Annotated in this window: 96 protein-coding genes, 2 tRNA genes and 2 pseudogenes; 57 read left to right on the top strand and 43 right to left on the bottom strand. The window is 68.1% G+C overall.

Going from position 1 to position 101,303, the window contains the following annotated elements; all coding sequences use genetic code 11:
* Positions 1–43: 43 nt before the first annotated feature.
* Both RMCN_RS23580 and RMCN_RS23575 read right to left on the bottom strand, forming a co-directional pair.
* Positions 44–388: a hypothetical protein gene (locus RMCN_RS23580; protein ID WP_067394259.1), complete on the bottom strand. Its 345-nt coding sequence runs from the start codon at positions 386–388 to the stop codon at positions 44–46.
* Positions 385–1,869 carry a glutamate-cysteine ligase family protein gene (locus tag RMCN_RS23575; protein WP_067394370.1) on the bottom strand — a complete coding sequence of 495 codons (1,485 nt, stop codon included), beginning with the start codon at positions 1,867–1,869 and terminating at the stop codon, positions 385–387. Before RMCN_RS23575 ends, RMCN_RS23580 begins: the two co-directional genes overlap by 4 nt.
* 128 nt (positions 1,870–1,997) lie before the next feature.
* Between RMCN_RS23575 and RMCN_RS23570 the strand changes: the two genes are divergently transcribed.
* From RMCN_RS23570 to RMCN_RS23560, 3 genes are read left to right on the top strand one after another with little or no spacing between them, the layout of a single operon-like run.
* Positions 1,998–2,798 (top strand): MBL fold metallo-hydrolase, encoded by an 801-nt coding sequence (locus tag RMCN_RS23570; protein ID WP_067394256.1) that lies wholly within the window; start codon positions 1,998–2,000, stop codon positions 2,796–2,798.
* A 54-nt stretch (positions 2,799–2,852) separates the two neighbouring features.
* Positions 2,853–4,511, top strand: a complete 1,659-nt coding sequence (locus RMCN_RS23565; RefSeq protein ID WP_067394246.1) for a catalase — start codon at positions 2,853–2,855, stop codon at positions 4,509–4,511.
* A gap of 28 nt (positions 4,512–4,539) precedes the next feature.
* Complete coding sequence (locus RMCN_RS23560; protein WP_067394244.1) at positions 4,540–5,679, top strand: acyltransferase family protein; 1,140 nt, start codon at positions 4,540–4,542, stop codon at positions 5,677–5,679.
* Positions 5,680–5,806: 127 nt separating this feature from the next.
* On the opposite strand, the gene RMCN_RS23555 is transcribed toward RMCN_RS23560, so the two are convergent.
* Entirely contained in the window at positions 5,807–6,631 is an 825-nt protein-coding gene (locus RMCN_RS23555) for a class I SAM-dependent methyltransferase (protein ID WP_234787758.1), read from the bottom strand.
* Between the two features lie 46 nt (positions 6,632–6,677).
* On the opposite strand from RMCN_RS23555, the gene glpK reads away from it, so the two are divergent.
* On the top strand, positions 6,678–8,204 hold the full coding sequence (gene glpK, locus RMCN_RS23550) for a glycerol kinase GlpK (RefSeq protein ID WP_234787757.1): 1,527 nt from the start codon (positions 6,678–6,680) through the stop codon (positions 8,202–8,204).
* Positions 8,205–8,256: 52 nt separating this feature from the next.
* On the opposite strand, the gene RMCN_RS23545 is transcribed toward glpK, so the two are convergent.
* Positions 8,257–9,138 (bottom strand): oxidoreductase, encoded by an 882-nt coding sequence (locus RMCN_RS23545; protein WP_067394364.1) that lies wholly within the window; start codon positions 9,136–9,138, stop codon positions 8,257–8,259.
* Between the two features lie 17 nt (positions 9,139–9,155).
* Complete coding sequence (locus RMCN_RS23540; protein WP_064416000.1) at positions 9,156–10,019, bottom strand: RDD family protein; 864 nt, start codon at positions 10,017–10,019, stop codon at positions 9,156–9,158.
* Positions 10,020–10,047: 28 nt separating this feature from the next.
* On the opposite strand from RMCN_RS23540, the gene RMCN_RS23535 reads away from it, so the two are divergent.
* Positions 10,048–11,040 carry a stage II sporulation protein M gene (locus RMCN_RS23535; RefSeq protein ID WP_067394241.1) on the top strand — a complete coding sequence of 331 codons (993 nt, stop codon included), beginning with the start codon at positions 10,048–10,050 and terminating at the stop codon, positions 11,038–11,040.
* On the opposite strand, the gene RMCN_RS23530 is transcribed toward RMCN_RS23535, so the two are convergent.
* Genes RMCN_RS23530 through RMCN_RS23510 form a run of 5 tightly spaced genes read right to left on the bottom strand, consistent with a single transcriptional unit; the run spans position 11,037 to position 16,320 of the window.
* Complete coding sequence (locus RMCN_RS23530) at positions 11,037–12,359, bottom strand: DUF58 domain-containing protein (RefSeq protein WP_067394237.1); 1,323 nt, start codon at positions 12,357–12,359, stop codon at positions 11,037–11,039. The genes RMCN_RS23535 and RMCN_RS23530 overlap by 4 nt on opposite strands.
* The gene (locus tag RMCN_RS23525; protein WP_067394232.1) at positions 12,359–13,321 is read right to left on the bottom strand and encodes an AAA family ATPase; all 963 of its coding nucleotides are present in this window, start codon (positions 13,319–13,321) and stop codon (positions 12,359–12,361) included. Before RMCN_RS23525 ends, RMCN_RS23530 begins: the two co-directional genes overlap by 1 nt.
* Entirely contained in the window at positions 13,318–14,466 is a 1,149-nt protein-coding gene (locus RMCN_RS23520) for a DUF4350 domain-containing protein (RefSeq protein ID WP_067394229.1), read from the bottom strand. Before RMCN_RS23520 ends, RMCN_RS23525 begins: the two co-directional genes overlap by 4 nt.
* Positions 14,463–15,116, bottom strand: coding sequence for a DUF4129 domain-containing protein (locus RMCN_RS23515; protein WP_067394225.1), 654 nt, complete (start codon positions 15,114–15,116; stop codon positions 14,463–14,465). The genes RMCN_RS23520 and RMCN_RS23515 overlap by 4 nt, the downstream gene beginning before the upstream one ends.
* Position 15,117: 1 nt before the next feature.
* Positions 15,118–16,320, bottom strand: coding sequence for a glycerophosphoryl diester phosphodiesterase membrane domain-containing protein (locus RMCN_RS23510; RefSeq protein ID WP_201028921.1), 1,203 nt, complete (start codon positions 16,318–16,320; stop codon positions 15,118–15,120).
* A gap of 81 nt (positions 16,321–16,401) precedes the next feature.
* On the opposite strand from RMCN_RS23510, the gene RMCN_RS23505 reads away from it, so the two are divergent.
* Genes RMCN_RS23505 through RMCN_RS31130 form a run of 3 tightly spaced genes read left to right on the top strand, consistent with a single transcriptional unit; the run spans position 16,402 to position 18,075 of the window.
* Positions 16,402–16,866 (top strand): GatB/YqeY domain-containing protein, encoded by a 465-nt coding sequence (locus tag RMCN_RS23505; protein ID WP_064415993.1) that lies wholly within the window; start codon positions 16,402–16,404, stop codon positions 16,864–16,866.
* 49 nt (positions 16,867–16,915) lie between these two features.
* Entirely contained in the window at positions 16,916–17,902 is a 987-nt protein-coding gene (locus RMCN_RS23500) for an LLM class F420-dependent oxidoreductase (RefSeq protein ID WP_064415992.1), read from the top strand.
* An 11-nt stretch (positions 17,903–17,913) separates the two neighbouring features.
* The gene (locus RMCN_RS31130) at positions 17,914–18,075 is read left to right on the top strand and encodes a hypothetical protein (RefSeq protein ID WP_164674022.1); all 162 of its coding nucleotides are present in this window, start codon (positions 17,914–17,916) and stop codon (positions 18,073–18,075) included.
* On the opposite strand, the gene RMCN_RS23495 is transcribed toward RMCN_RS31130, so the two are convergent.
* Positions 18,076–18,747 (bottom strand): phosphodiesterase, encoded by a 672-nt coding sequence (locus RMCN_RS23495; RefSeq protein WP_067394218.1) that lies wholly within the window; start codon positions 18,745–18,747, stop codon positions 18,076–18,078. It abuts the gene before it with no gap.
* Positions 18,748–18,871: 124 nt separating this feature from the next.
* Here RMCN_RS23495 and RMCN_RS23490 point away from each other — a divergent pair, with 124 nt between their 5' ends.
* Positions 18,872–19,567: a HemK2/MTQ2 family protein methyltransferase gene (locus RMCN_RS23490; protein ID WP_067394215.1), complete on the top strand. Its 696-nt coding sequence runs from the start codon at positions 18,872–18,874 to the stop codon at positions 19,565–19,567.
* Complete coding sequence (locus RMCN_RS23485) at positions 19,564–19,818, top strand: CDGSH iron-sulfur domain-containing protein (RefSeq protein WP_067394211.1); 255 nt, start codon at positions 19,564–19,566, stop codon at positions 19,816–19,818. Before RMCN_RS23490 ends, RMCN_RS23485 begins: the two co-directional genes overlap by 4 nt.
* Here RMCN_RS23485 and RMCN_RS23480 read toward each other — a convergent pair.
* From RMCN_RS23480 to ponA2, 5 genes are all read right to left on the bottom strand, one after another.
* Complete coding sequence (locus tag RMCN_RS23480) at positions 19,798–20,817, bottom strand: iron-containing redox enzyme family protein (RefSeq protein WP_201028917.1); 1,020 nt, start codon at positions 20,815–20,817, stop codon at positions 19,798–19,800. The genes RMCN_RS23485 and RMCN_RS23480 overlap by 21 nt on opposite strands.
* 91 nt (positions 20,818–20,908) lie before the next feature.
* Positions 20,909–20,982, bottom strand: a tRNA-Pro gene (locus RMCN_RS23475).
* A 390-nt stretch (positions 20,983–21,372) separates the two neighbouring features.
* Entirely contained in the window at positions 21,373–22,479 is a 1,107-nt protein-coding gene (gene cds1 / locus RMCN_RS23465; protein WP_067394360.1) for an L-cysteine desulfhydrase Cds1, read from the bottom strand.
* 11 nt (positions 22,480–22,490) lie between these two features.
* Positions 22,491–23,453: a metallophosphoesterase gene (locus RMCN_RS23460; protein ID WP_064416745.1), complete on the bottom strand. Its 963-nt coding sequence runs from the start codon at positions 23,451–23,453 to the stop codon at positions 22,491–22,493.
* 72 nt (positions 23,454–23,525) lie between these two features.
* Positions 23,526–25,988, bottom strand: coding sequence for a transglycosylase/D,D-transpeptidase PonA2 (ponA2, locus tag RMCN_RS23455; protein ID WP_067394208.1), 2,463 nt, complete (start codon positions 25,986–25,988; stop codon positions 23,526–23,528).
* Positions 25,989–26,283: 295 nt separating this feature from the next.
* On the opposite strand from ponA2, the gene RMCN_RS23450 reads away from it, so the two are divergent.
* The gene (locus RMCN_RS23450; protein ID WP_064415985.1) at positions 26,284–26,640 is read left to right on the top strand and encodes a WhiB family transcriptional regulator; all 357 of its coding nucleotides are present in this window, start codon (positions 26,284–26,286) and stop codon (positions 26,638–26,640) included.
* 22 nt (positions 26,641–26,662) lie between these two features.
* On the opposite strand, the gene RMCN_RS23445 is transcribed toward RMCN_RS23450, so the two are convergent.
* Entirely contained in the window at positions 26,663–27,790 is a 1,128-nt protein-coding gene (locus RMCN_RS23445) for an ATPase BagB (protein WP_064415984.1), read from the bottom strand.
* Entirely contained in the window at positions 27,790–28,809 is a 1,020-nt protein-coding gene (locus RMCN_RS23440) for an ATPase BagA (protein ID WP_067394204.1), read from the bottom strand. The genes RMCN_RS23445 and RMCN_RS23440 overlap by 1 nt, the downstream gene beginning before the upstream one ends.
* Positions 28,810–28,885: 76 nt before the next feature.
* Here RMCN_RS23440 and RMCN_RS23435 point away from each other — a divergent pair, with 76 nt between their 5' ends.
* Genes RMCN_RS23435 through RMCN_RS23425 form a run of 3 tightly spaced genes read left to right on the top strand, consistent with a single transcriptional unit; the run spans position 28,886 to position 30,272 of the window.
* Positions 28,886–29,047, top strand: a complete 162-nt coding sequence (locus tag RMCN_RS23435; RefSeq protein WP_110765918.1) for a Sp36 family protein — start codon at positions 28,886–28,888, stop codon at positions 29,045–29,047.
* Positions 29,044–29,499, top strand: a complete 456-nt coding sequence (locus tag RMCN_RS23430) for a RidA family protein (protein WP_067394199.1) — start codon at positions 29,044–29,046, stop codon at positions 29,497–29,499. The genes RMCN_RS23435 and RMCN_RS23430 overlap by 4 nt, the downstream gene beginning before the upstream one ends.
* The gene (locus tag RMCN_RS23425) at positions 29,496–30,272 is read left to right on the top strand and encodes an MBL fold metallo-hydrolase (RefSeq protein ID WP_067394195.1); all 777 of its coding nucleotides are present in this window, start codon (positions 29,496–29,498) and stop codon (positions 30,270–30,272) included. Before RMCN_RS23430 ends, RMCN_RS23425 begins: the two co-directional genes overlap by 4 nt.
* Positions 30,273–30,320: 48 nt before the next feature.
* Here the strand turns inward: RMCN_RS23425 and crp are convergent, their stop codons facing one another.
* Complete coding sequence (gene crp, locus RMCN_RS23420) at positions 30,321–30,995, bottom strand: cAMP-activated global transcriptional regulator CRP (protein ID WP_064347819.1); 675 nt, start codon at positions 30,993–30,995, stop codon at positions 30,321–30,323.
* Positions 30,996–31,083: 88 nt separating this feature from the next.
* Entirely contained in the window at positions 31,084–31,377 is a 294-nt protein-coding gene (locus RMCN_RS23415; protein WP_067394357.1) for a hypothetical protein, read from the bottom strand.
* 157 nt (positions 31,378–31,534) lie between these two features.
* Between RMCN_RS23415 and nth the strand changes: the two genes are divergently transcribed.
* The 4 genes from nth to marP are packed head-to-tail and all read left to right on the top strand — an operon-like array spanning position 31,535 to position 34,955.
* Positions 31,535–32,317 (top strand): endonuclease III, encoded by a 783-nt coding sequence (gene nth / locus RMCN_RS23410; RefSeq protein WP_084377678.1) that lies wholly within the window; start codon positions 31,535–31,537, stop codon positions 32,315–32,317.
* A 21-nt stretch (positions 32,318–32,338) separates the two neighbouring features.
* Positions 32,339–32,998 (top strand): TlpA family protein disulfide reductase, encoded by a 660-nt coding sequence (locus RMCN_RS23405; protein WP_067394190.1) that lies wholly within the window; start codon positions 32,339–32,341, stop codon positions 32,996–32,998.
* Positions 32,995–33,771: an NUDIX hydrolase gene (locus tag RMCN_RS23400; protein ID WP_067394187.1), complete on the top strand. Its 777-nt coding sequence runs from the start codon at positions 32,995–32,997 to the stop codon at positions 33,769–33,771. The genes RMCN_RS23405 and RMCN_RS23400 overlap by 4 nt, the downstream gene beginning before the upstream one ends.
* Positions 33,768–34,955, top strand: coding sequence for an acid resistance serine protease MarP (marP, locus tag RMCN_RS23395; RefSeq protein WP_064415977.1), 1,188 nt, complete (start codon positions 33,768–33,770; stop codon positions 34,953–34,955). The genes RMCN_RS23400 and marP overlap by 4 nt, the downstream gene beginning before the upstream one ends.
* On the opposite strand, the gene RMCN_RS23390 is transcribed toward marP, so the two are convergent.
* Positions 34,952–35,893, bottom strand: a complete 942-nt coding sequence (locus RMCN_RS23390; RefSeq protein WP_067394184.1) for an alpha/beta fold hydrolase — start codon at positions 35,891–35,893, stop codon at positions 34,952–34,954. The two genes, marP and RMCN_RS23390, sit on opposite strands and share 4 nt — an antisense overlap.
* Entirely contained in the window at positions 35,894–36,403 is a 510-nt protein-coding gene (locus RMCN_RS23385) for a phage holin family protein (RefSeq protein ID WP_067394181.1), read from the bottom strand.
* Positions 36,404–36,635: 232 nt separating this feature from the next.
* Here RMCN_RS23385 and RMCN_RS23380 point away from each other — a divergent pair, with 232 nt between their 5' ends.
* Positions 36,636–37,301: a S1 family peptidase gene (locus RMCN_RS23380; RefSeq protein ID WP_064416128.1), complete on the top strand. Its 666-nt coding sequence runs from the start codon at positions 36,636–36,638 to the stop codon at positions 37,299–37,301.
* Positions 37,302–37,317: 16 nt separating this feature from the next.
* Here RMCN_RS23380 and acs read toward each other — a convergent pair whose 3' ends face one another.
* Complete coding sequence (gene acs / locus RMCN_RS23375; protein ID WP_067394178.1) at positions 37,318–39,285, bottom strand: acetate--CoA ligase; 1,968 nt, start codon at positions 39,283–39,285, stop codon at positions 37,318–37,320.
* Between the two features lie 140 nt (positions 39,286–39,425).
* Here acs and RMCN_RS23370 point away from each other — a divergent pair, with 140 nt between their 5' ends.
* The gene (locus RMCN_RS23370; protein WP_067394174.1) at positions 39,426–40,184 is read left to right on the top strand and encodes a Fic family protein; all 759 of its coding nucleotides are present in this window, start codon (positions 39,426–39,428) and stop codon (positions 40,182–40,184) included.
* Between the two features lie 448 nt (positions 40,185–40,632).
* Here the strand turns inward: RMCN_RS23370 and RMCN_RS23360 are convergent, their stop codons facing one another.
* Complete coding sequence (locus RMCN_RS23360; RefSeq protein WP_067394172.1) at positions 40,633–41,490, bottom strand: HAD-IB family hydrolase; 858 nt, start codon at positions 41,488–41,490, stop codon at positions 40,633–40,635.
* A 417-nt stretch (positions 41,491–41,907) separates the two neighbouring features.
* On the opposite strand from RMCN_RS23360, the gene ssd reads away from it, so the two are divergent.
* The 7 genes from ssd to RMCN_RS23325 are packed head-to-tail and all read left to right on the top strand — an operon-like array spanning position 41,908 to position 46,367.
* Positions 41,908–42,969 carry a septum site-determining protein Ssd gene (ssd, locus tag RMCN_RS23355; RefSeq protein WP_067394169.1) on the top strand — a complete coding sequence of 354 codons (1,062 nt, stop codon included), beginning with the start codon at positions 41,908–41,910 and terminating at the stop codon, positions 42,967–42,969.
* Complete coding sequence (locus RMCN_RS23350; RefSeq protein ID WP_067394166.1) at positions 42,966–44,132, top strand: TadA family conjugal transfer-associated ATPase; 1,167 nt, start codon at positions 42,966–42,968, stop codon at positions 44,130–44,132. Before ssd ends, RMCN_RS23350 begins: the two co-directional genes overlap by 4 nt.
* Complete coding sequence (locus tag RMCN_RS23345) at positions 44,129–44,905, top strand: type II secretion system F family protein (RefSeq protein WP_067394162.1); 777 nt, start codon at positions 44,129–44,131, stop codon at positions 44,903–44,905. The genes RMCN_RS23350 and RMCN_RS23345 overlap by 4 nt, the downstream gene beginning before the upstream one ends.
* Positions 44,902–45,471 (top strand): type II secretion system F family protein, encoded by a 570-nt coding sequence (locus RMCN_RS23340; RefSeq protein ID WP_067394159.1) that lies wholly within the window; start codon positions 44,902–44,904, stop codon positions 45,469–45,471. Before RMCN_RS23345 ends, RMCN_RS23340 begins: the two co-directional genes overlap by 4 nt.
* 29 nt (positions 45,472–45,500) lie before the next feature.
* Positions 45,501–45,701, top strand: coding sequence for a DUF4244 domain-containing protein (locus RMCN_RS23335; RefSeq protein WP_067394354.1), 201 nt, complete (start codon positions 45,501–45,503; stop codon positions 45,699–45,701).
* A 41-nt stretch (positions 45,702–45,742) separates the two neighbouring features.
* Positions 45,743–46,024 (top strand): TadE family type IV pilus minor pilin, encoded by a 282-nt coding sequence (locus tag RMCN_RS23330; RefSeq protein WP_084377674.1) that lies wholly within the window; start codon positions 45,743–45,745, stop codon positions 46,022–46,024.
* A gap of 43 nt (positions 46,025–46,067) precedes the next feature.
* Complete coding sequence (locus tag RMCN_RS23325) at positions 46,068–46,367, top strand: Rv3654c family TadE-like protein (RefSeq protein WP_409366069.1); 300 nt, start codon at positions 46,068–46,070, stop codon at positions 46,365–46,367.
* Here the strand turns inward: RMCN_RS23325 and RMCN_RS23320 are convergent.
* Together RMCN_RS23320 and RMCN_RS23315 are read right to left on the bottom strand one after the other, a co-directional pair.
* Positions 46,364–47,389 carry a PAS domain-containing protein gene (locus RMCN_RS23320; RefSeq protein ID WP_067394147.1) on the bottom strand — a complete coding sequence of 342 codons (1,026 nt, stop codon included), beginning with the start codon at positions 47,387–47,389 and terminating at the stop codon, positions 46,364–46,366. The genes RMCN_RS23325 and RMCN_RS23320 overlap by 4 nt on opposite strands.
* 166 nt (positions 47,390–47,555) lie before the next feature.
* Positions 47,556–49,883 (bottom strand): DNA 3'-5' helicase SftH, encoded by a 2,328-nt coding sequence (locus RMCN_RS23315; protein ID WP_067394144.1) that lies wholly within the window; start codon positions 49,881–49,883, stop codon positions 47,556–47,558.
* A gap of 277 nt (positions 49,884–50,160) precedes the next feature.
* Here RMCN_RS23315 and RMCN_RS23310 point away from each other — a divergent pair, with 277 nt between their 5' ends.
* The 3 genes from RMCN_RS23310 to topA all read left to right on the top strand — a co-directional run bounded on the left by RMCN_RS23310 (position 50,161) and on the right by topA (position 54,028).
* Positions 50,161–50,364, top strand: coding sequence for a cold-shock protein (locus RMCN_RS23310; protein ID WP_006243848.1), 204 nt, complete (start codon positions 50,161–50,163; stop codon positions 50,362–50,364).
* Positions 50,365–50,494: 130 nt separating this feature from the next.
* Complete coding sequence (locus RMCN_RS23305; RefSeq protein ID WP_067394142.1) at positions 50,495–51,085, top strand: hypothetical protein; 591 nt, start codon at positions 50,495–50,497, stop codon at positions 51,083–51,085.
* A 135-nt stretch (positions 51,086–51,220) separates the two neighbouring features.
* Entirely contained in the window at positions 51,221–54,028 is a 2,808-nt protein-coding gene (gene topA, locus RMCN_RS23300) for a type I DNA topoisomerase (RefSeq protein ID WP_064415963.1), read from the top strand.
* Positions 54,029–54,048: 20 nt separating this feature from the next.
* On the opposite strand, the gene RMCN_RS23295 is transcribed toward topA, so the two are convergent.
* Positions 54,049–55,653, bottom strand: a complete 1,605-nt coding sequence (locus RMCN_RS23295) for an adenylate/guanylate cyclase domain-containing protein (protein WP_064416125.1) — start codon at positions 55,651–55,653, stop codon at positions 54,049–54,051.
* Positions 55,654–55,741: 88 nt separating this feature from the next.
* Between RMCN_RS23295 and RMCN_RS23290 the strand changes: the two genes are divergently transcribed.
* The gene (locus tag RMCN_RS23290; protein ID WP_067394140.1) at positions 55,742–56,950 is read left to right on the top strand and encodes a DNA polymerase III subunit delta'; all 1,209 of its coding nucleotides are present in this window, start codon (positions 55,742–55,744) and stop codon (positions 56,948–56,950) included.
* An 84-nt stretch (positions 56,951–57,034) separates the two neighbouring features.
* A tRNA-Thr gene (locus tag RMCN_RS23285) sits at positions 57,035–57,110 on the top strand.
* Here the strand turns inward: RMCN_RS23285 and RMCN_RS23280 are convergent.
* The 7 genes and pseudogenes from RMCN_RS23280 to RMCN_RS23250 form a co-directional block, all read right to left on the bottom strand.
* Positions 57,098–57,851, bottom strand: a pseudogene (locus tag RMCN_RS23280) (alpha/beta fold hydrolase). The gene RMCN_RS23285 and the pseudogene RMCN_RS23280 sit on opposite strands and share 13 nt — an antisense overlap.
* Positions 57,852–57,988: 137 nt before the next feature.
* Positions 57,989–58,360, bottom strand: a complete 372-nt coding sequence (locus RMCN_RS23275) for a carboxymuconolactone decarboxylase family protein (RefSeq protein WP_064347854.1) — start codon at positions 58,358–58,360, stop codon at positions 57,989–57,991.
* Between the two features lie 24 nt (positions 58,361–58,384).
* Positions 58,385–60,175 (bottom strand): hypothetical protein, encoded by a 1,791-nt coding sequence (locus RMCN_RS23270; RefSeq protein WP_084377672.1) that lies wholly within the window; start codon positions 60,173–60,175, stop codon positions 58,385–58,387.
* Positions 60,159–61,136: a UDP-glucose 4-epimerase GalE gene (galE, locus tag RMCN_RS23265; RefSeq protein WP_064416123.1), complete on the bottom strand. Its 978-nt coding sequence runs from the start codon at positions 61,134–61,136 to the stop codon at positions 60,159–60,161. Before galE ends, RMCN_RS23270 begins: the two co-directional genes overlap by 17 nt.
* Positions 61,137–61,200: 64 nt before the next feature.
* Positions 61,201–62,496, bottom strand: coding sequence for a polysaccharide biosynthesis protein (locus tag RMCN_RS23260; RefSeq protein WP_067394138.1), 1,296 nt, complete (start codon positions 62,494–62,496; stop codon positions 61,201–61,203).
* Complete coding sequence (locus RMCN_RS23255; RefSeq protein ID WP_067394345.1) at positions 62,493–63,824, bottom strand: M1 family metallopeptidase; 1,332 nt, start codon at positions 63,822–63,824, stop codon at positions 62,493–62,495. The genes RMCN_RS23260 and RMCN_RS23255 overlap by 4 nt, the downstream gene beginning before the upstream one ends.
* Positions 63,821–67,726 (bottom strand): Pls/PosA family non-ribosomal peptide synthetase, encoded by a 3,906-nt coding sequence (locus RMCN_RS23250; protein ID WP_067394136.1) that lies wholly within the window; start codon positions 67,724–67,726, stop codon positions 63,821–63,823. Before RMCN_RS23250 ends, RMCN_RS23255 begins: the two co-directional genes overlap by 4 nt.
* A 290-nt stretch (positions 67,727–68,016) precedes the next feature.
* Here RMCN_RS23250 and RMCN_RS23245 point away from each other — a divergent pair, with 290 nt between their 5' ends.
* A complete protein-coding gene (locus RMCN_RS23245) occupies positions 68,017–69,024 on the top strand; it encodes a TerC family protein (RefSeq protein ID WP_064415958.1) in 1,008 nt (335 codons plus the stop codon).
* 45 nt (positions 69,025–69,069) lie between these two features.
* The gene (locus RMCN_RS23240) at positions 69,070–69,462 is read left to right on the top strand and encodes a hypothetical protein (protein ID WP_067394129.1); all 393 of its coding nucleotides are present in this window, start codon (positions 69,070–69,072) and stop codon (positions 69,460–69,462) included.
* Here RMCN_RS23240 and RMCN_RS23235 read toward each other — a convergent pair.
* The gene (locus RMCN_RS23235) at positions 69,444–70,595 is read right to left on the bottom strand and encodes a serine hydrolase domain-containing protein (RefSeq protein ID WP_067394126.1); all 1,152 of its coding nucleotides are present in this window, start codon (positions 70,593–70,595) and stop codon (positions 69,444–69,446) included. The two genes, RMCN_RS23240 and RMCN_RS23235, sit on opposite strands and share 19 nt — an antisense overlap.
* A 282-nt stretch (positions 70,596–70,877) precedes the next feature.
* Here RMCN_RS23235 and RMCN_RS23225 point away from each other — a divergent pair, with 282 nt between their 5' ends.
* Positions 70,878–71,465: a hypothetical protein gene (locus tag RMCN_RS23225; protein ID WP_234787756.1), complete on the top strand. Its 588-nt coding sequence runs from the start codon at positions 70,878–70,880 to the stop codon at positions 71,463–71,465.
* Positions 71,466–71,478: 13 nt separating this feature from the next.
* On the opposite strand, the gene RMCN_RS23220 is transcribed toward RMCN_RS23225, so the two are convergent.
* Both RMCN_RS23220 and RMCN_RS23215 read right to left on the bottom strand, forming a co-directional pair.
* Complete coding sequence (locus tag RMCN_RS23220) at positions 71,479–71,994, bottom strand: 2-oxo-4-hydroxy-4-carboxy-5-ureidoimidazoline decarboxylase (protein WP_067394334.1); 516 nt, start codon at positions 71,992–71,994, stop codon at positions 71,479–71,481.
* Between the two features lie 88 nt (positions 71,995–72,082).
* A complete protein-coding gene (locus RMCN_RS23215) occupies positions 72,083–72,568 on the bottom strand; it encodes an inorganic diphosphatase (RefSeq protein WP_067394120.1) in 486 nt (161 codons plus the stop codon).
* Between the two features lie 114 nt (positions 72,569–72,682).
* Here RMCN_RS23215 and dacB point away from each other — a divergent pair, with 114 nt between their 5' ends.
* Genes dacB through RMCN_RS23190 form a run of 5 tightly spaced genes read left to right on the top strand, consistent with a single transcriptional unit; the run spans position 72,683 to position 78,900 of the window.
* Positions 72,683–74,062, top strand: a complete 1,380-nt coding sequence (gene dacB, locus RMCN_RS23210; protein ID WP_067394118.1) for a D-alanyl-D-alanine carboxypeptidase/D-alanyl-D-alanine endopeptidase — start codon at positions 72,683–72,685, stop codon at positions 74,060–74,062.
* A complete protein-coding gene (locus tag RMCN_RS23205; protein WP_067394331.1) occupies positions 74,050–75,120 on the top strand; it encodes an Rv3626c family coenzyme F420 biosynthesis-associated protein in 1,071 nt (356 codons plus the stop codon). The genes dacB and RMCN_RS23205 overlap by 13 nt, the downstream gene beginning before the upstream one ends.
* Entirely contained in the window at positions 75,099–76,085 is a 987-nt protein-coding gene (tilS, locus tag RMCN_RS23200) for a tRNA lysidine(34) synthetase TilS (RefSeq protein WP_067394115.1), read from the top strand. The genes RMCN_RS23205 and tilS overlap by 22 nt, the downstream gene beginning before the upstream one ends.
* A 13-nt stretch (positions 76,086–76,098) precedes the next feature.
* Positions 76,099–76,662 carry a hypoxanthine phosphoribosyltransferase gene (hpt, locus tag RMCN_RS23195; protein ID WP_067394111.1) on the top strand — a complete coding sequence of 188 codons (564 nt, stop codon included), beginning with the start codon at positions 76,099–76,101 and terminating at the stop codon, positions 76,660–76,662.
* 18 nt (positions 76,663–76,680) lie between these two features.
* Positions 76,681–78,900: a molybdopterin-dependent oxidoreductase gene (locus RMCN_RS23190; protein WP_067394108.1), complete on the top strand. Its 2,220-nt coding sequence runs from the start codon at positions 76,681–76,683 to the stop codon at positions 78,898–78,900.
* A gap of 9 nt (positions 78,901–78,909) precedes the next feature.
* Here RMCN_RS23190 and RMCN_RS23185 read toward each other — a convergent pair whose 3' ends face one another.
* From RMCN_RS23185 to RMCN_RS23175, 3 genes and pseudogenes are all read right to left on the bottom strand, one after another.
* Complete coding sequence (locus RMCN_RS23185) at positions 78,910–79,656, bottom strand: SIMPL domain-containing protein (protein WP_067394106.1); 747 nt, start codon at positions 79,654–79,656, stop codon at positions 78,910–78,912.
* Between the two features lie 16 nt (positions 79,657–79,672).
* A pseudogene (locus tag RMCN_RS23180) lies at positions 79,673–80,609 on the bottom strand (alcohol dehydrogenase catalytic domain-containing protein).
* Positions 80,610–81,575, bottom strand: coding sequence for an alpha/beta fold hydrolase (locus RMCN_RS23175; RefSeq protein ID WP_409366070.1), 966 nt, complete (start codon positions 81,573–81,575; stop codon positions 80,610–80,612).
* Positions 81,576–81,820: 245 nt separating this feature from the next.
* Here RMCN_RS23175 and ftsH point away from each other — a divergent pair, with 245 nt between their 5' ends.
* The 17 genes from ftsH (at position 81,821) to RMCN_RS23090 (ending at position 98,305) form a co-directional block, all read left to right on the top strand.
* The gene (gene ftsH / locus RMCN_RS23170; protein ID WP_067394103.1) at positions 81,821–84,130 is read left to right on the top strand and encodes an ATP-dependent zinc metalloprotease FtsH; all 2,310 of its coding nucleotides are present in this window, start codon (positions 81,821–81,823) and stop codon (positions 84,128–84,130) included.
* A gap of 28 nt (positions 84,131–84,158) precedes the next feature.
* Positions 84,159–84,767 carry a GTP cyclohydrolase I FolE gene (folE, locus tag RMCN_RS23165; protein ID WP_064415946.1) on the top strand — a complete coding sequence of 203 codons (609 nt, stop codon included), beginning with the start codon at positions 84,159–84,161 and terminating at the stop codon, positions 84,765–84,767.
* A gap of 20 nt (positions 84,768–84,787) precedes the next feature.
* Positions 84,788–85,585 carry a dihydropteroate synthase gene (folP, locus tag RMCN_RS23160; protein WP_067394323.1) on the top strand — a complete coding sequence of 266 codons (798 nt, stop codon included), beginning with the start codon at positions 84,788–84,790 and terminating at the stop codon, positions 85,583–85,585.
* A complete protein-coding gene (folB, locus tag RMCN_RS23155; protein ID WP_064415945.1) occupies positions 85,578–85,955 on the top strand; it encodes a dihydroneopterin aldolase in 378 nt (125 codons plus the stop codon). Before folP ends, folB begins: the two co-directional genes overlap by 8 nt.
* On the top strand, positions 85,952–86,464 hold the full coding sequence (gene folK / locus RMCN_RS23150; RefSeq protein WP_067394100.1) for a 2-amino-4-hydroxy-6-hydroxymethyldihydropteridine diphosphokinase: 513 nt from the start codon (positions 85,952–85,954) through the stop codon (positions 86,462–86,464). Before folB ends, folK begins: the two co-directional genes overlap by 4 nt.
* Positions 86,464–86,940 (top strand): DUF3180 domain-containing protein, encoded by a 477-nt coding sequence (locus RMCN_RS23145; protein WP_064347872.1) that lies wholly within the window; start codon positions 86,464–86,466, stop codon positions 86,938–86,940. The genes folK and RMCN_RS23145 overlap by 1 nt, the downstream gene beginning before the upstream one ends.
* Before the next feature lie 77 nt (positions 86,941–87,017).
* Positions 87,018–88,376: a DUF6779 domain-containing protein gene (locus RMCN_RS23140; RefSeq protein WP_067394095.1), complete on the top strand. Its 1,359-nt coding sequence runs from the start codon at positions 87,018–87,020 to the stop codon at positions 88,374–88,376.
* A gap of 80 nt (positions 88,377–88,456) precedes the next feature.
* Positions 88,457–89,425: a Rossmann-like and DUF2520 domain-containing protein gene (locus tag RMCN_RS23135; RefSeq protein ID WP_263987658.1), complete on the top strand. Its 969-nt coding sequence runs from the start codon at positions 88,457–88,459 to the stop codon at positions 89,423–89,425.
* Positions 89,422–90,354: a pantoate--beta-alanine ligase gene (gene panC, locus RMCN_RS23130; protein ID WP_067394092.1), complete on the top strand. Its 933-nt coding sequence runs from the start codon at positions 89,422–89,424 to the stop codon at positions 90,352–90,354. The genes RMCN_RS23135 and panC overlap by 4 nt, the downstream gene beginning before the upstream one ends.
* Positions 90,354–90,761 carry an aspartate 1-decarboxylase gene (gene panD / locus RMCN_RS23125; RefSeq protein ID WP_064412824.1) on the top strand — a complete coding sequence of 136 codons (408 nt, stop codon included), beginning with the start codon at positions 90,354–90,356 and terminating at the stop codon, positions 90,759–90,761. Before panC ends, panD begins: the two co-directional genes overlap by 1 nt.
* A 4-nt stretch (positions 90,762–90,765) precedes the next feature.
* Positions 90,766–91,581: a type III pantothenate kinase gene (locus RMCN_RS23120; RefSeq protein ID WP_067394089.1), complete on the top strand. Its 816-nt coding sequence runs from the start codon at positions 90,766–90,768 to the stop codon at positions 91,579–91,581.
* Positions 91,582–91,670: 89 nt separating this feature from the next.
* Complete coding sequence (lysS, locus tag RMCN_RS23115) at positions 91,671–93,209, top strand: lysine--tRNA ligase (protein WP_064412822.1); 1,539 nt, start codon at positions 91,671–91,673, stop codon at positions 93,207–93,209.
* A gap of 120 nt (positions 93,210–93,329) precedes the next feature.
* The gene (lsr2, locus tag RMCN_RS23110; RefSeq protein ID WP_064347878.1) at positions 93,330–93,671 is read left to right on the top strand and encodes a histone-like nucleoid-structuring protein Lsr2; all 342 of its coding nucleotides are present in this window, start codon (positions 93,330–93,332) and stop codon (positions 93,669–93,671) included.
* Between the two features lie 272 nt (positions 93,672–93,943).
* The gene (gene clpC1 / locus RMCN_RS23105) at positions 93,944–96,487 is read left to right on the top strand and encodes an ATP-dependent protease ATP-binding subunit ClpC (RefSeq protein ID WP_064412821.1); all 2,544 of its coding nucleotides are present in this window, start codon (positions 93,944–93,946) and stop codon (positions 96,485–96,487) included.
* Positions 96,488–96,709: 222 nt separating this feature from the next.
* Positions 96,710–96,928 carry a CbtB domain-containing protein gene (locus RMCN_RS23100; protein ID WP_064412820.1) on the top strand — a complete coding sequence of 73 codons (219 nt, stop codon included), beginning with the start codon at positions 96,710–96,712 and terminating at the stop codon, positions 96,926–96,928.
* Positions 96,929–96,947: 19 nt separating this feature from the next.
* Entirely contained in the window at positions 96,948–97,763 is an 816-nt protein-coding gene (locus tag RMCN_RS23095; protein ID WP_067394086.1) for a CbtA family protein, read from the top strand.
* Positions 97,760–98,305: a histidine phosphatase family protein gene (locus tag RMCN_RS23090; RefSeq protein ID WP_067394083.1), complete on the top strand. Its 546-nt coding sequence runs from the start codon at positions 97,760–97,762 to the stop codon at positions 98,303–98,305. The genes RMCN_RS23095 and RMCN_RS23090 overlap by 4 nt, the downstream gene beginning before the upstream one ends.
* Positions 98,306–98,341: 36 nt before the next feature.
* Here RMCN_RS23090 and RMCN_RS23085 read toward each other — a convergent pair whose 3' ends face one another.
* From RMCN_RS23085 to mhuD, 3 genes are all read right to left on the bottom strand, one after another.
* Positions 98,342–99,484, bottom strand: a complete 1,143-nt coding sequence (locus tag RMCN_RS23085) for a beta-propeller fold lactonase family protein (protein WP_067394080.1) — start codon at positions 99,482–99,484, stop codon at positions 98,342–98,344.
* A gap of 88 nt (positions 99,485–99,572) precedes the next feature.
* Positions 99,573–100,946 (bottom strand): serine hydrolase, encoded by a 1,374-nt coding sequence (locus RMCN_RS23080; RefSeq protein WP_234787754.1) that lies wholly within the window; start codon positions 100,944–100,946, stop codon positions 99,573–99,575.
* Positions 100,927–101,250, bottom strand: coding sequence for a mycobilin-forming heme oxygenase MhuD (mhuD, locus tag RMCN_RS23075; protein WP_064412845.1), 324 nt, complete (start codon positions 101,248–101,250; stop codon positions 100,927–100,929). The genes RMCN_RS23080 and mhuD overlap by 20 nt, the downstream gene beginning before the upstream one ends.
* Between the last annotated feature and the right edge of the window lie 53 nt (positions 101,251–101,303).

Below are 101,303 nucleotides of genomic sequence, written 5' to 3'. Positions count from 1 at the left end.
CGGTGGCGCGTTCCGGAATTCGCTCCTGCGCGTTCCGACGCTCTCAATCCCGTAGGCCACAACCAGCACCGCGGGGGTTATCGACAGGTCCCGGGTTGGTGTTGAACTCGACGGTCTGCTCGCCGGACCGCTCGTCGTCGACCACGACGACGACTCGCGCCTGGCCGGTCCAGAAGCACTCGACCTCGGTGGGGCACCGCGAATCCTCCGGTATCTCGGTGAACCGCAGCCGCAGCGGCTCACCGGTGATCTCGGCTTGCTGCCCGCCGGCGAGCACGAACGGGCGATCCAGCCCGGCCTCGACCGTGTCCGCGCGCGCCTGCTGACCGCCGTGGCACCCGGCCGCCAACGCGACCAGCACCAGCAATGGCAGCCAGACCGCTCTCACTCGTCGAATCCCTCGTCCCAGGTGTGTACCGGTTCGTTGCTGTGCATCCGCTCGCAGTATCGGCGCAGCATCTCCGCGAGCGCGGCGGGCCGCGCCATACCGCGCTCCTGCAACGCGCGCACCGTCGCGACCTGCCAGGTGGCGCCGTTGCGGCCGGACTTGGCGCGTCCCTCGATGACCCCGAGATACCGGTCGCGCACCTCGGCTGCGACCTCCCAACGGCGCAGGCCCTCGTCGGCCATGGGCAGCAGTTCGCGCAGTACCAACTCGTCGGCCGTCACCTCGCCGAAGCCGGGCCAGTACAACCGGGAATCCATGCCGTGCTGGGCGGCCTCGACGAAATTGTGTTGTGCGGCAGCAAAACTCATCTTGGTCCACAGTGGCCGGTCGTCCTCGGACAGGGTGCGCAGCGTGCCGTAGTAGAAGGCGGCGTTGGCCATCATGTCGACGACGGTCGGGCCGGCCGGCAGCACGCGGTTCTCCACGCGCAGATGCGGACGGCCGTTGACGACGTCGTACACCGGCCGGTTCCACCGGTAGATGGTGCCGTTGTGCAGCCGGAGCTCAGACAGCCTGGGGGTGCGACCCTCGGCGAGCTCACGAACCGGGTCCTCCTCGGACAGCTCGGGCAGCAGCGACGGGAAGTAGCGCACGTTCTCCTCGAACAAATCGAAGATCGACGTGATCCAGCGTTCGCCGAACCACACCCGCGGGCGGACGCCCTGCGCCTTGAGTTCGTCCGGTCGGGTGTCGGTGGCTTGGGCGAACAGCTCGATGCGAGTCTCGGCCCACAGTTCGTGGCCGAAGAAGTACGGCGAGTTGGCGCCCAGCGCCACCTGCGGACCGGCCAGTACCTGAGCGGCATTCCAGTTCTGCGCGAAGTCGGCCGGCGACACCTGAAGGTGCAGCTGCATGCTCGTACACGCCGACTCCGGCGCGATGGAGGCGGTTTGCAGGCTCAGCCGCTCCGGTCCGACGATGTCGATCAGGATGTCCTCGCCGCGGGCGGTGAAGATCGAGTCGTTGAGCGCCTGATACCGCGTCGACTCGCTCATCCAGCGTCCCGCGAGGTGTTCGGGCAGCAGCGTGGGCAGGATGCCGATCATCACGATGTGCGCGTCGTGGCGGCCGGCCTTCGTCTCGGCCGCGTTGAGGCTCGCCCGGACATCGTTCTCCAGGTCGAGCGCGGCACGCCCGGGTAATCGGCGCGGCGGCACGTTGAATTCGATGTTGTAGGCGCCCAGTTCGGTCTGGTACGCCGGATCGGCGATCGCGCGCAGGACCTCGGCGTTGCTCATCGCGGGCTGGTAGGCCGAGTCGACGAGATTGCACTCGATCTCCATGCCGGTCAGCGGCCGCTCGAAGTCGAAGCTCGACTGGGTGAGCATGGTCTCGAAGACGTCGAGGCACTGCTGCACCTTGCGGCGGTACTCCCGGCGGTGCGCGCCGCTGTAGCCGGTGCCCTTCACTTCCTCGCCCACCCCGCCATTGTCCATCGTCGGCGAGCGTCCGCGTCTGCACCTGGACACGCCGCGATTCGCGAACATTGAGCGGTCGCTCGCCGGAGACGAGCGCGCATAAACGCGGTCGCGACGGGTAGCCAGGGGCGATGGACGTCACCGTCACCTTCATCGGCAACGCCACCACGCTGATCTCGGGCGGTGGCATAACCCTCTTGACCGACCCGAACTTCCTGCACCGGGGCCAGCACGCGTACCTCGGATACGGGCTGCTGTCCAAGCGGCTCAAAGGACCGGCGCTCGACATCGACCAGTTGCCCGCCCTCGACGCGGTGGTGCTGTCACATATGCACGGCGATCACTGGGACCGGGTGACACAGAGCCGCCTCGACCACGGTCTTCCGATCCTGACCACACCGCACGCCGCCAAACGGCTGGCCCACCGGGGCTTCGGCAGGTCGTTGGCGCTCGAGACCTGGCAGCACCACACGATCACCAAGGGAACGGTCAGCGTCACCGTCACGAGCCTGCCCGGCCGCCACGCGCCCACGCCGGTCGACCGCTTCCTGCCGCCGGTGATGGGCAGCATGATCGAATTCTCCGACGGCACTGCCCGCCGCAGCCTCTACGTCTCCGGCGACACCCTGTTTGTCGACGAATTACGGGAAATACCAGTGCGATTCGAGTCGATCGACGTCGGCGTGCTGCATCTGGGCGGTACCCGGCTGCCGTTCGGCAGGCACCTTCCGTTCGGGCTGACCGTGACGATGGACGGCCAACAGGGTGCCGACGTCGTCGAACTGCTGAACCTTCCCAGGATGATCCCGGTGCATTTCGACGACTACGGGGTGTTCGCTTCCCCGCTGTCCGACTTCGTCGACGAGATGAAGCGCCGCGGCCTGTCCGACCGGATCGTCGAATTGGAACGCGGTTCCTCGGTCACCGTTTAATCGCGGCACCGGTGGGTAGGCGGCCAGGCTAGCGACAAACCGGAAGGACCTCTGATGACCGACGTCTCCTCGATGCCCCCTGACCCCGACGACACCCGCGAGATCCTCACCGACCGCCAAGGTCACCCGATCTACGACAACCAGAACCAGCGCACCATCGGCGCCCGCGGGCCGGCGACGCTGGAGAACTACCACTTCCTCGAGAAGATGAGCCACTTCGACCGGGAACGCATCCCCGAACGGGTGGTGCACGCCCGCGGCGCGGTGGCATTCGGCTACTTCGAGGCGACCGGCAAGTGGGGCGACGAGCCGATCGAGCGCTACACCCGAGCCAAGCTGTTCAACACCGCCGGCAAGCGCACCGACCTCGCGATCCGGTTCTCGACCGTCATCGGTGGCCGGGACTCCTCGGAGGTGGCCCGCGATCCGCGCGGCTTCGCGGTGAAGTTCTACACCGAAGACGGCAACTGGGACCTGGTCGGCAACAACCTGGCCGTCTTCTTCATCCGCGACGCGATCAAGTTTCCCGACGTCATTCACGCACTCAAGCCGGATCCTGTCACCCACCATCAGGAGCCGGCGCGCATCTTCGACTTCATGTCACAGACCCCCGAGTGCATGCACATGATCGTGAACCTGTTCTCACCCCGCGGTATCCCCGCCAACTACCGCACCATGCAGGGTTTCGGGGTCAACACGTACCGCTGGGTCAACGCCGAGGGGCAAAGTCACCTCGTCAAGTACCACTGGATGCCCAAGCAGGGGGTCAAGAGCCTGACCGAGGCGGACGCGGCCGCCGTGCAAGCCACCGAACTGGGCAGCGCCACCAAGGATCTCTACGAGTCGATCGAACGCGGCGACTACCCAGAGTGGGAACTGCTGGTCCAGATCATGAGCGACGACGACCATCCCGAGCTCGACTGGGATCCGCTCGATGACACCAAGGTGTGGCCGGAGAACGACTTCCCGCCGCAGCTCGTCGGCCGCATGGTCCTGAATCGCAACGTGGACAACTTCTTCAACGACAACGAGCAGTTGGCGCTCGGCACCGGTGTGCTGGTGGACGGGCTGGAATTCTCCGATGACAAGATGCTGGTCGGTCGAACCTTCTCCTACTCGGACACCCAGCGTTACCGCGTCGGACCCAACTACCTGCAGTTGCCCGTCAACCGGCCGAAGAACGCGAAGGTCGCAACCAACCAGCAGGGCGGCCAGATGCAGTACGGCGTCGACAACGTCGGGACCAATCCCCATGTGAACTACGAGCCGTCGATCACCGGGGGCCTGCGTGAAGCCTCCGCACCCATTCCCGACGACGTGGGCCCGGAGATCTCGGGACGTCTGACGCGTAAACGCATACCGCGCACCAACGACTACGAGCAGGCCGGGCAGCGCTATCAGTTGATGGACCAATGGGAAAAGGACGACCTGGTCAACAATTTCGTCACCAACATCTCCGAGGCCACCCGCGAGGTGCAGGAGCGGATGGTGTGGCACTTCTTCATGTGCGACGACGAACTCGGCTTGCGGGTCGGCGAAGGCCTCGGCATTTCGGTCGACGATGTGCGCGACCTGGAACCGCTGAAATCTCAGACGCTTTCAGAGGACGAGGAACGGCGTCGCCAGCACCTCGGCAAGAACGGCCCGCGTGACGTCGAGGGGTTGCAGATGACGCATTGTGTCCCGAACGAACGCGTGGTGATGGCCACGTAACGGGGCTTTGTACCGGCATACTGGCCGGGTGAGTTCGTCACCGGGCGACCTCGACCAGGGTGGTCTGGAACAGGTCTCGAGGGTCGACCGCGTCGCGTCGCTGACGGGCATCCGGGCCGTCGCAGCGCTGTTGGTGATGGCCACCCACGCCGCATACGGCACCGGCGCCTACAACCGGGGATACGTCGGACTGGTGTTCGCGCGCATGGAGATCGGCGTGGCGATCTTCTTTGTGCTGTCGGGCTTCCTGCTGTTCAATGGATGGGTGCGGGCCGCCGCGAGCGGTGCCGCCGCGCCACGGACGCGTCGGTATGCGCGAAACCGCTTGCGGCGCATCATGCCGGCCTACGTGGTGACGGTGCTGCTGGCGTTCGCGCTGTACGAGTTCCGCACCATCGAACCCAATCCCGGCCACACCTGGCACGGCCTGGTGCGCAACCTCACGCTCACCCAGATCTACAGCCCCAACTACATCACGGCCTACATGCATCAGGGGCTGACCCAGATGTGGAGTCTCGCGGTCGAAGTGGCGTTCTACGCCGTGCTGCCGGTGCTGGCCTACCTGCTGCTGGTCGTGCTGTGCCGACGCCGGTGGCGCCCCGGTGTGCTGTTGGCCGCACTGGCGGTGCTCGGTGCGCTGAGCCCCCTCTGGCTCGCCATCATCCACACGACGGATTGGCTGCCCAACGGCGCAGGGTTGTGGCTGCCGCACTATTTGGTGTGGTTCGTCGGCGGGATGACCCTCAGTGTGCTGGCGCGCACGGGCTTTCGGTGTTACGCATTGATCGCGCTGCCGCTCGCGGTGGCGATGTATCTCGTGGTGTCGACGCCGATCGCCGGACGCGTCGACGCGCCCGCGCTCGACCTCGGACAGGACGTCGCCAAGGTGATGTTCTATGCGGCGATCGCGACGCTGGTTGTCGCGCCGTTGGCCCTCGGTGACAAAGGCTGGTACGCAGGGCTACTCAGCAGCAGACCGATGGTGTGGCTCGGCGAGATCTCCTACGAGATCTTCCTGTTGCACGTGATCGTGATGGAGATCGCGATGGTGTCGGTGCTGCAGTGGCGCGTGTACACCGGTTCGGTGGCGGTGCTGTTCGTCGTGACCCTGGCCTTGACGATTCCGGTTGCGTGGCTTCTACATCGGCTCACCCGCCCGCGGAGCTGACCTGCAGCGACCGACGTTTGGCATACGAGAAGTGGGGTATCACCCTCCGCGTGAGGATGATTGGGTCTCTGTTGGCGCGGCATCCGGGTCTGTACGACGTGCTCGACGCCTTCATCGAGCTCGGCTATCAGCGTTGGCCGTTCGGTCGCAACGGATCCGGGGTGCGGCGCTGAGCCACCACGACCTGAGGGCTCAACAGTCCGCCACGTAGTTCGACCTCGATCGCGGGGTCGGCGTACGCGGCCAGTGCGCGCAGCGCCGACGGACTGTAGGAGCGCAGCGAGCTGATGAAGCCGTCGTGTACGAACGGCAGCAACGGCACGAGCGGCAGCAGCGTCGCCAGGCGCACGAGATGCAGCGGCGACGGTGGGCGGGGGAGATCGATGATGACCAGCTTGCCGGCGACCCGGGTGCCTTCCGACATCGCCTGCGCGGCCGCGGCCGGCGGCAGGTGGTGAAACGACAGAGCGAAGACCGCGAGGTCGAACGAGGCGTCGGGGGCGTCGATCGCCGTGGCGTCCATTGCGCGAACCGTTGCGCGTGGATGCCCACCGAGGTCGCCGGCGGCCATCGCCGCCACGGCCGCCGGATCCACATCGGTGACGGTCGCCTCCGCAGAGGGGTGCCAGTCGAGCAGCGTGCGGGACAACCCGCCGTGGCCCGCGCCGAGCTCGAGAATCTTCGGATCCGCGACCTCCTCGACCTCGGCGAGCGCGATTTCTGCGAACCGCTCGGTGTTGCCGAACCATCCGCCGGTCATCTCGAGCGCGCGGATCACGCTGCGCTTGCGCTCGGCATCGGAGGGCGAGTCGGAGTCGCGGTCCAGGTACTCGAGCCGATCGGTCTGCAACAGGCGGTCCAGGCATGACGCGTCGGGCCCGCCGCGCGGCATACGGTCGATCGCGGATGCGCTCGGCGTTCCGGATCCAATCCCGGCGGGCTTTTCGGCCATGTAGTCCATGATGGACGACGGACCGCAGCAAAGAGGGGAGTGCGCGTTGGCTCAGAATGCCGAGTTCGTCGCCGCGATCGACCAGGGCACCACGAGCACCAGATGCATCATCTTCGACCACGGCGGCGCCGAGATCGGCCGCCATCAGCTCGAGCACGAGCAGATCCTGCCCAAGGCGGGGTGGGTCGAGCACAATCCCGTCGAGATCTGGGAGCGCACCGCGGCGGTCATCATGTCCGCGCTCAACAAGACGAACCTGTCGGCAACCGACCTCGCCGCGCTCGGCATCACGAACCAGCGCGAGACGGCGCTGGTGTGGAACAAGCGGACCGGCAGACCGTATTACAACGCGATCGTCTGGCAGGACACCCGCACCGACCGCATCGCCTCGGCACTGGACCGCGACGGTCGCGGCGACGTCATCCGCCGCAAGGCCGGCCTGCCGCCCGCGACTTACTTCTCCGGTGGCAAGGTGCAATGGATCCTGGAGAACGTCGACGGGGTACGCCGCGACGCCGAGAACGGTGACGCGCTGTTCGGTACGCCGGACTCCTGGGTGCTGTGGAACCTGACCGGGGGAACCCGCGGCGGGATGCACGTCACCGACGTCACCAACGCCAGCCGCACCATGCTGATGAACCTGGAAACGCTCGACTGGGACGACGAGCTGTTGTCGTTCTTCGGCATTCCGCGTCAGATGCTGCCCGAGATCAAGCCGTCGTCATGCCCCGAGTCCTACGGCATCACCCGCGACGACGGGCCCGTTGCCGGTCAGGTGCCGCTGACCGGTGCGCTCGGTGACCAGCAGGCGGCGATGGTCGGGCAGGTGTGCCTGAGCGCCGGGGAGGCCAAGAACACCTACGGCACAGGCAATTTCCTGCTTCTCAACACCGGCGAGAAGATCGTCCGGTCGGAGAACGGGCTGTTGACCACGGTCTGTTACCAGTTCGGTGACGCGAAACCCGTTTACGCCCTGGAGGGTTCGATCGCGGTCACCGGTTCAGCGGTGCAATGGCTGCGTGATCAGCTGGGCATCATCAGCGGCGCGTCGCAGAGCGAGGCCCTTGCGCGTCAGGTCGAGGACAACGGTGGGGTCTACTTCGTGCCCGCGTTCTCGGGACTCTTTGCACCGTACTGGCGTTCGGATGCGCGCGGGGCGATCGTCGGGCTGTCGCGGTACAACACGAACGCGCACCTGGCCCGCGCGACGTTGGAGGCGATCTGCTACCAGAGCCGCGACGTCGTCGACGCGATGGAGGCCGACTCCGGTGTGCACATGGAGGTACTCAAGGTCGACGGCGGCATCACCGCCAACAATCTGTGCATGCAGATCCAGGCCGACGTGCTCGGTGTCGACGTGGTCAAGCCGGTCGTCGCCGAGACCACGGCCCTGGGTGCGGCGTATGCCGCCGGCCTGGCGGTCGGGTTCTGGGAGGATGCGGACGACCTGCGCTCCAACTGGCAGGAAGGTCAACGCTGGACGCCGGCGTGGAGCGAGGAGCAGCGCGAATCAGGTTATGCCGGTTGGCAGAAGGCGGTGCAGCGGACGCTGGACTGGGTCGACGTCGAATAGCTATTTGTGTGAGTTCAGGAGCGGCGAGCGCACCTCGAGGTGCACAAACCGCTCAGGATGCGGCGGCGTCGAGGTCGCATATGGTTTCGTCGTCGAGTTCGATGTCGGCGACGGCCGTGTTCTCCTCGAGATGGGCCACCGACGACGTGCCCGGGATCAACAGCACGTTCGGTGCGACGTTCAGCGTCCACGCGAGCACGATCTGCGCCGGTGTGCGGCCGAGCTTCTCGGCCTCCCGCCTGACCGCCGGATGCCCGAGCACCGGGTTGTCCGGTGAGAACGCCGAGCCCAGCGGGAAGAACGGCACGAACGCGATGCCGTGCTCGATGCACGCGTCGAGGACCGGCTGCGAACTGCGGTCGATGAGGTTGTAGGCGTTCTGTACGCAGACGATCCCGGTGCGGTCCAGCGCGACCTGCAGATGCTCGGCACTGATGCTGCTCAACCCGATGCCGCCGATCAAACCCTCGTCGCGGGCCTTGATCATCGCCGTGAGCTGACGATCGAACAGTTCCCGGCTCTCCACGCGGGTGGGCGTGCTGATGCCGTCGTCGGCGAAGACGCGCAGGTTCACCGCGGCCAGGCGGTCGGTGCCGAGCGTGGCGAGGTTCTCCTCGAGTTGCCTGCGCAGATCGTCGGGGTCCTGGGCGGGTAGCCACTCGCCGTGGGGTCCGCGTACGCCGCCGACCTTGCTGACCAGTGCCAGGTCCGCGGGGTACGGATGCAGCGCCTCGCGTATCAGTTCGTTCGCGACATTCGGACCGTAGATCTGCGCGGTGTCGATGTGGTTGATGCCGAGTTCGACCACCCGCCGAAGCACGGCCAGCGCCTGCTCACGATCGCGCGGAGGGCCGAACACACCGGGACCCGGCAATTGCATGGCGCCGAAGCCGACGCGGCCGACACGGAACGGGCCCAGCGGGAAGGTTTGCATACTCAATCTGTACACCCTCAGCCCGGTGGCGCGAAGCCGCCGGGATCGGATGGGGTCGAACGTTGCTGCGGCGGTGCGGGATACCCGCTCGCGGACGGTGGGGGACTGGGCCATGGCGGCGGTGCGGGCGCCACCTGCAGCCGCGCGAGTTCACGGCGGTGGCGCTCGGCCAGCACCGCTGCGAGCACCAGATGCGGCGGTGTCCCGGGAGGCGGCGGCGGTGAGATCTGCGCGACGACGTCGGCGGTGATGCGATACGCCATCTGATCTCGCACCGCCGGATTCAATTGGGCTGCGCGGCCGAGGAACTGGCGTGCCAGCTCGGCCTGCTCCGGGTGCAGCCCGGAGAGCTGTAACGATGACGCCCACCAGGCCAGCTGCGGCGGCATCGGCGGTGGAGGCGACATCCGCGGTGTGCGCTCGCTGATCACGATGGTCCCCGCGAAAATGTCCCCGAGCCGCTTTCCTTTGGCCGACAACAGGCTGCTGATCACCGCAGGACCGCCGGCCAGCATCCAGATCTCGATCACACCGGACAACGCGCGGAAGAACGCCTGCCGAAACCGTTCTGGGCCACCGTCTTCGGATACCACCCGAAGGCCCATCGCCATCTTGCCCAGGGAACGCCCCCGGGTCGCGGTCTCGAACACGAGCGGATATCCCAGCAGGGCGAGCACGGTGAAGATGATCAGCACGGCCGCCGACAACGCCGGGTCCAACTGGGTCAGCGTCAGGCTGAAGAGCAGGATGCCGATCAGGTAGAGCAGGAACACGACCGTGATGTCGATCAGAGCGGCGACGGCGCGCACCGGAAGCTGCGCGATCTGGACGTCGAGGACCACCGCGTCACCGGTTACGACGGGCTCCTGCTGCCAGACCATAACCGTCAACGCTACTAGGATTGCGGCCGTGGATGTCGACGCGTTCGTGCTCGCGCACCGTGCGACGTGGGACCGGCTCGAGCACCTGATCAAGCGGCGTCGACAGCTCACCGGCCCCGAAGTCGACGAGCTGGTCGACCTCTACCAGCGTGTGTCGACGCATCTGTCGATCATGCGCACCGCGAACGCGGACCCGGTGGTCATCGGCCGGCTTTCGGGGCTGGTCGCGCAGGCGCGAGCCGCGGTGACGGGCGCCCACGCCCCGCTGTGGCGTGAGTTCCTGCGATTCTGGACGGTGTCGTTCCCGGTCGTCGCCTACCGGTCGCGGTGGTGGTGGCTGAGTACCGCCTTCGCGTTCTTCGCGCTGGCCGCCCTGATCGCGGTGTGGGTTTCGGGCAGCCCGGAAGTGCGAGCCATGATCGGAACGGCCGACGAGATCGACCAGATGGTCAACAACGACTTCGCGGCCTACTACAGCGAGCACCCGGCAGGCTCGTTCGCCCTGCAGGTTTGGGTGAACAACGCCTGGATTGCGTTGCAGTGCCTCGGGTTTGCGATTCTGCTCGGCATCCCGATCCCCTACGTGATTATCCAGAACGCCGCCAACCTCGGGGTGGCGGCGGGTTTGATGTTCGGTGCGGGCAAAGGCGACATCTTCCTCGGCCTGATCACGCCGCACGGGCTGCTCGAACTGACCGCGGTGTTCCTGGCGGCCGGGGCGGGGATGCGGCTGGGCTGGAACGTGATCTCACCGGGTGACCGGCCCCGCGGACAGGTGCTCGCCGAGCAGGGCCGTGCGATCGGAGCGGTGGCCGGCGGGCTGGTGGCGATCCTGTTGATCTCCGGCCTCATCGAGGCGCTCGTGACGCCCTCGCCGTTACCGACGGCGGCGCGCATCGCCATCGGTGTGGCCGCCGAGATCGCGTTCCTCGGCTACATCTTCTACTACGGGCGTAAGGCCGAACGGGCCGGTGAGACCGGAGACGTCGAGGACGCGCCCGACGTCGTACCGATCGGCTAGAGCCGGCCGGTGGCCTTCAACGCCAGGTAGTGGTCGGCCAAGGCGGGTGCCAACTCCTCGGGTGCGGCGTCGACCACATCGACGCCGCGGCGCCGCAGCCGAGACCCGATGGCACGCCGCTCGTTGCGCGCCCGTTCGGCTGCCGCCGCGTCATAGACCTGCGCGGCGTCGGCGCGGCCGGCGGCAAGCGCCTCGACCCGGGGGTCGGCCACCGCGGCCACGAGCACCGCGTGCTTGGCCGTCAGCTGCGCAAGCACGGTCATCAGGCCCTCGTCCAGCGCCGACGCGTTCAGGTCGGTGAGCAACACCACCAGCGCGTGCCTGCGGACGCGGCGCAGCACCGCGGCAACCATCGCGCCCGCGTCCGATTCGATCAGCGCCGGCTCGATCGGCGCCATCGCCGCGACCAGCTGAGCCAGAAGGTCGGTACGCGAGGCGTTGAACACCGCGGCCCTGGTGACGCGGTCGTGAGCCAGGAAGTCGACGTGGTCACCCGCGCGCGAGGCCAGCGCGGCCAGCAGCAGCGCGGCGTCCATCGACCAGTCCAGCCGCGGCCACCCCGACGGGTCGTTGGAGGTGGGATCTACGCCGACGCGGCCCGCCGAGGTGCGACCGGTGTCGAGCACGATCACCACACGCTGGTCCCGTTCCGGGCGCCACGTCCTGACCACCACGTCGGCGCGGCGGGCAGAGGCGCGCCAGTCGATCGACCTGACGTCGTCGCCGATCACGTATTCACGCAGCGAGTCGAACTCCGTGCCCTGTCCCCGAATCAGGACCGGTGTATTGCCTTCCAGTTCGCGGAGTTTGGCCAGCCGCGAGGGAAGGTGCTTGCGCGACAGGAACGGCGGCAGAATCCGGACCCGCCACGGCACCCGGTGCGAGCTCTGCCGTCCGGCCAGCCCGAGCGGCCCGGTCGCACGAACCGTCACCAACGATGATTCCTGGTCGCCGCGTCGCACCGGCCGCAATATCGTCTCGACTCGACGTCGTTGGCCCGCAGCCAGGTTCACCGGATGAACACGCGGATGGGCTCGCGTGCTCGGTGGCCACGCGTCGCGCACGACGCCCTTGACCCGGCGTCTGCCGGCGTTCTCGATCAACAGCGCCACCGTGACATCCTGGCCCAGCCGGGCGGTGGTGTCACCGGACCGGGTGAACCGCACGCTGCGGGTGTTGCCGGCCAGCGCGGCGTCGAGCGCGATCAGGACGACGAGCGCACCGAGCAGGACGGCGAACGTGGACGCCGGCCGTTCAGAGACCGCGATCGGCAGGACGCAGACCAGTGCGACCAGCGCGGAGCGTCCGGTGAGGATCACTAGCGCGGCACCGGTACTGCCGCGAGGATCCCGTCGAGCACGCCGTCGGGTGTGACGCCTTCCAACCCGGCCTCCGGCCGCAGTTGGATGCGGTGACGCAGCGTCGAACGGGCCATCGCCTTCACGTCGTCGGGGGTGACATAGTTGCGCCCCGACAGCCACGCCCACGACCTGGCCGTCGCCAACAGAGCGGTCGCCCCGCGCGGCGAAACTCCCAGCTGCAGCGACGGCGAATGCCTTGTCGCGGCGCAGATGTCGACGATGTAGCCGAGCACCTCGTCGGCGACCAGGACCTGGCGCACGGCGGCCCGGCCGGCGGCCAACTCCGCCGCTCCCGCGACGGGCCGCACGTCGGACAGATCTCTGGGGTCGAAGCCGTGCGCATGCCGATTCAGGATCGCGACCTCCTGCTCGCGTGTCGGCAGCGGCACGGTGAGTTTGAGCAGGAAACGGTCCAGCTGCGCCTCCGGCAGTTGGTAGGTGCCCTCGTACTCGATCGGGTTCTGGGTGGCCGCAACGATGAACGGATCCGGAAGGGGACGCGCTTGGCCCTCCACGCTGACCTGACGTTCTTCCATGGCCTCCAGCAGGGCGGCCTGCGTCTTGGGTGGCGTGCGGTTGATCTCGTCTGCGAGCAGCAGGTTGGTAAAGACGGGTCCGGACCGGAACTCGAATTCGGCGGTGCGTGCGTCGTAGATCAGTGAGCCGGTGACATCACCGGGCATCAGATCGGGCGTGAACTGCAGGCGTTTGAAGTCCAGCTGCAGCGCCGAGGCCAGCGTGCGCACCAGCAGCGTCTTGGCGACGCCGGGAACTCCCTCGAGGAGAACATGACCGCGGCACAGCAGCGCGATCACCAGTCCGCTGACGACGGCGTCCTGTCCGACGACCGCCTTGGCTATCTCGGCGCGAAGCGCCAGCAATGCGGTTCGCGCGGAATCGTTTCCGCCTGCCTGAGTCACGAGTGTGCGACCTGCCTTTCGATGTTGTCGAGTGCGCGTGCGAGATCGACCAGTTCGGCGTCGTCGCCGGGCGGCGGACCGAACAAGATGTGCGCGACCGTCTGGGGATGGACACCGCTGTGCGCGGCGACGGCCTGGACCAGCGCGGCCGGGTCGGGGTTGACGCCCAGACCGAGGCGGGGCTGCATGCGCTGCAGCGCCGCGGTGCGCAACGCGTCTGCCGCACTGTCGCGGGCACGACACGAGCGGTAGAGCCGGCCGCGTCCCTCCACGGTTTCGGAGGCTCGCACGACGACGGGCAGGCGTTCGGCGACCAGTGGACCGATGCGGCGGCCCTTCCAGAGCGCCAGCAGCACGACCACCGCGACCAGCTGCCACATCACCCAACTCACGTGGTCGGGTGCGAGGTCGAACAGGCTTGCCGCGCCATCGGATTCGCCCTCGGTGAACTGCGGCGCATACCAGATCATTCGCGGGTTCGTGCCTGCGAGGTTCATCGCGAGTGCCGCGTTACCCGCCTTGGGCAATCCGCGGTTCGTCATGAACCCGGAATCGCCGACCAGCGTGATATTCCGGCCATCGGCGCTGTAGCGGACCAATGCGCCCTCGTAGCAGCGGGTCAGGTCGATGTCCTCACCGGAGGCCTCGTAGGCGTCGCTCACGCTGAACTGCACGGCCCCGGCGCGGGTGGCCTCCCGAAGATCACAGTCCGGGCGCTCGCCACCGCCGAACGTGGTGGCCCCACTCAGCTTCACCGCAGTCGCCAGGGCCTCGCGGCTGCGTGAGTTGGGTTGTACCAGCAGGCGATCACCCGGTACGCGTGCGAGGCGCTGGAGCACGGCGTCGTCGACGAGGTGGTAGGTCTGCACCACGACCAGCAGGGTGTCGGGACGGGCGGCCGCCTCCACCGCGGCCACGTCAGGTGCTTCGACGACATCGACACCGTTCTCCCGCAGCAACGTCATCAAGGCGCGCGCCCCGTCCGGTCCGGTGGAGTTCGGGTCCATCCACCCCCCGGGACGTGGCGCGGTCAGATAGGCGCTGAGCACGGCGATCGCGACGATGACGGTTAGTGCCATCACGATCCAGCGCGCTCCCCGCCATCGTGTGCGCAGCGTGGGCTCCACGGCGGTGTCGGTGGTCATCGGACCTCGGCCCACCCGTCCGTCGCAGCAGGCGCGGCAGCGGTGGCGGCGACCACCGGAGTGCGTGACCTCACGTGGTCGTCGAGATCGGCGACCAGCCGGTAGGCCTGTTCGGTGCCCGGTATCTCGCCATAAGTGACGTCGTTGAATGCGGTTGCCGCAGAGGACAGTTCATCTATCAGATGGGGGAGTTCGCGTCCGGCGTCACGCGCGAGCTCGGTTGCGGTGCGGCCGGGGACCGGGTCGAGCACACCGCTCTCCTCCAGCTGTCGGGCGACGGAGCGCAGCCGGTGCCGGATGGCCGCGGCCCAATCCGCGGTCGTCGCGCACCGTTCGGCCGCCGCGCGATGCTGCGCGGCGGTCATATCGTGCTCGCCGAACAACGCCTCGGCGTGGCCGCGGGCCGTTCGCATGGTCCGGCGCCCGATCCGGATCGCGGCGACCACTCCGATGGCCACGAGGATCAGCAGGACCGTGATCGTCACCCAGCCGCCCGGTATCGACGCGCCCTCCGCGGCCAGCCGGTAGATCAGATCGTCGATCCATTCGCTGAAGCGGTCGGTCAGGGAAGGCTTGGGGTATATCGGCTTTGCGAGCTCGCGCTGCGCAGCGTCGTGCGCGGCATCCCTGTCGATATCTATTGTCGGCACGTCAGTTCTGGCGGGTCAGCCACAGATGATCGGTGGAGTCGGAGGGGGCGGTGGGACCATAGCCGGCGCCGGTCTGCAGCACCAGGTCGAAGGCCTCCCTGCGGATGCGGGCGTCGGTGTACTGCAGCGCGACCACACCCGCGCTGAAGGGGGCGGTGATGATCTGGCCGATCGCGCCCCCGACGGACAGCAGGACCAAGGCGAACAGCGCGGCCGTCGTGGTCGTGGCCGCCATCAGGATGATCTGCCCGCCGAGACTGAACGGGAACGCGACAGCACCGGCGACGAGTTGCGCGACGATCACCGCGAGCAGGCGAATGCCCAACACCCGCCAGAAGTCTCGCTTGATCAAGGCGAAGGACCGCTTGACCGCCTCGACGATGCCGAGTCGCTCGAGGACGATGATGACCGGGGTGAATGTCAGCATCGTCCCCAGGTACACCAGCGCGGCAATCAGCGCCAGTACCAAGGGGATACCGATGAGAACAGCGGCCGCGCCGCCCGCGGCGGCCCCGACCGCGAAGATGAAGCCGACGACCGCGGCGATCAGCAGCATCGCGCCGAGGACCTCCAAAGCGGAGAATCCGACCAGCGCCCAGAGCCGGCCCCGAAGCCGTTGCCACGCTTGGCCGATGGTGATTCCGGAGCCGAACACGGCCCTGCCTACGACGACTGTGAGCAGACCGCTCAGCAGGATCGCGGACAGCCCGGTCGCGACCGATCCGGCGAGGCTCGACAGCATGGTGCTCGCCAGCACGCCCGCCGACACCTCCTCCTCACCGCTGAGCGTGGGGATCAACTGCCCGCCGACGGCCAGCGGGCCGACGGACAGGATCAGCGCGATCAGCTGAGTGGCGACCACCACGATGGTCGTCAACCCGAGCGTCGCTTTGGGATTCGCCCGGATGTATCCGACCGCACCGTTGAAGATGTCCGACAGGGTCAGTGGGCGCAGAGGAATGACACCGGGCTTGAGTGCAGGCGGCCCGTAACCCGGTGGGCCGTACCCCGGTGGAGGTCCGTAACCCGGTGGGCCGTAGCCCGGAGGCGGGCCGTAGCCCGGAGGCGGCGCGTAGCCCGGAGGCGGCGGATACCCCGGGGAGTAGCCCGGCGGCGGATACCCCGGCGGCGGATATCCAGGAGGCGGTGCGTAGCCCGGCGGCGGTGGGCCTGCAAAACCGGACCCGCCGGCGTCGGTGCTCATGGCCACCATCCTGTCGATGACAGTGCGAATTGACAACGCCGTCGGACGGTTGTGACGGTCGAGCGCGGGTAGCTTTGGCTCATGGGCGAACTCAAGGAACGGTTGCGGGCCGACCTCACGACGGCCATGAAGTCGCAGGACAAGCTGCGCACCGCGACACTGCGGATGCTGCTCGCCGCGATCACCACCGAGGAGGTGGCCGGTAAAGAGTCGCGTGAACTGTCCGACGCCGAGGTGCTCAAGGTACTGGCCAAGGAATCCAAGAAGCGCGGCGAATCCGCGGTGATCTACACGCAGAACGGTCGCGGCGACCTGGCCGCCAATGAGCACGCCGAAGCCCAGGTCATCGACGAGTACCTGCCGACGCCGCTGACCGAAGCCGAACTGGCCGACGTCGCCGACACCGCGATCGCACAGGTCGCCGAGGAGATCGGTGAGCGGCCCGGCACAAAGCAGATGGGGCTGGTGATGAAGGCCGCGACCGCCATTGCGGCCGGCAAGGCCGACGGCGCGCGGCTCTCCGCGGCGGTGAAGGCCAGGCTGTAGCGAGCGCGGCAATCGTTTTCGCCGGCTGAGGCTCGGGTACCCGGGACCCATGACGCGGTTCGGATACACCCTGATGACAGAGCAGAGCGGGCCAAAAGAACTTGTCCGCTATGCGGTTTCGGCCGAACAGGCCGGATTCGACTTCGAGGTGTCCTCCGACCACTACTTCCCGTGGCTGTCGGCACAGGGACATGCGCCTTACGCGTGGTCGGTGCTGGGCGCGGTCGCCCATGCCACCGAGCGTGTCGAGTTGTTCACCTATGTCACCTGCCCCACGATGCGATACCACCCCGCGGTCGTCGCGCAGAAGGCCGCGACACTGCAGATCCTCGCCGACGGCCGTTTCACGCTCGGCCTGGGCAGCGGGGAGAACCTCAACGAGCACGTCGTCGGCAAGCGCTGGCCGACGGTGGCGCGCCGCCAGGAGATGCTGCGCGAAGCGATACAGATCATCCGCGAGCTGTTCACCGGCGACCTCGTCGACTGGAAGGGCGAGTACTTCGAGGTCGACTCGGCGCGGCTGTGGGACCTGCCGGAAACGCCGGTCGCCATCGCCACCGCGGTCTCGGGTGAGCGGTCGGTCGAGACGTTCGCGCCGCTGTCCGACCACCTGATCGCGGTCGAGCCGAACAAGGATCTCGTCGATGCGTGGCACGATGCCAGGCGCGCCACCGGCCTGCCCGGTGACGTGCGCGTCGTCGGGCAGATCCCGATCTGCTGGGACACCGACAAGGATGCCGCGGTGCGCCGCGCGCACGACCAGTTCAGGTGGTTCAGCGGCGGGTGGGCCGTCAACTCCGACCTTCCGACGACCGCCGGCTTCGACGGCGCGACGCAATACGTGCGACCGGAGGACGTGGCCGAGTCCATCCCCTGCGGACCCGATCTCGATGCGATCGTCGAAGCGGTCAGCAAGTACTGGGAAGCCGGCTTCACCGACATCGCGCTCGTGCAGATCGGCGACGAGGGTCAAGAGCAGTTCCTCAAGGAAGCGGCAACGCCGCTGCTGGACAAGCTGCGGACCGCAGCCAACTAGAAGGGACCAATATGCCGACCGGAAAAGGCATCTACGACGACGACGATGCCGACGAGCGCGACAAGCGCAAGGCGCAACGCACGGGACCGAAGGACGAGGGCGGCGACGGCGGCATGGCGACCCGCGAGAACGCCCCGGACGTCGCGGAGTCCGGCGGGGAGCCTACGGCCTGATCACTCGGCGTCGCGGCCCTGCCTGCTGCGTTTGTAGGCCGAGCGCCGGAAGTCGCCGAGCCAGCGCGGCGCCAACTCGACCTCGGGGTCGCTGTGCAGGGCCGGGTCGAACGCGATGTCGTCACAGCTCGGGTCGACGTGGCGAAGCGTCAACCGGGCCAGCGGGCGGAATCCTCCCCTGACCGGCGCCTGGTCGATGTTGAATGTCAGCCCGGTCGCGTCGATCTGCTTTTCTATGGCGTCGAGCGACAGCCCCGGCGCCTCGACCCGGGTGGCCAACCGGGCCCGCACCCACCACAGGGCGTCGTGATACCGCAGCGGCATCAAGCTGGAGAAGGTCGCTCCGGACCACGACATGACGGGGGCGAGCCCGACGCGCGTCCCCGAGATCGTCGACGCCAACAACACGTCCCACGGGCTGCAGGCCCGAAGATCCGGCGGCGGCGGGATCCGAAACGCCAGGCCGGCGACATCCGGAGCGGTGCCGGGCAGTCCGACACCCTTGGAGACGCGCGCGATGACCTCGCAGGAGTTCATCGGCAGACCTTCACCCTCGGGGGCGATCCGTTCGAGGACCCCCTCGGCCATCACCCCCGAGGGATGAAACAGCCGCCGCTCACGAATGGCGGCGCCCAAGCGGATGGGAAGCGAGGCGATATCGGAGGCTTGCACGGTAGACGAGTGCCCACGCGGGGCCGCAGCAAAACGAGTGCTCACGTTTCAACAGCCCCGATACCGGGCATTAATTTCGCGCAGTGCTGCAATGCGCAGCAGAAGAACCTGTCGAAAGGCCGTCGTGACAACCGCATACACCGATGTCCGTGGGCCGCTGGTCGCGGATGAGGGCGTCTACGCGCCGCAGGAAGACTCGCAGCTGCTCATCGAGGTCATGGACAAGATGGCGCTCGCACGCGGCCGGCATGTGGTCGACTTGTGCACCGGCAGCGGCGTCGTCGCCATCGGGGCCGCCGAGCAGGGCGCCGCATCGGTGACCGCCTTCGACATCTGCCAGCGTGCAGTGCGGTGTGCGCGGGCAAACGCGATGGCGTCCGGAGCCGATGTCGATGTGCACCTCGGATCATGGGCGCGCGCAGTCGAATTCGGCCCGTTCGATCTGATCGTCTGCAACCCGCCGTATGTGCCGCACGATCCGAGCGCCGAATGCGAGCCGCTCCCGGAATATGTGGGGCCGCCTCGGGCGTGGGATGCCGGATGCGACGGGCGGCTCGTACTCGACCCGCTGTGCGCCACGGTGCCCGACCTTCTCGACCACGGAGGCAGCCTGTTGCTGGTGCAGTCGGAGTTCGCCGATCCGCGACAGACGCTCGGTGCGCTCGCCAGTGCCGGTCTCGATACCGAAATCGTTGCACGGCAATGGATTCCGTTCGGTCCCGTGCTGTCGTCGAGGGCGTTGTGGCTCGAGGAATGCGGCCGCCTCGAACCGGGCCGCCGCGAAGAGGAGCTGCTCGTGATCCGGGCGGACAAGCCATGAGCGATGCCGAACCGCGCACCGTGCGGGTGGTGCCCAACGGCCCGCTGATGGTGCAGGGCCCGGTGCGCATCGAGATGCCCGACGGCCAGATCGTCGAGTCGGACCGGTTCATGGTCGCGGTGTGCACGTGCCGGCGCAGCAAGGACTATCCGTTGTGCGACACCAGTCACCGGTGCCGCAAGCGCCCCGGCGCGCCCGCTAAGCGCGACGCGCCGGCCGACAAAGTCGCATCAGCTGAGCGGCCGGCGTAGCGACGAGCGGTTCTCGGTCCAGCAGTTCATCAGGTGCGTGGCCAGGCGTCCCTCGACCACGTCCAGCGCCCGCATGCCGAATACCACGTCGCGGTCCAGATGCGGTTCCCTGGCGACGAGGTCACCGACGACGTCGGTCCGAACCACCTGCTCGTGGACGGCGTCGGCCACCACATGCTCGTGGTAGAACGCCACGCAGGCGTCGGGTGCGCCCATGCGGCGCAACGCCTCAACCAACCGCCGCGATCCGGGCGAGGAGGTGATCTCCGTCGACGCGAAATGTCCGATCGACGCGCCGCGCAGGTCGCGGTGCAACCCGAACAGCGACATCAGGTTCACCGACGCCAACGCATCGGCGGAGACGTTGTCGAGGTAGCCGAGGTAGGACGAGTCGAGCCCCGCCGCGTCCATCAACCGCGCGTACAGGTGCTGGTGTACGTGTTCGCCACGGCCACCGCCGAATTCGTCGAACTCGACCGCGACGAACGCCGCCTTCGAGTGTCCGGCGAGTCGAGGGATGGTCCACGCATGCGGGTCGCCCTCTTTGAGGTGATACACCGAGCGGTGCACGAAGTATTCGAGCATCTGCTCCCAGGTGCCCTTGTCGCGCAGGAAGTATGACGGACCCTCGCCGTCGACCGGTTCGATCGACAGCTTCTCCATCTCGGCCTCGGCGGTCTCACCCTCGGCGATCTCGCCGACGTCCTGGCGCACCGCGTCCAGGAAGGCCTCCTCGAACCGGCCGCGAAGGTGCAGCAGGGCGGGGTTCCACTCCCAGCGCGGGCTCACACCGGCGAAGCCGCGGTAGTGCAACTCGTAGCAGATGTAGAGGGCGAGCTGAAGGTCGAGGCCGTAGGGGTCGGCGTCGAACATCGGAACGTCGATGGGACGCAGGGGCAATGACGGGCGGCCGCGCTGCAGCAGTTCGATGACGGCGGCCGACAGCGGTCCCACGGCTTTCGGGAGGGCAGGTTCGACTAGCGTCGACGGTAAAGTCACGCCCTCTTCAATACCCGCATACGCACCGGTCAAACGCATGTTCGGCTCAAGTCGTTCGGCTCACAGTGAATCTGGAGCCGATGCCTTCTTGTCGGGGTGGCGGGATTCGAACCCACGACCTCTTCGTCCCGAACGAAGCGCGCTACCAAGCTGCGCCACACCCCGCGTGAAGCCACGACAGCGTATCGCACCGGCGGGTCGCTAAGCCAAACGCCTACGGGCGACGGCGCTCTGCACGGTCGCTCGCCTTTCCCCGTTCGCGAGACGTACACCAGGGCGGTATCTCACGCAGTACCGCGACCGTGGTGTACGCCTCGCGAACGCGACAAGAAAGCGGCAGCGATAAGGAACCGATCCCGACGTCGGCGAGCCGTGATCTGCGACACGCCGCGGGAAGCAACCGGATGTCGGTGGCGTTCTCCATCATGTAAGCAATCGACGAAGCGAGGACGAGATGACTGGTCTTGGCGCATCCATCTACCTGGGTTTCTTCGTGCTCGCCGCGGTGTGGCTGTTCCTCACCTCCGACGGTCCGCTGATCGGCGGTGAGGACGATCAGGGCCAGCGCCCCGAGCGTTCGAACTCGGCCAACACCGACGCGAACTCCGAGGGCTCGAGCCCCTGGCTGGTCAGCCACTCGTCGCAGAAGTAGGTGTCCGCATAGCGGTCGCCGCTGTCGGCGAGCAGTGTCACCACCGATCCGCTGCGACCCTCATCCCTCATCTCGGCCAGCAGGCCGAACGCCCCCCACAGATTCGTCCCGGTCGATGGGCCCACCCGCCGGCCCAGCACCGTGCTGGCATGCCGGGCCGCGGCAACCGAAGCGGCGTCCGGCACGACGACCATCCGATCGACCACGCCGGGCAGAAACGACGGCTCCACGCGAGGCCGGCCGATTCCCTCGATCCGCGACGACATACCGGTCACCACATCGCCGCGGCCCTGCGCGTAGGACGGGAAGAAAGCCGAGTTCTCCGGGTCGACCACACACAGTCGGGTGGCGTAGCGCCGGTAGCGGATGTAGCGGCCGATCGTGGCGCTCGTCCCGCCGGTACCCGCACCCACCACGATCCAGTCGGGCACCGGGTGCGCCTCGTCTCGCATCTGCTCGAAGATCGACTCGGCGATGTTGTTGTTACCGCGCCAGTCGGTGGCCCGCTCGGCGTTGGTGAACTGATCGATGTAGTGCCCGCCGGTCGCTTCGGCCAGCCGCTCGGCCTCGGCGTACACCTGACTGGATTTGGCGACGAAATGGCAACGGCCGCCCTGAGATTCGATCAGCGCGATCTTGCTGGCACTCGTCGATGACGGCATCACCGCGATGAACGGCAGGCCGAGCAGCGCCGCGAAGTACGCCTCGGACACCGCCGTCGACCCCGACGACGCCTCGATGATCGTGGTGCCCTCGGCGATCCACCCGTTGCACAGCGCGTAGAGGAACAGCGACCGCGCCAGCCGATGCTTGAGGCTGCCCGTGATATGCGTCGTCTCGTCCTTGAGGTACAGCTGCAGATCGCACCCGTCGCACCAGGCCGACGGCAACGGATAGCGCAACAGGTGGGTGTCTGCGCTGCGGCGTGCGTCGGCCTCGATCAACCGGACGGCGTCGTCCACCCACCCGCGTGGGCTGCTACGGCTTGCGGTGAGGGCCCTGTCGTTCACCGCACCGTCGGTCACCGCACCGCGACGCTCGGATGGGACGTGCCCGCCCGAGCGTCCGCGTCCTGACCGCCGGTCGGCGCCGCGACCAGTGTCAGCAGCGTGGCCTCGGGACGGCAGCAGAACCGCAGCGGCGCGTAGGGCGAGGTGCCGATGCCCGCCGAGACGTGCAGCTGGGTGTGCGCACCCCAGCGCGACGGGCCCTTGGCCCGCGAACGATCCAGGCCGCAGTTGGTGACGACGGCGCCGTAGAACGGCAGGCACAACTGGCCGCCGTGGGTGTGGCCGGCCATCACCAGCTGATAGCCGTCGGCCGCGAACCGGTCGAGCACCCGCGGCTCCGGCGAATGGGTCAGCCCCAGGGTGAGGTTCGCGGCGGGACTGGCCGCACCGGCGACGGTCTCATAGCGGTCCCGCGACAGATGCGGGTCGTCCACACCTGCGGCGGCGATGAGCTGACCCCGCACCTCCACCTCGCGGCGGGTGTGGGTCATGTCCAGCCAGCCGCGCTCGGTGAACGCCGCCCGTAGGTCCTGCCACGGCAGCGGTTCGCCGTGGATGCGATGGCCGGGCCGGGTGATGTAGTTGAGCGGGTTCTTCGGCGTCGGACCGAAATAGTCGTTGCTGCCGAACACGAACAATCCCGGCACCGAGAGCAGATCCGACAGCGACTGCACCACGGCGGGCACGGCCCGGGGGTGAGCGAGGTTGTCGCCGGTGTTGACCACCAGATCGGGTTCCAGGGCGATCAGCTCGCGCAGCCAGGCCTGCTTGCGCCGCTGTCCGGGCCGCATGTGGATGTCGCTGATGTGCAGCACCTTCAGCGGTGACGACCCGGGCGCCAGCACCGGCATCGTCACTTCTCGCACCACAAAGGCGTTGCGCTCGATCACCGCTGCGTAGCCGATGCCGGCGACCAGCGCACCGGCGGACGCCGCGGCGGAGTTCTTCAGGATCGTCGTCGAACGGGCGGACATGCTGCAGAGCCTACTGCCAGAGGTCCCGACGCAGCGCTCTCGACCGCTCGGTCGTTACCAACTGCACATCGATCACGGTGGGGGTGGCGGCGCAGGCGGAGGGGGTCCGAGCACGGGCACGGTGATCGGCGGCAGGCCGGGAATCTCGACAACCGTCTGGCCGACCGGGGCGGGAAGGCCGGGTATCGCGCCCGGCGGAGGGGGCGGAGGCGCCGGCGGAATGCCGTTGGAGACCTGGATCGTGATGATCGACCCCGGCACCGTCTGGCCCCCGGGCGACGTGCCGACCACGGAGCCGCGCGGCGCATTGCTGTTCACCGACGACGCCTGGTCGGCGACCTGGAAACCTGAGTCGCGCAACCGCTGGCGGGCGGCGCTCTCGGTCAGGCCCGACACGCTGGGCACCCGCGAGCCGGGGCCGCCCTCGACATAGCGCGGATCCGTCGGGGGCAGCCGGACCTCGCCGAAGTTGTTGGCGATCGGCTTCATCGCGGCGAACCACGTCCTGGCCGGTTCGTTACCGCCGTACAGATCGCCGTACCCGCACTTGCGCAGCGGGAACGAGCACAGTTCGCCGGGCGCGGTGGAGTCGTCGTAGATGTAGTTCCCGGCGGCGAGCGTGTTGGTGAAGCCTAGAAAGGCCGACGAGCGGTGAGCCTCGGTGGTGCCGGTCTTGCCCGACATCGGCAGGTCCCAGCCGACCGAACCGGCCGCCCCCGCCGCGGTGCCCGCCCCTTCGTCGTCCTTGCTCATGGCGTTGGCCAGCGTGTTCGCCAGGCCTTCGGGTACCGCCTGCTCGCAGGTCTCCGTGGTGACCGAGACCTCCTCGCCGTGTCGGTCGATGACCTGGGCGATCGGGTTCGGCGGGCACCACACGCCGCCGGAGGCCAGCGTCGCTCCGACGTTGGAGAACTCGAGCGCGTTGACCTCGATCGGCCCCAGCACGAAGGAGCCGAGGTTCTGCCGTTTGATGAAGTCGGCCAGGCTCTCGTTGCTGCCCGGGTCGTAGTCGCGGGCGGTGCCCGGCAGCGCGTAGGAGCGCAGCCCCAACCGGACCGCCATGTCGACGCTGCGCTGCACACCGACCTGCGAGATCAGCTTGGCGAACGCCGTGTTGGGTGACGTGGCCAATGCGTCGGTGATGTTCATGGCGCCGCGGTAACCGCCTGCGTTCTTCACACACCACGTCGCGGCCGGACAACCGGGGGTGTCGCTGCTGCCCAGTCCCTTGGCCTGGAACTGTGCGGGCACGTCGAGCTGGGCGTTGATGCCCATCCCCATCTCCATGGCCGCCGCGGTGGTGAACAGCTTGAACGTCGAACCAGCGCCGTCGCCGACCAGGGAGAACGGCTGGGGCTGCATGGTCTCACCCGCGTCGAGGTTCAGCCCGTAGGTCCGGCTGCTGGCCATCGCCAGCACCGGATGGGATTCCTTACCGGGCTTGATGACGCTCATGACGCTGGCGACGCCGTTGAGGTCCGGCGGGGCGAACTGGTTGACCGCCGCCTTCACCGGACCCTGGACATCGGGGTCGAGGGTGGTTCTGATCAGGTACCCGCCCCTGGCGACCTGCTCCTTGCTGATGCCCGCGCGCGCCAGGTACTCCAGCGCGTAGTCGCAGAAGAATGCGCGGTCGCCCGCGGCGATGCAGCCGCGCGGCAGCTCTTTGGGCTGCGGAAGGACGCCCAGCGGCTCCTCCTTGGCGGCGCGCAACGCGGCCGCTTCCTCGGGGATGTTCTGGATCATGGTGTCCAACACCAGGTTTCGACGGGCCAGCGCACCCTCGGGGTTGGTGTAGGGGTTCAGCGCGCTGGTCGACTGCACCATGCCCGCCAGCAGAGCGGCCTGCTGCCAGTTCAACTCCGAGGCGTTGATCCCGAAGTACGTCTGGGCGGCGTCCTGCACGCCGAAGGCGCCGTTGCCGAAAGACACCAGGTTCAGATAGCGGGTCAGGATCTCGGGTTTGGTGAACGTCTTGTCCAGCGTCAGCGCCATCCGGATCTCGCGCAGTTTGCGAGCCGGGGTGGTCTCGATGGCGGCCCGCTTCTCGGCGTCGGTCTGGGCGATCACCAGCAGCTGATAGTTCTTGACGTACTGCTGCTCGATCGTCGAACCGCCGCGGGTGTCGAGATTGCCGGACAGGTAACCGGACAGACCGGTCAGCGTGCCCTGCCAGTCGACGCCGTTGTGTTCGGCGAAACGCTTGTCCTCGATCGAGACGATCGCCAGCTTCATCGTGTTGGCGATCTGGTCGGTGGGCACCTCGAAGCGGCGCTGGTTGTACAGCCAGGCGATGACGTTGCCCTTGGCGTCGACCATCGTCGACACCTGCGGCACCTCACCCTCGACGAGTTGCGCCGAACCGTTGGCCACCACGTCGGAGGCCCGGTTGGACACCAAGCCGAAGCCGCCGACGACCGGAAACAGCAACGCCGCGGTGATCACGCTGGCCAGCAGAACGCACCAGGCGAGCTTGATCACCGTCACCGCCCGCGGAGGCGGCGTCGGCGGTGCACTCGGTGGGCAGTCCGGCATGACGTACAGACTAACGACGTCGCAAAATGTCGGCTCCTCACGGGCGATCGCCGGACCGCAAAAACGCGTCGAGCGGCGCGGACGTCAATTTTGCCGACTGACGGCACGGTCGTCCCAAAAAAGTGGAGGCGTACGTATTGCGCAAGACGGCTTTGACCATCTAATTTGGTCGGACAGTGCGATACAGGTCACACTGACCCCTCGCAATGTGACGTAGATCGCATGAGCGCTCTACTACCAGGGATCGCGCCGTACCGGTGTTGACCGGGGGGCGGTTGGAACGGAGGGAACTCTGGTGTCAGCTACGAGGCCCGCGGCGCGCAGGACCGCGATGACATCGTCGGCTCACAGCGTCGTCCACGGTGCCGAGGCCGAGGCCCGCATCGCCTGGGTGTCGCAGGCTCGATGCCGCCAGACCGATCCTGATGAGCTGTTCGTCCGGGGGGCCGCACAGCGCAAAGCCGCGGTGATCTGCCGGCATTGTCCGGTGATTCTCGAGTGCGGCGCCGACGCGCTCGACAACCGGGTGGAGTTCGGGGTCTGGGGTGGAATGACCGAACGGCAACGCCGCGCCCTGCTCAAGCAGCATCCCGAGGTCGTCTCCTGGGCGGAGTTCTTCAGCGCCCAGCGCAAACACCGCAACGCGGTCTGATCCGCGCGGGAGTCTTCGCCCGCTACGCGGCGCTCTCGCCGGTGATCTGATCGGCGATCGCCCGCAGCGCCTCCAGGTCTGAGACGTCGAACGGCAGCGAGGGCACGCCCACGATCGATACGTGCGGGTTGGCCCCGGTGAAGCGCGACAGCAGTCGGATCTCGCGTTTGGCGGTCATGGCCCGGTCGGCGTGAATCCGCAGCACCGCCGCCGGCACCGACTCCGGATCGCTCTTCTCGAGGGTTTCGGCGGCCTCCTCGGCCTTCTCGGCGTGCAGATCGCACAGCATCGGGTGGGTGCGGTTGAGGATCAAACCGGCCAGCGGCATGTGCTCCTCGGAGAGTCGGTCGACGAAGAACGACGCCTCGCGAAGCGCATCGGGTTCGGCCGCCGAGACCACCACGAACTGCGTCCCGCGCCGCTTGAGCAATTCATAAGTACGGTCGGCCTTCTCACGGAAGCCGCCGAACGTCGAGTCCAGGGACTGCACGAAAGACGCTGCGTCCGAGAGCATCTGCGAACCGAGAACCGTGGACAGCGCTTTCATCGCCAGCCCCATCGCGCCCGTGACCAACCGGCCGATACCCCGGCCTGGACCCAGCAGCAGCTTCCAGAGCCTGCTGTCCATGAAGCCGCCCAACCGTTTTGGCGCGTCCAGGAAATCCAACGCGTTGCGTGACGGCGGTGTGTCGACGACCACCAGATCCCACCGGTCCTCGGCCAGGAGCTGGCCGAGCTTCTCCATGGCCATGTACTCCTGAGTGCCGGCCAGCGAGGTGGCCACCGTCTGATAGAACTGGTTGTCCAGGATCTCTTGCGCCCGTTGGGTTCCCGAGTACTGGATGACCATCTCGTCGAACGTGCGGCGCATGTCGAGCATCATCGCGTGCAGTTCGCCCGACACCTCGGGGGCCAGCGGAACCCGTTGCGGGGTGTTGCCGAGCGTCTTGATGCCCAGCGCCTGGGCGAGCCGCTTGGCCGGGTCGATGGTCAGCACCACGACGGTCCTGCCGTACTCCGCCGCGCGCAGTGCCATCGCCGCCGCGGTGGTGGTCTTGCCGACGCCTCCCGCCCCGCAGCACACCACGACGCGGTTCGACGTGTCCTTGAGAATCGAGCCCATGTCGAGGGCCGGTGGAGTCGCACTCATCATCGCACCCCCTGGCGTTCGAGTTCTTCTGCGAGTTCGTACAGGCTGCCGAGGTCGACACCGTCGACGATCTGCGGCAACTGCAGGCGCGCCACGTCCAGCGCGTCGAGCTGCTCCGCGCTTTCGGCGCGCGCCTTGATCCGGGTCGCGTGCTGGATCGTCTCGGTCAACAGGCCGGCGAAATCGGAGTCCGACAACGTGATTCCAGCCTCGGCCAGTTCGGCTCGCACGGTGTCGGCGTCGATGTCTCCTTCGGCCGCCTTGGTCAACGCATCGGCAGGCAGGTAAGCGGGGATGTTGCGGTTGACGATGACGCTGCCGATGGGCAGGCCGAGTTCCTTGAGCTCGTCGATGGCCTCCAGTGTCTCCTGGATGGGCAGCGCCTCGAGCAGCGTGACCAGATGGATGGCGGTCATGTCGGAGTGCAGCACCTTGACCACGCTTTCGGCCTGGCCGTGCACCGGGCCGCCCTTGGCCAGATCCGACACCGCCTTGGTGACATCGAGGAACCGAGCGATGCGACCCGTCGGCGGGGAATCGACCACGACGGCGTCGTAGACGGGCTGTTTGCCTTTCTCCGCGCGGGTCACGATCTCGCGGATCTTGCCGGTCAGCAGCACGTCGCGCAGACCCGGCGCGATCGTGGTCGCGAACTCGACGGCCCCGATCCGGCGCATCGCGCGCCCGGCCAGACCCAGGTTGTAGAACATCTCGAGGTACTCCAGGAACGCGGCCTCGGTGTCGATGGCCAGCGCGTTGACCTGACCGCCGCCCTCGGCGGTCGCGATCTTGACCTCCTGGTAGGGCAGTGGCGGCACGTCGAACAACTGCGCAATGCCTTGGCGCCCTTCGACTTCCACCAACAGCACCTTGCGGCCGCCCGCGGCCAGCGCCAACGCCAGCGATGCAGCGATCGTCGATTTGCCGGTGCCACCCTTGCCGGTGACGAAGTGCAGGCGAGCCTTGCTCAGCCGGGAGGGCCAGCCGACGGATCTACCGCCATTGGTAGTGGGAGCCACCCGTGCATGCTAGCCAACGAACTTTCGCGCTCCGCAGGTCCGCGGCTCGTAGCCCTCCGGAGATAAGCTCGGGCGCATGACCGAATCGACCCGGTGGGAGTACTCCACCGTTCCGCTGCTGACCCACGCCACCAAGCAGATCCTCGATCAGTGGGGCGAGGACGGTTGGGAGTTGGTGTCTGTGCTGCCGGGGCCCACGGGTGAACAGCACGTCGCCTACCTCAAGCGTCCCAAGTGACACCCTCCGCGCGGCTGGCGGAGTTGGGCATCGAACTGCCTCCACTGGTCGCGCCGTTGGCGGCCTACGTGCCCGCGGTACGCACCGGCAACCTCGTCTACACCGCGGGCCAGCTGCCTATCCGAGACGGCGAGCTGGTGCTCACCGGGAAGGTCGGCGGTCCGGTGGCACCCGAGCAGGCCCATGAGCTGGCCCGGGTGTGCGCGCTCAACGCGCTGGCCGCGGTGCACTCGCTTGTCGGCATCGACGCGGTGACCCGGGTGGTCAAGGTGGTCGGGTTCGTCGCCTCGGCTCCTGGATTCCACGGTCAGCCGGGTGTGATCAACGGCGCGTCGGAACTGTTCGGTGAGGTGTTCGGGGAGGCCGGCGCGCATGCGCGTTCCGCGGTCGGGGTGTCCGAGCTGCCCAGGGACGCCCCGGTCGAGGTGGAAGTGATCGTGGAGGTCGCGTGACGGCGGAGCATCCGGCGTACGGAGGGCTGCGTCCGGTCACCGACACCGCCTCCGTGCTGCTGTGCGACAACCCCGGTTTGTTGACGCTGGAAGGCACCAACACGTGGGTGTTGCGCGGCCCCGGCAGCGACGAGATGGTCGTCGTCGACCCCGGACCCGATGACGACGAGCACGTCGGGCGGCTCGCGGAACTCGGCACGATTCCGCTGGTGCTGATCAGCCACAAACACGAGGACCACACCGGCGCCATCGACAAGATCGTCGACCGCACGGGTGCGGTGGTGCGATCCGTGGGCAGCGGATTCCTGCGAGGCCTCGGCGGCCCGCTCACCGACGGTGAGGTCATCGAGGCCGCCGGGCTGCGGATCACCGTGATGGCGACACCGGGGCACACCGTGGACTCGGTGTCGTTCCTGCTCGACGACGCGGTGCTGACCGCCGACACCGTGCTGGGCCGCGGGACGACCGTCATCGACAAAGAGGACGGCAGTCTCGCCGACTACCTCGAGTCACTGCAGCGGCTGCGGGGCCTCGGGCCGCGCACCGTGCTGCCCGGACACGGGCCCGATCTCGAGGACCTCGAAGCCGTCACCGACATGTACCTGGCACACCGCGAAGAGCGGCTCGACCAGGTGCGCGCGGCGTTGCGAGAGCTCGGCGACGACGCCAGCGTGCGACAGGTCGTCGAGCACGTCTATACCGACGTCGACGAGAAGCTGTGGGACGTGGCCGAGTGGAGCGTCCAAGCGCAGCTCGACTATCTGCGCGCCTGAGTTGTGGAGTCCTACCGGCGCTCATCGCCGGTGCGGCTCCACAAATCGCTACCGCGCTCGGCGGGCCAGCCGTTCCGAGTCGGAGATCAGAACGCTCTTGCCCTCCAAGCGAATCCAACCGCGATGAGCGAAGTCGGCGAGCGCCTTATTGACGGTCTCCCTCGACGCGCCGACGAGCTGGGCGATCTCCTCCTGGGTGAGGTCGTGGGTCACCCGCAGCGCGCCACCCTCCTGGGTGCCGAACCGCTGCGCCAGCTGAAGCAGCTGCTTGGCCACCCGGCCGGGAACGTCGGTGAAGATCAGGTCGGCGAGGTTGTTGTTGGTGCGACGCAACCGGCGGGCGAGCACCCGCAGCAGCTGCTCGGCGATCTCGGGCCGGTCGGCGATCCACGCCCGCAGCGCGTCGCGGTCCATCGACACCGCGCGAACCTCGGTGATGGTGGTCGCGCTCGACGTCCGCGGACCGGGGTCGAAGATCGAGAGTTCACCGAACATGTCCGACGGACCCATGATCGTGAGCAGGTTCTCGCGGCCGTCCGGCGAGCGGCGCCCGATCTTGACCTTGCCGGAAATGATGATGTAGAGCCGGTCGCCGGGCTCACCCTCGGCGAACACGGTGTGTCCACGGGGGAAGTCGACTGGCTGCAGTTGCTTGGTCAGCGCGGTGACGGCGCTGGGTTCGACCCCCTGGAAGATTCCGGCCCGCGCCAGGATCTCGTCCACGTTGCCCCTCTTAAGCTGTTAGGTGAAGCCGACCTCTATCGGTAAGCGAGATAAGTCTAGAGGTACCCGGTTTCGTGACCAGCCCACGCTACACACGATCGGCATGTCGGGTCTGCTGAAATTCGGGATTCATCGTCTGCTGCGGATATGGCCGTACCGGCAGATCCTCGTCCCGAATAACCGCCGTTGACCCGCTCGTGGCCGCGTGCGCGACGTGTTGGCGAAGACGCAGCCCGTCCAATGCCCGGCTCATTCCGTCGCGCGCCAGCGTGTCGACGTCCAGCGGCTCGGCGTGCTCGAAGAACTGCGCCACATCGGTGGCGGAGACCGTGTCGCGGTGCAGGCCGGCCTCCAGGCGCTGCAGCCCGAGCGTCGCAGCCATCAGCAACCCGGGAATCAGGCCAACGAGCAACCACGACACAAGGCAGAAGTAAACACGCCGAAAGTCTCAGCGGGATCACGAATCGTCACCGGTCCGCAGTAGGTCGACGGCGCGATCCGCGGTGGCTTTGTCTCAGCCTCTCAGTACGCTGGCATTCGTGACCGTAAGCGAGGCGTCGGCAAAGAAGGCGGGTACGCGTAAGCGCGCCCGGAATCGGGACGGCGAGACGCGGATTGGCCTCGTCCGTCGCGCGCGGCGCATGAATCGCACGCTGGCGCAGGCGTTTCCGCACGTGTACTGCGAGCTGGACTTCACCAATCCCCTCGAGCTCACCGTCGCGACGATCCTGTCGGCCCAAAGCACCGACAAGCGGGTCAACCTCACGACACCGGCGCTGTTCAAGAAATATCGCACCGCCCTGGACTACGCGCAGGCCGACCGCACCGAACTGGAAGAGCTCATCCGGCCCACCGGGTTCTTTCGCAACAAGGCGAACTCGCTCATCAGGCTGGGCCAGGAACTCGTCGAGCGGTTCGACGGGGAGGTTCCGGCGACCATGGAGGAGCTGGTCAGCCTGCCGGGGGTCGGGCGCAAGACCGCCAACGTCATCCTCGGCAACGCATTCGGCGTCCCCGGCATCACGGTCGACACCCACTTCGGCAGGCTCGTCCGCCGCTGGGGGTGGACCACCGAAGAGGATCCGGTCAAGGTCGAGCACGCGGTCGGCGAGTTGATCGAGCGCAGTGAGTGGACCGATCTGAGCCACCGGGTGATCTTTCACGGCCGCCGCGTCTGCCACGCGCGCAAGCCGGCGTGCGGCGTCTGCGTGCTGGCCGACGACTGCCCCTCGTTCGGCATCGGCCCCACCGACCCCCTGATCGCCGCGCCGCTGGTCAAGGGGCCCGAAACCGAGCATCTGCTGGCCTTGGCCGGCCTGTAGCCGCAACCGCCGCGATCGACCGTGCGTACCTCCACCCGTTGGACCGTCGTGGTGCTCGTTGTTCTCGTGGCGCTCGGGTGGGCACTGTGGTCGCAGCTGGACCGCGACACCGACTCCCCCGGGGCACCGACGCAGGACAGTGCGCGCGACCGCCGTGCCGCCGACACCGCCGAAGCGCTGGCGGGCCCGCGGGCCGAGGCCGACCTGCCGCCGTGCCCCGCGCCGGGAGCCGGGGCGGGACCCGAGGCATTGCGCGGCATCACGCTGGAGTGCGCGGGGGACGGGGTGATGGTCGACGTGGCCAAGGCGCTGGCCGGCCGCGTCGTCGTGCTCAACCTGTGGGCGTACTGGTGCGCGCCGTGCGCCGCCGAACTCCCCGCGATGGCCGAATACCAGCGACGCATGGGACCGGACGTGACCGTGCTGACGGTGCACCAGGACGAGAACGAGACCGCGGCGCTGCTGCGGCTGGCCGAACTCGGCGTGCGGCTGCCCACATTGCAGGACGGCAGGCGGCTGATCGCCGCCGCGCTGCGGGTACCCAACGTCATGCCCGCAACCGTGGTCTTGCGCGCGGACGGTAGCGTTGCTGAGGTCCTGCCGCGCTCTTTCACCAGCGCCGATGAGATCGCCGCAGCGGTGGGGCCGCAGGTCGGCGCGAGGACGGGAGAGCCGGGGTGAGCTGGGTCAGCGAGGGCAGCGGTCTGACGCCCGATGCCGCTCCGGCCTGGCTCAAACCGTTGCTGGACAACGCCGGCGACATCAAGCGGGCGTACCGCAGGCGCGTACCGCCCGAGCTGCTCGCGATGGTCACCAGCGAAGGCAAACCGGCGCAGGCCGACGCCCGCGAGGCTGCGGTGCTGGTGTTGTTCTCCGGACCATCCGACTCCCCGACCGGCGGTGTGCCCGACGACGCCGACCTGCTGGTCACGGTGCGCGCGGGAACCCTGCGACACCACGCAGGTCAGGCCGCGTTTCCCGGTGGTGCCGTCGAGCCCGGCGACCACAGCCCGGTGCAGACGGCGCTGCGGGAGGCCAACGAGGAAACCGGGATCGACGCCGAGCGGTTGCATCCGCTCACCACGATGGAGCGGTTGTTCATACCCCCGTCGGGATTTCACGTCGTGCCGGTGCTCGCCTACTCGCCGGACCCCGGACCGGTGGGCGTCGTCGACGAGGCCGAGACCGCGCACGTCGCCCGGGTCCCGGTCCGCGCGTTCATCAACCCCGAGAACCGAATCATGGTGTACCGCAAGGCCAACACCCGGCGGTACGCGGGTCCGGCGTTCCTGCTCAACGAGATGCTGGTGTGGGGTTTCACCGGTCAGGTGATCTCGGCGATGCTCGACGTCGCCGGATGGGCCCAGCCGTGGAATACCGGCGACGTGCGCGAACTGGAGGACGCAATGGCGCTCGTCGGCCGCGGCGCCGGTTACGGTGATGCACAACCATGACATCGTCACAGTGGGTGGACCTCGTCGTCCTCGGCATCGCCTTCGTGGCGGGTATTTCGGGCTGGCGCTCGGGCGCGCTGGGCTCGATGCTGTCGTTTCTCGGGGTGGTGCTCGGTGCCGTCGCCGGGGTGCTGCTGGCGCCCCATCTGGTCGCCAACATCGAGGGGCCCCGCACCAAGCTGTTCGTGACGCTGTTTTTGATCCTGGCGCTGGTCGTCGTCGGCGAGATCGCCGGCGTCGTGCTCGGCCGGGCGGTGCGCAGCGCCATCCGCAACCGCTCGCTGCGGGCGGTCGACTCGCTGATCGGGGTGGCAATCCAGATCGTGGCCGTCCTGGTGGCCGCGTGGATGCTGACGTACCCACTGCAGTCGTCCGACCAACCGAACCTCGCCGCGGCCGTGCGTGGCTCGCAGGTGCTCAAGGAGGTCAACGACCTGGCGCCGGGGTGGCTGCGCGAGGTGCCGAAGCGGCTCTCGGCGTTGTTGGACACGTCCGGGCTGCCCGATGTGCTGCAGCCCTTCGGGCGCACCCCGATCGTGGCCGTCGACGCGCCCGACGCCGCACTGGCCGCGGACCCGGTCGTGGCGTCGGCGCGGCCCAGCGTCGTCAAGATCCGCGGGGTCGCCCCGGGTTGCCAGAAGGTCCTCGAAGGAACCGGCTTCGTCGCAGCCAGCAACCGCGTGATCTCGAACGCGCACGTGGTCGCCGGATCGGAGAGCGTCACCGTCGAGGCCGACGGGCAGACCTACGACGCCTTCGTCGTGTCCTACGACCCGCAAGCCGACATCTCGATCCTCGACGTGCCGGACCTGCCGTCGGCCCCGTTGTCGTTCGCCGACACACCGGCCACCACCGGCACCGACGCCGTCGTGATGGGCTATCCCGGCGGCGGGAACTTCGTCGCCACACCGGCGCGCGTCCGCGAGATCATCGAGCTGAGCGGTCCCGACATCTATCGCACCACCACCGTCGAGCGCGAGGTCTACACGATCAGAGGAACTGTGCGCCAAGGTAATTCGGGTGGCCCGATGATCGACCGTGAGGGGCGGGTGCTGGGCGTGGTGTTCGGTGCCGCGGTCGACGACGCCGACACCGGTTTCGTGCTGACCGCCAACGAGGTGTCGGCGCAACTGGCCAAGTTGGGCAACAGCGAACGCGTGCCCACCGGCGCCTGCATCGCCTAGCCGTACACCTGCCCCACGAAACGGGACAACTGGTCGTTGACCGTGTCCGGTGCCTCCTCGTGACCGAAATGCCCTGCGCCATCGATGGATACGTACCTGCCATGCGGTGCGTAACGCTGCGTCCGGTACACCGGGTCGGCCAGTACGTACGGGTCGGCGACACCCCGCATGTGCAGCACCGGCACGCTGATGGGCCGCTTCATCGTGCGCATGAAACGGCGACCCTCGCCGCGGAGTTGGCTGCGCACCGCCCACCGCTGATACTCGAGCGCCGAGTGCGCGGCCCCGGGTATCTGAATGGCGCGGCGCATGTGCGCGATGGTCTCGGAGAAGTCCTCGGTCCCAAGCCATTTGTCACCCGCACGGCTGCGCACAAGGCGTTCGAGTTCGGCGCCGTCGTTGCGGGTCAACGCCCGCTCGGGCCACATCGGCACCTGGTAGCGCAGCATCCAGGGCAGCAGCGCGCGACCCTGGTCGCGGCGGCGCAGCGCCGAGGCACGCAGTGCCGCCGGATGCGGTGAGCTGACCACCGCGATCGCCCGGACCGCACGCGGATGCAGCACCGCGGTGGCCCAGCACACCAGGCCGCCGTCGGCATGCCCGACCAGCGTTGCGCTCTTGTGTCCCAGCGCCCGCACCAGGCCCGCGGTGTCGCCGGCCAGCGTCCAGCCGTCATAGCCCCGCGGGGGTTTGTCGCTGGCGCCGTAACCGCGCAGGTCGACGGCGACCACGCGGGCACCGGTCAAGCCGCGCAGTTGATGGCGCCAGGACCACCAGAACGACCCGAATCCGTGCAGCAGGATGACCAGCGGCTGCTCGGCGCCCGCGGCCGCCTCGCTCTGCGCTTCGACCACATGGAAGCGAATACCGTTGGCGTGCACCTTCAGATGCCGCCATGGCCCGTCGATACGGACGACCGACGGAGCGGGTGGGGGCACTTACCAGCCCGACGGGTCGGCGGTCGACACCGGCTTTCCGTCGCCCGAGGCGATCTCCTTGGTCCTGTCATGGCCCGGCGTCAGCGCTTCGGGGATCTCCTTGACCGATTCGATCGTCTTCTGCGGCCCGCGGATTCGTCGCACCTTCAGATAGCCGAGGAAGGCGAATATGGCGGTGACGACGACCATCAGGCCGAACACGATCAGGTACGCCGCCCACTTCACCAGCCACAGGTCGAGCAGCTCACCGAGGAAGAAGAAGAAAAAGAACGTCGAGTAGAACAGCACGACCAGCGCGAGGATGAAGAAGACGCTGCCGGTCAGTCCCTTCTTGACGTCGCGGGTGATCTCGGCCTTGGCCAGCTCGACCTCGGCGCGCACCAGCGTGGACACCTGTGCGGTCGCGTCCTTGACGAGGTCACCGATCGACGGGTCGGCCTTTGGCGCATGCGGATCGACCAGCGGTATCGACGTGACGGTGGTCGGCGCGCCATTCCTGCGATCGCTCACGACGGTTCCTCCCGCATTGGCCGGATCGCCGGATGTCCCGGCGTTGGTCCCATTGCCGGCGCCGCCGGCGATGGTGTCGGTCGCGACTCATGTTGCCATGTGGCGTGCGCTCAAACGATCCCGGCCGACGATAGACTGGCCGGATCAGTGGCAGGGCAGGTCGGGGCGCGTCGATAGGGGAAACGTTCACGTGAAGACCAGCGGCCTCCAGCTGTGCCGTCTCGCCACGACCATCGTCGTCGCCGCGGCAGCTCTGCTCTGCATGCCCGCCGCCGCGCACGCCCAGGGGTTGGTCGCGCTCGGCGGCGGCTCGGGCCTGGTCGTCAACGGCGAGACGCTGTGCACGCTCACCGCGATCGGCAACGACAACCGGGGGCGACTGGTGGGCTTCACCTCCGCACACTGCGGCGGGCCCGGCGCCACAGTCAGTGCCGAAGGCGTCGATGCCGCCGGCGTGGTGGGCACGATGGTCGCGGGCAACGACGCCCTGGACTACGCCGTCATCGAGTTCGATCCGCAGAAGGTGCGCCCGGTCAACAACGTCGACGGGTTCCAGATCGACGGCCTGGGACCCGATCCGGTCGCCGGTGACATCGCCTGCAAACTCGGGCGCACGACCGGGTACTCGTGCGGCGTGACGTGGGGCCCGGGTGAGGAGCCGGGCACCATCGTCAACCAGGTGTGCGGTCAGCCAGGGGATTCCGGCGCGCCGGTCACCGTCAACAACCGACTGGTCGGCATGATCCACGGCGCCTTCTCCGAGGCCCTGCCCACGTGCGTCATCAAGTACATCCCGCTGCACACCCCCGCGGTGACCATGTCGTTCAACACGCAGTTGGCCGACATCACGGCCAAGAACCGGCCGGGGACGGGCTTCGTCCCCGTCGGCGCCGCCTGATCCCGCGGGTGCTCACCTAGCTTTCGGTCTTGCTGGCGCGGATCGCCTCGAACACGTTCGGATCGACCAGTGTCGACGTGTCGCCGAGTTCGCGGCCTTCGGCCACGTCCCGCAGAAGCCGGCGCATGATCTTGCCGCTGCGCGTCTTGGGCAGTTCGGGTACGACGTGAATCTCCCTGGGCCGGGCGATCTTTCCGATCTCCTTGGCGACCTGTGCGGAAAGTTCCTGCACCATGTCGTCGCTGTCTTTGGCGTGCGACTCGAGGATGACGAATGCGCAGATGCCCTGGCCGGTGGTCTCGTCGCTGGCGCCGACGACCGCGGCCTCGGCGACATGGGAGTGCCCGACCAACGCCGACTCGACCTCTGCGGTCGAAATGCGGTGTCCCGATACGTTCATCACGTCATCGATGCGGCCGAGCACCCAGATGTCGCCGTCGGCGTCGACCCTGGCCCCGTCGCCGGCGAAGTACCAACCCTGCTTCTCGAACCGCTTCCAGTAGGTCTCCTTGTACCGCTGGGGGTCCTTCCAGATACCGCGCAGCATCGCAGGCCACGGTTGATCGAGGACGAGGTAGCCGGTGACATGCTCGGCGCCTTCGGCCTCGGGCGACAGATCGTTGCCCTCGTCATCGACGATCCTGGCCGTGATGCCCGGCAGTGGTGTCATCGCCGCACCCGGCTTGGCCGCCGTCACACCGGGCAACGGGGAGATCATGATCGCCCCGGTCTCGGTCTGCCACCAGGTGTCGACCACCGGAGTCCGGTCGCCGCCGATGACCTTGCGATACCACCGCCAGGCCTCCGGGTTGATCGGCTCGCCGACCGACCCCAGCAGGCGCAAGCTGGACAGGTCGTGGGCGTCGGGGATCTCACGACCCCACTTCATGAACGTGCGGATCAGGGTCGGGGCGGTGTAATAGATTGTCACACCGTACTTTTCGATGATCTCGAAGTGACGGTGCTCGCTCGGGGAGTTGGGAGTGCCCTCGTAGACCACTTGTGTGCACCCGTTGGACAGTGGGCCGAACACGATGTAGCTGTGCCCGGTGACCCAGCCGATGTCGGCGGTGCACCAGTACACGTCGGTTTCCGGCTTGGCGTCGAACACGTAGTAGTGGGTGTAGGACGACTGGGTGAGAAAGCCGCCGGAGGTGTGCACGATGCCCTTGGGCTTGCCCGTGGTGCCCGAGGTGTACAGCAAGAACAGCGGATGTTCGGAGTCGAACGCCTCGGGAGTGTGTTCGGTGGAGGCGGCGTCGACGATGTCGTGCCACCAGACATCGCGGCCCTCAGTCCACGGCACGTCGATGCCGGTGCGCTCCACCACCAGCACGTGCTCGACGGATGCCTGGCCCTGCACCGCTTCGTCGACGCCGGTTTTCAACGGCACCGCCTGACCGCGTCGGTACTGCCCGTCGGTGGTGATGACCAACTTGGCCTCGGCGTCCTCGATGCGCGCGGCCAGCGCCGAGGATGAGAACCCGGCGAAGACCACGCTGTGCAGCACCCCGAGACGCGCGCACGCCAGCATCGCGATGATCGCCTCCGGGATCATCGGCATGTAGATGGCGGCCCGGTCCCCCGCGCGGAGTCCCAGTTCTGTCAGCGCGTTGGCGGCCTTGCAGACCTCGTCTTTGAGTTGGGCGTAGGTCAGCGCGTGCGAGTCACCGACCGGTTCGCCCTCCCAGTACAGGGCCACCCGGTCGCCGTGGCCGGCTTCGACGTGGCGGTCCACGCAGTTGTAGGCCACGTTGAGTTTTCCGCCGACGAACCATTTGGCGAACGGGGCGTCCGACCAATCGAGCACCTCGCCGAACGGTGTCTCCCACTCGAGCCGATTGGCCTGCTCCGCCCAGAAGGCCAATCGGTCCTTCTCGGCCTGACGGTAAAGGTCCTCGGTCGCATTCGCCTGCTCGGCGAACTCCGGAGACGGGGGATAGACGGACGGACCGTGAGCGTGCTGCGCCGATGACTCTGCCATATCTGTGAGGGTAGTCACCTTGTCGCGCTCACACATTGGCATGCCACAGTCCGCTGGGCCGACGGGCTGGGCCGCCGGGTGCGTCCGGTGCGGACAGCGTCGTGGCTTGCGGGGTCAGCGGTGGGCTAGCGTGTGCTGCCGTGACCGGTGGCTTCGCGAAGGACCCGTTGGCGCCGCTGGCCGAACTGCCCGGCGTGGCCGAGGCAGCCGAGGAGGCCCGCGAAGCGCTGGGCCGCGCACACCGCCACCGAACCAACCTGCGGGGCTGGCCGAAGAGTGCCGCCGAAGCCGCGCTGCGGGCCGCCCGAGCGTCGTCGGTGCTCGACGGCGGTGCGCTTCACCTGTCCGACGACGGCACCCCCGATCCGGTGCTGGCCGGGGCGCTGCGGGTGTCCGAAGCGGTGGAAGGCGGGGCGACGACACTGGTCGGTGTGTGGCAGCGCGCCCCGCTGCAGGCCATCGCCCGGTTGCACGCGCTGGCGGCCGCCGACATCGCAACCGACGACCGGTTGGGTCGCCCGCGCCAGGACGCCGATGTCAGCACCCGGCTGACCCTGCTGGCCGACATCTTGACTGGAGGCACCCGGGTCCCGGCGCCCGTGCTCGCCGCCGTCGTGCACGGTGAGCTGCTCACGCTCGCCCCGTTCGGTGCCGCCGACGGTGTGGTGGCGCGGGCGGCGTCGCGGTTGGTGACGATCACCACCGGACTGGACCCGCACGGGCTCGGCGTGCCGGAGGTTCACTGGATGCGCCGGTCCGGCGACTACGACGCCGCGGCGCGGGGTTTCTCATCCGGAACTCCCGACGGCCTGACCGCCTGGATCCTGTTGAGCTGTCACGCATTGCACGCGGGAGCCCGCGAGGCGCTGTCGATCGCGCAGGCGGCCTCGTCGTCCTGAGGGGTTGCTGGAAGGGACGGCCGGCACGCGCCGTCGACCGGCCTTCCAATGCGAAGCGGGCGACGCTCCGAACGTGGTTCGGCTCGTCGCCCGCTAGCACGGAGACCGGTTACCAAGCGTGCTCTGATGGGCTGCGTGGGTGACCTCGGCGTCTTGTCGATGCGCTTCGACTGCAACCCCACCCAAAGGGTCGCTATAGCCGTCCGCTCTTCGCAAATACGCAGGCCCGCAACACTTTTGCCTATTCCGCGGCATGTGCTCCGCGTGGGTGCCGGGTTCCGTGCTGGGGAGCCTGAAGCGGGAGATTCGAGCCTTCTCTTCCGACTCGATCTTGGCCTCTCCAAGCTTCCGTGACTCCTTTGTACCCCGTGACCGCGATCACATCAAGGGCCAAATCGGCGCTAGTCCGGATCGTTACGTGGAGCCGTGCCGGCGGGCGAAGAGTTGGCTAGAACGCGAAGCGCCGCAACAGCGAATAGGTCAGTGCGCCGGCGGCCAGAGCGCTGATGCCCACCGCCGCAGTGGTGGCCACGGCCGCGCCCGAGGGGGCCGGGATCCGGTCCCGCAGCGACACCGGTTTGGAGAAGTCGAGCACGGGCCAACCCCGGGCCGCGGCTTCTCTTCGCAACGCGCGGTCGGGATTGACCACGTTCGGATGCCCGACGGTCTCGAGCATCGGTAGGTCGGTGATCGAGTCGGAATAGGCATAACAATGCTCGAGCGCATAGCCCTCGCGCGCGGCCAGTTCCCGGATCGCGGCGACCTTGCCTTCGCCGTAGCAGTAGAACGCGATCTCCCCGGTGTATTTGCCGTCCTCGACGACCATACGAGTGGCCATCGCGTGTGTGGCGCCCAGCGCCCTGGCGATCGGCGCGACGATCTCCTCGCCGGACGCCGACACCATCACCACGTCGCGGCCGCACAGTTTGTGGTCGGCGATCAGCTCGGCCGCCTCCGCGAAAACCAACGGGGTGACGACGTCATGCAGGGTTTCGCCGACGATCGACTTCACCTGCTCGACGTCCCAGCCGGCGCACATGTTCGTGACGTAGGCGCGCATGCGGTCCATCTGGTCGTGGTCGGCGCCGGACATCAGGAACACGAATTGGGCGTACGTCGACTTCAGGACCGCCCGTCGATTCAATAGTCCTTGCTCAAAAAAAGGTTTGCTGAAAGCCAGAGTGCTGCTTTTTGCGATGACCGTCTTATCGAGGTCGAAGAAGGCGGCAGTTCGGACCGGACCGTCCGTCGGGGCGGCCGCCGCCGAAGCGTCCGGCGCCTCGGCCGGCGGACCAGATGCGCTCACAGCGCCAGCATAGGGGCCCGCGCGTGACAATAGCCGGGATGATGTACAAAGTGGCAGGTTATGACAGGTGTCGGAGATACGACACTTCCGTAAATTGGGTCTCTTTTCTCAGCGCGCAGCACTTGCGCCCAAGCCGACTGGCGTGTGTATAGTGAGCCTTACCCGGCTTATGTCGGGTGTGCATCAGCCCGACCCCCCGGGGCTGATACACGACGACCTCCGCCTCCTCCCCCCCTGGCGGGGGTCGTCCCTTTTTCGGGACTTTTCGCAATCCGGATATGTGCTGCCATTCACGGTGGTTGCGGAACGCCGTTTTCGTTTGCGGTCTCTCGCCTGGTCCATTCACAAGATCGAGGTAATCCACAGATCACGCGTCCCCGGTAGCGTCACCGCGCGCTTGCCCCACAGGGTGAGGAAGTGGCTTCGTCAAGTGGATACCTCGCGCTGATCGCCGACCCTGCGCTTCGGGAGGACGTGGATCGGGTGTGTGCGGCAGCCGGTACACCGGTCGTCCATGCGTCGGAGCCCTCCAGCCGCAAGGTCTGGACCGAGGCGGCCGCCGTCGTGCTCGACCTCACGTGCGCTCGCCGATGCGTGGCCCGCGCGTTGCCGCGGCGTACCCGTGTCGTTCTGGTGGGCCGCGCCGAACCCTGCGGAGCCGACTGGCAGGTGGCCATCGAAGTCGGCGCCCAGCGAGTCCTCACCCTGCCCGAACAGGACGACGAGCTGATGGCGGAGTTGGCCGGGGCCGCCGAGGAGCTGCAGGAGGAGGGCAGTCGCGGTGCGGTCGCGGCCGTCGTCGCCGGCCGGGGCGGCGCAGGCGCATCGGTGTTCGCGACCGCACTGGCGCTGAGCGCACCCGAGGCGTTGTTGATCGACGTCGACCCGTGGAGCGGGGGTATCGATCTGGTGGTCGGCGGGGAAGCCGAATCCGGGCTGCGCTGGCCGGATCTGAGGCTCCACGGCGGGCGGCTGAGCTACGGGTCGTTGCGTGACGCGTTACCGCGCGTACGGGGCGTCACCGTCCTGTCCGGCAGCCGCACCGGTTGCGACGTCGACCCCGTACCGCTCGGTGCCGTGATCGACGCGGGCAGTCGCGGTGGTGCAACGGTTGTATGTGACGTCCCGAGGCGGTCGACCGCTGCGGCCGAGACCGCCCTGGCCGCCGCCGATCTCGCCGTCGTCCTGACACCCGCCGACGTGCGGTCCTGCGCGGCGGCCGACACGGTCGCCCGGTGGGTATCGACGCTCAACCCGAACTCGGGTGTGGTGGTGCGCGGTCCCGCACCGGGCGGGCTGCGGTCGGCGGAGGTTGCCGAGATCGTCGGCCTGCCGCTGCTTGCGGGGATGCGTCCGCAACCCGGTGTGGCGGTCACCCTCGAGCGGGGCGGATTGCGGATCGGCCGTCGGTCACCGCTGGGCCGCGCGGCGCGCAGGGTGTTGACGATTCTGCAGCAGCATCCGGCGGTCGCCGCATGAGCGACTCGTTGATCGACCGGGTCCGCGAGCGGCTCGCGGCCGAACCGGCACCTCTTCGGCCGACGGTGGTGGCCGCGGCGATCCGCGCCGAGTCCGGCGGTGTGCTCGGCGATACCGAAGTGCTCAGCGGTCTGCGCCTGTTGGAGACCGAGTTGACCGGCGCGGGTGTGCTCGAACCGCTGCTGTCGGCCGAGGACACCACCGATGTCCTGGTCACAGCGCCCGACGCGGTGTGGGTGGATGACGGTAACGGGTTGCGCCGCACCGGGATCCGCTTTCCGGATGAGGGCTCCGTGCGCAGGCTCGCGCAACGGTTGGCGCTCGCGGCCGGACGCCGCCTCGATGAGGCGCAACCATGGGTTGACGGCCAGTTGACCGGGCTCGGCACCGGCCAGTTCACGGTGCGCCTGCATGCGGTGCTGCCACCGATCGCTTCCGCGGGAACGTGTCTGTCGCTGAGGGTCCTGCGCCCCGCCTCTCAGGACCTGGCGTCGCTGACCGCCGCCGGCGCGATCGACCCGGCCGCCGCCACCCTCCTCGACGGCATCGTGCGCGCACGGCTGGCGTTTCTGGTCTCGGGAGGCACCGGAGCGGGCAAGACAACCCTGTTGGCGGCCCTGCTCGGCGCGGTTCCGGCAACCGAACGCATCGTCTGCGTCGAGGACGCCTCGGAACTCGCCCCGCCCCATCCGCATCTGGTGAAGCTGGTGGCCCGGTGCGCCAACGTCGAAGGCGCCGGTGAGGTGGCGGTGCGCGACCTGGTCAGGCAGGCGCTACGGATGAGGCCCGACCGCATCGTCGTCGGTGAGGTTCGCGGCGCCGAGGTGGTCGACCTGCTCGGCGCGCTCAACACCGGTCACGATGGCGGCGCCGGAACCGTGCACGCCAACAGCCCGGGGGAGGTGCCCGCTCGCCTCGAGGCGTTGGCCGCGCTCGGTGGACTCGACCGGGCCGCCTTGCACAGCCAGCTTGCCGCCGCCGTGCAAGTGGTGATTCACGTCGACCGTGACCGGGCGGGCATGCGCCGACTCAGCGAGATCGCGGTGCTGTCGGCCGGAGCCGACGGCCGGGTCCGCGCCTCCACAGCCTGGCGTCTGGGGCACGGCTTCGGCGGCGGTGCACAGCGACTCAACGAGCTGACCGGTGAACGGGGCTGCGCGTGAGCCCCGCCGCGCTCGCCCTGGCGCTGGCGCTGCTGATCGCACCCGGTCCGCGGCGGCGGTGCACGTCCGCGCCGCGCCAACGCCGCCTCACGTTCCGGATCCCGCTGGCGTTATGGCTGGTCGCCATCGTCGTCGCCCTGCTGGTCGTTGCGCCGGTCGGGGTCGTGGTGGCGGCGGTGATCGCTGCTGCCACCGTCCAAGCCCGCAGCAGGCGTCGGCGCGCAGATCGGGTGCGGGCGAAGGAGGCCGCGGCCCTGGAGGGTGCGCTCGACGTCCTCGTCGGGGAGTTGCGCATCGGCGCCCATCCGGTAACCGCGTTCGACACGGCGGCCGACGAGGCCGACGGTGCGGTCTCGACAGCGCTGCGCACGGTGTCGGCCAGGGCGCGGATGGGAGGCGACGTGGCGGCCGGGATGGCCAGCGTGGCACGACGATCGGCGCTGCCGACGTATTGGCGCCGACTCGCGGTCTGCTGGGATCTGGCTCAGTCACACGGCCTCGCCATCGCGGCGCTGATGCACACCGCGCACCGGGACGTCGTTGCGCGGGAACGCTTCTCGGCTCAGCTCAGCGCGGGGATGGCCGGTGCGCGGACCACCGCCACCGTCCTTGCGGCGCTGCCGTTGCTGGGTGTCGCGCTCGGTGAGTTGGTCGGCGCCCATCCGCTGCGCTTTCTGTTCTCGACCGGACAGTGGCTGCTGGTCATCGGTGCGGCGCTGACGTGTCTGGGCTTGGCCTGGTCGGACCGGATCACCGGCGGGGTGACCAGATGACACTGGCCGCCCTGCTACTCGCGATCGCTGCGCTGATCGGAGGCACCGATGGCCGCGCCCGTGTCCGGGGCACTCACAGCCCGAATCCCAAGGAGCACCACAAAGTCCGGGTCGATGATCCGTTGGCGTTGGCCTCGGCGCTCGACGTGCTGGCCGCCTGTCTTCAATCGGGAATGGCGGTGGCCGGGGCCGCCGCAGCCGCCGCGCCCTGCGCACCGCCGACGGTGGCTCGGGTATTGGCCCGCGCGGCGGATCTGCTTGCGCTGGGCGCCGACCCGGCGACCGCGTGGGCCGATGCACCCGACGGCGACCGCAGCCTCGACGCATTGTTGCGGCTGGCGCGACGGTCGGCTTCCTCGGGAACCGCACTCGCGCAAGGGGTCAGCGCGCTGGCAACCCGGTCGCGCGACGACGCGGCCGACACCGCGCGCGCCGCCGCCGAACGTGCCTCCGTCTTGATCGCGGCCCCGCTGGGGGTCTGCTACCTGCCGGCGTTCTTCTGCCTGGGCATCGTCCCGGTCGTCGCGGGGTTGGCCGGAGACGTGCTGCAGTCGGGGATTTTGTGAAGGACAACGAGTGGGGAGAAAAGGTGAGGATGGGCAACAGGATTCGAGCGCTCAATACGCGGCTGGCGATGCTGGTGGCGGCCGACGACGGAATGTCGACGGTCGAGTATGCGATCGGCACGATCGCGGCCGCGGCGTTCGGCGCGATCCTCTACACGGTCGTCACCGGCGACTCGATCGTCAGCGCGCTGACCAACATCATCAGCCGCGCGCTCAACACGAACGTCTAACCGGTGAGCGCGGCGGCGCCACGGTCGAAGCGGCGTTCGCGGTGGCGGCGCTGGTCGCGGTCCTCGTTGTGTGTCTGGGCGGGCTCACGGCGGTATCGATGCACATCCGGTGCGTCGACGCCGCGCGCGAGGCCGCACGCCTTGCCGCCCGCGGCCACGACGGTGGCGCTACCGCACGCGACCTCGCACCCGAGGGAGCCACCGTCGTCACCCGCCGCGACGGACAGTTCATCGTCTCCACCGTCAGCGCGCAGTCGCCGATACTGCCCGGGTTCAGAATCGAGGCGCGGGCGGTGGCGGCGGTGGAACCGGGTTCGGGCTGAACAGGGTTCGGCCACCCCGATCGCCGCCGCGATGATCGCGATCGTGGTGGCAGTCACCGTCGGCGCCGCTTACCTGGGTGTGGTGGTGACCGCGCGACACCGCGCACAGGCGGCCGCAGATCTGGGCGCGTTGGCCGCCGCCCACCGGGTTGCCGCCGGCGGTGGCCAAGCTTGCCCGTGGGCGGCCGCGGTCGCCGATGCCATGCGGGCCGAGATGGCGGCGTGCGAAGTCGACGATCTGGATATCGTTGTCGCCGTTGAGGTTCCGGTCACACTAGGTCGCTTCGGTGTGGGCGCCGCGCGTGCAGTGGCCCGCGCGGGCCCAGCCGATGTCAACACCTAGGGAGTGGGTCGGCCGGCCTCGGCGATCTCGGTGGCGTTGGGGCGGCGCAGCGTTGCGAGCGCGGCATACACGTCGTCGTCGAGTTCGACGCGGTTGACCGTCACATGCACCGGCTCCCACTCCTGGCCACCGACGCCGGTCATACGTAGCACACCGGACGCGATGCCGGTGCTGAAATCGACGGCCATCCGCTCCATCTCGGCCCGGTCGTCGGGATGCACCGCGTGTTCGCCGGCCAGGCTCACCCGCCAGTCGAAGAACGGGGCCGGATCGTCGAGCCACTTCAACAGGGTCCAGTTCGTCGGGTCCACCAGGGCGCGGTGCACACCAGGTTGGGCCAGCCCGTTGAGGATTCGCTGGGCGAGGCGATCCTGTTGCTGCACCTCTTGCTCCCGTTCGCTGCGCCAGTTCATCGCTCGGCACAGCAGCCGGTCCGGGCCGTCGTCGTCGGATTCCAGTAGCGTCCGCGTCACGAAGCCGACGCTGATCGCTTCGCCACGGTGGTCGGTGACGTCCCAGGTGCTGCAGAAGGCGGTGCCCGGCTCGCGTTTGATCGCCATGGTCAACACCTTGGCTTCGCTGGGGTTGAGCTCACGCATCGGCAGATCGTCGGCGAACGTGCGGTTCTGGGTCGGTTCCTGAGGCGCTTCCCACCCGCTGTTGGCCAGCGATTCCGGGGTCGCCGTGGCGATGCCGGTCTCGAGGTCCCAAACCAGCGGTCCGGGCACCGGCCGCTCCGGCGGTTCCATGTCGGGCGGCCCGATCCAGACGTGTACGCCGTGGATCCGGCCGTCGGTCATCTGCACGACCTCGGTGCGGATGACACGGTCGTTCTTCGGGGTGATGCTGCTCAAGCCCTGACGCGCGCGCACCGTCTCGCCGATCGCGGTCTGGACCGCCATCAGATGCGGATTCCGCCGCAGGAATGCACCGATCGGGATCAAATTCTGTGTTCGACGGCCCTGCGCGACCACCGCGGGCTCGCTGCCCAGCGTCTCCACGAGCAGCCAGTCGTGGGTCATGGGGCTACCCTACCGGCGCGCGTAGCCGCGATCGCGTGTGCTGGGGACAACGGTTGCGACGGCCTCACCGGAGGCGGTAGCTTTCCTCAGCATCGGGCCCCGAGGGTCCGGTCGCAGAAGATTGCCGGGCGATCGTCGAGGGGTCGATCGTCCAGGTCCACGACCCTCACCCGGAGCGTTCGGATATCTCGCGCAGCACCAGCCGAAGCACCCGCACCGCACCCTCCTTGTCCAGCGGGTCGTTCCCGTTGCCGCACTTGGGCGACTGCACGCACGACGGGCAGCCCGCGGGACATTCGCACGCCTCGATCGCGTCTGCGGTAGCGGCCCACCACGTGGTGAGACGGTGAAAGCCGCGGTCGGCGAAACCCGCCCCGCCGGGGTAGCCGTCGTAGACGAAGATCGTCGGCAGCCCCTGCACGGGTCCGACCGCCGTCGACACACCGCCGATGTCGCCACGATCGCAGCTGGCGACCAACGGCAGCAGCCCGATCGCGGCGTGTTCTGCGGCATGAAGCGCACCGGGGACCCGCAGCAAATCGATGCCGTTGTGCTGTAACGCCTCTGGCGTGACCGTGCACATCACGGCCGTCGTCTCCAGTGTGCGGGTGGGCATCTCGAGTTCGACGAAGTCGATCACCTCGCCCGTCAGGCGCCTGCGCAGATAACCGGTCACCGTATTGCTCACCGATACCGGGACGAGCCCAACGGTGACCGGGCCGAACATCTTTCGCTCACCGTGTCCGGTGACCGAGATGTCGGTGATCTCGCGGGCCGAGGTGGTGTAACCAGGATCGTCGGCGTGCACGAAAGCCACGCCGTCTTCGAAGTCGAGTGAGTCGACGACATAGGTCTCGCCCTGGTGCAGATACACCGCTCCCGGGTGGACCGAAGCCGGCGCCTGGCCCGCCCCGGTGCTGCCGAGCATCCGTCCCGTGCCGGCCTCCAGGATCGCGATCTGACCGCCGGACGATCCCCGGATGTCCACAGCCGGATGCGGATCCATGCCGGGGGTGGGGAAGTACCCGTTGGCCCGTCGCCGCAGCAGTCCGTCGTCGACGAGCGCGCCGGCAACGTCCTCGGCGTTCCACATCCTCACCTCGGCATCGGTGAGCGGAAGCTCGGCGGCCGCACAAAGCAGTTGGGGGCCAAGCACATACGGGTTGGTCGGATCGATGACGACGCGCTCGATCGGCTTGTCCAGCAGCGCCGACGGGTGATGCACCAGGTAGGTGTCGAGCGGATCGTCACGGGCGATCAACACGATCAACGCGCCTTGGCCCCGCCGCCCCGATCGGCCCGCCTGTTGCCAGAACGACGTCACGGTGCCCGGAAACCCGGCGAGCACAACGGCGTCCAGACCGGCGATGTCGACTCCCAATTCCAACGCGTTCGTTGTCGCCAGCCCCCGCAGGTCGCCGTCGGCGAGCGCGCGTTCGAGCGCGCGGCGGTCTTCGGACAGATAACCGGCGCGGTACGAAGCCACCCGATCGGCGAGATCGGGTGCCTTTTCGGCCAATCGGGCACGTGCCCCCAATGCGGTCAACTCGGCACCTCGCCGTGACCGCACGAACGTCAGCATCCGGGCACCCTCGGCGACCAGATCGGCCATCACGCTGGCCGCTTCGGCTCCCGCCGAACGCCTTACCGGAGCCCCGTTTTCACCCACCAGGTCGTCGAGCAGCGGAGGCTCCCACAGCGCCACGGTGCGGGCGCCCTGCGGCGACCCGTCCTCGGTGACCTCGGCGACCGTTTGGCCGATCAACTCCGAGGCGGTCTGCGCCGGCGAGGCCGTCGTGGCGCTGGCGAAGATCACGGTGGGCACGCCATCGCCGGGCGAGTATCGGGCGCACAGCCGCAACAACCGGCGCAACACCAGAGCCACGTTCGAGCCAAAAATGCCGCGATAGTAATGGCATTCGTCGACGACGATGTATCTCAGGTTGCGCAGGAACACGGCCCAGCGGGCGTGGTTGCGCAGCAGTGACAGATGGATCATGTCGGGGTTGGAGAAGATCCAGCGCGACCGTTCCCGCGCGAACCGTCGCACGTCGCTGTGACTGTCGCCGTCGTAGGCGCACGGCGCGACGTCTGAGAGCCCCAGCGCCTCGGTCAACGCCACCGCCGATCGCAGTTGGTCATGGCCGAGAGCCTTGGTCGGTGACAGATACAGCGCCCGCGACCGCGGATTCGCCTTCAGGTCTGTCAATATCGGCAACTGATAGGCAAGCGACTTGCCTGACGCCGTGCCGGTGCACAGCACCACATGGCGCCCACCGTGGGCGAGTTCGGCGGCGGCGAGTTGATGTGACCACGGGGCCTCGATCCCCCGATCAACGAACGCTCGCACCACATCTGGATCGGCCCAGCACGGCCATCTCATCGGGCGGCCCCGCCGCGGTGGAATATCGGCCACGTGGCGCAGCGGATTCGGGCCACCGGCGACCGTGCCTTCGACCGCGCACGCGAGCAGCTCGCGGCCGAAATCAGCCATCGATCATCCTTCCCGGTACACCCCGTCAGGCGAATTGTTCCCCATTTGAAACGCCGAGACTGTCGCCGCAGCCATGAACGTGATTGACTTATCGCGGTCGCAGCTTCTGTGTTCGTGTATCAGCACTCGCAGGAACGACGTTGCGATCGCGGTTCCTGCGAGGGTTGTAGGTCGGGTTGAGTTCCGAGCTTCCACGAAGGAGAGCGGTCGGAACGGGCCCGGTGTACCGAAACACGGTGGACCGCACCCGGTGAAAAAGAGAAGGAAACAACAGGAAATGCCACAGGGAACTGTGAAGTGGTTCAACGCGGAGAAGGGCTTCGGCTTCATCGCCCCGGAGGACGGCTCCGCTGACGTTTTTGTCCACTACACGGAGATTCAGGGCAGCGGCTTCCGCACCCTGGAGGAGAACCAGAAGGTCGAGTTCGAGGTTGGCCAGAGCCCCAAGGGGCCGCAGGCCACCGGTGTTCGGGCCGTCTAGCGCGACCAGCACGATCGAAAGGCAACACCCCGCGAGCGTCGAGAACCGGCCGCCGCGGGGTGTTCGCTATTCCGGCGCGCTACGGCACGGCCGCCACGGCTGAGGCCGATATCTGGCCTACTGTCGATTTGTGAGCCAGCTGTCGTTCTTCTCGGCGGAGTCGGTGCCCCCCGCGGTGGCCGACCTCACCGGGCTGCTCGCCGGACCTGGCCAGGTGGTCCTGGTGGGTTCGGGCGCCGAGCAGGGTGCGCGGCTGTCGGTCGTCGTCGACCGTCAGTGGCGGGCCGAGGGGCTCGCCGAGATGATCGTCGAGGCCGGTCTGGAACCGGAGATCGCCCGCACCGAGGAGAACACCCCGCTGGTGCGCACGGCGGTCGACGTCCGACTGGTCGAGATCGCGGCGGGTTGGACCCGGGGCGCTGTGAAGACCGTCCCGCCGAACTGGCTGCCCGGGCCGCGCGAGCTTCGGGCCTGGACGCTGGCCGCGGGCACACCCGAAGCCGACCGCTATCTGCTCGGGCTGGACCCGCACGCGCCGGACACGCATTCGCCGCTGGCGTCGGCGATGATGCGGGTGGGAATCGCCCCGACGTTGATCGGTACCCGCGGGTCGCGGCCGGCTCTGCGGATCAGCGGCCGACGCCGGCTATCGCGCCTGGTAGAGAACGTGGGGGAACCTCCGGGAAGTGTGGAGGCGTTCCAGGATTGGCCGAGGGTCTGAGGGCCGCAGCGAGGGGGGTCAGTTTGCGTCGGTTCGCGCGGGGTGCGAAATTGTCAGTTGCCGACAGGGTTGATTCGCCGCCGGATGCGGAATTCTGCGCTGTAGGCGACCGAAGAAGTGGAGCGTAAGTAAAAGGTGGCAGATGGGGACCGCGGCAGCGGCCGTAACGGAAGCGTCCGGCGGCTCGTCATAGTCGAGTCGCCTACCAAGGCGCGTAAGATAGCGGGCTACCTCGGCTCCAACTACATCGTCGAGTCGTCCCGGGGGCACATCCGCGACCTGCCCCGCAACGCCGCAGACGTGCCTGCGAAGTACAAATCCGAGCCGTGGGCCCGCCTCGGGGTGGACGTCGACCACAACTTCGAGCCGCTCTACATCATCAGCCCCGAGAAGAAGAGCACGGTCGCCGAACTGAAAGACCTGCTCAAGAACGTCGACGAGCTGTACCTGGCCACGGACGGCGACCGCGAGGGCGAGGCGATCGCCTGGCATCTGCTCGAGACGCTCAAGCCGCGCATCCCCGTCAAGCGGATGGTGTTCCACGAGATCACGGAACCGGCGATCCGCGCCGCCGCCGAGGACCCGCGCGATTTGGACAACGACCTGGTCGACGCGCAGGAGACCCGCCGCATCCTGGACCGGCTGTACGGCTACGAGGTCAGCCCGGTGCTGTGGAAGAAGGTCGCGCCGAAGTTGTCCGCGGGCCGGGTGCAGTCGGTCGCGACGCGCATCATCGTCCAGCGCGAACGCGAACGGATGGCGTTCCGCAGCGCGGGGTACTGGGACGTCACCGCCGAACTCGACGCCAGTGTCTCCGACCCGCAGGCGTCACCCCCGACGTTCACCGCCAAGCTCAACACGGTCGACGGGCGCCGCGTGGCCACCGGCCGCGACTTCGACTCGCTGGGCCAGGTCAAAAAGCCCGACGAGGTGCTGGTTCTCGACCAAGCCGCCGCGACCGCGCTGGCGGGCGGTCTGCGCGGAGCACAGCTGGCGGTCAGCTCGGTCGAGCAGAAGCCCTACACCCGCAGGCCGTACGCGCCGTTCATGACGTCGACGCTGCAGCAGGAGGCGGGCCGCAAGCTGCGGTTCTCGTCGGAGCGCACGATGAGCATCGCGCAGCGGCTCTACGAGAACGGCTACATCACCTATATGCGCACCGACTCGACGACTTTGTCGGCCAGCGCCGTTGATGCCGCCCGCAACCAGGCCCGCCAGCTCTACGGCGAGGAGTATCTGCATCCGACGCCGCGCCAGTACACCCGCAAGGTGAAGAACGCCCAGGAGGCGCACGAGGCCATCCGGCCCGCCGGCGACGTCTTTTCGACCCCGGGACAGCTGCACAGCCAGCTCGACACCGACGAGTTCCGGCTCTACGAGCTGATCTGGCAGCGCACCGTGGCCTCCCAGATGGCAGATGCGCGCGGCACGACGCTGTCGTTGCGGATCTCGGGGACGGCGAGTTCGGGTGAGCAGGTCGTGTTCAACGCCAGTGGCCGCACGATCACCTTCGCGGGCTTCCTGAAGGCCTATGTCGAGAGCATCGACGAACAGGCCGGCGGCGAGGCCGACGACGCCGAGAGCCGGCTGCCGAATCTTCAGCAGGGCCAGCGCGTCGACGCCAAGGAACTCACCGCCGACGGGCACAACACGGCGCCGCCGGCCCGCTACACCGAGGCTTCGTTGATCAAGGCCCTCGAGGACCTCGGCATCGGCAGGCCGTCGACGTACTCGTCGATCATCAAGACCATCCAGGACCGCGGTTACGTCGTGAAGCGGGGCAGCGCGCTGGTCCCCTCATGGGTGGCGTTCGCCGTGATCGGGCTGCTCGAACAACACTTCGGCCGCCTGGTCGACTACGGGTTCACCGCGGCGATGGAAGACGAACTCGACGAGATCGCCGCTGGCAACGAGCGGCGGACCAACTGGCTCAACAACTTCTACTTCGGCGGCGATCACGGCGTCGAGGACTCGATCGCCCGGTCCGGTGGGCTGAAGAAGCTCGTCGGGGTGAACCTCGAGGAGATCGACGCCCGACAGATCAACTCCATCAAGCTTTTCGACGACGATCAGGGCCGCCCGATTTATGTGCGGGTGGGCAAGAACGGTGCGTACCTGGAGCGGATGGTTCCCGCCGAAGACGGTGAGCCCGGGGAGCTCAAACCGCAGCGGGCCAACCTGAAGGATGAGCTCACGCCCGACGAGCTGACCCTGGAGCTCGCCGAAAAGCTTTTCGCCACACCGCAAGAGGGCCGGTCGCTCGGCGTCGATCCCGAAACCGGGCACGAGATCGTCGCCAAGGACGGTCGTTACGGTCCCTACGTCACCGAGGTTCTGCCCGAACCGCCCGATGACGGCGAGGCCGGGTCGACGGCGAAGAAGGGCAAGAAGCCGACCGGCCCCAAGCCGCGCACCGGTTCGCTGTTGCGCTCGATGGATCTGGAGACGGTGACGCTGGAGGATGCGCTGCGGCTGTTGTCGTTGCCGCGCGTCGTCGGCGTCGACCCGAACACCGGTGAGGAGATCACCGCGCAGAACGGCCGCTACGGCCCATACCTCAAGCGCGGCACGGACTCTCGGTCGTTGGCCACCGAGGAGCAGATGTTCGACATCACGCTCGAGGAGGCCTTGAAGATCTACGCCGAGCCCAAGCGCCGCGGCGGTCAGCGGGCCGCGGCCCCGCCGTTGCGTGAACTGGGCGAGGATCCGGCGACCGGCAAGCCGATGGTGATCAAGGACGGCCGGTTCGGCCCGTATGTCACCGACGGGGAGACCAACGCCAGCCTGCGCAAGGGTGACGACGTCCTGTCGATCACCGACGAACGCGCCGCCGAACTGCTCGCCGACCGCCGTGCGCGCGGCCCGGTGAAGCGGACGAAGAAGGCGGGCGCGAAGAAGACCGCGAAGAAGGCCGGCGCCAAGAAAGCCGCCAAGAAGAGCTGAGGCGTGGCGGACGGATCCGCTCAGCGTGATTCTTCGGACATCACCTGAGGCTGGCTGTCGGCCCGCTCGGGTGAGGCCAGCAGGTTCAGCGGGCGCGCCAACTGCGTCGGGGCGACGCGGCCCCGCAGTTCGACGATCTCGCCGACGTCCCAGCACAGCGCTTCGGCGTCCAGAGCCCCGCTGACCGCGATTGCCGAGGCCAGGACGTGGCCCTCCTCCAGCTTGGCCAGCTCGGTCAGCCGTGCCGCTTCGTTGACCGGGTCGCCGATCACGGTGTACTCGAAGCGGGCCTGGGCGCCGATGTGCCCGGCGATCGCCCGGCCTGCCGAAACGCCGATACCGAACTCCGTCTGGCCCAGCACCTCGATCAGCTCGTCGTGCAGTTCCCGCGAGGCCGCCAGCGCACCGCCGCACGCGTCGGGGTGCTCGATCGGTGCGCCGAAGATGGCCAGCGCCGCATCGCCCTGGAACTTGTTGACGAAGCCGCCGTGCCGGTTCACCGTGTCGACCACCACACGGAAGAAGTCGTTGAGCAGGTTGACGACCTCGGCGGCCGGGATGGTCGCGGCCAGTTGCGTCGAGCCCACCAGGTCGACGAACAGCACCGCGACGTCGCGTTCCTGCCCCCCGAGTTCGGTGCCGCGTTCCAGCGCGCGCCGGGCCACGTCCTCGCCGACGTAGCGGCCGAACAGGTCGCGCAGGCGCTGCCGTTCGGCCAGGTCGCGCACCATGTCGTTGAAGCCGGCCTGCAGCAGGCCCAGCTCGCTGGCGTCGTAGATCTGCATGTGGGCGTTGTAGTTGCCCCGCTGCACCTCGCCGAGCGCCCAGCGCAGCTGGCGCAGGGGGTCGGCGATCGACATCGCCACCAGCACGGTGCCCGCCAGGCCCACCACCAGCGCGGAGATCGACAGGATCAGGATCGGGGTGGTCAGCCGGTCGGCGGGAGCGGTGAGGATCTCGAACTTGCTGGCGACCACGGCCAGCACGATCGCGATGATCGGGACCGCGGTGGACAGCACCCACGTCATCACCTGACGCGCGATGACGCCCGGCGCGCGGAAGTTCTCCGGCACGCCGCCGCGCAGGGCGGCGACCGCGACCGGCCGCAGCACCCGTTCGGACTGCAGGTAGCCGATGATCGCGGTCGCGGTGGCGCCCAGCCCCGTGGCGACGGCCACCACCGGCGCCGACTTGCTGGCCACCGGCCAGCTCGCGACGATGAACACCACCGATCCCAGGATCCAGTTCGCGACGTTGATCACCGACCGGTAGAACGGCATCTTCAACGCGCGGGTGCGTGCCACCTCGGTGTCGGCCGGGTCCCGGTCGCCCAACAGCATGTCGCGGCGCTGCCAGCGCATGACCGGGATCAGCAGCCGCAGGCTCCAGTACGCCGCAATCGTGAACGACACGAACAAGAAGCCGAGGAAGACCGCCAGGTTGAAGGCGGGCAGATCCTGCAGCTGGATGCGGTCCTCGGGCGGCAGGCCGAATCTCAGGAAGCTCAGGACCAGCAGCGCGCCGATGATGTCGGCCTGCACCATGCCCAGCGTGAACACCGGCCACGGAGTGCGCGCGGCCCATCGGACGAATGCGCTGATTCGCCCGATCGGTCGTTCTGCCATGGCCACGCGTCAACCGTATCGGGCATCGGCGACGGGTACGGGTGCTGTGAGACGGACGTGTCGGTTCGCAGCACTACTGTTATCTCCGATGGGCGGTGTTTTCTCGCGTCTGGTGGGCCAGCACGCTGTTGAGGCCGAGTTGGTCGCCGCGGCGCGCGCCGCACGTGGTGACGCGGCTCATAGCGGTGCGGTCATCGGATCCATGACACATGCGTGGCTGATCACGGGCCCTCCGGGCTCGGGCCGGTCGGTGGCGGCGCTGTGCTTCGCCGCGGCGCTGCAGTGCACCTCCGACGGTGTGCCCGGGTGCGGTGAATGCCGGGCCTGCACGACGACGATGGCCGGCACCCACGCCGACGTGCGCCGGATCATCCCCGAGGGGCTGTCGATCGGCGTCGACGATATGCGCACGATCGTTCAGATCGCCTCGCGGCGGCCGGGCACCGGGCGCTGGCAGGTCGTGTTGATCGAGGATGCCGACCGGCTGACGGAGGGAGCCGCGAACGCCCTGCTCAAGGTGGTCGAGGAGCCGCCGCCGTCGACGGTTTTCCTGCTGTGCGCGCCCTCGGTGGATCCCGAGGACATCGCCATCACGCTGCGCTCGCGCTGCCGGCACGTGGCGTTGGTGACCCCGACCGTGGATGCAATCGCGGAGGTCCTGATGGACAGCGACGGGCTCCCGGAGGCCGATGCGCGGTGGGCGGCTTCGGTCAGCGGCGGCCATGTCGGGCGGGCCCGGCGGCTGGCCACCGACGAGTCGGCACGCGAGCGTCGAAAGCGGGCGTTGGGTCTGGCGCGGGACGCTGCGACGCCGTCGCGCGCCTACGCCGCCGCCGAGGAGTTGGTGAAGACGGCCGAAGACGAGGCTCTGGCGCTGACGGTGGATCGCAGCGAGGCCGAGACCGAGGAACTGCGCACCGCGCTCGGTGCGGGTGGCACCGGAAAAGGGACGGCCGGTTCGCTGCGCGGAGCGGCGGGCGCCTTGAGTGCCCTTGAGCGACGGCAGAAGTCGCGCAAGACCCGCGCGTCGCGTGATTCTTTGGACCGCGCGTTGATCGATCTGGCGACGTACTTCCGCGACGCGCTCCTGGTGGCGTCCGACGCGGGCGACGTTGCGCACAACCACCCCGATATGGCCGAGGAGATCGCCAGGCTTGCCGCGCATGCGCCGCCGGACAAGCTGTTGCGCTGCATCGAAGCCGTGCTGGAGTGCCGCGAGGCGCTGACCGTGAACGTCAAGCCGAAGTTCGCGGTCGACGCGATGGTCGCGACGGTCGGACGGGCGCTGCGCGACTGAGTTGGGTCGTCGGCGAGCCCTGCCGTAGACTCGTCCCGCCTGTCGCTGTCGTCTGCTCTTCGCGCAAGCGCTCATCGCGGGCACGCCACCTTAGCTCAGTCGGCAGAGCGGCTCACTCGTAATGAGCAGGTCAGGAGTTCGATTCTCCTAGGTGGCTCCAGCTCTGTCCTCACCGATCGCGCGGGTCAGGAAGTCGCGAACCAGCGGCACAACCTCATCGAGGTGCGTTTCCAGCAACCAGTGCCCGCCGTCGAGCAGGTGCAGGGGCGCGTCGGGCAGGTCGCGGTGGTAGGCCAGCGCCGACTCCTCGGGCATGTAGCCGTCATGCGGGCCCCACACGATCAGCGTCGGCGGTCGATGCGTGCGCAGATAAGCCTGCTCGTCAGCGAACCAGTCGAGCGTCGAGGGTTGGTCCTCGAGCAGATGAATCAGGTTGGCCAGCCGGGCCGGAGTGTTCATCAGCGACCAGTGCAGTGTCCACAGGTCGGGGCTGATGCGGTCGGCCACTTCGGGTGCGAGTTCGCCGCGGAACTCGCTTTCGAAGCCCGCGAGGGTCACGTGCTCGGCGATGCGGCGCCGGGATGAGGACCCGGGGTTGTCCCAAAGCTCGCGCAGGAACCCGTACTTCGGTCCGAACGCGTCGGCGTAGATGTCGCCGTTCTGGATGACGAGGCCCGCGACCCGCTCGGGTTCGGCGAGGGCGAGACGGAAACCGAACTGCGAGCCGTAGTCGTGCAGCCAGATGACGTAGCGCCGAAGCTCGAGTGTGTCGACGAAGGACCGCAGGAATGCGGCGTAGGCGTCGAGTGTAGCCGAAGTCATCGGGTGAAGGCGTTGAGCTGTAACCGAATCCGGGCAGGTCGGGTGCGACCAGGTGCCACCGGTCGCCCAGTGCGGCCATGAGATTGCGGTAGACGTATGACGATGCGGGGTAGCCGTGCGGCAACAGGACGACCGGCGCGTGGGGAGGTCCGGCTTGGCGGTAGAAGGTGTCGACACCGTCGACGTTGACGCGGTGGTGGGTGACCGGTGCGATGCTCACGTCGGCTGCAACACCTCCTTGGCGACTTTCATTGCCGAGTTGGCGGCGGGGAAGCCGGTGTAACCGGTGCAGTGGTAGATGACCTCGGCGATCTCGTCGTCGGTGAGGCCGTTGGTGCGCGCGATCTGGACGTGAATGCGCAACTCGTCTTCGGCGCGCAGCGCGATCAGGATGCCGAGCGTCAGCAGGCTGCGGTCGCGACGGCTCAGGCCGTCCCGGGTCCACAGCCGCCCGAACACGTTGTCCATGGCCAGGCCGAGCATCTCGCCGCCGAAGGAGTCGGTGGGCAGTTCGACGTCCCCGTCGGGAAGGACACCGGGAAGCAGTTCGCGGAAGACTTGGAGGCCTTGTTCACGGATGTCTGTCATCCCGACAGCCTGGCACGCCGACCGCTACTTCGGTGCCAGGAATCCGACGGGGCCCGACGCGATGCACACCGACAACGCGGCCGTGTTCGCGCGGACGTCGATCGCGTCGCCCGCACCGGGTAGCCGGACGAACACCTGGTTCAGGCCCGGTCGCACCGGCACCTTGACCTCGTGCCCCTCCGACAGCGACATCGTCATCGAGCCGTCGCTGTTGGCCAGGTAGTTGATCTCCGCCGTCCAGTCCGCGGGCAGCAGCGGACCGTCCAACGGCATACGAGCAGGAGCTTCCGGCTGCACCAGGTATCCGCAGTCCGGGTGCGGGCCGGGCGCGATGGTTCGCACCCAGGTGACCTTCGCGTCGACCACGCGACCGGCGTGGTCGAGCATGCGTAATTCGGGTGTGGCGACGGAGAATTCGGGACGCTCGCGCACCAACGCGAACATGTGGCTGGCCCGGTTCTCGGGTCCGACCACCCGTTGCAGGACCATCGGGTCGACCTCCTGGTCGAGCATTGGGGCATCCGATTTCCGGCTCGCGTCGGCCAAACCCGACAACGCGTTCTGCAGATAGGCCTGTGCCGGGTTGTCGCGCCACACCGTCAGGAACGTGGCCGTCGAGTACACGCTGCTCACCACGAATGCCGCTGTGAGCGAACAGATCACCACTGTTCGGGGCCGCGACGCATCCAACCACTGCGTCCCCTCGCGGTTCGGGGCGCACAGCCCGACGGCAGCCAACAGCGCCAGCACGATGGCGAGGTCGGGCAGGTAACGCAGCGTCTGCGCCAACTCCAGGGCCGTGAACTGCGATGAGCGCATGAGGTAGATCGGGATCTGGCAGGCGATCGCATACCCCGCGGCAACCAACCACACCGCGGCGATCCGCCGCTTGCGCACCACCGTCACCGCGACCGCCGCGGCCAGGCCCACCCAGCCCAGCACCATCACCATCATGGGCGGGGTGGCCCACGGCGACGCCGGCGCCCACCGTTGCCAGTCCCACGGGCCGCCCACCAATCCCGGCACGATCCCGTGCGTCACCGACCTCGCGAGCAGGTCCCACGTCATCGCCAGGTCGAGACTCCACCGCTTCTGGTCGACCACGATCAGGTACACGCCGACCCATCCCACCGTGACCGCCAGCGACGGCACCCACAAACGGACTCCGTTACGCCACACCGCTTTCACCGACCCCGCGCCGGTCACATAGAACAGCAGAGCGGTCACCGCGAACGCGACGAACGGAATGACGGCCGCCTTCTCGAAGAACAGCAGACCACCGATGTAGACCAGCAGAGCCGTCACCGCGTAGCGCCTGTCACCGGTGCGCACCAGAAGGATCGCGTCGCCGCAGACCCATGCCAGCGCCGCCAGCATCGGCAACGAGTTCAGCGCCGCCGCCCACCAGGCGAAGCCCGGCACGGTCAGCGGTGTGAACAACGCGAATATCAACGGCAGCAACAGGACTGGCCGCCACCCGAGGATGATGTGTAGTGTCCGCAGCAGGGCAAGCGACACCAGCAGCTGCAATACGACCAGGCTGATCGCCGGCCCGATCCAGTTCAGCGGCGCCAACAGCGTGATGCCGCCGGCGACGAGGAACGCGGCCGGCATGACGTGGCCGTCGTGGTCGTCGAACAGGTATGCCGGCGAGAGCAGCGGTTGGGTACCCGCGCGGCCGATCAGGATCAGGTCGTCCCAGTAGAAGTAGCCGCCGAATGCCAGCACCGCCCGGATCGCCAACTGCACGACGATCAGGACGGCGGCGGTGCGCGCGACCCAGTTGCCCGGCGCGAAGTTACCGCGGATAGGCATCCCCTGCTTGCCGGCGAGCGATCCACGCCGAGCGCACCATCTCCTCCAGCGAATGTCGCATCCGCCAGTCGAGGTCGCGCGCGGCCAAGTCACCCGATGCGACGATGCGGGCGGGGTCACCGGGCCGGCGGGGGCCGACAACCGGCTCGAAATCGAAACCGGTCACATCGCGGATCGTCGTCATGATCTCCCGCACCGAGGTGCCGCTACCGCTGCCAAGGTTGTAGACGGGCTCGATCGGGTCACCGGCTTGAAGCCGTCGCGCGGCTGCGACATGCGCGAGTGCGAGGTCCGTTACGTGGACGTAGTCGCGCACGCAGGTGCCGTCGGCAGTGGGATAATCGGCGCCGTTGATGCGCGGCGTCTCGTCGCGGCACAGCGTGTCGAAGACCAGGGGGAAGAGGTTGTGGGGGCTGACGTCGAAGAGATCCGCTGAACCCGATCCGACGACATTGAAGTAGCGCAGGCTGGTATGCCGCAACCCGGATGCGCGTGCGGCATCGCGAATCATCCACTCGCCCACCAATTTACTGACACCGTACGGGGATTCCGGCGAAGTGGGCGTCTGCTCCGTGACGGTGTCGACGTCCGGGGTGCCGTACGTGGCTGCGCTGGAGGAGAACACCATCTTGTCGGCGCCTGCGGCCTCCATCGCCTTGAGAAGCGTGACCATCGCCGAGACGTTCTGCTCGTAGGTGTGAAGCGGACGTTGCACCGAGACACCGGCGTACTTGAACCCTGCGATGTGGATGACGCCGCTTACGCGATGTTCCTCGAGCGTGCGGGAGACGAGTTCACCGTCGAGCAGGGTGCCGCGCACCAACGGAACCGTCGGCGGGACGAACCGCTCGAGGCCGGTCGAGAGGTCGTCGATCACCACCACCGGCATGTCGGCGTCCGACAGTGCGCGCACCACATGTGACCCGATGTATCCCGCGCCGCCGGTCACCAGCCAAGTCATTCGCTTTTCCTCACCGTAGAACGGGGCCAGCATACGGATCGGCGGGTCGGGCGCCGAACCGGTGTCACGTCGCATGCTTGCGCGACAGCGCCAACAGGTGCACGGCGATACCCACCACCGGACCGCACACCAGCGCGACCACGGTGCGCGTCTCCAAATCGAGCGGTAACAGCAGCAGCAACGTCGACGCGACGGTCGCCGAGACCCAGCCCAGCGAATACGCGCGGTGCAGCGCCGCCGCCACCGCCGCGGCACCGGTGAGCGTGAGCAGTGACACCGCGATCGCACCGGCCGTCAACCAGGCCAGCAGTGCGCCCTCGGCACGGTATTCGGCGCCGAATGCGCTGCGCAGCAGCCACGGTCCGGCCGTCCACGCCGCGAGCACACCGAGCAGTCCCACACCGGTGACGATCACCGCGGGGCCGACGAGAGCACGCAACCGGTGCGTGCGCTGGTCGACGAAGTGGGCCACCAGGTTGCCCTGCATCGACGTCAGCGGAACCAGTAGTGGGGCCCGCGTCAGCGTGACGGCCAGGATCACGATGCCGCCCACCGCGCCGAGATCGTCGGAGGTCGCCTGCAGCAGTACCGGAAACCCCATGACCAGGACGGCGGACGCACCCGCCGCGGTGATCGAATGCGATGCGCCCCGCAGGAACTCCGCGGTGCTCACGGGGGTGGACAGACCCGCGGCCCGCCGGGTGGCGGGCGAGACGATCAGCATGATCAGCCACGCCACCGCACCGGCCACCGTGGCCCACAGATAGCCGGCCAGGCCCCAGCCGACCAGGAATGTCACGGTGGCCACCAGCAGCCGCAGGCCTGCGTCGGTCACCATCTGCGATCCGTACGCCGTCCATCTGTCCAGTCCGGCCGAGATACCGAGCAGCGTTGAGTGCAAGCAGAATCCGGCGAGCCCGGCGGCCAACAGCGCCACCGAAAGCCATCGGGACTCCACGAACACGTGCTCGGACCACAGCGGAGAACTGAGCGCGATCGCGGCGGCCGAGACCACCCCCACGAGAGCGCCCACTAACATCGGGCGGCTACGCGGGCCCTCCCGTACTTCGAGGTGCAGCGTCACCCCGAGATGCGCCGCGGACCGCACCTCCCTGGTGGCCTCCTGCAACAGCCCGCCGGTCGCCCCCGACACGAGGCCGAACGCTCCCCAGAACACCGCGAACAACGAGAATCCGGCGGGCTCGAGGTCGCGGGCGGCCAGGTAGAGCACCGCGTAACCGCACACCGCGATCGCGGCGGTGGCCACACCGACCCGGCCGACGCTGCTGCGCGCGGCAGGACCGGCCGGTGCTGCGGCGCTCGCGGTGACCGGATCGAAGGGGGCGCCCGCGTCGGTCACGGTGCGTCCAATTCGGGTAACTGGGGGGAGTACAGCCAGGTGTCCCACAGCGGGCGCAGCGATTCGTCGGCGTAATGCGATGCCAGGCCGGTGAAATCGTCGGTCACGACGGTGCTGTGCCGGTAGCGCGCGGTCCAGTCCCGCAGCAGCGCAAAGAAGTTGTCGTCCCCCAGGTGCCGGCGCAGCACGTGCAACGTCATCGCCCCACGCTTGTACACCCGGTCGTCGAACATGTCGCGTGGGCCGGGGTCGGCCAGTACGAGGTCTCGTGGCGAGTTCGCGAGCCGCTGGTAGTAGTGTCGCGCCCACTGTTCGGCGCTGCGGCCGCCGGAGTTCTCCGACCACAGCCACTCGGCGTAGCAGGCGAACCCCTCGTGCAGCCAGATGTGGCGCCACCGCTTGGCGGTCACCGAGTTACCGAACCACTGGTGCGCGAGTTCGTGCGCGATCAACCGCTCGGACCCGCCCTTGCCGTCGCAGTGGTTGGCGCCGAAGATCGAAATGCCCTGTGCCTCCAGCGGTATCTCGAGATCATCGTCGGTGACCAGGACGGTGTACCCCTCGCTGAGCGGATAGTCGCCGAACAACCTGACGAACAGCTTCATCATCTGCGGTTGATGAGCGAAGTCGTGTTCGAAGTTCTCCCGCAACCGGTCCGGAAGCACCGCGTGGATCGCCACCCCGTTCTTGGCCAGCCGATGACGTTCGTACATTCCGATCTGTAGCGTGACCAGATAGGTCGAGGTCGGCTCGGGCAACTCGTAGGTCCATGTCGTCATCCCGGCCCGCGCTCGCCGAGACACCAACTCGCCGTTCGCGATCACCCGGTACGGGCTCTCGGCGGTGATCTGCAGACGGAAGCTCGCCTTCGCGCTCGGGTGATCGTCGCAGGGAAACCAGGACTGCGCACCGTTCGGCTGGCCCGCGACCAGAGCGCCGTCGCTGAGTTCCTCGAAACCGACATCGCCCCACAGCGTGCGGATCGGCTTGGGGGCGCCGCCGTAGCGCACGACGATCGTCATCGCCGCACCGGGGGCCAGCGCATCGCGCAACGCGATGTGAAGCTTGCCTCCAGACGTGCGGAACTGTTGTGGCCGTGCGCCGTTGACGGACACCTTCGTCACCGACAGCGTGTCGGCGAGGTCGAGCGTGAAGGTGCGTAACGCCGCCAGCGTCACCGCGGTGATGGTCGCCGTCCCCGTGAGCCGATTGATCGCGACCTTGTACTCGACGTCGAGTTCGTATCGCGACACCCGGTAACCGAAGTTGCCGCTCGACGGCAGGTACGGGTCGATGACCGGTGTCGACTTCTTCTTGCTTCTCGTCACGCGGCGGTTTCTCTGGTCGAGGGTGCCGACGTGCCTGCGCGCTTCTTGCGCGGCGCGTGCCACGGCGCGATCGGGTTGCCCTGCCAGCGGGTCGATGCGGGCACCTCGTCGCCGCGCATGACCAGCGAGGCCGGGCCGACGGTCGCTCCCGCGCCGATGCGGGCCGCGGGCAGCGCGACGCTGTGCGCACCCAACGTCGAACCGCGCTCCAGCACAACGGTGTCCATCCGCATGATCCTGTCGTGGAACAGATGCGTCTGCACCACACACCCACGGTTGACGGTGGCACCCTCGCCGAGGGTCACCAGGTCGGCCTCGGGCAACCAGTACGTTTCGCACCAGACGCCGCGCCCGATCTCGGCGCCCAACGCCCGCAACCACAAGTTCATCACCGGCGTGCCGCCGGCCGCACGGGCGAACCACGGGGCGGCGACGGTCTCGACGAAGGTGTCGTAGACCTCGTTGCGCCAGACGAACGGTGACCACAGCGGATGCTCACCGGGCTCGATGCGGCCGACCACAAGCCATTTCGCGATCACAGCGGCTGCACCGGCAACGACTCCGGCTACCAACAGCACCGCTCCGGCGCTCAGCGCGGCCCACCCCCAGCCGGCTTGCACGGCCAACCATTGCAGGGTGAGCAGCACCGCCACCCCGATACCGAACGTCACGATCAGCGGTACGATCCGACACGTCTCGACCAGAGCGCGCAGCAGCTTCAACCGCGCAGACGGGTGGAAGGTGCGCAGCGCGTCCGCGGCGGTCGGCTTGCGGCGCAACCGGACCGGCGGGCTGCCCAGCCACGACGAACCGGCCTTGGCCTTGTGCGGCGCCGCCGACAGCACCGCCACCAGGCCGTCGTCGGGAACCTTGCGGCCCGGCTGGGTGATACCGGAGTTGCCGAGGAACGCCCTCTTGCCGATCGTCGCCTTCGCGACATGGATCCAGCCGCCGCCCAATTCGTAGGACGCCACCATCGTGTCGTCGGCCAGGAAGGCGCCGTCCTCGACGACGGTGAACTTGGGTGTGAACAGTGCTGTCGAGATCTCGGTTCCGCGACCGACTTTCGCGCCCAGCGCTCGCAGCCACACCGGTGTGAGCAGGCTCGCATACACCGGGAACAGATAGGTGCGCACGGCGTCCATCAGCCGTTCGGTGGCCCAGATCTGCCATCCCGTACGGCTGCGCACCGGGTGATACCCCTCGCGTAACCCCAGCGAGAGCAGACGCACCCCGACCACAGTCAACGCCGCGTACATCAGCGCGGCGACCAATGTCGCCGCCGGAGTCCACAACGCCGCGGGCGCGATCGCGGCCGTCACCGAATCCGTATGGCGCACACCGTAACCGATCACGGCGAGCCCGGCCGCGATCGCGAGCAACGGCAACCCTGCCAGAACGATCGAGGTGACGCCGTAGACGGCTACCCACAGCGGCGCCCGGGGCGGGCGGTGCTCGGGCCAGGGGTGACGGGCCTTGCCGGACTTCACCGCGGGTGAGCCCTTCCAGAACTGACCGTTCTTCACCTTGCCGACGACACCGGAACCGGGCGCCACATCGGCGTTCTTGCCGACGACGGCGCCGGGCAGCAGGGTTGTCCGGGCGCCGATCGTGGCGTCGTTGCCGACGGTGATCGGCCCGACGTGGAAGAGGTCGCCGTCGACCCAGTGGCCGGACAGGTCGACCTCGGGTTCGACCGAGCTGCGGTGGCCGAGCTTGAGCATGCCGGTCACCGGTGGGGTCGAGTGCAGATCCACGCCCTTGCCGACCTTGTTGCCCAGTGCGCGGGCGTAGTACACCAACCACGGTGCGCCCGCGAGGTTTTCGGCGCCACCTGCCTCGGCGAGACGTTCTGCCAGCCACACCCTCAGGTGCTCCGGCCCGCCTCGCCGGTAGGTGCCCGGCGCCAACCCGTCCAGGAGAAGCCGGGCGCACAGCGCCGCGATACCCATCCGGCCCAACGGCGTGACGAACAGGACGAAGCCCACGCCGACCCACCACCAGTTCAGCGGTGCGGTCCACGGGACGAACCCGGCCAGCACGTTGTTGGCCAACGCCAGCCAGACCACCCACTGCAGCCCGGTCAACGTGGCCAGCGGCAGCGACAACGCCACCTGCGCGGCCTGCGCCAGGCGCGACGTCGGCCTCACCGTGCGCGGACGTACCTGCGGCGGCGGATCGAGCTCGTCGAGGAAACCCGCGAGCGACCCGAGCCGTGGGTGGTCGTACAGGTCGGCGACGGTCACCTGCGGGTGGCGCCGCCGCAAGGCGGCAACCAGTTGCGCCGCCGACAACGAGCCCCCGCCGAGTGCGAAGAAGTCGGCTTCTGGCCCGTCCACCGGCGCGGCCAGCACATCGCGCCACAGACCGGCGAGCCAACCCATCGTCCCGGAGAGCCCGGCCCCGTCGCCGTCACCGACGTCCACCGGCCACGGCAGCGCGTCGCGGTCGACCTTGCCGGAGGTGCGGGTCGGGAGTTCGTCGACCAGGACCAGCCGCGGCACCAGCGCCGCGGGCAACGTCTCGGCCAGCGACACCCGCGCCTTGGCCAGATCGAACGTCGGGTCAGCACTCGCTATGTAGCCGACCAGAAGGGGCGTGCCCCCGGCGGTGCGGCGGACCGCGGCCGCGCCGCCGCTCACCCCAGGAAGATTGACCAGCGCGGTGTCGACCTCGCCGAGTTCGATGCGCCGCCCGCCGACCTTGACCTGATCGTCGGCGCGGCCCACGAAGTAGAGCCCGTCGGGCTCCAGCCGCACCAGGTCCCCGCTGCGGTAGGCGCGCTTCCAGCCGAGCGTCGGCATCGCCGCGTACTTCTCGGAATCCTTGTCGGGGTCGAGGTAGCGGGCCAGTCCCACGCCGCCGATCACCAGCTCGCCCACCGCGCCGTACGGCACCGGTTCGCCTTCGGCGTCGACGACGGCCAGGTCCCACCCGGCCAGCGGCAGCCCGATGCTTACCGGGTCACCTCCCGACAACCGGGCGGCGCACGCCACCACCGTCGCCTCGGTGGGCCCGTAGGTGTTCCACACCTCCCGGCCGTCGACGGCGAGCCGGTCGGCCAACTCCGGCGGGCACGCCTCGCCCCCGAAGATCAGCAGCCGCACCGCCTCGAGCGCCTCGGCGGGCCACAACGCGGCCAGCGTCGGCACGGTCGAGACCACCGTGATGTCGCGTGCCACCAGCCACGGCCCCAGGTCCATACCGCTGCGCACCATCGACCGCGGAGCAGGTACCAGGCAGGCGCCGTGGCGCCAGGCCAGCCACATCTCTTCACACGACGCGTCGAACGCCACCGACAGCCCTGCCAGCACCCGGTCACCGGGCCCGATCGGGTTGTCCTGCAGGAACAACTGTGCCTCCGCGTCGACGAACGCGGCCGCGCTGCGGTGGGTGACCGCGACGCCCTTGGGTGTGCCGGTGGAGCCGGACGTGAAGATGATCCACGCGTCGTCCCGGCCCAGCGGCGCCGCGGCCCGCCACCCCCGGGAGGACCCCGGCCCGCGCGACAGCCCGGCTCCGGTGATGACCGCCACGACGTTGGCTTCGGCGAACACCAGCTCGGCCCGCTCCTCGGGATCGTCGGCGTCCACGGGAACATAGGCGGCGCCGGTGGCCAAAACGGCGAGGATCGCGACGTAGAGCGCGTAACTCCCCGACGGCATCCGGATGCCGATCCGGTCGCCGCGGCCGATGCCACGCGCGGCCAGCCACCGCACGCTGTCCTCGATGTCGGTGATCAGTTCGGCATACGTCAGCTGGACGTCGCCGTCATCGATCGCGGGCGCCTCCGGGTAGCGCCCGGCGGTCTCGTAGAGGATGTCGATGAGCGTGCGCGGCTCCGGCGCGAGCGGGGACAACAGATATTCAGGTGGGATCTCCTGCCGCAACTCCCCAGTCACGGCTACAAAGCTACTCAGCCGAAGCCCGGTGCCGCCCGAGCCGCACGCGGCGTCGCGATCACGATTTTGAACACCGCGCGCCGAGCTTCGAAAAGGCCGCGGCGGGAGGTTTGAATTCCCCGGCTTCCGGTCATTCGCCAGTACCTGGCAGAATCGCCTGCGGAGGGGAGTATTCCTTCGCCGCGGTGTCGTCATCACGTCGGCCGTCATCGGACGACCGGTGCTGCGGGCCGACACGAGCAATCGTGGCGGTGGAAGAGACCTCCGGCGTTTTGACGACCGGAGGTTCAGTGAACGTTTCCACCCTCGAATGGGTCATCACGCTCAGCGTGACGATCGCCATCCTGCTGTTCGACGTCGTCGTGATCGGCCGGCGGCCGCACGAACCGTCGAAGCGGGAGACCGGGACCGCGCTGACCATCTACGTGAGCCTGGCCATCGCATTCGGGATCTGGACCTGGTTCTTCCACGGCAGCCAGTACGGCGTCGAGTTCTTCGCGGGCTGGCTGACCGAGTACAGCCTGTCGGTGGACAACCTGTTCGTCTTTCTGATCATCATGGCCAGCTTCAACGTGCCCAGGAAGTACCAGCAGCAGGCGCTTCTCGTCGGCATCATCCTGGCGCTGATCTTCCGCGGCATCTTCATCGCGCTCGGCGCCGTGGCCATCAACCAGTTCTCGTGGGTGTTCTACATCTTCGCCGCGTTCCTCATCTACACGGCGATCAACCTCGCCCGCGACACCGACCACGAGGACGACGGCGACAACATCGTGGTCAGATTCGCCCGCAACCACCTGAGCATGACCGACACGTGGGACGGCCTGAAACTGTGGGTGAAGGAGAACGGCAAGCGGTTGATGACGCCGATGTTCCTCGTCATCGTCGCGCTCGGCACCACGGACCTGATCTTCGCGCTGGACTCGATTCCCGCCATCTACGGACTCACCCAGGAGCCGTATCTGGTCTTCACCGCCAACGTGTTCGCGTTGATGGGCTTGCGTCAGCTCTACTTCCTGCTGGGTGATCTGCTCAAACGGCTGGTGTACCTGTCGCAGGGCCTGGCGTTCATCCTGGGCTTCATCGGCGTCAAGCTGCTGCTGCACGCGTTGCACGAGAACGAGTTGCCGTTCATCAACGGCGGTGAGCACGTGCCGGTGCCCGAGATCCCGACCCTGTTGTCGTTGGGCGTGATCATCGTGACGCTGCTCATCACCACCGCGGCCAGCCTGTACAAGACTCGGGTGCACGACGTGAAGAACGCGGCCGGCGAGAACTCGAAATCGTTGGATTCGCGCTGAGCGCAACGCTCGATCACCCCGCGAGCCATCTCCTAGCCTTGCCGTGTGCGCCTCTTCGTGACCGATGCCCCCGGCGGTGGCTGGGATGAACTGACCGACGGCGGCCCACCGCCCGTGCGCGTCGCGGCCAAGGACCTGCAGCATGCGCGGCGGGTTCGCGCGCGGGTGCGGGCCGACGGTGAGGTCGCGGTCATCCTGGACGTCGCGGTGGCTGTCGCGGCCGACTTCCGGTCCGTGCGCGACGCGCTGGAACCGGGCGACGGCGTGCGCTACGCCGGCACCGTCGACGGTCTCGCCGGCCTGATCGCCGACATCTCATCGGCCGAGGTAGCCGACGGCGTCACGCTCGTGCCCGTGTCGCCGCGCGAGGATGTGCACGCGCTGGGGCGCGCGGTGCTGCGAAGCCTCGAATTGCGCAGTCAGGCCAAGGCCTCGTAGACCAGCCGGGCGTATCGGTTGGTGCGTTCGGTTCCCGTGGTTCCCGGCCCCATCCGGTTCATCACGTAGGCGAACGTCGTGCGGCGCTCCAGATCCATCGCGATCGCCGAACCGCCCCAGCCGCCCCACCAGCAGATCCTGCCCTCCGGGATGGCGGGAACGCTTTCGGGACACGGCAGCCCGAATCCGACGCCGAAGCGCAGCGGGATCATGAGCACCTGGTCGAGGCCGTGGGACTGTTCCTCGAAGATCAGATCGATGGTCGCCGGACTGAGGAGTTGCACGCCGTTGGCCTTGCCGCCCAACGCAATCGGCGCCAGGGCACGGGCCAGCCCGCGGGCGTTGCCGTGGCCGTTCGCGCCACCGATGTCGGCGCGCCGCCACGCGATCGTCTCGGCGATCGAGGCGACATCCTGGTCGGGCCGGATGGTGCCGAACGTCTTGATCATCGGATGGTCTTGTGGCAGTAGGTCGTAAGGCAGGGCCAGTGGCGGGGGTGCGATGAGCTCGGCTATGCGGTCGTCGTCCTCGGGTCGCGCACCGATCTGGACATCGGCGTCCAGGGGAGCGGCGATCTCGTCACGGACGAACTCCTTGAGCGACTTGCCGGTGACGCGGCGGATCACCTCGCCGATGAGGTGGCCGTAGTTGAGCGCGTGGTACCCCGACGCCGTGCCGGGGGGCCACCACGGCGCCTGGCCCGCCAGGTGGCCGGTCGAACGCTCCCAGTCGTACATGACCTCGAGGTCGAACGGCGCCTCCCAGCCGGACACTCCGGATGTGTGGGCAAGCAGATGCCGAATCTCGATGTCGTGCTTGCCATTCGCCGCGAACTCCGGCCAATAGTCGGCGACGGCGGCTTTGAGGTCGAGCAGTTCGCGGTCGACGAGGATCAGAGCCGCCAACGCGGTGAGGGTCTTGGTGCAGGACCAGAAGTTCACGATGGTGTCTTGGTGCCATGGCGTCGTCTTGGCGCGGTCGGCATGGCCGCCCCAGATGTCGACGACGCACTGGCCGTCGATGTCCACGGCGATGGAGGCACCCAACTCCTCACCCTTGGCGATCTCGTCGGCCAACGCGTCGGCGAGCTTGTCGAATCGACTGTCGCAGTGGCCGTGGACGCTGTCGCGCATCGGCTAATCATGCCTCTGCCCAGCGGATTTATGGAGAAAACCACGCTGATCCGAGCGTTTGTCCCGGTACCGTGACCGACAGAATTGCCGAATCAGGAGGTATGCGATGCACAGGTTCGCGACGGCGGTCGCCGTAGGCACGTTGATCCTGGGTCCGCTCGTGACGGCACAGTCCGCCGGTGCCGCCCAGGTGACCCCCGACCCGATCGCCCCTGTCCCGGCGGTGCCCCTCGAACCGAGGGTTCAGGCGTTGGACTGCCAGGGCACGACCGGGAACATGGGATGCGGTCCCGGTTGGTTCTGGCGCGATGGCTGGCGGGGATGGGGGTGCTACCCATGCTGATGTCGACGACGTTCAAGGTGTCCTGTGCGATCGCGGTGACGACATTCGCCGCAGCGCTCGGGATCGGTTCGGCCACAGCCCAATCCAATGACTACAGCAGGCTACCGGTCGATCCGAACACGATCACCGACTCGTTGGCCTATGCGGCGGCGCCGCTGGCCATCGATCCCGACGGGCAGCCCGGGGTGAGGGCCGAGTACACCCACCGCGAGGGCGGCACACGCCAGATCACGACCACCATCCTGGTGTTGGCCGATCCCGGGGCCGCTACGGCTGCACTGAACGGCGCGGCCGCCGACGTCGCCAACCAGCACTCACAACCTGTCGACGTGGGAACCGGCGGAACGATGGTCACCGGTACTTCGCGCGACGGCACCGAGTCCGTGGCCGTGTTGACCTTCACCGAGGGCAACACCGCGACGACGATCGAATTCGAAGGTCCCGCAAACGATCCCGCACCGGCCGACCTGGTGACCGAGCTGGGTCAGAAGCAGGCCGCGGCGATCACGAACTGGCAGGGCGCCTAGCGCGACGGCCGCGTCACCAATTGTCGTAGCCGCCTTCGGGTCCCAGCATGCGTTCCAGCCGGGTTCGGTTGATGCGGGCCAACTCGTTGCGGACGATCTTTCGCTCGGTCTCGATGTCGTTGTGCATCCGGTCGAGCATCGTTGCCAGCACCCGCTCGGCGTCGTAGCCGTTGACGAACATCACGAACCCGAAGCCGAAGTGTTCGAGGTATTGCTTCGACGCCTGACTCAGACGCTCCATCATCTCGGGCTGGTCACACCAGATCGCGCATTGTTCAGCGGCCGACTTCTCGCTGCCCGGCCGCCGCCCGATGTCCGGGTAGGCCTGCAGGATGGTGTCGATGGAGTCCTCGCCGAGGCTGAACAGCAGCGCATCGGCTTCACGGAACAGCGTGTCGTGGTCGGGGTACGGTCGCCCGCGCGCCAGATCCGCGGACAAGGGCACGCTGTAGCAGCATTCGTAGACGGCGTGGACGGCCCTGCGCATCGGCATCGCGTTGAACGCTTCGAGACCGATTCCCTGATGCATCAACACGACAGCAATAATCAGTCGTGGGGAGAACGTCCGGGTTACGTCGTGTTACGGGGAGGAAAAATCAGCGCCCGCGTAAATCCGTTCAGTGGGCCTTGTTGAACCGCTCGACCGACGCCTGAACCTCAGCCTCGGCCTCTGAGCGGCCGACCCAGTCGGCGGCCTTCACGTACTTGCCCGGTTCGAGATCCTTGTAGTGCACGAAGAAGTGCTTGATCGCCTCGAGCTCGTAGGCAGGCACGTCGCCGAGGTCTGCGATGTGCTCCCAGCGCGGATCGTCGGCGGGCACGCACAGGACCTTGTCGTCGCCGCCGGCCTCGTCGGTCATCCGGAACATGGCCACCGGGCGGACCTCCACGATGCAGCCGGGGAACACGGATTCGGGCAGCAACACCAGGGCGTCGAGCGGGTCGCCGTCCTCACCGAGGGTGTTCTCGAAGAACCCGTAATCGGTCGGATAGGCCATCGACGTGTACAGGTAGCGGTCCAGCTTCACCCGGCCGCTCTCGTGGTCCACCTCGTACTTGTTGCGGGAACCCTTGGGGATCTCGATCACTACCTCGAACTGCACGGCCGCGGCTCCTTGCCCTGTGCTCTTGTCTGGGTCGTCCGGTGATAACGCGGGTCAACCTTAAACGAGGGATACGCTGCTGTACGGGGGCGGTCTGGTTTGAGCAGGAGGATTATGCGGCCCGGTCAGTGGCGCCGATCCACGCACGTGGCCATCGGCGCGGCGGTATTGCTGCTGGTTGCCGTGGTCGTGCTGGTCGCTGCCCTGGTGACGGCGGGGCCGTCGACCGAAGCTTCTGCGGGTAAGCCGACGCCCCCGGCCGCAACCGCGAACCCCGGTGTCGTACCGGTGGCCGACTCGGCGCCCAGGCCTGTCCCGGACCTGCTGGCGGCCAAGCTGGCCCCCGTGCTGGCCGACCCGAATCTCGGTGACCTCACCGGCCGCGTCACCGATGCGCTGACCGACGCGGTGCTGTGGGAGCAGCGCGCCGACGTGCCGATGCAGCCCGCGTCGACGAACAAGTCGCTCACCGCCGCCGCGGCTCTGCTGACGCTGGACCGTGATGCCCGGCTCACCACGCGGGTGTTCAGTGGTTCCAGGCCCGGGGTGGTGGTGCTCAAGGGGGGCGGCGACCCGACGCTTTCGGCGGCGCCGGCCGGGGAGGACACCTGGTACCGGGACGCCGCGCGCATCAACGACCTGGCCGAACAGGTCCGGGGTAGCGGCATCGAGGTGACCTCCGTGCAGGTGGACACCAGCGCCTACAGCGGGCCGACGATGGCGCCGGGGTGGGATCCGCTCGACATCGACGGCGGCGACATCGCGCCGATGGAGTCGGTCATGCTCGACGGCGGCCGCACCCAACCGGTCAGCGTCGACTCGGCGCGGTCCCGCACACCCGCGTTGGATGCCGGCCGGGCGCTCGCGGCGGCGCTGAAGATCGACCCGGCGAAGGTCGCCGTGGCACCCGGTAGCGCGAGCGGCGGCAGGGAACTCGGTGCGGTCCAGTCGCCGCCGCTGATATCGCGTCTGCGCGACATGATGAACGCTTCGGACAACGTGATGGCCGAGGCGATGGGGCGCGAGGTCGCCGCGGCGCAAAACCGTCCGCAGAGCTTCGACGGCGCCGCGCGCGCGGTCCTCGACGCCCTGGGCGACGCCGGTATCGACATCACCGGCGCGAGGATCTTCGACTCCAGCGGGTTGTCCGTCGATGACCGGCTCACCGCCGAGACGCTCGACGAGGTGGTGCAGGCGGCGGCCGGAGACGACCACCCCAAGCTGCGGCCCCTGGTCGACCTGCTGCCCATCGCGGGGGGAAGCGGCACACTGTCGAACCGCTATCTGGACACCCCCATCGTCAAGCCCGCCGCCGGTTTCCTACGGGCCAAGACCGGCTCCCTGACCGGAACCAACTCCCTGGCGGGCATCGTCACCGACTCGAGCGGGCGGGTGCTCACGTTCGCGCTGATCTCCAACAACGCGGGCCCGACCGGACGCATCGCGCTCGACAACGTGGCCGCCACACTGCGAGCGTGCGGATGCAGCGCGTGAGCCCCTCGGCCAAATCCTCGCTGTCGGTCGGTCGCGCCGTCGACTGGGACTTCGCCGCCACCGTCGGTGAGAAGCTGGCCCGACCCGGTCCGGCCTCCACCGACTACACGCGCAGGCAGGTGATCGAACAGCTGGCCGAGGCGTCGCGCTCTGCCGAGCTTCCGGTGCGCGAGGTCACCGGTATGACCGAAGGCGGTGAGATCCCCGAGGCACGAATTGTGGACCGTCCGCAGTGGATTCGCGCGGCCACCCGCTCGATGCGCGTGATGACGGGGGGCTCGGACAAGCCGGCGGGCCCGATCAGCGGACGCATCACGGGCGCACAGACCGGAGCGGTGCTCGCGTTCATCTCCTCGGGCATCCTCGGCCAGTACGATCCGTTCGGTCCCGGCGGTGGCGAATTGCTGCTGATCTACCCGAACGTGATCGCCGTGGAGCGCCAGCTGCAGGTGCAGCCCTACGACTTTCGGCTGTGGGTGTGCCTGCACGAGGTCACCCACCGGGTGCAGTTCCGCGCCAACCCGTGGCTTGCCGAGCACATGTCCGGCGCCCTGGCCGTGCTCACCGAAGAAGGCACCGAGGACATCGCCGAGATGGTCTCCCGGCTGGCCTCGTTCGTGCGCAGCCGCCGCGACGAATCGAACGGCGCTGTGCCAGATGCCAATTCGAGCGGCATGATCGGGCTGTTGCGGGCGGTGCAGTCCGAACCTCAGCGTGAGGCCCTCGACAAACTGCTCGTGCTCGGCACGCTGCTCGAAGGCCACGCGGACCACGTGATGGACGCCGTCGGCCCCGCGGTGGTGCCTTCGGTCGCCACGATTCGCAAGCGGTTCGACGAGCGGCGTCAGCGCAAACAGTCGCCGCTGCAACGGGTGGTGCGGATGCTTCTCGGCATCGACGCCAAGCTCAGCCAGTACACCCGCGGCAAGGCGTTCGTCGACCATGTGGTGTCCGCTGTGGGCATGGACCGATTCAACGCCGTGTGGACGGGACCCGAAACATTGCCTCTGCCAACCGAAATCGACGAGCCGCACCGATGGATCGACAGGGTGCTGTAGCCGGGCTTCGAACGGCGGTCGGGGCGTTCGACCGCGACTTCGGCGTCGGTGACCGCTGGTGCATCGCACTGTCCGGGGGTCCGGACTCGCTGGCGTTGACCGCGGTCGCGGCGGGCCTCAAACCGACCACCGCGCTGATCGTCGACCACCGGTTGCAGCCGGACTCCGCCACCGTGGCCGAGAACGCGCGCAAGCAGGCCGTGTCTGTGGGATGCGTTGCCGCGCAGGTGATCACCGTCGACGTCGGGAGGGCGGGCGGCCCCGAGGCCGCCGCGCGCACCGCGCGGTACCGCGCGCTGAACGAGGCACGTCGCGAAATGCCGGTGCTCCTGGGGCACACGCTGGACGACCAGGCCGAGACGGTGCTGCTGGGTTTGGGCCGCGGCTCCGGGCCGCGGTCCATCGCCGCCATGCGGCCGTGGGACCCGCCGTGGGGCCGGCCCCTGCTCGGCGTGCGGCGGGCGGTGACGGAGGCGGCGTGCGCCGAGCTCGGCCTCACCCCGTGGCAGGACCCGCACAACTCGGACCGCAGGTTCACCAGGGTCCGCCTGCGTGAGGAGGTGCTGCCGCTTCTCGAAGACGTTCTCGGTGGTGGGGTCGCCGAGGCTTTGGCGCGCACCGCGGACGCATTGCGTGCCGACACCGACACCCTCGACGAGCTGGCCGACCGCACCTTGACGGGGCTGCGCCACGACGAAGCGCTCGACGGGACAGAACTCGCCGTCCTTCCACAAGCGCTGCGGCGCAGGGTGATTCGCCGTTGGTTGCTCGATGGCGGTGCCGCCGGGCTGACCGACAAGCAGATCCGCGCCGTCGACGCCCTCGTCACGGCGTGGCGGGGCCAGGGCGGAGTCGCGGTCGGCTCGTCCCTGCGCGAACGACGGCTGATCGCGGGCCGCCGGGACGGCATGCTGACCCTGCACACGGAGCCGGTGCGCACCATGAAAAACTGTGCCCGTGCCTGAGCGATCCGCCGATATGTACACCGGTGACATCAAGTCGGTACTGCTGTCGTCCGATGAGATCCAGGCGAAGATCGCCGAGCTCGGCGCCCTGATCGGCGAGGAGTACCGCGACACCGTCGCCGCCAACGGCCAAGATCTCCTGCTGGTGACCGTGCTCAAGGGCGCGGTCTTCTTCGTCACGGACCTGGCGCGCGCGATCCCGCTGCCGACCCAGCTGGAGTTCATGGCGGTCAGCTCCTACGGGTCGTCGACGTCGTCGTCGGGCGTGGTGCGCATCCTCAAAGACCTCGACCGCGACATCAACGGCCGCGACGTGCTCATCGTCGAGGACATCGTCGACTCCGGGCTGACGCTGTCGTGGTTGCTGCGCAACCTCGCGACGCGCCACCCCCGCTCGCTGCGGGTGTGCGCGCTGTTGCGCAAGCCCGACGCGGTACGCGCCGACGTCGATATCGCCCACGTCGGATTCGACATCCCCAACGAGTTCGTCGTCGGCTACGGCCTGGACTACGCCGAGCGTTACCGCGACCTCGACTACATCGGCACGCTGGACCCGAAGGTGTACGAGCAGCACTGACCGGCGCAAGATAGGGGCATGCGCGAAACAGCCCTTCGCATCTGCCCGCTGTGCGAGGCCACCTGCGGCCTGGTGCTCACCATTGACGACGGTCGCGTCACCGGTGCCCGCGGCGACAAAGACGACGTGTTCAGCCACGGGTTCATCTGCCCGAAGGGTGCCAGCTTCGGCGAACTCGACAACGATCCCGACCGGTTGGCCCGGCCGATGGTCCGTCGTGACGGCGTGCTGACCGAGACGACCTGGGCACAGGCGTTCGCCGCGGCCGCCGACGGTCTCGGCGGGGTCATCGCCGAGCACGGCGGTGCGGCGGTCGGGGTGTACCTGGGCAACCCGAACGCCCACACCATCGCGGGCGGGCTGTACACCCCGCTGGTCGTCAAGGCGCTGGGCACCCGGCAGGTGTACTCGGCGAGCACCCTCGATCAGATGCCCAAGCACGTCGCGCTGGGCCTGATGTTCGGCAGCCCCGTCGCGTTCACCGTCCCCGATCTCGACCGCACCGACTATCTCGTGGTCATCGGTGCAAACCCCCTTGTCTCCAACGGCAGCCTCGCGACCGCCGCCGACTTCCCCGGCAAGCTGCGCGCGCTGCGCAAACGCGGCGGCCGCCTCGTGGTCATCGACCCCGCCCGCACCCGCACCGCCGAAGTCGCCGACCGCCACCTGGCGCCACGGCCCGGCACCGACGCGGCGCTGCTCCTGGGAATCGTCCACGTGCTGTTCGACGAGGACCTCGCCGACCTGAAGGACCTCGACGGGCATGTCGACGGTGTCGATTTGGTGCGTGCACTCGCCGCCGACTTCTCACCGGACACCGTCGCGACGCACTGCGGGGTGCCCGCCGACGACATCCGCACGCTCGCACGCGAACTCGCCGCGGCGCCATCGGCCGCCGTGTACGGCCGGATCGGCACCTCCACCGTCGAATTCGGCACCTTGGGCAGCTGGCTCGTCGACGTCGTGAACGTCCTCACCGGCAACCTGGACCGCCCCGGCGGCGCGATGTTCCCGCAGTCGCCGATCGCCCCCGCTGCGCGGCCGCCGAAGCCGGGGCGCGGCTTTCTCACCGGGCGCTGGCACAGCCGCGTGTCGGGTTATCCCGAAGCCCTGTCGGAGTTTCCGGCCGCGGCGTTGGCCGAGGAGATCGACACCCCCGGTGACGGGCAGATCAAGGCCGTCGTCACGATCGCGGGCAATCCGGTGCTGTCGGCGCCCGACGGGGAACGCCTCGACAAGGCCCTGGACAGCGTCGAGTTCATGCTGAGCATCGACCCGTACCTGAACGAGACCACCCGGCACGCCGACGTCATCCTGCCGCCGCCTCCGCCGTCGCGCAGCGCACACTTCGACATCGCGCTCAACAGCCTGGCGGTGCGCAACAACGCGCGATACTCGCCGCCGGCCCTCCCGCTGACCGACCGGCCGGACGAAGCCGAGATCCTCGCGCGCATCGCCCTGATCCTCTACGGCCTGGGCCCCGACGCCGATCCGATGCTGGTCGACGATCAGGTGATCGCGGCGACGCTGGCCAAGGAGACCGCCGACCCGGATTCGCCGGTCGCGGGGCGTTCCGTCGACGACCTGACCGCGATGCTGCCGACGGCTCCGGGCTACGAACGGCGCCTCGACATGATGCTGCGCCTGGGCGCCTACGGCGATGCGTTCGGCGCCAACCCCGACGGACTCACGCTGGCCAAGCTCAAGGCCGCACCGCACGGCATCGACCTGGGTCCGTTGCGACCGCGCCTAACCGAGGTGTTGCGAACGCCGTCTGGCCGGATCGAACTCGCACCGCCTGAGTTGACCGCCGAGGTCGCGCGGCTGCGGGACGCGCTCGGCGTGCGCCCCGACGGGTTCGTGCTCATCGGACGACGGCACCTGCGTTCCAACAACAGCTGGATGCACAACCTGCCCGCGTTGTCGGGCGGGTCCAACCAGTGCACGCTGCGGATCCACCCCGACGACGCCGCGGAGCTCGGGCTGACCGACACCGCCGTCGTCAAAGGGCCGGGAGGTGAGCTGCTGGCCCCGGTCGAGATCACGCCGGAGATGCGCCGGGGCGTGGTGTCGTTACCGCACGGCTGGGGCCACAACCGCGACGGCACGGGTCAACGGGTCGCGGCCGCCGCGCCGGGCGTGAACGTCAACCAGCTCAACGACGGCAACCATCTGGATCCGCTGTCGGGCACCGCGGTGCTCAACGGCATCCCGGTGGACATCGCGCCCGCCGGCTGAGCCGGCAGGCTAGGTCAGCTCGTAGACCATGGTGACGTTGAAGCCGACGGCCTGCTGACCGGGCTCGATCGGCACCGCCGCCATCTCGGCGGCCGGGCCGCGCGGAGTCGGATACGGCGTCGGCGGCGACGACGCGGGCACCTCCGATATCGAGATGACCTTGCCGAGGTCCAACTCGGCCAGCAGCGCGTACTGTTCGGCGCGGCTCTTGGCGTCGTTGAAGGCGCGGGCGCGCGCTTCGCGCACCAGTTGGGAATCGTCCTCGATGGCGAGGGTGACGTTGTTGATCCTCGTCGCGTTACCGCCCCGGCCCGCGATGATCCCGAACACCTGGGGCGCCGTGTTGAGCGCGCGGACCTTGACGTCGATCGTGTTCGTCGCCCGGTAGCCGTCGATGGTGTTGTCGCCGCCGCCGTACTGCGGCTGCACGCTCACCTCGGAGGTGTTGATTTCCTTGCGGTCGATGCCCGAGTCGACCAGTGCGTCGATGACCCCGCGCTGCAGTTGGCTGGTCTGGTTGAGCGCGGCGGCTGCATCGGCGGCCACGACGTCCATCCCCGCGTTGATCGTCAGCGTGTCGGGCGCGCCGAGCACCTCACCGCTGCCCACGACCGTCACCTGGCGCTGTGTGTGGTCGTCGTCGTTGGTGAGGACGGGGGCGGCCGTCGCGTCACAGCCCGCGAGCAGGGCGACGAACCCCACCGCCGCGGCCACGAGGATTCGGGTGGGCGTCTTCGCCCGGGCAGCGATTGGCATGGCTGGCACCCTACCGTCAGGGAGTCACCATGATCTTGCAGTGCATGTCGGGGTCGGCGAGTTCGTCGAATGCGGCGCCGACGCCTTCGAGTCCCACTTCGCCGGTGATCAGCGGCGAGACGTCGATGCGCCCGTCGGCGATGGCGCGCAACGTCTCCGCGAACTCGTTGTAGTCGTAGGAGTTGACGAACTGGACGTTGATCTCCTTGGCGATGCCGAACAACGGTGTGACGGTGTCGGGCTGCATGCACACCCCCGCCACCACCAGGCGGCTGCCCAACGGAGCCCTGCGCAGGATCGAGCGTGACGTGCGCGCCCATCGTCGCTGCGAGTTCCCGGCGGCGCACCGAGAAGTCGGCCGCCGCAATGTATTCGACACCCTTGAGCCGCAACGCGGCGATGATCGCGATCCCGATCGGACCGCAACCGATCACCAGCGCGGCCTCGCCGGGGGCGAAGCCGGATTTGTTGACGGCGTGCAGCCCGACGGCCATCGGTTCGGTCAGCGCGGCGTGCCGCGGATCGACGCCCTCTGGCACGCTCAGCAGCAACGGCACCGACAGCAGCATCCTCTCGGCGTACCCGCCGAGCACCGTGTTGCTGGACATGATCGGTTCGAATCCCTTGGGCGACAACAACACCGGCAGTGACGTGACAAGAGTTCCCGGAGCGGGCGCCTCGGTGCCCGGACCGGCCTCGAGGACTTCGGCGCTGAATTCGTGGCCCATGAACACGTCGCTGCCCAGGTCGACGGGCAGCCCGCCCTGCACCGGCATACCGGTGATCTCGCGGGTGAGCCGCACCATCTGGTCGCCGTGCTTGGCGAAGTGCAGATCGGAGCCGCAGATACCGCAGGCACTGACCGCGACCAGAACCTGACCCTCCTGCGGAACCGGGTCGGGTACGTCGTCGCGGACCACCATCTGTCCGTCTCGCAGCACGGCAGCGCGCATTCACCAATCCAATCGGTTCAAGAACTCCAGCAGCGCGGCGTTGACCGCGGCGGGCCGCTCCTGCGGAAGCCAGTGCCCGCCGTCGATCATCACCTCGCGATAGTCGCCCGCGACGAGTTCACGGGCGCGGTGGCGGGGGGTGTAGGCCATCGTGGGATCCTCGGTGCCGCCGATGAACAACGCCGGCACGTCGATCGTCGCGGACGGCGGGCTCTCGGTCAGTTCCCAGTTGCGATCGAAGCAGCGGTACCAGTTGAGCGCGGGGGTGAAGCCCGTGCGGCTGAACTCTTCGATGTAGTAGTCGATTTCCTCTTGGCTGATCCAATCGGGTAGATCGCCTGGCTCGGGTATGCGGGCCAGGAAACCCTCCGGTCCCGGCGCGGTCATCCGCTGAGCCATGAGCCCGTCCCTGGAAGCGGTGGTCGAGCCGATGAGCTTGCGGATGGTGATGGCGGGGTCGCGGTTCAACTCCGCGTCGGCCGGGCCGGGCTCCTGGTAGTAGAGGACGTAGAAGAACTTCTCGCCGAAGATGCGGCGGAACGCCTGCGTCGTGGGCACCCGCGAGCGCGGTACCGGCGGCGCGCATATGCCCACCGCGCCGGCGAAGCTGTCCGGGTGAAGCAGCGGTGCGCCCCACGCCACGGCGCCGCCGAAGTCGTGGCCGACGATGACCGCCCGGTCGGCGCCGACGTCGTCGAGCAGGCCGACGATGTCGGCGCTCAGATCAACGATGGTGTAGGCATCGACGGCCTCGGGTTTGGACGACCGCCCGTAGCCGCGCTGATCGGGCGCCAGCACGTGATAGCCGGCCTCGGCCAAAGCGGGCAGCTGATGGCGCCAGGAGAACCCCAGTTCGGGAAAGCCGTGGGCCAGCACCACCAGCGGGGCGCCGGGCTCGCCGGCCTCGAGCACTCGCAGGCGGACGCCGTTGGTGTCGACGAACCGCTCGGTGAAGGTCAGCACGATCAACACCCAAGCACTTCCGCAGCGCGAGTGTGGGCATAAAGCACGTCGCCATGGCCGGCAGCGTGCGGGTAACCCACGTTCGGCGGGATGGTGTGGAGAACCGTCGGGAACCTTGGTTCGTTGGTCTAGCGGTAGCCTGAACTATTCCAACTGCGCACTTGTTGGAAGCGGCTTAGAAGGCAGGAGTGGTCGCTGACGGCCGGGGACAACGGCCCGCCACGCGGCCGGACGACGACGGATAGTTGATGAATCGGAAAAATGTCATCCGCACGCTGACCGTGATAGCGGTCGTGCTGTTGCTGGGCTGGTCCTTCTACTACTTCAGCGATGACACGCGGGGTTACAAGCCCATCGACACGTCGGTGGCGGTCGCGCAGATCGACGGCGACAACGTCAAGACCGCGCAGATCGACGACCGCGAACAACAGCTGCGGCTCGACCTCAAGAGCGGCAACGGCGACACCGAGAACAGCGACAAGATCATCACCAAGTACCCGACGGGGTACGGGGTCACGCTGTTCGAGGCGCTTCAGGACAAGAACGTCAAGACCAACACCGTGGTCAACCAGGGCAGCATGCTCGGCTCGCTGCTGATCTACCTGCTGCCGCTGCTGCTACTGGTCGGGCTGTTCATCATGTTCTCCCGCATGCAGACCGGCGGGCGGATGGGCTTCGGGTTCGGCAAGTCCAAGGCCAAGATGCTCAACAAGGACATGCCGAAGACCACGTTCGCCGATGTCGCCGGGGTCGACGAGGCCGTCGAAGAGCTCTACGAGATCAAGGACTTCCTGCAGAACCCGTCGCGGTATCAGGCGCTGGGCGCCAAGATCCCCAAGGGCGTGTTGCTGTTCGGCCCGCCCGGCACCGGTAAGACGCTGCTGGCGCGCGCGGTCGCCGGCGAGGCCGGGGTGCCCTTCTTCACGATCTCGGGCTCTGACTTCGTCGAGATGTTCGTCGGCGTGGGCGCCTCGCGCGTGCGCGACCTGTTCGAGCAGGCCAAGCAGAACAGCCCGTGCATCATCTTCGTCGACGAGATCGACGCCGTCGGCCGGCAGCGCGGCGCCGGGCTGGGCGGCGGCCACGACGAACGCGAGCAGACACTCAACCAGCTGCTCGTCGAGATGGACGGCTTCGGCGACCGCCAGGGCGTCATCCTGATCGCGGCCACGAACCGGCCCGACATCCTCGACCCTGCGCTGCTGCGGCCCGGTCGCTTCGACCGCCAGATCCCGGTTTCCAACCCCGACCTGGCCGGCCGCCGCGCGGTGCTCAAGGTGCATTCGGCGGGCAAGCCGATCGCTCCCGACGCCGACCTGGACGGGCTGGCCAAGCGCACCGTCGGCATGTCCGGCGCCGACCTGGCCAACGTCATCAACGAGGCAGCGCTGCTGACCGCCCGCGAGAACGGCACGGTGATCACCGGCCCGGCGCTGGAGGAGGCCGTCGACCGTGTCGTCGGCGGTCCGCGCCGCAAGAGCCGCATCATCAGCGAGCAGGAGAAGAAGATCACCGCCTACCACGAGGGCGGGCACACGCTCGCCGCGTGGGCGATGCCGGACATCGATCCGATCTACAAGGTGACGATCCTGGCCCGCGGCCGCACCGGCGGGCACGCGATGGCGGTCCCCGAGGACGACAAGGGCCTGATGACCCGCTCGGAGATGATCGCGCGGCTCGTGTTCGCGATGGGCGGACGCGCCGCCGAGGAACTGGTGTTCCGGGAGCCGACCACCGGCGCGGTGTCCGACATCGAGCAGGCCACCAAGATCGCCCGCGCGATGGTGACCGAATACGGCATGAGCTCCAAGTTGGGTGCGGTGCGCTACGGCACCGAGCACGGCGACCCGTTCCTGGGTCGCACCATGGGCACCCAGGCCGACTACAGCCACGAGGTCGCCCAGACCATCGACGACGAGATCCGCAAGCTCATCGAGGCCGCCCACACCGAGGCCTGGGAGATTCTCACCGAGTACCGCGACGTGCTCGACACCCTCGCCGGCGAACTGCTGGAGAAGGAGACGCTGCACCGGCGTGAGCTCGAGGAGATCTTCGGCGACGTGAAGAAGCGCCCGCGGCTGACCATGTTCGACGACTTCGGCGGCCGCGTTCCGTCCGACAAGCCACCGATCAAAACGCCCGGCGAGCTGGCGATCGAGCGCGGCGAGGAATGGCCCAAACCGGTGCCCGAACCCGCCTTCAAGGCCGCGATCGCCGCGGCCACCAAGGCCGCCGAGGCCACCAAGGTGGCCGAGGGCGGCCCGAACGGCGCCCACGGCAGCGGCAACGGTTCCTCGGGTCCGACGCAGCCCGACTACGGCGCCCCCGCCGGGTGGCACGCACCGGGCTGGCCGCCGTCGCAGCAGCCGCCGGGCCAGCAACAGCCGCCGGTCCAGCAGCCGCACGGCTACTGGTATCCGCCGCCGCACCAGGGTTGGCAGCAGCAGCCCTACCCGCCGTATCAGCCGTATCCGCAGCAGGGGCCGCCGCAGCAACAGGCTGCGCCACCCCAACCGAACGAGGACAAGGGTCAGGACAACAGCCGGCGTAACGGCTGACAGGCCGACCGGCTCACAGGAGGCTCCATTGGCGCAGTCGCAGCACAACTCTGTCACGTTCAGGCCCGCGAACTTCGACCAGCCGCGCGCTGAGGCTGCGGTCCGCGAACTGCTGCTCGCGGTGGGCGAGGACCCGGACCGCCATGGGCTCGAGTCCACTCCCGCGCGGGTGGCGCGGGCGTACAAGGAGCTGTTTGCCGGCCTGTACATCGATCCGGATTCGGTGCTGGACACCACATTTGACGAGCAGCACGACGAGCTGGTGCTCGTCAAGCAGATCCCGATGTACTCGACCTGCGAGCACCACCTGGTTTCTTTCCACGGCGTCGCGCACGTCGGTTACATCCCCGGCCAGGACGGGCGCGTCACCGGGTTGTCCAAGATCGCGCGGCTGGTCGATCTCTACGCCAAGCGACCGCAGGTGCAGGAACGGCTCACCGGTCAGATCGCGGACGCGATGATGCGCAAACTCGATCCGCGCGGTGTGATCGTCGTGGTCGAGGCCGAACACCTGTGCATGGCGATGCGCGGAGTGCGCAAGCCGGGCGCGGTGACGACCACATCGGCCGTACGCGGGCAGTTCAAGGTCGATGCCGCATCGAGGGCCGAGGCGCTGGACCTGATACTGCGCAAGTGAACTCGACACGGGTGCGGGTCATGGGGGTCGTGAACGTCACCGACGACTCCTTCTCCGACGGAGGGCTGTTCCTCGACCGCGACCGCGCCGTCGAGCACGGGCTCGAACTGGTCGCCGAAGGCGCGGCGATCGTCGACGTGGGCGGTGAGTCCACTCGCCCCGGGGCCACCCGCATCGACCCCGAAGTCGAGAAATCGCGGGTGTGCCCGGTCATCTCCGAGCTTGTCGCCCAAGGCGTCACGGTCAGCATCGACACGATGCACGCCGACGTCGCGCGGGCGGCGCTGGAGAACGGCGCCCAGATCGTCAACGACGTCTCCGGCGGGCGCGCGGACCCGGGCATGGCCCCGTTGCTCGCCGACGCGAAAGTGCCCTGGGTGCTGATGCATTGGCGGTCGGTGGGCGCTGACCGTCCGCACGCGGTGCCCGCCTATCGGAACGTGGTCGACGAGGTCCGCACCGAACTGCTCGCCAGTGTGGACGCCGCGGTGGCTGCCGGGGTCGACGCGACCAACCTCATCATCGATCCGGGGTTGGGCTTCGCCAAGACCGGCGACCACAACTGGGCGCTGTTGCGTGCGCTGCCCGAATTCGTCGCCACCGGCATCCCGGTGTTGGTGGGCGCGTCGCGCAAACGCTTCCTCGGGACGCTGCTCGCCGACGCCGACGGACAACCGCGACCGCCGGACGGCCGGGAGACCGCGACCGCGGTGATCTCGGCGCTGGCCGGCCTACACGGCGCCTGGGGTGTGCGGGTGCACGATGTGCGCGCGTCGGTCGATGCGATCAAGGTGTTGGAGGCGTGGTCGCATGGCTGACCGAATCGAGTTGCGCGGCTTGCGCGTTCGCGGGCATCACGGTGTCTTCGAGCACGAGCGTCGCGACGGCCAGGAATTCATCGTCGACATCACGGTCTGGATCGACCTCGCCGCCGCGGCGGCGAGTGACGACCTCGCCGACACCCTGGACTACGGCGCGTTGGCGCAGCGGGCGGCCGACATCGTCGCCGGACCGCCGCGGAACCTGATCGAGACGGTGGCCGCAGAGATCGCCGACGGCGTCATGGACGACGGGCGCGTGCACGCGGTCGAGGTGGTCGTGCACAAGCCCGCGGCACCGATCCCGCTGACGTTCTCCGACGTGGCGGTGGTGGCGCGTCGATCGCGGCGCGCCCGGGGTGGCCCTTGACCACCGCGGTTCTGTCGATCGGGTCGAATCTCGGCGACCGGCTGGCGATGCTTGGGTCGGTCGTCGACGGGCTCGGTGGTGCGCTGCGTGCGGCGTCGCCGGTGTACGAGACCGCGCCGTGGGGAGGTGTCGAACAGGGGCCGTTCCTCAACGCCGTCCTCGTCGCCGACGATCCCGCGCTCGACGGCCACGGTTGGCTACGGCGCGCCCACGAGTTCGAACGATCCGCCGAGCGGGTGCGCGCACAACGATGGGGGCCGCGCACGCTCGACGTCGACATCGTCACCTGCCGAAACGGGGGGCGCGAGGTGATCTCGCAGGACGCCGACCTGGTCCTGCCGCATCCGCGTGCCCATCAACGCGCGTTCGTGCTCGTGCCCTGGCTGGCGGTGGAACCGGACGCGGTGCTGACGGTGGCAGGCGAACCGCGCCGGGTCGACGAACTGCTCGCCGCGCTCGAACCGGCCGAACGCGACGGTGTGCACCGCACCGAGTTGGTGTTGCGCTGATGGGACCGACGAGAAGGCGCGACCTCGCGGCCGCTGCGGTGCTGACCGCTGTCGTGGGCTATTTGCTCGTGCTCGCGTCGTACCGGTGGTTCCCGCCGATCACACTGTGGACGGGTGTGTCGCTGCTGGGGGTCGCGATCGCCGAAGCGGGTTGGGCGTTCCACGTCCGCGCCAAGATCAACGACGGTGAGATCGGCGTGGGATCCGGCCGGCTGAACCCCCTCGCGGTGGCGAGGTCCGTGGTGATCGCCAAGGCCTCGGCGTGGGTCGGCGCGCTGGTGTTCGGTTGGTGGGCGGCCGTCCTGGCCTACCTGTTGCCGCGCCGTTCCACTCTGCGCGTCGCCGCCGAGGACACCGCGGGCGCCGCGGTGGCCGCCGGGTGCGCACTGGCTCTGGTGGTTGCCGCGCTGTGGTTGCAGCATTGCTGCAAATCTCCGGGCGAGCCGCCGGAGAACCCCAATGGGGCAACGGATTAACGAAGTTCGGCCGACGCGGTAACGAATCGCCGACGAGGCGACACGCGGAGTGACCTGTGACAGGTACAGTCGCCCCCATGACCGATCCGACCCGCAGCGCACGCTATCGGCGTGCCGCCCGCAGGCCGGGTTGGATGCTGTTGACCGCGTTGCTGGTGCTGGCGATCGCGGCCAGCTCCGCCCTGGTGTTCACCGATCGGGTGGAGCTGCTCAAGCTGGCGGTCATCTTGGCGTTGTGGGCCGCGGTGGTCGCGGCGTTCGTCTCGGTCATCTACCGACGGCAGAGCGATGTCGACCAGGCCAAGGTGCGCGACCTCAAGCTCGTCTACGACCTGCAACTGGACCGTGAGATCTCGGCGCGGCGCGAATACGAGCTGTCGTTGGAGACGCAACTGCGCCGCGAACTGGAAGCCGAGGTGCGCGCACAGGCCGCCGACGAGATGGCGAGCCTAAGGGCCGAACTGTCCGCGCTGCGCGCCAACCTGGAGATCCTCTTCGACGCGGACCTGTCGCACCGGCCCGCGATCGAACCCGAGCGCACGACGGTGCGCGCTTACAGCGACTGGGCGAGGGATTCGGAGACCACGGGCCGCGTCAGCAGCAGCCGCATCGACGAGTACCGGCCCGACATCGAGCAGCGGACCGAGGAAAGCGCGATCATCGACGTGCCCGCCGAACCCCAACCGCCCGAGGTCGATTGGCAGCCGACTCCCGAGCGCGGCGGGGCGCACCGCAGAGCCTCCGACGCCGACTGGGGCCACCAACCGGCGCAGGAGCCTGCCGCGTGGTCGCCGCCGCCTGCCCAGCCCGTTCCGCCACCACCGCCGACTGCCGAGCCCGTTCCGCCACCACCGCCGGTCGAACCCGTGGCGCCACCACCGCCGCGGGCCGAGCCCATCCCGCCGCCGCCACCCCCGCCGCCACCGCCGGTCGAACCCGTTGCGCCGCCACCGCCGCGGGCCGAGCCCGTTCCGCCGCCCCCGCCCCCGCCGCAGCCGGCGCCCGAGCCTGCGCCGACCAGCGACTGGCAGCCGGCACCCGCGGACGGGCGCTGGATTCCACCCGGCGCCCCGGGTAGCAACTGGGTGTCGGGTGGCAACGGATCGACGACCGAGTACGTCGGCAGGCGCCGGGCGCCAGAACCCGGCGAAGACGGGGCCCGCCCGGCCGTCGAACCCGACCTCTCGCCGCCGGCGCCCGAACCGCGACGTGGCAGGCATTCGGCGTCGCCGGGAAGCGGTGATCCGGGGCGCCCGGAGCAGCAGGCCGGGCCCGCGGAACCGCCGGAGCCCTCGCCGGAACCACCGGCGCCCGGAGGGCGGCGGCACCGCAGCGCCGACGACCCCGACACCGCCGGACAGTCCGTGGCCGAACTGTTGGCCCGCCTGCAGGCGAGCCCCACACCGGGCGGGCGTCGCAGGCGCCGCGAGGAGTGAGTTAATCTCGTAGCGACCGTCCGGTACCCGCACCGCAGGACCGGAACGTACACACATCAACTCGCAGCGAGGTCGACTTCATGGTCGCCATGGGGACCCCACCTGGCGGATTCCGCCCGGCGCGGCTCACTGTCGGCATCGTTTCCGCAGGCCGCGTCGGTTCCGCGCTGGGTGTGGCCCTCGAACGCGCCGAGCATGTCGTGGTGGCGTGCAGCGCGGTCTCGCACGCGTCGCGTGACCGCGCCCAGCGCCGGCTGCCCGACACGGCGGTTCTTCCGGTCGACGAGGTGGCGAGCCGTTCCGAACTGTTGATCCTCGCGGTGCCGGACGCCGAGCTGGCGAAGTTGGTGTCGGGGCTGGCCGCGACCCGGTCGGTGCGGCCGGGCACGATCGTCGCGCACACCTCCGGCGCGAACGGCATCGACGTGCTGACACCGCTGACCTCACTGGGCTGCACACCGTTGGCGATCCACCCGGCGATGACCTTCACCGGCACCGACGAGGACATCGACCGCCTCTCGGACACCTGCTTCGGGGTGACGGCCGCCGACGAAGTCGGATACGCAATCGCCCAATCGCTGGTGCTCGAGATCGGCGGGGAGCCGTTCCGGGTGCGCGAGGACGCGCGCACGCTCTATCACGCAGCACTGGCGCACGCCAGCAATCACGTGGTGACGGTGCTGCTCGACGCGGTGGAGGGGCTGCGCTCGGCGTTGTGGGGCCAGGAACTGCTCGGCCAGGAACTGGTCGGCGACGCCCCGGGAGGGCTGGCCGAGCGGGTCATCGGCCCGCTGGCCCGCGCCTCCTTGGAGAACGCGCTACACCGCGGGCAGGCGGCGTTGACCGGCCCGGTGGCACGCGGGGACGCCGCCGCCGTCGCGCGTCACCTGGAAGCCCTGACTGAGGTGAATCCCGAATTGGCGCAGGCATATCGGGCGAACTCGCTGCGCACCGCCCAACGTGCGCACGCCCCGGACGACGTGGTCGCGGCGCTCACCGCCGATTCGGACGCCGGCGGGGCAACGCGTCGGACGGGGACGGGCCGATGACCGTCGGTAAACCGCAGTTCACGGCGGGTGAACTGAACGTCTACGCGAAACCGACAGACGTCTCGGCGGTCACCAGAGCGCTGCGCGCCACCGGTCGCCGCGTGATGCTGGTCCCGACGATGGGCGCTCTGCACGAAGGTCACCGCATGCTCATCCGCTCCGCCAAGCGTATCCAGGGTGCCGTCGTGGTGGTGTCGATCTTCGTCAACCCATTGCAGTTCGGGGCGGGTGAGGATCTCGAGGCCTATCCGCGCACGCTCGACGACGACCTCGACGCCCTGCGCGACGAGGGGGTCGAGATCGCGTTCACCCCGACCGTCGCCGACATGTACCCCGACGGCACCCGCACGTCGGTTCATCCCGGTCCGCTGGGTTCTGACCTCGAAGGAGCTTCTCGGCCAACGCATTTCGCGGGTGTCCTGACGGTGGTGCTCAAGCTGCTCAACATCGTCCATCCCGATCACGCGTTCTTCGGCGAGAAGGACTACCAGCAGTTGGCGCTGATCCGGCAGATGGTCGCCGACCTCAACGTCGACACCAGGATCGTGGCCGTGCCGATCGTGCGGGAGGCCGACGGCTTGGCGATGTCGTCGCGCAATCGCTATCTCGACGCCGAGCAGCGCGAACATGCGGGCGCACTGTCCGCTGCGCTGTTGGCGGGGATGTACGCCGCGGGGGAGGGGACCGCGGCCGCGTTGGACGCCGCACGTGCGGTGCTCGACTCGGTCCCGGCGATCGAGGTCGATTATCTCGACGTGCGCGACCCGATGCTCGGGCCGGCACCGGAGGTCGGGGCGGCGCGCATGTTGGTGGCCGGCCGGCTGGGGTCCACCAGGCTGCTGGACAACATCGCCATAGATATCGGGGTGCCGTCGGGGCCGGGCCCGGACGTCCCCTTTGACGAGCACGAACTTCCTTGGAGGAATTGATGTTACGGACAATGCTGAAATCGAAGATCCACCGCGCCACGGTGACGAATGCCGACCTGCACTACGTCGGGTCGGTGACCATCGACGCCGACCTCATGGAGGCCGCCGATCTGCTCGAGGGTGAGCAGGTGACGATCGTCGACATCGACAACGGTGCTCGGCTGGTGACGTATGCCATCACCGGTGAACGTGGCAGCGGCGTGATCGGAATCAACGGCGCAGCAGCGCATCTCGTACATCCGGGCGATCTGGTGATCCTGATCGCCTACGGCACCATGGAGGATGCCGAAGCAAGGGCATACCAGCCGCGGATCGTGTTCGTCGACGCCGAAAACAAGCAGGTCGACCTCGGCCACGACCCGGCTTTCGTACCGGCCGACGCGGCCGACCTGGTGTCGCCACGGTGAGTCCGTGTTACTAGCCATCGACGTCCGTAACACCCACACCGTCGTGGGTCTGGTCTCGGGTTCGGGAGAGCACGCGAAAGTCGTGCAACAGTGGCGGATTCGCACCGAATCCGAAGTCACCGCCGACGAACTCGCGCTGACCATCGACGGGTTGATCGGCGACGACTCCGAACGCCTGACCGGGGCCGCGGGCCTGTCGACCGTACCGTCGGTGATGCACGAACTGCGCGAGATGCTGCGCCAGTACTGGCCGTCGGTGCCCCATGTGTTGATCGAGCCCGGCGTGCGCACGGGGATTCCGCTGTTGGTGGACAACCCGAAGGAAGTCGGCGCCGACCGCATCGTGAACTGCCTCGCGGCCTACCACAAGTACGGCACCGCGGCCATCGTCGTCGACTTCGGCTCGTCGATCTGCGTCGACGTGGTCTCGGCGAAGGGCGAGTTCCTCGGCGGCGCGATCGCTCCCGGCGTCGAGGTGTCCTCCGACGCGGCGGCGGCGCGGTCGGCGGCGTTGCGTCGCGTCGAGCTGACCCGACCGCGTTCGGTCATCGGTAAGAACACCGTGGAGTGCATGCAGGCCGGTGCGGTGTTCGGGTTCGCCGGGCTGGTCGACGGCCTGGTGCAGCGCATCCGCGATGACGTCGACGGCTTCGGGGGCACCGACGTCGCCGTGGTCGCCACCGGACACACCGCGCCGCTTCTGCTGCCGGATATGCGCACCGTCGAGCATTACGACGAGCACCTCACCCTCGACGGGTTGCGGCTGGTGTTCGAGCGCAACCGCGACAACCAGCGCGGCCGCCTCAAACAGGCCCGCTGAATGGTGATTTCGGTGCCCAACCGGTCGCCCGGTGAGCGTCGACGCACCGAAATTCCTAGTCGGCGCACGTTCATTTAGGCTGGCACGACGTGACCGAACCCGACCCGTCCCGCACCGCATCGGCCGCGGACGCCACATCCGAGCCCGACGTTCCGGAGCAGTACCGGATCCGTCAGGCCAAGCGTGAGCGGCTGCTCGCCGAGGGACGCGAGCCGTATCCGGTGGAGATCGCGCGCACCCATTCCCTGGCCGAGATCCGCGAGACGTATCCCGATCTGGCCGCCGGCTCCGAGACGGGGCAGATCGTGGGCGTGGCCGGACGGGTGATGTTCGCCCGTAACTCCGGGAAGCTGTGCTTTGCCACCCTGCAGGAGGGGGACGGCACGCAACTGCAGGCGATGATCAGCCTCAACAAGGTCGGACAGGATTCGCTGGACGCGTGGAAGGCCGACGTGGACCTCGGCGACATCGTCTTCGTGCGCGGTGAGGTGATCAGCTCCCGGCGCGGTGAACTCTCGGTGCTGGCCGATTCCTGGCAAATGGCTTCGAAGGCCCTGCGGCCGCTGCCGGTCGCTCACAAGGAGATGAGCGAAGAGGCGCGGGTGCGGCAGCGCTACGTCGACCTCATCGTGCGGCCCGAGGCCAGGACCATCGCTCGTCAGCGGGTTGCGGTGGTCCGCGCGGTGCGGTCGGCGTTGGAACGGCGCGGATTCCTCGAAGTCGAAACCCCGATGCTGCAGACACTCGCGGGCGGCGCTGCGGCGCGACCGTTCGTGACGCACTCCAATGCGCTCGATGCCGACCTATATCTGCGTATCGCGCCGGAACTGTTTCTCAAGCGCGCACTGGTCGGTGGATTCGAGCGCGTCTTCGAGTTGAATCGAGTGTTCAGAAACGAAGGTGCCGATTCCACACATTCTCCGGAATTCGCGATGCTCGAGACTTATCAGGCTTACGGTACGTACGACGATTCGGCCGTCGTGACCCGAGAGATTATTCAAGAAGTCGCGGACGAGGCGATCGGAACACGCGAGGTGCCATTGCCCGATGGCAGTGTTTACGATCTTGATGGCGAATGGCAATCCATCGAAATGTATCCGTCGCTGTCGGAAGCCCTCGGCGAAGAGATCACCCCGGAAACGCCGGCCGAGAAGTTATGGGCCATCGCTGATCGTCTCGGGGTCGAGATCCCGCGCGACCGGGGTTACGGCCACGGGAAATTGGTTGAGGAACTGTGGGAGCACACCGTCGGGAACACCTTGTGGGCTCCCACGTTCGTCCGTGACTTCCCCGTCGAGACGACGCCACTGACGCGACCACACCGCAGTATTGAGGGCGTCACCGAGAAATGGGATCTCTATATCCGGCGTTTCGAACTGGCGACCGGCTATTCCGAGCTGATCGATCCGGTAATCCAACGCGAAAGGTTCGAAGCCCAGGCGAGAGCGGCGGCCGCAGGTGATGACGAGGCGATGGTTCTCGACGAGGATTTTCTGGCGGCCCTGGAGTATGCCATGCCGCCGTCCACGGGAACCGGAATGGGTGTCGACAGATTGATGATGGCCCTGACCGGACTGTCGATTAGAGAGACGGTTTTGTTCCCGATTGTTCGACGTCACGGCAACTGAACGCAGCGCTATAACACGACGGCGTACGATCTTGTTGTATGGCGCACACGGATATGGCACATTGGTGCCGGGTTCGATACTTTACTGCGGTCCTGTGATCGCGCAGAAGGGCGAGTTTAAATGGCGAAGAAAGTTACCGTCACCTTGGTCGACGATTTTGACGGCGAAGGTGCGGCCGACGAGACCGTTGAATTCGGGCTCGACGGGGTGACCTATGAGATCGACCTTTCTTCGAAGAATGCCGCGAAACTGCGCGACGCCTTGAAGCCGTGGGTCGATTCCGGTCGCAGGGTCGGTGGCCGTCGGCGCGGACGTGCCGCCGGGTCAGGCCGCGGGCGAGCGGCGATCGATCGCGAGCAAAGCGCGGCGATCCGGGAGTGGGCACGTCGTAACGGACACAATGTGTCGACGCGCGGGCGCATTCCCGCCGATGTGATCGACGCCTTCCACGCCGCGACGTAGCGCGCTCCGCACGGGCGCCGTGGCCGGTGTTCGCTAGCCGCGAAGCCGCCCGGGCTGGATCGGGAAACGAATCGGCCCACCGATGCGTTGCTCTCCCATAGCGGCGGGTATCCGATCCCGTGCGCGTCGGCATACCGGTGTCCGCTCAGAGCAGACCGGCGGGCGGGACGCGCCGCCCTACTGCCCACTAGAGTGGACGGTGGTGCGGTGCGAACTCGAGACCGTTGGGCGCGCGTGGCACCGACCAAATGATGGAGAGCAGGTAACCACCGATGTTTGAGAGATTCACCGACCGTGCCCGCAGGGTCGTCGTCCTGGCTCAAGAAGAGGCCCGGATGCTCAACCACAACTACATCGGCACCGAGCACATCCTGTTGGGACTCATTCACGAGGGTGAGGGCGTAGCGGCCAAGTCGCTGGAGTCGCTGGGCATCTCGCTCGAAGGCGTGCGCAGCCAGGTCGAGGAGATCATCGGCCAGGGTCAGCAGGCGCCGTCGGGCCATATCCCGTTCACCCCGCGCGCCAAGAAGGTGCTGGAGCTCAGCCTCCGCGAGGCGCTGCAACTCGGCCACAACTACATCGGCACCGAGCACATCCTGCTCGGCCTCATCCGTGAGGGCGAAGGTGTCGCGGCGCAGGTGCTGGTCAAGCTCGGCGCCGAGCTCACCCGGGTGCGCCAGCAGGTCATCCAGCTGCTGAGCGGCTATCAGGGCAAGGAGACCGCGGAAGCCGGCACCGGCGGCCGCGGCGGCGAGGCCGGCAATCCGTCCACGTCGCTTGTGCTCGACCAGTTCGGCCGCAACCTGACCGCCGCCGCGATGGAGGGCAAGCTCGACCCCGTCATCGGCCGCGAGAAGGAAATCGAGCGGGTCATGCAGGTGCTGAGCCGTCGCACCAAGAACAACCCGGTGCTGATCGGCGAACCCGGCGTCGGCAAGACCGCCGTCGTCGAGGGCCTCGCGCAGGCGATCGTGCACGGCGACGTGCCCGAGACGCTGAAGGACAAGCAGCTCTACACGCTCGACCTGGGCTCGCTGGTCGCGGGCAGCCGCTACCGCGGTGACTTCGAGGAACGCCTGAAGAAGGTGCTCAAGGAGATCAACACCCGCGGTGACATCATCCTGTTCATCGACGAGCTGCACACGCTGGTCGGGGCCGGGGCCGCCGAGGGCGCGATCGACGCCGCGAGCATCCTCAAGCCGAAGCTGGCCCGCGGCGAGCTGCAGACCATCGGCGCCACCACGCTCGACGAGTACCGCAAGTACATCGAGAAGGACGCCGCCCTGGAGCGCCGCTTCCAGCCGGTGCAGGTCGGCGAGCCGACCGTCGCGCACACCATCGAGATCCTCAAGGGCCTGCGCGACCGCTACGAGGCGCATCACCGCGTCTCGATCACCGACGGCGCCATCGCGGCCGCCGCGACGCTGGCCGACCGCTACATCAACGACCGGTTCCTGCCGGACAAGGCGATCGACCTGATCGACGAGGCCGGCGCCCGGATGCGGATCCGCCGGATGACCGCTCCGCCGGACCTGCGTGAGTTCGACGAGAAGATCGCCGACGCGCGCCGCGAGAAGGAGTCCGCGATCGACGCGCAGGACTTCGAGAAGGCCGCGAGCCTGCGCGACAAGGAAAAGCAGCTCGTCGCACAGCGCGCCGAGCGTGAGAAGCAATGGCGCTCAGGCGATCTCGACGTGGTCGCCGAGGTCGACGACGAGCAGATCGCCGAGGTGCTGGGCAACTGGACCGGCATCCCCGTGTTCAAGCTGACCGAGGAGGAGACCACTCGGCTGCTGCGCATGGAGGAGGAGCTGCACAAGCGGATCATCGGCCAGGAAGACGCCGTCAAGGCGGTCTCCAAGGCGATCCGGCGCACCCGTGCCGGCCTGAAGGACCCCAAGCGTCCGTCCGGTTCGTTCATCTTCGCCGGCCCCTCCGGTGTCGGGAAGACCGAGCTGTCCAAGGCGCTGGCCAACTTCCTGTTCGGTGACGACGATGCGCTCATCCAGATCGACATGGGCGAGTTCCACGACCGGTTCACCGCCTCGCGGCTGTTCGGCGCCCCTCCGGGCTACGTCGGCTACGAGGAGGGCGGCCAGCTCACCGAGAAGGTGCGGCGCAAGCCGTTCTCGGTTGTGCTGTTCGACGAGATCGAGAAGGCGCATCAGGAGATCTACAACAGCCTGTTGCAGGTCCTCGAGGACGGCCGACTGACCGACGGTCAGGGTCGCACGGTCGACTTCAAGAACACCGTGCTGATCTTCACCTCGAACCTGGGCACGTCCGACATCTCCAAGGCGGTCGGGCTGGGCTTCTCCCAGGGTGGTGGCGAGAACAACTACGAGCGGATGAAGCAGAAGGTCAACGACGAGCTGAAGAAGCACTTCAGGCCGGAGTTCCTCAACCGCATCGACGACATCATCGTCTTCCACCAGCTGACCCGCGACGAAATCATCCGGATGGTCGACCTGATGATCGGCCGGGTGTCCAACCAGCTGAAGGCCAAGGACATGACGATGGAGCTGACGGACAAGGCCAAGGCACTGCTGGCCAAGCGTGGGTTCGATCCCGTGCTCGGCGCGCGACCGCTGCGGCGCACCATTCAGCGCGAGATCGAGGATCAGCTGTCGGAGAAGATCCTGTTCGAGGAGATCGGACCCGGCCAGCTCATCACGGTCGACGTCGACAACTGGGACGGCGAAGGCTCCGGAGAGGACGCGGTGTTCACGTTCAAGGGCACCAAGCGTCCCGCTCCGGTGGCCGAGCCGGACTTGGCCCAGGCCGGTGCGGCAGGCGCTGCAGGCCCCGCCGAATAGCGGCATCACGTCAACGAGAACGGGCGGTACCCACCAGGGTGCCGCCCGTTTTCCGTCTGATCCCGCTACCGCTGGACCGTATGGATAGGATGTGCGATGTTATCGGCGGGCGAAGGAATCTGGTGAGAATCCAGAACGGTCGCGCCACTGTGTCAAGTCAGACCCGACGCTCGCCGCCACCTTTTGAGACTCGGGACGCGAAATCCCCGAAAGGACACCGACATGACCTCACCGGAGGCCCGCAAGAGCGTTGCACCCGCCCTCGACCTCTCCACCACCGCGGCGGCAGTGTGGCTCTCGGCAACCGCTTTCCTGGCGCTGTTGGTGCTCTACTTCATCGGCCTGGACCAGGGCGCGACGTCGGTGTTCGGTGCGGACAACACCGCCATCCACGAGTTCGTGCACGACGCCCGACATCTGCTCGGTTTCCCCTGCCACTGACGGGCCGAGGTAACCAAGCATGGAGAAGCAGATCATCTGGCGTGGCCTGCTCGCAGGTGCCCTCGCCGGCGTGCTCGCGTTCGTCTTCGCCCGCATCTTCGTCGAACCCCAGATCGACCTGGCCATCGCCTACGAGGAAGGTATCGGGTCGGCGCACGAGGCATTGGAAGCCGCCGAAGGCGCGGGCCTTGCCCATAGCCACGGCCACAGCCATGGAGAGGGCGGCGGATTCGAGCGCGCCGTTCAGATGAACATCGGTATGGGACTGGGCGTGTTGCTGTTCAGCCTGGCGATCGGCGCGATCTTCGCGGTGATCTTCGCGGTGGCCTACGGTCGGGTCGGCAACATCTCCGCACGCCTGCTGTCGGTGTATGTGGCCGGCGGAATGCTGTTGAGCCTGTATGTCGTTCCCGCGCTGAAGTATCCGGCGAGCCCGCCGGCTCTGAGCCTGGACGAGACGATCCGTCAGCGCACTCTGCTGTACCTGTTGATGGTGGTGTTGTCCGCGGCGCTTCTGGTCGGCGCGGTGTATCTGGGCCGACGGCTGGCCGCGCGGCTGGGGACCTGGAATGCGGCCCTGGCAGCCGCGGGGGCCTACATCGTCGCGGTCGCGGTCGTGATGCTCGTCCTCCCGACCATCGACGAGACGCCGGGACCGTTGACCGACGACGCCGGCAGCATTGTCTACGAAGGCTTTCCGGCAGATGTGCTCTACGAGTTCCGGCTGTACTCGTTGGGCACCCAGATCGTCGTGTACGCGACGATCGCGCTCGTCTTCGGTGCGATGGCCGCGCGTCTGCTCGAACGGAACCGTCGGGCGAGCATTCCTGCGTGAGTGAGGTCGTCCGGCTGACGCTCGTATCGCACGGGCTGACCGATGCGATGTCGGCCGGACGATTCCCCACCGACGAACCGTTGAACCCTACGGGCCACCAGCAGGTCGGCGCGTCGATCGACCTCGGTGTCGTCGACGCGGCCCTGTGCGGTCCGGAGAAGCGGACCAGGCAGACCGCCGAATTGCTCGGCCTGCAGGCCGACGTGGAGCCGCGGCTCGCGGATCTGGACTGCGGTCGGTGGCGCGGTGACGTGCTGAGCGGAGTGCGACCGGCCGATCTGGCGATCTGGCTGACCGATCCGACCCGGGCGCCGCACGGCGGCGAATCGGTTGTCGAGCTGGTCGACCGGGTTCGCGACTGGATGGACTCGTTGACCGACCGCCGCAGCAGGCTGGTCGCGGTGACACATCCGGCGGTGATCCGCGCCGCGATCCTCATCGCGCTGGATGCTCCGCCGAAGTCGTTCTGGCGCATCGACATTGCGCCGGTAACTCGAACGGTGATGCATTTCCGCGCGCATGCGTGGACACTTCGCCAGTAGCCGGTGAGCTCGGCTTTTGACTGTCTCGCGCCGACGCTACGACAGCCCTTTGCGCAGTTGCTGCCCCAATTTTCGGTTCTCGACAGGTTGCCCGAGGTAGGGGGCGGCTCGCGCGATGGCCAGTATCGCGGGAGGACGAGGTGGGATTTTGTAGAAGCGGTTGCCGATCACCAACCAGCCACCACCGTCACTTCCGGCGCCGCCCATCAGCTGCCCGACGAGATCAGGCAGATGGGACGCGCCCCAGCGGAACGTCCGTCCGATCACCGAAACGGTGTCCTGAACCTGGTTGACAGCGTAGATGCGGGATCCATCCGGCGTGACCACCACGCCATTCGGGCCGTGCACATCGACGGTGTCGATGATCGTGTTGGTGGTGGTGTCGATCACCGAGACGACGCCGTTCCAGTCAGCGGCCGCACTCGCGACGAAGATTCGCGAACCGTCGGGATTGACCGCCATTCCCGCGGGCGGCCAGGAGTCTCCTGGAATGGCGACGGTGGCCGCGACATTCCCACTGGCGGTGTCGATCACCTTCACCGCCTCCGCCTTGAGCCCGTTGGCCCATGAGGTCAGGATGCTCACGAAAATGCGTCCGCCGTCGGGGCTTAGGACGATCACACCCGGTTGTCCACCGACGGTGATCGAATCGACAACGGTATTGGTGGCGGTGTCGATCACCAGAATCGTGCCCGCGTGGATATGCGATACGTACAACCGGGTGCCGTCGGGGGTCACCGCGGGCCAGTACGGATCTTGGTTGGCGTCGATCGTTTCGGTGACGGTGTTGGTGGACGTGTCGATCACCGAGACCGTATCGGTGTCCGTGTCGCCGCCCGCCGCATAAACCGTTGTGCCGTCGGGCTTTATCGCCAACCGCATCCACGAGTTCCCGACTGGGATTTCGGCGACAACCGTTTTTGCGGTGACGTCGACGACCGAAACCACGCCGAGCCGCGACACGTACAACCGGTTGCCGTCCGGGTGGACGACCGCGTGCATCAGGTACGCCGGGTCGTCCGCGAAGGCGATCGTGGCGGTGACGGAGTTGGTCGCGGTGTCGATCACGGAGATCGTGTCGCTGGTGTTGTTCAACACGTAAGCGCGGCCACCGTCCGCACTGATCGTGATCCAGCCCGGCGTTTGCCCAACCGGAATGGTGGCTAGCACACCCAGCATGACGACCCCTTCGCCAGTGAATGCCGGACTATCAGCGGAACTCTAGACCCGGCCCGGCGTGCTTTTGGGGTTTCGGTCGATCCGCTGATCAGCCGACCGGCACCAGGTCGAAACTCTGGCGCACGATCGAAAGCAACCACCCCGCGGCAGTGGGGCTGCGGTACCGGGGCCAGTTCAACTGGAAGCTGACCACCCACGGCTGCCCGGTGTGGTCGACGGCGTACCAGCTGAACGTCAAGTCGCCGGGCAGATTTCCGCCCTTGGCGCCGATGTAGCCCCACTTTGACCCGTCGAGATCGATGCCGGGTATCGCCGAGAGGATGTCCTTGACGGGCGCGGCCTCGCCCACGGCGGCCGCCTGCAGAGCGATGTGCACGCGGCAGATGTCGGCGGCGCTGCCGTACCACTCCGCCCCGAAGTTCGATGCCGGGGTATGCGTCCGGTGTGGATCCGGTTCGTAGGGGCGCGAATTGGTCTGTTGGAGCAGTTGCGCCCGGACTTGCGGACCGCCCTTTTCGACCGCGTGACGCCACTGCTCGCGAAGATCGGGTCGGCCCCAGCCGACCGAGAACATTTCGTGCATGGTGGGGAACGGCGTCATGCTGGCCGGGTCGTGGTGGCGCGCCAGGACCAGCGCCCGCTCCACAGCGTCCGTCCCCAGTCGATCGATGAGAAGATCGGTGGCCATGTTGTCGCTGGCCGAGATCATTTGCTGGGCAGCGGTTCTCACCGACACCCGGGCGCCGGGAGGGAGTTCCTCGAGGCCTGCGGATCCGACTGCCTTGGCCCGCTTGGTGATGGTCAGCGGGTCGGTCCATTTCAGGGTGCCGGCTTTGACCGCTTCGGCGACTGCTAGCAGCACGTAGAGCTTGAAGATCGACGCCAACGGCAACGACAGTTCGGTGTTGGTTCCGGCCACCACATCGCACTTCGACTGGTCGGCAACCACCTTCGACACCTGATACGAGTAGCGGGCACCCGACTTCGTGATCTCGGCGTCGACGTCGTCCCATTCGTCGATCTGCGGTGGGCGCAGCGTCACATCGAACCGGTCGACCAAGCCGGCATCGTTGGTGCGAAGGTCGATCTCCTGCGCGACGCCGTACGACGTCAGCACCCCGACCTCGGCATGTCCGGCCCGGATGTCGACGTCGGTCACCTTGAACGGCCGGTCCCACCAGATCCGGTCGAGCTTGCCGACGATCTCGTCGACCTTTTCGGGCACCGCCATCGTGCGCACTCCGACCGGGCCGATCGGCCAGTCGGAGTTGAGCATGTCCAGCGTCTGCTTGGCCCGCAGCCCCTGGGGCGTGTTGATCTCGATGGGAGCGCCGTACGCGGCGTCGGCCGGCGCAGGTCCGACGTCCGCACAGCCGCCGACGGCGACGACCAACGAGGCCGCGACCGTCAGCCCGAGCGCCCGGCGCGCGATGAGCGAGCCTCTACTTGTCAGCACCCGCAACGTCGAGGACGACCTCGAACTCGAGCAGTGACGCGCCGGTGGCCACCGGGTTGGCCTGCTGGCCCTTGTGGGCCTCGATGGCCGGGCCCGTCGCCCAGGCCTGGAACGCCTCCTCGGACTCCCACTGCGTCACCACGAAGTAGCGGTTCTCACCCTTGATGGGCCGCAGCAGCTGAAAGCCGAGGAAGCCGGGCTGGTTGTCGACGGCGTGCGCCCGGTGCGCGAAGCGCTTCTCCAGTTCGGGACCGGCATCGGCCGGGACCTCGATCGCGTTGATCTTCACCACGGGATTCTGGCTTGGCATGCGCATCAGGCTACCGAATGCATCAGGGTCGCCCGGAGGCACGATGATGTCGG

Source organism: Mycolicibacterium novocastrense, from assembly GCF_001570485.1.
GTDB lineage: Bacteria > Actinomycetota > Actinomycetes > Mycobacteriales > Mycobacteriaceae > Mycobacterium > Mycobacterium novocastrense.
The sequence above is the reverse complement of the archived record's forward strand: the minus strand, read 5'-3'. Positions and strand labels throughout refer to the sequence as shown.

What these genes read in the sequence shown, in the direction of transcription:
- RMCN_RS23570 (WP_067394256.1), top strand. Translation starts at nt 1,998, where the DNA reads ATGGACGTCACCGTCACCTTCATCGGCAACGCCACCACGCTGATCTCG.
- RMCN_RS23565 (WP_067394246.1), top strand. Translation starts at nt 2,853, where the DNA reads ATGACCGACGTCTCCTCGATGCCCCCTGACCCCGACGACACCCGCGAG.
- RMCN_RS23555 (WP_234787758.1), bottom strand. Translation starts at nt 6,631, where the DNA reads ATGGCCGAAAAGCCCGCCGGGATTGGATCCGGAACGCCGAGCGCATCC.
- RMCN_RS23545 (WP_067394364.1), bottom strand. Translation starts at nt 9,138, where the DNA reads ATGCAAACCTTCCCGCTGGGCCCGTTCCGTGTCGGCCGCGTCGGCTTC.
- RMCN_RS23540 (WP_064416000.1), bottom strand. Translation starts at nt 10,019, where the DNA reads ATGGTCTGGCAGCAGGAGCCCGTCGTAACCGGTGACGCGGTGGTCCTC.
- RMCN_RS23520 (WP_067394229.1), bottom strand. Translation starts at nt 14,466, where the DNA reads ATGACCACCGACACCGCCGTGGAGCCCACGCTGCGCACACGATGGCGG.
- RMCN_RS23510 (WP_201028921.1), bottom strand. Translation starts at nt 16,320, where the DNA reads ATGAGCACCGACGCCGGCGGGTCCGGTTTTGCAGGCCCACCGCCGCCG.
- RMCN_RS23505 (WP_064415993.1), top strand. Translation starts at nt 16,402, where the DNA reads ATGGGCGAACTCAAGGAACGGTTGCGGGCCGACCTCACGACGGCCATG.
- RMCN_RS23500 (WP_064415992.1), top strand. Translation starts at nt 16,916, where the DNA reads ATGACGCGGTTCGGATACACCCTGATGACAGAGCAGAGCGGGCCAAAA.
- RMCN_RS31130 (WP_164674022.1), top strand. Translation starts at nt 17,914, where the DNA reads ATGCCGACCGGAAAAGGCATCTACGACGACGACGATGCCGACGAGCGC.
- RMCN_RS23485 (WP_067394211.1), top strand. Translation starts at nt 19,564, where the DNA reads ATGAGCGATGCCGAACCGCGCACCGTGCGGGTGGTGCCCAACGGCCCG.
- RMCN_RS23460 (WP_064416745.1), bottom strand. Translation starts at nt 23,453, where the DNA reads ATGTCCGCCCGTTCGACGACGATCCTGAAGAACTCCGCCGCGGCGTCC.
- ponA2 (WP_067394208.1), bottom strand. Translation starts at nt 25,988, where the DNA reads ATGCCGGACTGCCCACCGAGTGCACCGCCGACGCCGCCTCCGCGGGCG.
- RMCN_RS23445 (WP_064415984.1), bottom strand. Translation starts at nt 27,790, where the DNA reads ATGAGTGCGACTCCACCGGCCCTCGACATGGGCTCGATTCTCAAGGAC.
- RMCN_RS23435 (WP_110765918.1), top strand. Translation starts at nt 28,886, where the DNA reads ATGACCGAATCGACCCGGTGGGAGTACTCCACCGTTCCGCTGCTGACC.
- RMCN_RS23415 (WP_067394357.1), bottom strand. Translation starts at nt 31,377, where the DNA reads ATGGCTGCGACGCTCGGGCTGCAGCGCCTGGAGGCCGGCCTGCACCGC.
- marP (WP_064415977.1), top strand. Translation starts at nt 33,768, where the DNA reads ATGACATCGTCACAGTGGGTGGACCTCGTCGTCCTCGGCATCGCCTTC.
- acs (WP_067394178.1), bottom strand. Translation starts at nt 39,285, where the DNA reads ATGGCAGAGTCATCGGCGCAGCACGCTCACGGTCCGTCCGTCTATCCC.
- RMCN_RS23350 (WP_067394166.1), top strand. Translation starts at nt 42,966, where the DNA reads ATGAGCGACTCGTTGATCGACCGGGTCCGCGAGCGGCTCGCGGCCGAA.
- RMCN_RS23340 (WP_067394159.1), top strand. Translation starts at nt 44,902, where the DNA reads ATGACACTGGCCGCCCTGCTACTCGCGATCGCTGCGCTGATCGGAGGC.
- RMCN_RS23335 (WP_067394354.1), top strand. Translation starts at nt 45,501, where the DNA reads ATGGGCAACAGGATTCGAGCGCTCAATACGCGGCTGGCGATGCTGGTG.
- RMCN_RS23320 (WP_067394147.1), bottom strand. Translation starts at nt 47,389, where the DNA reads ATGACCCACGACTGGCTGCTCGTGGAGACGCTGGGCAGCGAGCCCGCG.
- RMCN_RS23315 (WP_067394144.1), bottom strand. Translation starts at nt 49,883, where the DNA reads ATGGCTGATTTCGGCCGCGAGCTGCTCGCGTGCGCGGTCGAAGGCACG.
- RMCN_RS23310 (WP_006243848.1), top strand. Translation starts at nt 50,161, where the DNA reads ATGCCACAGGGAACTGTGAAGTGGTTCAACGCGGAGAAGGGCTTCGGC.
- RMCN_RS23295 (WP_064416125.1), bottom strand. Translation starts at nt 55,653, where the DNA reads ATGGCAGAACGACCGATCGGGCGAATCAGCGCATTCGTCCGATGGGCC.
- RMCN_RS23290 (WP_067394140.1), top strand. Translation starts at nt 55,742, where the DNA reads ATGGGCGGTGTTTTCTCGCGTCTGGTGGGCCAGCACGCTGTTGAGGCC.
- RMCN_RS23275 (WP_064347854.1), bottom strand. Translation starts at nt 58,360, where the DNA reads ATGACAGACATCCGTGAACAAGGCCTCCAAGTCTTCCGCGAACTGCTT.
- RMCN_RS23270 (WP_084377672.1), bottom strand. Translation starts at nt 60,175, where the DNA reads ATGCCTATCCGCGGTAACTTCGCGCCGGGCAACTGGGTCGCGCGCACC.
- galE (WP_064416123.1), bottom strand. Translation starts at nt 61,136, where the DNA reads ATGACTTGGCTGGTGACCGGCGGCGCGGGATACATCGGGTCACATGTG.
- RMCN_RS23235 (WP_067394126.1), bottom strand. Translation starts at nt 70,595, where the DNA reads ATGCGCGACAGCGTCCACGGCCACTGCGACAGTCGATTCGACAAGCTC.
- RMCN_RS23225 (WP_234787756.1), top strand. Translation starts at nt 70,878, where the DNA reads ATGCGGTCCCGGTTGGTTCTGGCGCGATGGCTGGCGGGGATGGGGGTG.
- RMCN_RS23220 (WP_067394334.1), bottom strand. Translation starts at nt 71,994, where the DNA reads ATGCATCAGGGAATCGGTCTCGAAGCGTTCAACGCGATGCCGATGCGC.
- dacB (WP_067394118.1), top strand. Translation starts at nt 72,683, where the DNA reads ATGCGGCCCGGTCAGTGGCGCCGATCCACGCACGTGGCCATCGGCGCG.
- RMCN_RS23205 (WP_067394331.1), top strand. Translation starts at nt 74,050, where the DNA reads ATGCAGCGCGTGAGCCCCTCGGCCAAATCCTCGCTGTCGGTCGGTCGC.
- tilS (WP_067394115.1), top strand. Translation starts at nt 75,099, where the DNA reads ATGGATCGACAGGGTGCTGTAGCCGGGCTTCGAACGGCGGTCGGGGCG.
- hpt (WP_067394111.1), top strand. Translation starts at nt 76,099, where the DNA reads ATGTACACCGGTGACATCAAGTCGGTACTGCTGTCGTCCGATGAGATC.
- RMCN_RS23190 (WP_067394108.1), top strand. Translation starts at nt 76,681, where the DNA reads ATGCGCGAAACAGCCCTTCGCATCTGCCCGCTGTGCGAGGCCACCTGC.
- RMCN_RS23185 (WP_067394106.1), bottom strand. Translation starts at nt 79,656, where the DNA reads ATGCCAATCGCTGCCCGGGCGAAGACGCCCACCCGAATCCTCGTGGCC.
- ftsH (WP_067394103.1), top strand. Translation starts at nt 81,821, where the DNA reads ATGAATCGGAAAAATGTCATCCGCACGCTGACCGTGATAGCGGTCGTG.
- folP (WP_067394323.1), top strand. Translation starts at nt 84,788, where the DNA reads ATGGGGGTCGTGAACGTCACCGACGACTCCTTCTCCGACGGAGGGCTG.
- folB (WP_064415945.1), top strand. Translation starts at nt 85,578, where the DNA reads ATGGCTGACCGAATCGAGTTGCGCGGCTTGCGCGTTCGCGGGCATCAC.
- RMCN_RS23145 (WP_064347872.1), top strand. Translation starts at nt 86,464, where the DNA reads ATGGGACCGACGAGAAGGCGCGACCTCGCGGCCGCTGCGGTGCTGACC.
- RMCN_RS23140 (WP_067394095.1), top strand. Translation starts at nt 87,018, where the DNA reads ATGACCGATCCGACCCGCAGCGCACGCTATCGGCGTGCCGCCCGCAGG.
- RMCN_RS23135 (WP_263987658.1), top strand. Translation starts at nt 88,457, where the DNA reads ATGGTCGCCATGGGGACCCCACCTGGCGGATTCCGCCCGGCGCGGCTC.
- panC (WP_067394092.1), top strand. Translation starts at nt 89,422, where the DNA reads ATGACCGTCGGTAAACCGCAGTTCACGGCGGGTGAACTGAACGTCTAC.
- panD (WP_064412824.1), top strand. Translation starts at nt 90,354, where the DNA reads ATGTTACGGACAATGCTGAAATCGAAGATCCACCGCGCCACGGTGACG.
- lsr2 (WP_064347878.1), top strand. Translation starts at nt 93,330, where the DNA reads ATGGCGAAGAAAGTTACCGTCACCTTGGTCGACGATTTTGACGGCGAA.
- clpC1 (WP_064412821.1), top strand. Translation starts at nt 93,944, where the DNA reads ATGTTTGAGAGATTCACCGACCGTGCCCGCAGGGTCGTCGTCCTGGCT.
- RMCN_RS23100 (WP_064412820.1), top strand. Translation starts at nt 96,710, where the DNA reads ATGACCTCACCGGAGGCCCGCAAGAGCGTTGCACCCGCCCTCGACCTC.
- RMCN_RS23095 (WP_067394086.1), top strand. Translation starts at nt 96,948, where the DNA reads ATGGAGAAGCAGATCATCTGGCGTGGCCTGCTCGCAGGTGCCCTCGCC.
- RMCN_RS23085 (WP_067394080.1), bottom strand. Translation starts at nt 99,484, where the DNA reads ATGCTGGGTGTGCTAGCCACCATTCCGGTTGGGCAAACGCCGGGCTGG.
- mhuD (WP_064412845.1), bottom strand. Translation starts at nt 101,250, where the DNA reads ATGCCAAGCCAGAATCCCGTGGTGAAGATCAACGCGATCGAGGTCCCG.